Genomic DNA, 115,343 nt, shown 5'->3' on the forward strand with positions numbered 1-115,343 from the left:
CTGATGTCTCCTGTACAGGAAATAATGGTGATTGGATTCTCGCCCATCATCATATGGTAAGGCCCTGCTTTTTTTGCCCTTCCCACACTGAGCTGCACCACATCCGTATCTGTGACCGGCAGCTCCTTTAAGCAGCGCAGCGCCTCCGCCACACTCTCCATGGCAATGCAGTTTATCACGATTCTGACCCTGGGATTTTTGCGCAGCAGCAGTTCCATAATGGCTTTCATATTTCCGGATGAGCCGCCGATGAATGCATGAGTAGGCGCTTCCAGATCTTCCAGCACCTCCGGGGCCTCCCCCTCCACAACGATCAGATTCTCCGCTGCAAATTTCATTTTATTTTTCTGAAGCAGTTCCGCAGCCAGGGATTTTTTCTCAATGGCGTAAACCCTTCCCCGGGCGGCCCGAAGCGCCATCTCCACAGAGACAGAACCTGTTCCTGCTCCCACATCCCAGCAGACAGAGTCACTGAGAAGCCCCAGCTTGGCAAGAGATACTGTGCGCACCTCCTCCTTTGTCATGGGCACTTTATCCCTTACAAATTCTTCATCCCGTATGCCATGGGTGGCCGGATATGGCACGAATGCTTTGTTCTCCGCATATACCACGCTTAAAGCATCTCCGGTATAAGAGATAAAATCTTTTGGATAACCGGAAATGATCTTCTCCTGTTCATAGGAAAGCTGCTCTCCCACAAACAGACGTACATGCTCCATTCCGTAATCCATCAGTTTCCCTGCCAGCACAGACACGCCGTCCCTGCTGCCAAGAATTGCAAAAACCTTCTCATGGGTGCGGACTGCTGCTGCCAGATTTGCATTTCTTCCGTGGGCGCTTGTGATAAACGCGTCATCCCAGGATCTGCCGATTTTTCCCATGAAATACACCAGGGAGGAGATTCCGCATACCACCCGCACGTGATGTCCCGAAAGCTTTTCCAGAAGTTTTCTTGCTCCGCTGTAAAAACCCACGTCCCCGGACAATACAACGGCTGTCTTCTCATATTCCGGATGTTCCTCTATATAGCTGCAGATTTTATCACTGTCATACTCCATGCAGGTATCCTGCCCCTCATAAGCGGCTGCCTCCACCATACGTCTGGCGCCGATGATGAGTTCCGCCTCCTTCAGCACCTGCTGTGCCTCCAGTGTCATGAGTTTTTCGCTGCCTACACCTATTCCCACAAGAGAAATTTCCCGGGACGGATGCAGGGAAAACTTTTTGCAGAGCATCCTCCTGCACGCAGCAAGGGAAATTCCTTCCTCCACAAGAGGTCTTCCCACCACGATAGGGGTACAGCCTGTCTCCAGGGCTGCATCCAGTTTTTCCTGATACCCTCCGGTGGCGCCTGACATTTTTGTGACCAGGTATTTACAGTTAAGCTGCTCTATCATAGCCCTGTTCATCTCTTTCGAGAACGGCCCCTGCATGCAGATTAGATTTTTCCCTTCAAATCCATGTTCCGCGCACTGTGCCGCCACATTTGCCAGGGAGAGTACCCGGGCAAACACCCGCTCTCTGTAATCGGGAATGACTGTATATTTGGCGATTTCCTTGCTTCCGGTTGTCACCAGAATGTTTCCCTTGGTGCCCTTCAGATACTCGGCAGCCTCGTCCACACTGGAGACGTAAACGGCTCTGTCATTTTTTTGATCACTCTCCCTGCTGCTGCGGAGAAGCCTTACATATCTGCATCCTGTCTTCTCGCAGGCTGTGCGGATGTTCTTTGTCACCTCAGCCGCATAGGGATGGGTGGCATCAATGACCGGGTCTGCCTGTATGCTGCGCATAAGATTTTCCATATCCTCCTCTGTAAGGCGCGTATGGGAAACCGTCATATTCCCGCTTTTAGGCAGCAGCTCCTCCCCGTACTCCGTAGCCACACAGATATGGGAGGGTATGGACTGGCTGTCCAGAAATTCCGCAGTCTTACGGCCTTCCGTGGTGCCTGCAAACACAAGGACCTTACACATTTTTATAGCCTCTCGGCGTCACCATCCTGCCGCCGATTTCCTTTGTCTGGGAATTGCCGATGAAGACTGTGGTAAACATATCCACTTTTGTCTCCCTCAACTCTTTCAGAGTCATGACTTTCATCTCTTCCCCATCTCTTCCGATATTGCCCACAATTCCGCAGACAGTGTCCTCTGACTTGTATTTCATCATCAGGTCACAGGCTTTCATCAGGTAATCATGGCGCTTTTTACTGGACGGATTGTACAAGCAGACTACAAAATCCCCGTGAGCCGCATCTAACAGCCTGGTCTCAATCTTCTCCCATGGAGTCAGCAGGTCGCTGAGGCTTATCAGACAGAAATCATGGATCAAAGGCGCTCCGAGAACTGCTGCCCCGCCGGTGGCTGCCGTAACCCCCGGAATGATAGTGAGTTCCACGCTGGGATATCCCACGCCTACCTCATACATCAGGCCGGCCATACCGTACACACCTGCATCACCGCTGCAGATCATGGATACGGTCTTTCCCTTCACGGCTTCCTCAAAAGCCATGACACAGCGCTCCACTTCCTTTTTCATAGGCGTTGTGAGAAACTCTTTTCCCGGAAAATGGTCCTTTACCAGATCCACATATACCGTATATCCAATGATCACATCACTGTTCTTCAGGGCTTCCGCAGCCTCAATTGTCATCTTTTCATAGGCACCGGGACCGATACCCACCACGTATAATTTATTCAAAATGCACACTCCATTTCCTTCTGGCCAGAGCAACGGTCACTCCGTCCTCCGCATATTTTCTTAAGATCAACATACTCTTCACGTCGTCCTGGCTGCTGCCCAGTACTGCGCTTCGTTCACAGACATTGTCCACGCCTGTCACCTCTTCCACAAATTTTGACTCCGCAAAGGTGCCTTCCACCTGTGCCAGCTCCTCCTTTGTATAAGTGACAAAAGGCAGGTTTCTGTCCTGACAGTACCCTATAATTCCCGCCTCATCCTTTTTCAGGTCAATGCTTGCCACCCGCTCCATAGATACAGAGGGAAGCAGCAGCTCATCGCAGGCTCTGCGGATGACACGCTCCACAGTCTCTTTTTCGGTATCCTTTCTGCAGCCCACACCTACTGTCACCACTCTTGGCACCAGGTACAGGGTATGGACAAAAGGATGCTTCTGGTAATTATCCGTCACATAGATACCGATCTCCGGTTTTTCTTTTTCCTCATCCAGCAGCACAAGCTCTGAGGGGATATCCCCGATCCATGGAAAATCACTGGCAAATCCCACTTCCTTTCCATCCACAAGCGCTGCGGAAATCTCCTTCGCCAGATCCATATCGGAAATATAGCATCCGTTTTTCCTGGCAAACACATCCACCGCAAATTTCTTATTGATATCCGTCGCTGTGGTGATGACCGGTGTGGCGTGAATGATGTCCGCGATCTCCTCCGTGAGTTCATTGGCACCGCCGATATGTCCTGACAGCAGGGAAATGGCAAAACCGCCCTGCTCATCTACCACAATGACAGCCGGATCTATTTTCTTACTGGTCACAAAGGGGGCAATGCTGCGCACAGCGATTCCGCAGGCTCCCACAAACACAATGGCATCGGAATCCCGGAAGCGCATGCCCGCCCATTCTTTTATGGAGGCGTCAACAGGCTTTGCAAACTGCTTTACATTGCGGAAGGACCTGTCGTCCACCTCAAGCTGTGACTCATCCATGACTTTTTTTGTATATTTACTTTTTGTATAGGACTCTACCTCATATCCGCGCTCTTTCATCACCCAGTAGAGCATCTCGCTCAAACGGTATCCCGCACGGCTGAAGCTGATAATGGAAACTTTCATATGGAATCCGTACCCTTTCTGAATTCTGTTGTAAAACCGGGATCATATAATTTTGAACGGTCATATCCGTTATGCGCCACCACATCGCCGATGATCATAAGTGCTGTCTTGGTGATCTGGTTCTCCCTGGCTGTCTCCGCCAGAGTTCCCACTGTGCAGACAAAGGATTTCTCATCCTCCCAGGTGGCCTTGTACACGATTGCTGCCGGTGTATCTGCGGTATAACCGCCCTCGATCAGCCGCCTGGAAAGCTCTTCCAGAAGGCCTGTGCTTAAAAACACCACCATGGTGGCATGGTGCGCCGCAAAAGACTCAATACTCTCCTTTTCCGGCACCGGCGTTCTGCCTGCCATTCTTGTGATGATCACACTCTGGGACACATTTGGCAGCGTATATTCCAGATCCAGAGCTGCAGCCGCTCCGCAGAAGGAACTTACGCCCGGACAGTAATCATAGGCAATGTTCTCCTTATCCAGCACATCCATCTGCTCCCGGATGGCACCGTACAGACAGGGGTCACCTGTATGAAGGCGCACCGTCACTTTATTCTCCTTCTCGGCCCTGCGCATAACATCCAGAACCTCCTCCAGTGTCATCCTGGCACTGTTGAAAATCTCACAGCCTTCCTTCGCGTACTCCAGAAGCTGCGGATTCACCAGGGAACCTGCATAAATGATGATATCTGCTTCCTCCAGAAATTTCTTTCCTCTCAGGGTGATCAAATCAGGGGCACCGCTCCCCGCTCCTACAAAATGTATCATAATGTCTCCTTCTCTTTTGCAATAATCAGGGAATAATATCCGGACTGTTCCGGTATGTCCTCTGCGCACTCATATATTTTTTCTGTGGGCATACCGCAGTCCTCGATCATAACTGCTGCCTGTCCGCTTTCCAGTATGCTCTCACGCACCTGTTTCAGTTTTTTACCTGTCTTCATCAGCACCTTGGTGCCCGGAAGCTTCAGAATGTCATCCATGGTATCCGCATTATAGGTAGCCGGAATCACATGAAGAGGCTCTGCCATCTCCACAAGTCCCATATTCAGTCTGGCCGCCACTGCGCAGAAGGAGGTAATGCCGCTTACGATCTCAGCCTCATATCCGCGCTCCACGATCCTTTTATGTACATAGAGGTAAGTGGAGTACACAGTGGGGTCCCCCAGTGTGAGAAACGCCACATTTTTCCCCTCTTTCAGCCGGGCTTCCACATCGTCTGCCGCCTTGTCGTGATTGGCCTCCAATACCTTTTTGTCCTTTGTCATGGGCATGGCAACTGGAATGAGTTCTTTTTCATCCAGGCCGTCATAGGCACCTTTTACAATTTTATAAGCCACACTCTCCTTAACATTATTTCCGGGTACGGCGATGACCTCGCTTTCCCTGATCAGGCGGAGCGCCTTGAGTGTAAGCAGTTCCGGGTCTCCCGGCCCCACTCCTAATCCAAACAATTTACCTTTCATCTGTTTCCTTCTCCTTTATCTTTTGATAACGTATTTTCTTTGTGACAGCGGAAGGCTGAGCGGTTACCGCTGTTCTTCTTTTATCAGCCTCATCAGCTCCCCGGCTTTTTCTGTCTCTCCGAGATAGCCGAATTCGTTTGAAAAAATAACGGCACCCATCTTCATCCTGTCATAAGCGCGGTGATGCAGATAATAGGAAATCCTGTCTGTCACCTCTTTCATGGTCTCCTTCAGCTTTCCCTCTCTCTGAATCAGCACCAGCGCTTCATCTGTGGTGACGGTGTTCAGAATATCCAGTGCCGTCTCTGCGGATATTCCCGCGCGCATGGCATTGGCAGCCAGTACTTCAGCCCTGGCGTCTGCACAGCGGGAATGGGTGTTCATGATCCCTGCCGCCACCTTTACAAATTTTCCGATATGGGATACAAAAAGAATGCCTTCCACACCCATGGAAACTGCCATGTCGATTGTCTCACCCACGTAGTTGCTGCATTTCATGGCCCCCTCAAGGGGAAGGTCCATATGCTCCTTCAGATATGCGGAGCCGTAATTGCCGGGGGTCACCAGCAGAAAACGGCTGCCGTTTTCCACACGCTGCCGCATTTCCACTTCTATGGTTTTTATGAGCGCGCTCTCACTCATGGGCTCCACAATTCCGGAGGTTCCCAGAATAGAAATACCTCCCTGAATACCCAGCCTTGGGTTGAAGGTCTTCTTCGCCGCCTCCTCCCCGTTTGGAACGCTTATAATGATTTCCAGACCACCCTCATGATCATATTCCGAACAGATGTCCTCCGCTGCTTTCAGAATCATACTGCGGGGTACTTTGTTGATTGCCGCACTGCCCACCGGCTGTTCCAGACCTTTCTTTGTCACGCGTCCCACGCCGGGGCCGCCGTCCAGAACTATTTTAGATTCACCGGTTTTCTTTACCCGGGAAAAGATCTCCAGACCGTCTGTCATATCCGGGTCATCTCCCGCGTCCTTGCGCACAGCGCAGGACACAAAATCCTCCCCCTTTTCGATATGCAGAATCTCCAGATTCAGCAGTATTCCTTTTGGTGTCATAAAGGAGATGTCCCGGATCTCCTCTCCTGACAAAAGCATCCGGGCAGCCGCTTCGGAAGCTGCAGCCGCACAGGTTCCGGTGGTGTAACCGAAACGCATCTTCCTGTTATTCCTGATAATGTAATAGTCTTCCAGACCAGTCTTATGTGTCATATGTTCATTTCTCCGAATCGGCCGGTATCAGCCGCATCTTTTGCTAAAATCTCAGAAAACCCGCTCTGCGGTTTTCTATTTTCATAAATGAAAAACCGCTGCCAGAAAACTGACAACGGATTCTTTTTCTTATGGGTAACAGCAGAATAAAAAACACACACTTATCCTGTTGTTTTGAACTGTCCGGTTGCCGCAGACGTCCCCCTCTCCGGCACCGCACGTATCTGGCTTTACAGTAACGGACTTGCACAGGAATTCCACCTGCTTCCGTAACGTTTCCGGGTCATATAATCACTGTTGTAATTATATAATTTTCCCCGGGAAAAGTCAATGTAAAAGCGCACTTCCGTCAGATGATGATGCAGACAAGTCCGCCTTTGCTGTCATTGACAATTTTCTGCATGGTATCCTGAAGTTTTACCTGGCTCTCATCGCTGATCTGGACCAGTTTTGTGTGAATGCCGTCCTCAACTAACTGTCCGATAGACTTGCCGAAAATATTTGTCTGCCAGATACTCTCCTGTCTCTCATCGCTGGTCTTGATATATTCGATCAGGTCTTTTGCCTGTTCCTCGCTTCCCACGATGGGGGCAATTTCTGTCTCAATATTGGCCCGTATCATATGGATGGACGGACTGACGGATTTAATTTTCACGCCGTATTTGCTGCCCTGTTTAATGACCATGGGCTCTTCCAGCTTAATTTCCGATTTATCCGGTGTCACTACACCGTAGCCCTTTCCTCTCACAGAGGAGATGGCTTCCCGCACCTTCACGTATTCTTCCTTCATTTTAGCCAGTTCCTGCATGGTATGGATCAGCTCATACTCGTCGGAAATGGATACCCCTGTCATCTCACTTAAGACAGCATAGTACCAGTTCTCATCCATGTCCACCCGTATCCTCACCCTGCCGGTGGAAAGATCCAGGGCCTCCGGTACCAGATTTCGCACATACTGGGATTTCAGAACCATTTTATCCCTGGTGGCATCTTTCACGTATTTCATTTTTCCCATGAGTTCCCGGATACAGCTAAGCAGCTCTGCTTTCAGATAATGGTCTGTAGGAAGGATTTCCACCCATTTCGGTATGAAAAATTCCATCTGTACGATTGGGAACTCATACAATACTTTTTCCATGATCCTGGTCACATCATCCCTGCGGAGCTGCTCACAGTTCACGCTCAGAACACCTGCCTGATACTTCTGTTTCAGCTCCTCACACAGAGCAAGTGTCTCCTCCTTGTAGGGCTTCTGGGAATTTACCAGGATCAAAAACGGTTTTCCCGCTTTTTTCAGCTCCGCAACGGTTTTCTCCTCACTCTCTATGTAATTATTCCTGGGGATCTCTCCAAAAGAACCGTCACATGTGATAACAAGACCGATATTGGAATGTTCCTCGATCACTTTCTTTGTGCCTGTCTCCGCTGCCTGATGGAAAGGTATTTCATATCCGAACCAGGGAGTCTTGACCATACGCTCCTTGCCGTCCTCCATATTGCCCGCTGCATCCGGCACCATATACCCTACACAGTCGATGAGACGGATCTTCGCGGTCACATCATCACCGATTTTTATCTTAGCGGCTTCTTTCGGAATAAATTTTGGCTCCACGGTGGTGATCAATTTTCCGGAACCGCTTAAAGGGAGCTGGTCCCTCACCTCTTTCTGTGCTGTCTCTTCCATGTTAGGCAGTGCTGCCAGCTCCATAAAACGGCGGACAAATGTGGATTTTCCCGTCCGCACCGGTCCCACTACCCCTATGTAAATTTCTCCTCTGGTGCGGGCTTGTATGTCTTTATAAATGTTATATGTATCCATGAAAATACCCCCTTATCGTACTGCTAAATTATATGCTTCCAGCCCTTCAGATATTCCTTTTCTTTCATAAAATGCCATAGAACCGAACATTTGTTCTTGACACTTTTTCTTCCCTGTGCTATTCTGTAAGCAGAACATACATTCGGAAGGATTTGAGCAATATGTACTTATCATCATCCCTTACCCTGGAAGAAAAACTAAAGATTTTATCTGATGCGGCCAAGTACGATGTGGCCTGTACCTCCAGCGGCTCTGACCGCCGCGGTGAGAAGGGCAGTCTGGGCAATTCCGTAGCTGCAGGCATCTGCCACAGCTTTGCCTCTGACGGACGCTGTATCTCCCTGTTAAAAATTCTATTATCCAATGAGTGCATCTATGACTGCAAATACTGTCTGAACCGCCGTTCCAACGACAAAGTGCGCACCACTTTCACCCCGGATGAGATCTGCAGCCTTACCGTAGAATTTTATAAAAGAAACTATATAGAAGGTCTCTTTTTAAGCTCCGGCGTCGTAAAAACACCGACCTATACCATGGAACTTATGTATCGAAGCCTTTATCTGCTGCGCACCAAATACCATTTCCGCGGCTATATTCATGCTAAAGCCGTCCCCGGAGCCGCTCCTGAGATCATTGAGCAGATTGGCTATCTGGCTGACCGCATGAGCGTCAATATGGAACTTCCCACCAGAGAGTCTCTTCATGCCCTGGCACCCGGCAAAAGTCATGAGAATATCTTAAAGCCCATAAAACAAATACAGCACGGCATCACAGACTACCGCCTCTCCATAGGCAAGTCTGCCCAGATGGAGCGCAGCAGTGCCAACCGCTACCTCTCCAACTCCATCTTCAAAGACAAAAAAGAAAAACAGGACACCATCACAGGCTCTTCCGGCAGCAAAGCTCTGAACGGCCCTCAGACCCCTGCCGGTACAGGCCCTTCTGCCTCCCCGGCCCATCCTGTACCCTCATCGGATGCCGGAAGTCCGTCCTTTTATTTCCGCCAAAACACACCTTCTCTGCCTGCTGCCCAAAACCGTTCTTTTGTCCCCGCAGGCCAGAGCACACAGATGATCATCGGTGCCACCCCGGAAAACGACTACCAGCTTTTACAGGTAACACAGTCCCTGTACCAGCAGTTTGACTTAAAGCGCGTCTTTTTCTCCGCCTATGTCCCTCTGAACGAGGACTCCGCCCTTCCCTCCCTGGACACGGCCCCTCCCCTTTTAAGAGAGCATCGTCTGTACCAGGCGGACTGGCTTCTGCGCTTTTACGGCTTCCACGCAGAGGACCTTCTGGACCCCAGCCGTCCGAACTTCAACATCCTTTTGGATCCCAAGTGCGACTGGGCTCTGCGCCACCTGGGGCTGTTCCCCATAGAGATTCAGACCGCATCCTACGAGGATCTGCTGAAAGTCCCCGGCCTGGGCAACAAATCCGCCTATCGGATCGTCCAGGCCCGCCAGACCACCCGCCTGGATTTCCCGGCCCTAAAAAAACTGGGCGTCGTCCTGAAACGCGCCCAATACTTTATCACCTGCAGCGGCAAAATGCTGTACCGCACCCCCATTGAAGAGGATTTCATCACCCGCCAGCTCACCTCCACCGACCAAAAAACCACCTGGTCCCTGGATCATCCCCAAACCTACCGCCAGCTCTCCCTCTTCGATGACCTGCACCTGTCCACCCCCGCCCCCGAGGATTCCCTAAAAACCCTCAGCGGCCAGCTATAGTATAGTCTTTTTTGTTTTTTCTTTTCACACCGTTCAACCGCCAATACCCAGGGAAACTCACCGCAGACACGGCGCCCCGGCCTCTCCCCCGCGAGTTTCCCGTCCCCATATCATTTGAAAGGAGCCCCCACATGGTAATATTCACCTGCCAAGACACCTTTGAATCCATGATGACCTGCATCTACGACGCCTGGTCCGCCCGTCTGGGCCACAACAACATAAAACTCCAGATTGAACCCATCTGGTCCCCGGAACTTTTCTGCGACTACCGCCACGTAGACCCCGACGAAGAGAAAGTACAAAAAGTGATCCGCTCCGTCAGGCAAAAAATTTCCGAAAATTCATATCATGACATCTACCGGGCTGCCATGTCCGACCATCCTGACAAACTGGATATTATCTACCGCTACATGATCCTTGGTTTTGTCTGCGGAGAAAAAACCTCCCGGATGTTCGGTAATCCTGCCGTATCCGCTCTTTTTGAGCTGGACCGGAAAGTAGCCAATGAAGCACATCTCTTTCGGGAATTTGTCCGCTTTTCCCGGCTGAAAAACCAGGTACTGCTCTCCATCATTGAACCCAAATGTAATGTCCTCACACTCCTTGCCCCCAACTTTGAGGACCGTATGCCTTCAGAACACTGGATGATCGTAGACAAGACACGGATGCTTTCCGTCGTACATCCTGCTGACAGCGACTACTTTTTGACTCCCGTGACACATGAAGAACTCTCCTACATGGAAGCTTCCAAAGACCGCTTTGACCCCTATGTGGGCCTCTGGAAATCCTTCTTTCAGACTATCGGCATTGAACAGCGCAAAAACCCTCGCTGCCAACGCAATATGCTGCCCATATGGTACCGTAAACACATGCCTGAATTCCAGTGATGAACCTGCGCACGCCAAGACACCCAATCAGCAGTTTCCTGTATACACATACTTCAGATACTTTCCTGCCTCTTCTGCCAGCCGATATACCTTCCTAACATCGGCTGCCTCCCGGTCCTGCATCTTCCATCGTGGAAAGAACCTGGTCACATGCAGCGGAATCTCACAGCTCAAGGATGCCGTCCATTTGGCCAGATTCTGCATCTCAGAAACAGAATCATTTTCTCCGGGCACCACCAGTGTGGTAAGTTCCACATGACACACTTTGACGGCTTTTTCTATAAATGCTTTTACGGTTTCCAGGTCCCCTCCCAATTTTTTGTAATACGATTCTGTAAACCCCTTCAGATCTATATTCATGGCATCAATATATGACAGCACAGCATCCTCTGTCTCCTCTGTAAATGCTCCATTGGTGACAAGGATATTCTTCATTCCTCTTTTTCTTACTTCTCTGGCAGTATCCCGCACATATTCATACCCCACAAGAGGCTCATTATATGTAAAAGCGATGCCTATATTTCCACGCGTTCTCAACGCCTCTGCCTGCTTGGCCAGCTCCTTGGGGCTGAAGGGCACAGATTCCAGTTCCTGTTCACCGGCCATGGAAATCTCAAAATTCTGACAAAACGGACAGGACATGTTACAGCCAAAACTGCCCACAGAAAGGACCTTTTTTCCGGGATAGAATCTCTGCAGCGGTTTCTTCTCCACAGGGTCCAGCGCCAGCGCAGTACATCTTCCATAATTGACAGATTCTATTCTGCCCTTCACATTCCGCCTTGCCCTGCAGCGTCCTGTCTGTCCCTCTTCCAGCCGGCAGTGATGCATACAAACTCCACATACGTTTCCCATAAGATTCCTCCGCACTCATGCGCATCCTGTTATCACTTGTGTCTGGTCACCCGAAATCTTTCCAGCTTGATTCCCTCTTCCATATAATCGATACCGGCTTTCTGCATGGCAATGGATATCTGTTCTTCCACGGTATCCACGCCCTCCAGATTCGGAAGAAGGAGACCTCTCTTTCTCCCCTTAGACACAATCACGCCGTACTCCTTTACATCCAGCTCCTCCGGTGATGCAATTTCTTCTGTTTCCCCCAGAACATCCACACTGTAGACGAGTCTGTCAAGCTCCTCCTCCCTGACAGGTGAAAATCTGGGATCACGGCAGCCGGCGCTTACGGCATTCTCCACAATCTCCTCCGCTATGGAATCTGTCACAGGTGAAATTGTTCCAATGCATCCGCGCAGCCTTCCGTGCAGTTTCAGAGAGACAAATACACCTGCACGCCCGGAACGTAATTCTTCCGGAAGATTCTCCAAAACCGCCGTCTTTCTCCCTGTTTTCACATAAGTCTCCAAGGACTTTCTTGCCAACTTCACATAGGCATCCTCGGATGCTCTCATACTCTCCAGCTTTCGTCTCTGTATCTCTTCATACTGACTGAGAAAATGCCTTTTCTCATCCGTACCTGAAACCTCATATGTACAGATTCCATATCCTACGCCAAACGGACCTTCATAAGACAAACGCTTTACGTTTACAGCTTTTCCATCCAAAGCCCCGACCATGATGACAAAAGACCGGTGCCCACACTCTGCTGCTTTCTCACAGAACTCCTCCCCGAATTCCAAGAGATCCCCGAAATTTCCGGTTCCCATTACCTGCATGATTCTTTCATCATACTCCGGCCCCTCCTTTTGGTACCCATAAGGACCACTCTCCAAAAGCTTATGGGATAAATCTCCGCTGGCGATCATGACAACATTTCTGTGAAGCGCATCAGCGGCCCGGCTGATATACTGTCCCAGCCGATAATGTGCTTCCAGTGACTGTCCTGACAGTCCAATACGAAGGACCTTACATCTGACGTTCTGTTTCTTCAGAAAATACAGGGGAATCATAGCCCCATGGTCCAGCCTGCTGTCGCGCTCCCCCCTGGTTCCGGCCATAAACCCATCCCTGTCCAGAAGTCTGCACAGATAGCTGCGCAATTCTGAATCATACTCTGCATCCATCCGGATCTCTTTTGCTCTGAACTGTCCGAAATCCCCGAATGCTCCTCTTCCCGGTGAGATATGGAAATAATCCGCATACATGACAGTGTGCGGTGTCGTCACCACAACCGTATCCGGACAGAGCTTCGCCACATGCTGCGCGGCCTTCTCATATGCCGCTGTTGTAGCTGAAATCCCTTTCTCCTGTCCCCTTCCCACCTCCGGAATGATAAGCGGCGGATGGGGGACCATAACAGCACCACGTATTGACATGATATCAACTCCTCTCCCTGCATTCATCACACGATTCACTTCTCATAGTTCTATTATACATCCGGGATGATTCCATGAAAACCATAGATTGGAATCTCCCCTGACTTTTCCCGGATATTCTCTACACCATACTGCGAAATGGCTGCATGATCAGCCCGACCACACGCATAGCAGCCTTTTTCCAGAAAGGGATCTCCTCCACCTGTATATTCTCAGGTACTTCATAGGTATCAGGTCCAGTCACGGTCCTGCAGTCCTTCTCCATCTCCTCCATATATCCGGTCAACTCCTCTGTCAGTTCCCTGCTCTGTACTGCCAGCATCAGCTCAGTATCCACATATGTGCTGCGCAGGTCCATATTATAGGAGCCGATAATAGACATATCCTCATCAATCACCACAGATTTCCCGTGATAAGATACGCCGCCGTCATATTCCAGAATCTGCACACCGGTATTAAATACCTCGTTTTTCCTGTACAGATAATCGCTGGATGCCATAAAATTGTCACCGTTTTCTACAGAATTGATGACCATTCTGCTGTCCGGTACCTGCCCCGCGATCTCTGTCAGTTCTCTCTTCATGTAACCGTTCAGAACCACATACGGAGTATGGATGATCACTCTTTCTTTTGCCTGCTTCATAAGTTCGGAAAGTTCATAAAACAATACCGGCTTCTTTCCATAGATCCCCGTTGGATTTGAAAGAAGAGTCACCTTGTTTGTTTCGCAGGTCATCTCACCGTAATCACAATCCCGGAACAAATCCGGATTTTCCTTTTTCAGTTTTTCATATCTTTTGGTCAGCATGTCAATCATGCTCTTAACCTTATGGTCCTCCCTCAGGTTTTCCTGATCATGAAACAGCCTGCACTCTTTTTTATCCCACATGCGGCTGAAATACGCCTCCACCTGATACAGGGAACTTTCATCCTCTCCCCGCTGCTTTGGATTCGTGTTATAAATCAGTACCTCCCTGTCATAACTCATATTTTTATTTGGATAATCGCCGATAAAGTAGTCAAAGGTATTCCTGCCGCCCAGAATATAGGCCATTTCATCCACAATGACGTATTTATCATGCATTCTTCCCTGGGTTTTCCAGGGCATTGCCAGATTCAGTTTATTATATATTTTTATCTCCACATTCGGATGGGAAGAAAGAGCATAAAAAAGCTCATTCCCCTCCAGACGGATGGTACCGCTCACCCCGTCTACCAGAATTTGTATTCTGATTCCCTCCTCTGCCCTGTGATACAGAACAGCCAGCAAGTCCCTTGTGCTCTTTCCATCTCTCATGTCAAATGTGGAAAGTACAATTCGCTCCTTTGCCTGATGAAACAGCCGGATTCTCTCATCCCATGCGCTCTTATTTGTCTCCAGCAGCATCGCTCTGTCCACGCCTGTGCGGTCTCTGTAGCACTCTGACACGGAAAAGTTCTTCTTTGTCTCCTCTGACACCTTTTTATAATGGACAAACGGACCCACCGCTCCTGCTACGAGATAGACCAGGAAAAATAGAACTATAAATAACAGCCATCGAATTTTAAACTTTCTCATTTCTATCACCCTTTACTGTTTTTGTAAAGATAACCACATAGGTTATCATAGGGCACCATACTGCTTTCTGCCTGAAAAGTCAAGAACAAAGCCCCCGGATATCCACAGATATGGATTTCCAGGGGCATGTATACTAACTATTTATTTATGTATTACGCAAATTTACGTTTTGCAGCTTCCACTACATGTCCAACCAGTACAGAAGTAGTTACACTTCCAACACCGCCCGGAACCGGAGTAATAGCATCCACAACAGGCTCTGCTTTCTCAAAGTCAACATCTCCGCAGAGTTTTCCTTCCGCGTTCACATTGATTCCAACATCGATCACTGTCTGTCCTGCACTTAAATAGGTATCGTCGATAACACCTGCGCGTCCTGCAGCAACGATAACGATATCTGCCTCTCTCACTACAGAAGGCATATCCACAGTTCTGGTATGGCAGATAGTAACCGTTGCGTTTTTCTTGATCAGCATCATGGCTGCCGGTTTTCCTACTACCAGGCTTCGGCCTACAACAACTGCCTTTTTACCTGTGCAGTCAATTCCGTAAAAGTCAAGGATTTCCATACAAGCCTGAGGGGTACAGGGCGGGAAACCTACGTTCTTACCTGTAAATACACCTGACATGGAACCATCGGTCATGCAGTCCACATCTTTTGCCGGGTCCAGTGCATTTTCAATAACGGACTGGTTCAGGTGTTTCGGCAGCGGACGGAATAAAAGTACACCATGGATCTTGTCATCTTTATTCACCTTGTCAATCGTTGCCAGAAGTTCTTCCTGGCTTACATCTGCCGGAAGCAGAATTTTCTCGCATGCAACACCAAGTGTTTCACAGCGTTTTGTTGCACCTCTCTCGTAGGAAATATCACTTTCATTTTCACCTACACGGATTATGCACAGAGTTGGTTTTACACCTTTTTCCTCCAGTGCTGCCACGTCTGCTTTAATTCTCTCGTTTAATGCTGCTGTTACTTCTTTACCCAGTAATCTTTTTGCCATTCTCTATGAATCCTCCTGCATCTTTTTATCCTGCCCTTTGGGCACTCAGGTTACTATTCACAGCCCTGCCAAAAGCGCAGTTCTATGAACAGTAGCACGCTTCGCCATGCACAGTTCTGCCCTTTAGGGTACAAAATGCAATAAATTGCATTTTGGCGCTGGCTAACTCGGGATTTTGCTTCGCAAAACACCTCCCGGGACATTGGCCGTGAATAGTAACCTCTCAGCAACTTATGCCACAGCTTCTGTCACATAAGGTATCAAACAATTATTTCAGTCTGGAAAGTACGCTGTCAAAGGTTTCGTCAGCGATCTTCGTATATTTCTCCAGCATTGCATCTGCTTTTTTATTCAGCTCTTCTGCATAAGCTCTGTCAGCCATGGATTTTGTGTTAATATATACATTCAGGCTGGCACCCTTTAAAGCTGCTTTACAGAAAGCTGCACCAACGCCCGCATCACTGATCGCCAGTGTGGAACCTTTTGCCGCAAATTCCACGATCACTTCAATCGCTTCACAGCACTTCTCCATAATTTCCATCGGTACAGAGCAGGCATCCTTTAAAACGATTTCCATAACTCTTGCTTTCTCAGCCTTCTCTTCCTCTGTTGCACGAGGCATACCATATGCTTTTGACAGGGGCTCAAACACCTCTGCATCTCTCTCGATCAGACGTAAGAAATCCTTCTGCAGGGCGTCACATTTCTTTTTCAGCTCCCACATCTCGTCTTCCACTTCTGCATACTTTTTCTTGCCCACAGTCAGGCTGCCCACCATATTGCCAAGGGCTGTTCCCACAGCGCCAACCAGAGCAGATGCTCCGCCGCCGCCCGGAACCGGTGCTTTTGATGCCAGTACTTCTACAAATTCATTACATGGTACAGTTGAAAATCCCATCTCTCACATACCTCTCTTTCTTTCATTGCCGAATTTCTCCGGCTTTATATAAAATCCCTTTAGGGGATTATTTTGCATGGTCAGTCACATTTACAGGCCCATTTTTCACCATGGTGCTCTTATTTACCATAGCTGTCAGAGGACTCTTATAGAGGAAGAACACCAGCAGCGTATTCAGTGCGACCAGAAGCGGTGTCTGAACCAGTCTCTGGGCATACAAAACTACCCACGGCGTTCCGTAGTACATATGAAGTCCCAGACATGTAAATCCAAGAGAACCAACGATTCCATGAACAACGATCACTGCAAGCACATGCCAGATTTCCAGTTTCTTTGTATAAAAATGACGAAACAGACCCGGCAGCACACCAGCCAGAATAGCAGTGACAGAAATCATGGGATTCGGTGCATACCCCTGTAGGATCGCCCCAAGGAAATCAGATAAAAAGCCGCAGATTCCCCCTACCAAAGGGCCAAACCAAAAGCCGCAGAGATATACAGGCGTCTGACCTACGGTGAGCCGAATACTGGTACCGATAGGGATTGCGACCAGCCTGGTCAGAATGATACTCATTGCTACCAGAACACCCGTAAATGCCAAAACTTTTACATTATTCACTTTTTTCATCAGATATAAATCCTCCTTCATCTGTTGTCTCCCGGGGACAGCATAACTGTCCCTTCTCGTTATGTACTTATGGCATAGTAGTTTACTACACCAAAGAGAAGAATTCATATCTGCCTTTAATGTAGTAGCGGACGCAATATTACATCGTGGAGCCTTTGGCTGCCTTCGTTCATGGACAACTTCCCATCCCATGACACTTAACGCGTAATACCTACTCTACTATAACAATCTTTTTTAAGACAACTTTTTTTCTAATGCTTTCATCATGTTGATACTGATATCGCCCACAACCGCCAAATCCTCCGCGGCAAATGTGACAGCAAAATTATCAGAAAACAATATCTGTGCAGAAGGCTGAAATTCGTCATCCCCTTCCCACAAGATAAACTTTACATGCAGATTGTCCATAAATTCCAGTTTATAGGAACAGTCTCCCTCTGCACATTTTTCTGCTCCCAAATGTTCCATAATCTTACGGAACACAGAAAGCTTATTTCCATAGCCAAATGCCAGCCGAAACAGACATCTGCCCTGGAACTGTCTGAAGTAAACCTCACCCCAGGGAACATCATGATAGGTAAGAAATTTCCCTGATGCAGGTGCTGCGCTTCTCTCTGTCAAAAAGCGGACAATGAGAATCTTGGCATTCATGGCGTCCTCCAGCGGATATACCCCAATGGAATCCTCCACGTGATGAATTTCATAATCCGGAAAAGACACCTGGTAGGTACTTCCCATCAGTTTCACGGTAAAAAGCCCTTTTTCCTCATCGTAAGGAATACCGGTTCGCCCGCTGATTTCTTTCGGGTCCATCTCTCTGTATGCGTTCAGATAATGTTCATAAGGACGCTGCTCTTTACTGTCCTTTGCGTATTCAAAATTCATCTCTTCACCTCAGTCAGTCTATTTATTCGCTGCAGTAACGGATCCGCCAAGCGTACCTTCTACTGCTCTGTTACAGACGGAAACAGGGACGTATCCGTATGTGGTATAAAACAACATGCTACAAACTCATCCATATAACTCGGTACAGTGGAAAGTTCCAGGTACGTCATATTGGACGCGATCTCATAACATTTCTGCTCTGCTTCCTTTGACAGAAGCATGGTATATGCGCCGGACAAAGAAGAATTTCCAATGTAATGGAATTTCTCCAGAGGAATATCCGGAAACATACCGATTCTCACGGCATTTTTCATATTGATGCCGCTGCCGATTCCACCGGCTACATAAACATCGTCAATCATGGAGATATCAAAGTCAAGAGAGACAAGCATGGTACGGATGGCTGAGAAGATAGCACCTTTTGCCCGTATAAAGTTATCAATATCCACCTCATTGATCTCCACTTCCTTGACAGTGCCCGACTCTTCCTCGAATGCGAGCACATAGCTGCCCATGCCATACTCATCATGGCGGACACGTTTTCCTTCCCGAACAAACTTTCCTTTCGGATTGATAATACCGGTTCGGAACAATTCGCTGATCACATCAATGATACCGGAACCACACAGACCGATGGGTTTCTCACCCTCATCTCCGATAATAGAGTAGCTGGGCTCCATCGTTTCCGCATCAATGGTACATGCCTCGATTGCGCCGTCCGTCGCACGCATACCGCAGCTGATATCCCCGCCTTCAAAAGCAGGTCCCGCAGAGCAGGCGCAGCTCATCATAAAATCAGAATTGCCGAATACAAGCTCGCCGTTGGTACCCAGATCAATAAACAGAGAAAATTCAGGACGATTCCACAGCATACTTACCAAAGTACCTGCTGTGATATCTCCGCCCACATAACTGCCGATATTCGGTGCCAGTATAATATGGGCATCCGGATTTACTCTGATTCCGATATCAGAAGCAAACAGTGAATTTGTTTTATAAAAGGTAGGAATATATGGTTCCATACGGATTGGATCACCATTCATTCCTGTCAGCAGATGGTTCATGGTAGTGTTGGATGCAATGCACATACGGTATATGTGCAGGGGGCTGAATCCACAGGAGCGGCACATCTGCTCAATCATAGGATTGATCGTCTCATTCACCACTGCATCCTGCAGCTTCTCGCTTCCGCCCGGTTTCATAGACTCGATAATACGGTTGATAACATCCGCGCCATAGCGAATCTGACCGTTTCCGGCTGAAGCTTTCCCAAGGATCTCACCTGTCTGCATATTGACCAGCAGTGCAGATACCGTGGTTGTACCGATATCAATAGCCAAACCGCCGATTACTACTTTTTCATCTCTGCCGTAAACGTCATACACAAAAATATCATTTGCTGTCCTGCGCACAATACACTGTACATCAAAATGATTTTCACGGAAAACAACGGAAATCTTCCGCAGTGCAGAATAAGGCAGACGCACTCTTTTTACACCGGTTTCCCTTTTGATCGCACGCATCAGACGTTCATTGTCCGGCATGGTATCGTCCAGAGTCGGTTCATCCATAGTCACATGGATAATATCCAGACTGTTTTTCAAGGTAATTCCTGCTGCTTCCACATCGGATTTTGCCTGATCAAATATGGCAATCTCCTCTTTGGAACTCAAATCTGCGACTTTCATCCGGCTCCTGTAAGCGGATGCAATGTCGGGTACCTGTACCTCCACATCACCTGTCAGCTTGCTCACACATGCCAGTCTCCAACCTTCTGCATACTCTTCATCGGAGATGTGACGGGTCTTTGGAGAATTCATTTCACCTGCCACCAGCTTCACCTTGCATTTACCACAGGAAGCATTGCCGGAACAGGGGGCATCGATAGCCACATTCGTTTTTCTCGCTACTTCTAAAAGGATTTCTCCTTCCTGGGCGAAAGTTGTGACGTCTTCGCCGTTTTCAAATTTAAAAGTCACTTTGAACATAGGAATTTAGCCTTTCTGTATATTTTTATCTGCGCCGGCGATAAAAATATCCCCGGCGCTTTTTATTACACGACTCTGCCTGTGATTAGATCTCCAGGTAAGAGTCAGCGTATAATGTGTTGTTTTTGAAAACATCACAGGATTTAATTGTTTCCATCAGTCTTAAATCACATGGATTTACGATTGCGGAGGTTAAGCCCTGCATCATGCACATTGCAACCATTGCGGAATCCATAATCGGACGAATATGTTTCGGCATACCGTTGGAGTTATTGGACAGACCGCCTGTGGAATTCAGGCCCATATCGCTGAACATTTTGATTGCTTCCAGAACTTCCATCTGTTTGTCCTGCATTCCCTTAACAACCAGGAATAACGGGTCAAACCACAGGTCTGTAGGCTCCATACCCAGCATCATACCTCTTTCCAGCATGTTCTGGCAGTGCATCATACGCTCATCATTGTCTGCTGCAATACCTTCTGCAGAGCAAAGAGCGATTACGATAGCGTCATTTGCTGCAGCCAGATCGATATTCTCGATTCTTCCGCCTGCATCAGCAGAGTTTACAATCGGTTTTCCTTTGCTTCTGTTGTATACGGAGATACCTGCCTCGATTGCTTTTTTGTTGGCAGTATCCAGTGCCAGAGGAACATTGTCGAAGTTGGACTGGATCAGCTGAACAGCCCATTTCATTAAATCTTCTCCATCATTCTCTGCCGGTCCGATATTAACGTCCAGATAAGTTGCACCTGCATCCAGCTGCTCTTTTGCACGTTTTAAGATTGGTTCCGGATCACGCTCTGCCATCGCTTTGCGGATAGACGGGGAAATACAGTGAATTCTCTCACCAATTGTAACAAACTTTGCCATAATAGTTCTCCTTTTAAATTATTCATTTTGGCCGAACAGAGAAGATACCTAAAAAGCATCCTCCCTGCCAGCCTGTCTTTCCTCTTTTATGCAGTCAGGTCTTTTAAGAATTTAACTAACTGTACTGCTTCCAACGGGGCAACAATAACTTCCCAACCCGGAAGTTTTGCTTCAATATCGCCCTTTAATACGGCAACTTTACCCGGAATAACCAGTTTTCTGCATTTTACTTTATCTTCAACATTCTCCTGAATGTATTTAGATACAGAAGTGGAAGATAATTTACCTGCAGCCCATGCAGTCAGTACGGAAAGTCCGCCTGCATCACTGATAATCAGGTTACACGGTACACCGGAACGCTCCAGCTCTCCGGATACCACGAAATATGTAAGAGCAAAGTCTACGGTTGTCAGACACAGAGAATTCTCGTCTGCACCATTTAATGCATAAATACCCGGTTCCACTTTCATTGGTTTCTGCGGGTCTGTGAATACGTTCTGTCTCAGACCAAATAACGGCAGAGCTTCTGCATAATCAAGCTGCTCCATAACCACAATGGAACCATATTTCATTGTGAACAGGGAAGCCAGTGCCTGCTGCATATTTCTGTCGCCATGTGCCAGAACTGCCAGATTTACCAGTGTCGGATAACCGAAAGTTCTGTCCTGATCTTTTAAAGCTGCACGGCGAATCTGTACTGCGTTGCCATAAGCTTCTTTTACGGATTTTGTTCCAACATCCAGAATCAGGTTCTTGTTGCCTGCTTTTTCCAGAGCTGCAACTGTATCATATAATTCATTTAAGTCTGCACCTGTAACGCCAAGTACAACACCTGCCTCTGTTGCAACTGCGCTCATCTCAGCGTAGTTGGAAGCATCTGCACCGTTTAATACCGGTTTGCCGTCTTTGCATACAGCCAGAGCTGCTTTAGCAGCTTCTACATCTTTACAGCCCAGAACCAGAGTTCTGCCAAGAGCTGCTGCTTTCTTTACGATTTCAACGTATCTGTCTTTGTCTGCGCCGTCTTCGTAGTTCACGTAAATCATTTCAACGAACATTCTCTCGCTGATACGTTCGTAGTCTACCTTCGGAATTGCTGCCAGTTTCGCGTCGATTGCTGCATCATCCATGCATGTGCACAGTGAAACCGCATATCTTGTTTTGCTGACGAATGTTTTCTCATGTCTGAATAAAACAGTCTCGCCGCCTAAAGTAAATTCATTGTCACCGCTTCCGACTTTGATGGTCTTCATCGGCGGAGCTGTTGCCTCAGATAACTGAGCCAGAGCATCCTCAGACATATGCGGGCATTTGGAAATTTCCAGAGCACCCTGAGCCACTTTCATGGAGAAAGCCATACATGTTGGGCAGCCGCACTCTTTACAGTTCTTTTTTGGTGTCAGTTTAAAAATTTGAATACCTGATAATCCCATTTGTTTTTATCCTCCTGTTCTACGATTACACTAATTCTTTAATCATTTTTGAGATTGTTGCAACAGATTTGGGATGTCTCAGAATGACAGCGTCAGAACCGGAAGCTAAAACTGCTGCTGCTGTCTGTACTTCCATACTGATACCTCTCTCTTCCAGCGGTCCCCATTCCGGCATATCTTCCTCAGAAGCCATGGCCTCTTTTACTCCCCATGTCTCATCGGCAACTGGAGTGATGATAGGCATCTGTAACATGTTATCATTCTGGGAAAGAGCTGCACCTTTAATACGGTCCATTGTGGATACCACGTACTCAAAACCATAGCCTACTGCTGCAGAACCAACGTTCATTACGATATCCTGAGCTTTTACCCCTAACTGGGTTGTAACAACGTTAAGCTGTTTTGCCAGGTTGATATCTACTGCGGATTCTGCTCCAACCTTCTGGTTGTATGCAAGGCCTGCTGCTGCGCCAACTGCTTTGTAATCTTCTTCTCTTGCAGAAAGGACTAAAACGTTCTTGCCCTGAAGTGCTTCTGCCACTTTCGGCAGTAATTCAGAATCTTTTTCCACATTCTTGCAACCTTCAACAACTAAAGGACAGGAAACAGCTTCGCCGACTTCTTTGACAACTGCGATCAGTTCTTCAATAGATTTGTCTGCGCCGTTCGGATCCCCGCCTTCCAGACGTAAGCATACGAAGTCCGCACCTTCCATTGCTTCCGCTTTTTTTGCGATCTCGGCCATTGTGGCAGCACCTGCATAATATTCCTGGATTCCCGGAACGTTGATAAGTCCCATATCGGAAATTTCCACGCCTACTTTTGGTGCATTTTCCGTGGGAGCATCAAATGTATAGAAAGGAAATGTGCATTCCCCTCCTAATTTGATCGCTTTGTCCCCGCAGCCAATTTCAACTGTGTTAATGTTTGCATTGAATTTCTGTGGTTTTTGATTAAACGGCATTTCTCATTAGCCTCCTTAATATATTTTTTATAAACGGTGAATACGGTAAAACGCGCATTCACCGTTTACATGATACTACAATTAAGCGATTTTGTCTTCCAAAATCTTACATCATCGGATCCAGACCAAGAGCCGGATGTCCTTTTTCTGTTAAGAATGCAACTAATTCTTCCGGATCTGTTGCGATGGTCTCATCACCAACCATGTCTGTGAAGTTGTCGATACCGTATAATTCTTTTGCTGTCTGGTTCAGTCTCTCAGCAACAAATTCTTTCAGCTCTTTCGGCATCCAGACGATCCTCTCGATACCGCCCTCTGCCTTCATGAACTTCTTGGAACCGATGAAGTGTTTTCCATGGCCCATGAAGCCCGGTGTCTGTACACCGCCGCCTGTCATGGATGCCAGTTCCGGGAAGGTCATTCCAAGCGGTGTCATACCTGCATACTCACGGTTTGTGATAACTACACCGTTGGAGAACGGCTCGATACCGCAGATACACTCAAAGCATCCGCAGGATGTCATTGGTTTTTCCATGATGGAGTACAGAGATACCTCTTCCAGAGCACCCTGGGAGAATTTGCGTACGGCTTCGTTGACATCCTCGTACTCACCGATTCTCTCATCGATACATTTTTCTTTTGTGATAACCTGGCAGGGTCCGTTTGGATCCAGCTCGTTGGTCGCCTTTGCATCCAGCCATGAAACGGCACCGCACAGGCCCAGACGTTCCGGTGTTACCACACATACGTGTGACGGGGAGAATGCCTGGCACAGGATACAGCTGTAGTATACGTCTACAGACTCATCGGTCAGGGATTTCAGACGGTCATCACGTTTGTTGAAGGTAGGAACTGCCACTTCGTGACGGATCCTCTTACACTCTGCAGGATCTGTGTAGATCACAACTTCACATTTGTCAACAACAGCATCAAATTCATTCTTAACAGATGCGTACAGAACTTCACCGATATGTTTCAGGCGGAATCCTGCATTGAATGCATCCTTGCTGATACGGATACGCTGCATATCACGCTGTCCTGTGTGGTATACACCTTCGATACAGTTGATGTAGTTATGGAACTTACGCTCGATAACCGGTTCAAAGTCAGACTGCATGTTCTTGCCTGCAACTTTTACAACATAAGCAATGCTGTTCTTGCTGCCCAGCTCCATCTCATCTGCTTCCGGTCCGATCACAGTGATCTTGTGGTCTTCGATCTCTGTAGCCTCTGCTGACTGAACAAGCTCTGCACAGTCTACACGGGAACCGTCGAACTCTACCTGCATGTCGCCGCGGCGGATGATCTCACCCTCGAATGCGGATGCGAATGCAACCGGAATGTCGATATTGGTGATCTTGATCTTGATATCGCGTGCTTCCAGGGATGTAGCGTTGAATTTGGAAACATCCGGCTGTAAGATCAGGCTCTTCGGTACTGTGGATACGCCTTCCTGGTTTGTGATAACAGGGAAGCCCAGTGCGATGGCACCTGCGCCGCAGGCAACGATCACATCGTCCAGAGGAGCGAATGCGTTAACGAATGCCGGTACACGTTCAAAGGTGTATTTCATCAGGTTTGCTGCATCACCAGGTGTTACGTTTCCGAAGATAAGGGCTGCCCTTAAAGCAACGGATACTACATGGATCACGCTTGTCACGTCTTTGCCCAGCGGGATAACACGTAAGTTTGCGCCTGTCTTCATGCCTGCCTCTGCCACCTGATCGATCACACCGCCGACCAGTGTTACCAGGATACCCTGTGCCTGATAGCTCTTAACCAGGGCAACTGCTTCCTCTTTTGTAGGAGCGCTTCCCAGGATAACAGCAACACCGGGGATATCGCCTGTTACAAGGGGTACACCCAGCTCACGGATCACAGCATCTGCCAGATGTCCGTAGCAGGGCTCTGTATACGGCTCTGCGCCGTCGATATATTTCAGAACTTCGATGAACTCTGCACAGAGAGCGGTCGCTACACCTGACATAAATACGTCATTTAATCTCATCTCTCTTGTCATCAGAGTTTTCACTACACCTAAAGCTTCTTTTAATTCTCCTAAAGTTTTAACCTTCACGCCTGTCACTGCATAGTAGCATGGTAAGCAGTAAGCGGTGTTCGGGAAGCTGACAGCCTTGTCAGCACCGTGCTGTTCGATTGCAGCATTAATAGCGCCTTCTGTTAATCCATAGACAGCGTCATTTCCACTAAATACGGTTTCAAATAATGTCAATGTTCTCTTCCTCCTGACCTTCTCATAATCCTTGGTCGATTATGTTTTTAATGTTTGTAATTTCCTCTTTTACAGTATTGCTGAAGTCATATGGAGACTTACCCTGACGGTCCGCATCCATCACTTCGGTGTTATAGTGAATGAATCCCAGCAAATCTTCCTGCGGTATATGCGCCTTCACAAACGCTTCATCCTCTTCGTTCCGAACCTTGTTGGCTACAACACGAACCTGTTTTACGCCCAGGTCCTTTGCCAGCCTTTTTACGTTCTTATAAGTCTGTACGCTTCTGGCACCCGGTTCAATGACCACAATGAACTGGTCCATGGATTCGGTAGTACCCCGGCCGAGGTGCTCCAATCCGGCTTCCATATCCATGATCACCACATCATCTCTGTGAAGCACCAGGTTATTGATGATCCTGCGGAGCATGACGTGCTCCGGGCATACACAACCGCCGCCGCCGGTTTCCACAGTACCAAGCACAAGCAGCTTGACTCCGTTCACTTCTTTGGAATATGTATCCGGGATATCGTCCACCTTTGGATTGATCCGGTAGAACTGATTTTCCTCATTGGCCCCGGTACGTTCTTCCACCAGCTTCCGCATCTTAGTAATGGGAACAATGGAATCCAGAGTTTCATCATCAAACCCAAGTGCCAGCCCCAGATTCGCATCCGGATCCACATCCGCAGCAAGCACCTTTCTTCCCTCATCCGCATATAAACGCGCCAGCGTCGCAGCAAAAGTAGTCTTTCCAACGCCGCCTTTTCCTGTTACTGCAATTTTCATGTCATTCACCTTTCCTGATAAAGATTAGATTCCAAGAGCAGCTCTCTTCTCTTCGATTCTTGCGATCATAGCATCGCCCAGTTTTTCAATATCTTTTTCAACTGTAAATGCAGCCTCTACCCATTCTCTTGTTCCGTTGGTCAGGATTTCAACCATTTCACTGGAACCTGCAGCGTACGGGTCAACACCTAAGAAGGTATCAATACCGGAACCAATTACATAGTTACCGATGGAAACTGCTTTTTCAGACATCCACTCAGGAGCACAGCCAACAACTGGAAGCTGGGAAATGTGCAGACCTGCGTCTTTTGCCAATGTAGCTGCCAGAACCAGCATACGGCTGATATCTACGCATGAGCCCATGTGCAGTACCGGCGGAATGTCAGCCAGTTCACAAACTCTCTTAAGTCCGGCGCCGCAGACATCTTTCGCTCTCTTGTCCATCAGACCAGCTTTTGCAGCCGCCTGTGCAGAACATCCGGAAGCGATGATGATGATATCGTTAGCAACCAGTTTTTTCATAAGTTCAATATGAGCTAAGTCAGGACGAACTTTCGGGTTGTTACATCCAACCATTGCAACAGCACCACGGAGAACACCGGAGGTGATACACTCTAATAACGGTTTTGTGGTTCCCAGCTCATCTACCTGTGAGTTGGTTACGCCGTCCAGAGCTTTTACGATCGCTTCTGTGGAATATCCAACAGTTGCTTTCTGTTTCATCTGCGGAATATGTACCAGTTCGGGTTTTCTGTTTTTGTAGTTCTCGATAGCTGTCTTAACGATTAATTTTGCTTTCTCGCCTGCTGTGTGAGCATCGAATCTGATAAATTCAGAATCCGGCATCTGAGCAATCGGAGAAGTTGTGATGAATTTTGTGTGGAAACATTTGCTCAAAGGACCAAGTGCCGGGAAGATACACTGTACGTCTACGACGATCGCTTCACAAGCACCTGTCAGAACAACGTTTTCCTGCTGCAGGAAGTTACCGGCCATAGGAATACCACGGCGCATTGCAACTTCATTTGAGGTACAGCATACGCCGGATACGGTGATGCCTTTTGCACCCATCTCTTTTGCGTACGCAATCATTTCCGGATCATCTGCGAATTCACAGATCATCTCAGAAAGACTGGGATCATGTCCGTGAACAACGATATTGACATTCTCCTCAACCATAACGCCCAAGTTTGCTTCTGTCTCAATCGGCTTCGGTGTTCCGAACAGTACGTCTGAGAACTCTGTTCCCATCATGGAACCGCCCCATCCATCACTTAAGCCTGCACGGATCGCCTGTTTTACCAGTGCTTCCGGTTTGGAAGAACATCCCATGTGGCTCATATGTAAGGAACAGGAAACCTCGCGGTCGATTGCTCTTGGAGCAAGTTCATTCTTTTCCCACAGTTCCTGCTGTGATTCCGGTGCTCTCTTTAAGAATCTCTGAGTTCCGAAAGGTTTACCGTATTCCATCAGACCTGTCTCAGCAACTTCGTGTGCCAGATCATAGATATCTTTTCCTTCGGTCTCGATTCCCCACTCTTTTGCGATACGGATCAGTTTATCCGGATCTTTTACCTTATAACAGCCGTCAGCTGCAGATTCATATAAGGTATGGCAGATTTCACGGCCATGGTCAGAGTGTGTTGCAGAACCGCCTGCTGTAAATTTCAGGTAGTTACGTCCTACGATACCGTGTACATCACATCCGCAGATTCCTCTCGGAGCTTTTTTTGTAATACGGCACGGTCCCATTGTACAGATACGGCAGCAAACGCCTTCTTCACCAAATTTACAATGGGGTGTCTGATTTTTTACGCGGAACTGCCAAGCGTCAGCACCGACTTTTGCACCTGTTTCCAGGAGACGTGCAGTAGCAGCTTCAAATTCTTCTACTGTGGTTAATTTGAATTCACTCATGAATATCCTCCTTGTTTTTCGCCTCTTTTTGCTTTTTTATCCGGGTCCGCTTCCCCGGTTTTATAACTCCAGCTTGTCCACGATATCCCTGATCGCTTTTCTCACCGGTGAATCTTCCGGAAGCTTCACGATGGGTGTACCGTCGCAGTCGAAGTCATATACAGTTTCATCCTGCGGGACGATTCCCAAAAGGGTGAGGCCCTGTTTCTCTATCTCCTCTTTTGTGCCCGCATTGAGTACCCCGCCCGGCGCACGGTTGATGATAAGCCCAACCTGCTTCGGGTGCATGTCACATTCTTTTATCAGTTCCGCGATCCTGCCCACTGCCTGAACACCTCTTCTGGAGCAGTCGCTGACCAGAATCGCTGTCTGCATACTGGGAAGAACGCCTCTGCTGATATGCTCCATACCGGCTTCATTGTCCACGATGATATATGGATAATTCTTTTGCAGCTTTGCAAGCTGAGCCTGCAGAAGTCCATTCACGAAGCAGTAGCAGCCTTTCCCCTGGGTACGTCCCATGACAAGCAGGTCATAATCATCATTTTCAATCAATGCATCATCAAACTTGAATTCCATATAATCAGCTTTTGTCATTCCGGCCGGAATGGGATTTTCCTTTGACATCTCCGCACGGGCCACTTCCTCACGGATATCGCCCAGAGTTGCCTCAAGCTCCATGCCCAGGACTTCATTTAAGTTTGAATTCGCATCTGCATCTACTGCAAGAATCGGTCCCCTGCCTTTTTCAGCCAGATACTGGATGATCAGGCCTGTCAGGGTCGTCTTGCCTACGCCGCCTTTGCCGGCAATTGCAATTACATGTGCCATGAAAAGGGCACCTCCTAAAATATGATTTTAATACATTTTAAACAAGTGTGCGAAGACCGCATCTGTCAATGATTTCAGATACGTCTTTCCATTTGTTCAGAGCATACAGATGGATACCGTTAACGCCCAGTGCGCGGTACTCATCGATCTGTCTGATCGTGTACTCGATACCTGCCTCTTTGAATGCTGCTTTCTTTTCATCAACAGCAGCGTCGAACGGATCTTTGTCGAACGGATTCGGGAAGATCCAGTTTTTGGAGATGATCTCGCAAAGTTTACGCGGCATTACACAGCCATTACGTGACAGTGCCATATTGATTGTAGCAGCCTGATCCAGAATCGGCATAATTCCAACGTCAACCGGCATTGTAACGCCTGCAGTACGGATGGCATCCAGCCAGCGTTTGAACTGCTCCATATCCCAGCAAAGCTGAGTCATGATGTAGTCAGCACCGTTATCCTGTTTCTGTTTCAGGACAGCGATATCAGATTCAAGACTGCGGCATGCGATATGTCCTTCCGGTGAACCTGCTACAGCGATTTCGATCTTATCGCCGAATTCTTTGCGGACATAAGCTACCAGATCTGTTGCGTAAGCGAAATCTCCGCCGGTTCCTGTCCATCCGAATGGAAGGTCGCCGCGAAGTGCCAGCATATGATCTACGCCATTGTCCAGGTAATTCTGAAGCTGTTCTTTGATTCCTTCTGCGGTGTTACCGATACATGTAAAATGTGTTACCGGGATGGTTCCGGCGTCTTTGATCATTTTACATACATCCATGTTCTTGCCCACATTGGTTCCGCCCGCACCGTATGTACAGGAAATGTACTCCGGCTGGTACTTACAAAGATGCTCGATCGTTCCCGGCAGATTTTCCATACCTTTGTCTGTCTTTGGTGGGAACAGCTCAAATGAAAGGAGCATTTTGTTCTTCATTGCTTCAGATAATTTCATAGTTACTACCTCCGCTTTGTTTATTTATTTTTAAGGCCGAAGCCCTAAAATCGTGTGTTGGCACAGCAGAAAGTCCTCCATACTTTTTCTGCTGCTTACTGGCAGTCCAGCTTAACAAGGCTGTTTGCAAGGTCCACCATTAATATTTTACCGATAATGGTTCGCTCCTCGCCCATGATATCACGTATGATAAGCTTTTCACCATCTACGTCGATTCTGCTCACATTTCTGCAGATGACCGTGTTGTCATCGCTTCTCTGTACAGTTGCAAGACACATAGCCTACGCCTCCTTCAAATGTTCTTTTACCAGTGTCAGTGCCAGGCCCAGACGCATATTTCCTTTCTGGAAATCAGCAACGCCTTCCTTGATGGTCTTGGCTGCATCTTCCATGCCAAGCTTTGACAGATTATCTGCCATCTGGTCAAGCTCCTGTGCGTGATGCTCGTTGTGGGAAAGCATATAGTTCAAAAGTGCTACCACTTCCTCTGTACAATTTCCGCCACATTCGCCCTCTGAACAGCTGCTGCAGCCGTGGCTGTGTTCATGGCTGTGAACATGGTCATGCTCATGGTCATGTCCGTGAGGAACCATGTTGCCATTTTCGTCGTTGATTAAATGCATTTTTCCATCCTTTCCCTACTGCTTTTCCCGCTTTTGGGCGCAGTAAATGACAATAATTTATCAATAAATTCATTATACATGCTTTCGGCTTTTTTATCAAGTTATTCTTATGTTTTTTTAGAGGTTCAAGCGGTGAAAAACACGGAACTTCCGCCCCTGTTTTTTTCCACCTCTATCCTGCATTCTATACGCTCTTTTAACTCCGGCACATGGGAGATGATTCCCACCAGGCAGTCCTCCCTGGAAAGAGCCGATAAAGTCTCCACCGCAGTCTCCAAAGACTGCTCATCCAGACTGCCGAAACCCTCGTCAACAAACACGGTCTCCACCCGGATGCCACCCGCAAACTGCCCGATGACCCCGGAGACACCGAGGGCCAGGCTCAGCGCTGCCTGAAAGCTCTCTCCGCCGGACAGGGAACGGATGCTTCTCACCTTGCCGGTATGGTAATCATAGACATCCAGATCCAGGCCGGACCTGGACTGCAGATTTTCCTTTTCCTCCCGCACGAGCAGTTCGTATCTGCCTGAAGACATGTGTTCCAGCCGCCTGTTGGCCTCCTGGGTAATCATACGGAAATAAGCGGACTGCACATAGCGCTCCAGGGATATCTTCGGCTTTCCCTTCAGGCTGCCGCAGGCAGTGTCAGAAAGGCCCTGCAGAGCCAGCCTGGTCTTCTCTGTCCTGCTGCTCTCCTCAAACAATACCTGAAGCTGTCTGCGCACCTCTTTTGTCCTTTCAAGAGCACTGTACTCCTCCCGGAGTTTATTACGCACAATTTTCAGCTGCTGTTCCGCCCGCTGTATCTGTTCCCGTACCTCCTCCTCCGGGCACAGTTTCTTTCCGCGCAGGGAAGGCGCCAGGCTCCTGATCCTGATCTGCAGGTCCCTCACATGATTTTCATATGCCTGTGTTTCTTTCTCCATACGGTCCAGCTCTTCTCTGTCCAGACATGCCTCCATGGCCTTTGCCCTGCTTGGAAACTTCTGCTGTTTTACTTCCAGAAGCAGCTTTCCTTCTGCCTCTTTTCTTTCCTTTGCCAGCCTGGCTCCTCGTTTTTCACAGATCTGTGTCTCTCTTTCCGCGGCTGCCCGGCGCTGCGCATTCTCCTCCAGTCTTTTCCTGACCGCCTCTTGGGACGGAAGACCCGGGCGGCTTTTCGCCTTCTTTCTCTCCAGGCGCGCGTTTGTCTCTTTTATCAGTGAGGAGGCTTTTTTTTGCATGGCAGCACCGCTTTTTTTACCTGCCAGTACCTCTTCCCTGCGCAGATGCTCCATTCTGGTCTGCCATTCCTTCTCATTCTCCGCAAGGGCTGTCAGGGTCCTCTGCAGTTCTGCAGATGTCTTCTCCTTTTGTGCCTCCATCTCTTTCAGCGCTGCCTCGCTCAGCTCCTGTTTTTCACAGGCAGCCTTTGCCGGATGTACCCTGGAGCCGCATACGGGACAGGGTTTTCCTTCTTCCAGGTCCCTGGCCAGCAGGCCTGCCTGACTTCTGAAAAATTCCTCCCTGTAGGTTTCATAAGCGATTGCCTGCTCCTTCTGTGCCGTGATCTGCTTCTCTGCACTTTCCAGCAGTTCTTCCTTTCGTGATTCCAGTTTCAGAAGGACCTCAGCCTCCTGCTGCCATTTCCCGTAAAGCAAAAGCTGTTCTTCCAGCGCTGCTATCTCTGCGCTGAGCTTCTCTTCTTTCTCCGCAGCGGCTGCCTGGATAAGCAGTGCCTTTTTCTCCTGTTCCAGTTCCCTTGTCTGAGACTTCAGTTCCTTTATACGCACTTCCTCGTCAGTTTCCAACTTTTTTTTCGCTGCACAGTCCTCGGCAAGAGGTTTGATATAAAGATTTGCCTTCTTCCCCTCAGACAGCTTTTTTTCCAGCTCTCTGATCTGTCCGGCCTGCACTTTTGTCCCTTCCAGCTCCCGCCTCAGGGCATCCAGGTTCTTCAGTTCTCCGTTATCCTTTTGTATCCGTTCCAGATTTTTAAGGGCTCTGTCTTTTTCTTTTTCCAGGCGCTGCTCCTCCTTCCGGCTGCTCTTTTCCTTTTCCCGGGAGGAAAGGATACGGCTGTCAAGAACCGCGAAAATATCCTCTTTTTCCCTGTCCCCCAGTGTACATTCCGGATGCAGCGCATCCCAGGACTCCAGGACCTGCCTGCGGCGCTCTTCCCTCAGCCTTTCTTCCTCCCGCTGCTGCATACTCATGCTTTTCAGACGGTCCGCGATGATTTTATAGAATTCCGTGTCGAATACTTTCCGGAAAATCTCGCTTCTCATGTCACTTTTTGCCAGCAGAAGGTTCATGAATTCACCTTGGGCAATCATGGAAACCTGTTTAAACTGCCTGTAATCAAGCCCCAGAATATCCTGCAGCTTCTGGTTCACTGCCCTTCTTCCCGTCAGCACACTTTTGTCCGGGCACTCCAGAAGCGCTTCATGCTTCCTGTTCAAATTAAACGTCCTGGTCACCTGATACTGCTCTCCTTTGTGGGAAAACAGCAGACGCACTTTACTCATGGCCTTCTCCTCCACATAATCGCTGTGGAGATTTTCAGGCTTTCTGACTTCCGTGCTGGCTGCGTCGTACAGCGCAAAGGCAATGCCGTCGAAGATTGTCGTTTTGCCGGCTCCTGTGTCACCGCAGATCAGAAACAGCCCTGCTCTCTGACAATTCTCAAAAGAGATACAGGTATTGCCCGCATAAGGCCCAAAGGCCTCCATCTCCAGCTCTATCGGTCTCATACTCCCACCTCTTCCATGCTTTTGATCACCTCTTCAAGCAGCTCCTGTTCTGTGTCAGACATGGGAATCCCATTCTGTTTTTCATAAAATTCCCCGAACAGATCAAGGGGTGTTTTTTTCAGACACTGCAGCTCTGCACTGCCCGATATGCCACCGAATCTGCTCCGGCGGTTTTCGACGGCAAATTCCAGCATACCAGGAAATATTTTTCTAAGCCTCTCCATCGGATGCTCCAGAGTCTCCTCATCGGTCATGACTATGGACAGATAATATCCTTCTCTGTATTTCCTGTATTTTTCCGAAGCGAGGGCCTCCATGGTATCCTTTAGGACAGCCATCTCTGTTTTTGGTTCCAGTGGAAGCTTCCTGACGGACAGATTTCCTTTCTCTCTGAGCTCTGCCACAGTCACGGACTTTGTCTGATTCCATTCAGAAAAAGAATATTTCAGGGGAGAACCTGCATACCGTATCTTTACATCCCCCATTTTCTGCGGTCTGTGGATATGCCCCAGCGCCACATAGTCAAATGCTCCAAAGACTGAGGCATCCACCTGATCGATACCGCCCAGGGAACGCTGTTCCGAATCGGAGATTTCCGGCTTTCTGCCTCCTGCCGTGACAAACTGATGTGCCAGAAGCAGGTTCCGCTCTTCCCTGTGAAGCACCGCGCCATGCAGTGCGGTTTTCACGGCCTCCTCATAAGTTTCCGGAATTTCCTCCGCAAATGGGCGGAGCATACCGGGCCGCAGAAAAGGAAGCATCCACACATGAACCGGGCCGAACGCATCACTCAGCACAATATGTTCCGGCCCCCCTTTAAACGTACCCGCAATATGAATCCCTTCTTTTTTTAAGATCCCGCTGGCAAACTGAAGCCTCTGGGCTCCGTCGTGGTTGCCGCTGATCAAAAATGTCTGTATCCCACGGACGGACAATTCTTCCAGAAACCAGTCCAGCAGCCCCACAGCCTCCGAGGAGGGAATGGACTTATCGTAAATATCCCCGCACAGCAAAACAGCTTCCGGCTTCTCCTCATCAGACATGGCCACAACACGGCTTAATATATACTGCTGTTCTTTCCACAGCGGCTCCCCAAGCAGCTTTTTTCCCAGGTGCAGATCCGCCATATGAAAAAATTTCATTCGATATCCTCCACTGCCATATTTTGGCATTTCGTTGCATTTTAGCTTGCACTTCTTATAATAGTAGCACGGATTTATTAAAAAGTTAATAAATTCGGAGTAAATATTTCACATTTCTATGGTAAACTGTCTAAGTATCCGGCAGAAATAACACAGTGAGCATGGATTGAAATAAGGTAATATTTAAAGGAGGGACTGTTATGTCTTTCAACGAAAAAATCATTCTGAACGATGGCCGCCAGATGCCGCTTCTGGGTCTGGGTGTCTACAAAGCCGTCGGTGAGAACGAGGTGGAACAAGCGATCGCAGATGCCGCAGATGCCGGCTACCGTCTCATTGACACCGCTTCTGTTTATAAAAACGAAGACGGCGTGGGGCGCGGAATCAAGGCTCTTACCATACCAAGAGAGGAATTATTCGTTACAACGAAAATATGGAATACCGCACAGAGAATCGGCGACGTGGAAGATACTTTCAACAGAAGTCTGGAGCGCCTGGGACTTGATTATGTGGATTTATATCTGATCCACTGGCCTGTGCCCGGCTGTTATACAGACACCTGGAAAGCTCTGGAAAAGCTCCAGACACAAGGGCGTGTGAAATCTATCGGCGTCTCTAACTTCCACATACATGACCTGGAAATGCTGAAAAAAGTCTCCGACGTGGTACCCGCAGTCAATCAGGTGGAATTCCATCCGCTGTTCAACCAGCCGGAGCTTCTGTCCTACTGCAGGGAGAACAATATTGCGGTACAGGCCTATGCGCCTCTTGCCCGGGGCGCCTATCTGCACAGCCAGCTTCTTCTGGAAATCGGAAGAAAATACCAGAAGACTACCGCACAGATCGGACTTCGCTGGGCAGTCCAGCAGGGAATATCCGTCATTCCCAAGTCCGTACACAAAGAACGCATCAGGGAAAATGCGGAAATCTTTGATTTTTCCCTGACCCGTGAGGAGATGGATGCCATTACTGCTATGGATGCCCACCAGCGCACTGCCGGTATCCCTGAGGATATGATTCCCTACTATAAGGACTGATATCCAAAAACATCATACATACCGGGGTTTTTCCCCATACAAAAAGTACCGCAGGAGTATTAGATATCACTCTGTGCGGTACTTTTTCTTCTCATTTGTTCATTTCTTTTAATTTCTTCTGAGCGCTTCGATGGGACTCAGCTTCGCTGCTTTTCTGGCAGGGTATACGCCGAAAAGGATACCGATCCCTGATGAAAACAGGGTTGCGATCAGGATTGTAGACACCTTGATTCCCGGTGCGAATCCCAGGGTAGGTATGGAACAGACCGCATAGGCCAGCAGCACACCGATAATGATGCCGATCACACCGCCAATGCAGGCGATAATAGCAGATTCCGCCAAAAACTGGACCATAACAGAGGAGGTTCTGGCTCCCAGGGATTTCCTGATGCCAATCTCTCTTGTTCTCTCCGTCACGGACACAAGCATAATATTCATGACACCGATGCCGCCTACCAGCAGGGAGATTCCTGCTACTAAGGCGATAAATCCTGTGATCATGTTCAGCATGGAGTTGATCTGCTTCATCTGGTCATTGAAGTCCTCCATGTCATAATAATTCTTTCCCTGACTGTAGTGGCGCTGGTTCAGCAGCGCAATGGCATCATTTGCCACCTGACCGGTATCTGCACTGCCGTCTGTGGTGATGTACAGATAATTGGTCACAGAAGTGTCATAGCCGAAATTCTCCATGGCCGTATAAGGAATATCCGCGGATATTCTTTTCACATCCCCATAATCCACGGAAACCATATTTCCCAGATTCTCCTGCTCCACGATTCCGATGATGGTAAAGTCCACAGTGCTCTGGTAGACACTGAATTCCAGATTCATGCCCAGAACATCATCTGTGCCGAAAAGGGAAATGGCATCTTTTTTACTGATCACACAGACTTTATTTCCTGTATCGATATCACTCTGGTTAAAATAGCGTCCGCTTACCACTTTCCATTTGGAAATCTCCTGCTGGGCCGTTCCTCCGCCTGTAACGGACAGATCAAACTGGCCCTTTGAGGACTGGGTCGTACCCGAATCGGAAAATATAGGGGAAGTTCCTGTCACTCCGGGGATTTCCTGCTCGATCGCAGCGAAATCATCCGCGTTCATATATTCCTCCCGCTTGAGCCCCTCTTCATTGGAATAAATGCAGATCTGTCCTCCGGCAATGGAATTGAGCTGCCGGTTCATCTCACCCTGAAATCCGGAACCCACTGACATAATGGTGATAACAGAGGAGATACCTATAATGATTCCCAGCATGGTCAGAAGGGAGCGGCCTTTGTTTGCCCTGATATTCTGCAGAGCCATCTTCAAGTATTCTGCTAACTGTGCCATAGGCTACTCCTTTACCACATCTGCAGTCTGCGCGCCGGACGTACTGCCCGCAGCCGCCTCATCCACCTTCATGCCCTCCGTAAATCCGTCCGGAAGCTCAGTGATCACGGAATCGCCCGGCTTCAGGCCGCTCTTGATCTCTGTGTACTCAGAAGATGAAATTCCGGTCTCCACTTCCTGCCTGGCGATCACGCCGTCTTTGACCACATAGCAGAAGGTACTGTCCTTTCCTGTGTTCACCGCATTGGCAGGAACACTCACAACGCCCTTGGCACTGCCGGTCTCAATCGATACCTTTGCCTCCACGCCTAAGAAAATGTTGTCATCCGGATTGTCGATCTTAACCTCAGCCCAGATGACCGGCGCGCCTTTTTCATTGGTGGTAGCCATCTTGCTGATACGTGAGACAGTTCCCTTGTATGTATGGTCTGCTATGGTGATGGATGCCTTCTGGCCTTCCTTCAGCTTGTCATAATCGTATTTTGACACGGTCACATTGACTGCCACCTCCTCGTTGCTGGCAATGGTAATAAGCTCCATGCCCTGTGTGGCTGCAGAGCCCTGCGACGCGTCTGCTTTGGAGACGATTCCTGAAAACTCAGCCTGAAGTCCCTGTTTCCCCTTTTCCAGCAGTTCTTCCAGGGTAGCTGCCTCCAGCTCGGCTATATTGTTGGTGGCCTGCATCTGCGCTTTGGCTGCTTCTGTCACCTGTACACCATCCGCGCTGTCTGCCAGACTCTTCTGTTCGGCAAGTTCTGACTGCAGCTCTGAGAGCTCTGTGGTGGCACTCTCCAGTTCATTCTGCCACTCTACAATCTGGGCATCGGTTGTCGGGTCAGAAGCAGACTGGCTTTCGATCTGATCAATCTGAAGCTGTGTCACCTCATCACTCTTGTCATTGATCTGTGAAGTCAAATCATCCATCGCCGGCTCCATGTTTTCCGCCTGGGCCTTTAAATCCTTCATTTGTCTTTCCAGATCTGCGGTATCCTGATTATTTTTCTTTGCCTCGGCAATAGACGCCTGCAGCTCCTCTGCCTGGGCATTTATCTGCTGCTGTTCGCCTTTCTGGGCTTCAAGGTCCTGCTGCAGCTTGGTCAGATCTGCCTGTGCCTGGGTCAGAGCCACGCTGACATCTGTGGATGTCTGCTTTGCCCAATCGCTCAGTTCCCTTGTCCTGTCCGCAATGGCCGTTTTCAGAGATGCCACATACTCCTGGTAGCTGTCCACATTGGCCTGCAGTGTGGGGACTTTACCGGCTGCTTCATTGGCCTTCTGCTGTGTCTGGGCTGCCTTTGCCATACTGTCCTTGGAACCGTTTACCGTGGCGCTTACATTGAGCTGTGCCTTCTGGTTATCCTGTTCCAGTGTGGACACATCAAAAGCAACCAGAGAGTCTCCCGGCTTCACCACTTCCCCCACCTTGAGAGGATACTGGGCTATAGCGGCATTGACGGGCGAAAAATATGTTTTTGTCCTGAGACTCTCCACAGTACCGCTGGTATCCACCTTTGCCGTCAGATCTTCCTTGGTGACAGCGCTTACCGGTACCTGGGGCAGAGCCTTCGGCGTCATTTTTGATGCCGCAAAACTCACAGCAATAATAGCCACAACGACACCGCCGATGATCAGCGGCACTTTTTTCTTTTTCTTTCCTGTTTTCACAGTGTCGGGAAGATTTTCTTTATTCTTTCTCAACATGGTGTGCTCCTTCCTCGTAATGCTCATTTAATCTGTCTGATTCGATTTTTCCGTCCATAATACGGATAATACGGCGTGCCTGGGCGGCAATGCCGTCATCATGGGTGATCAGGATAACTGTCCTGCCTTCCTTGTGCAGCTCCTTCAAAATCTGCAGGATTTCCTTGCTGGATGCGGAATCCAGGTTACCTGTAGGCTCATCTGCCAGGATCACAGGCGGCCTGGCGGCAATAGCTCTGGCTATGGCAACCCTCTGCTGCTGTCCGCCGGACATCTCCGAGGGCTTGTGGTCCATACGGTTCTCCAGACCTACCATCTTCAGGGCATCCCGGGAAAGCTCCCTTCTCTTCTGTCTGCCGAGACCTCTGTAAATAAGAGGCAGCTCCACATTCTCCAGTGCGTTCAGATTGGCGATCAGATTAAATCCCTGGAAGATAAATCCAATCTCCCGGTTGCGTATCTCTGAAAGCTGGTTATCCTTTAAATGAGATACATCCTGTCCGTGGAGACAGTAGGACCCCTCTGTGGGCACATCCAGACACCCCAGCATATTCATAAGTGTGGATTTTCCTGAGCCGGACTGTCCGATGATCGCAACAAATTCCCCTTCATCGATCTGCAGGTCCACATGGTCCAGTGCACGCACCTCATTCTCGCCCGGATTATATATTTTGCAGATTCCGGAAAGCCGAATCAGATTCTGCGGCGACTCTTCTCTTTTCACTTCTGTATTGTTTTCCATACACACATCCTCCCCTGCATCTTTCATGCAGTGCAATTTTTATCATTGTACTACATCATTAGTACAACCATACATCACAATTATTAAATTGTCAATTTGGAAATCCGAAAACTTTTCTTAACGTTCCCTAAAGAATTCTTTAGAAAAGAAATGAGGGCATACTGCGCCCTCACTTCCAACTTTCATCCCAGGATTCAATTTTCTTATCTCTCACCATCAGGTCAGATACGGCCTCCGCCGGAGTCTTGCCCTCAAAGAGCACCCGGTTCACCTGTTCGATGATCGGCATCTCCACCCCGTATTTTTCTGCCAGTTCCCTTCCGGCTTTCGCGGAGAAAACGCCTTCCACCACCATATTCACCTCATCCATGGCCTCCTGCATGGAGCGCCCCTGCCCCATGAGAAATCCTGCCCTGCGGTTACGGCTGTGGACGCTGGCGCAGGTAACGATCAGGTCGCCGATTCCGGAAAGTCCGTAAAAGGTATCCGGACGTGCTCCCATGGCGATTCCCAGTCTTGCGATCTCCGCCATTCCGCGGGTGATCAGCGCCGCTTTCGTGTTGTCCCCGTATCCAAGGCCGTCCGCGGTTCCCGCTGCCAGGGCAATGACATTTTTCAGGGCTCCGCCCAGTTCTATCCCCAGCATGTCCGGGCTGATATACACGCGGAACGCGGGACTCATAAAGATATTCTGCAGATATTCCGCAGTTTCTTTTCTTTTTGCCCCCACCACGCAGGTCGTAGGCAGATTCCTGCTGACTTCCTCCGCGTGGCTGGGTCCTGAGAGAACGCATGCCTGGGAATTGGGGATTTCCTCCTCTATCATATCCGTCAGGGTTGTGAGGGTGTGCTCCTCAATCCCCTTCGCCACATTGACAATAAGCTGTCCGTAACGGATATAAGGATTCATCTTCCTTGCGGTAGAGCGGACCGCCACGGACGGCACTGCCAGAACGATCACATCTTTTCCCGCCAGCGCCTCCTCCAGACTGCTGGTAATGTGAAGCTTTTCCGGCAGTCTGACACCGGGCAGCTTTGCTTTATGCTCCCTTGTCCTTCGCAGCTCCTCCGCCTGTTCCTCCCTGTGAGACCACAGAACTGTGTCATGCCCATTGCCGCAAAGCAGCATGGACAGGGCGGTTCCCCAGCTTCCTGCTCCAATCACACTTACTTTTGCCATGCTATCCCTCCATACTGTATTTCCTTAATGTTTCCCCAGATAAATCTTGTTCTCATTGCCGCGGATCAAACGCACAATGTTCTGTCTGTGCCGCCAGAAGGCCAGCGCCATCAGAAGCAGAGCCAGTATGTACATCTCATGGAGCACTCCCGGGTCCACATCATATCTGCCAATCTGCCCTGAGACGATCACGCCCACAGCAAAGAAGAAGTATCCCAGCAGAGATCCCAGAGACACATAGTGGCTCAGGAAAAAGGCCGTAAAAAATACCACGGCACAAATCAAAAACAACCGCCAGTCAAAAGCTGCCACCAGCCCCACAGAGGCTGCGATCCCTTTCCCTCCTTTAAAATGCAGATAGAAGGGAAAGTTATGTCCCAGGATACATCCGGCTCCGGCGTACAGCTCCAGCAGCCTGACAAGCTGCGGGTGGCTCCTGCCGAAGAGCAGATAAACGGCCAGGATCGCCAGGGCGCATTTGAGGCAGTCCCCCAGAAGGGTAACCGCCCCTGCCTTCTTGCCCAGGGTGCGGAGCGCATTGGTAGTCCCCGCATTCCCGCTTCCGTGTTCCCGGATATCAATTCCGTTTTTTCTTCCGTAAATATAAGAGGTCTGGAACAGACCAAACGCATAACCAATCAGCAGACTTACAATTCGTACCAGCATTTGTCATCCTACTCCTTTTCTTTGCGTTCCCTTATGATGAATTTCAGGGAGGTTCCCTTAAATCCAAAGGTATCTCTGATCTTATTCTCCAGATATCTGGTGTAGGAGAAATGCATCAGTTCCTTGTCATTGACGAAAATAACGAATGTAGGAGGCTTAACCGCCACCTGGGTAATGTAAAACAGCTTCAGGCGTTTGCCCTTGTCAGAAGGCGGCTGCTGCATGGCAACGGCCTCTGTCATGATCTCATTGAGTACACCGGTCTGCACCCGCAGTGTCTGATTCTCCAATACCATATCAATGGCCTCAAAAAGCTTTGGTATCCTCTGCCCTGTCTCAGCGGAAATAAAAATGATCTCCGCGTACGGCATGTAGGACAGAACCTCTCTGACTTTATTGGTAAACTTGTAGATCGTCTTATCATTTTTCTCGATGGCATCCCACTTATTCACTGCAATGATGATACCCTTGCCTCTCTCATGGGCAATACCTGCGATCTTGGCATCCTGCTCTGTAACGCCCTCTGTGGCATCGATCATCATGACTACCACATCCGCGCGCTCCACAGCCGTCACGGTACGGATAATACTGTAGCGCTCCAGCTCCTCTTTGATCTTGCTCTTCCTTCTGAGTCCTGCCGTATCGATGAAAATATACTCTTTATCCTTCCATTCCACCTTTGTATCAATGGCATCTCTGGTGGTTCCCGCAATATCGGATACGATGACACGGGATTCCCCGATCAGCTTGTTGATCAGTGAGGATTTTCCCACGTTTGGTTTTCCCACCACGGCGATCTTAGGAATATCTTCCTCCTCACCGTCTTCTGCGTCCTCATCAAAGTACTCCACCACTTTTTCCAGCATATCACCGATTCCCAGCTTTCCGGTGGCAGAAACCGGCACCGGCTCCCCAATCCCCAGATTATAGAACTCATAGGTATCCATAATAAACTTGTCAAAATTATCTACCTTATTCACCACCAGAATCACGGGCTTACCGCTTCTTCTGAGCATGTCCGCCACCTTGGCATCGGAATCCACAAGACCCTGGCGCACATCTGTAATGAAAATGATCACATCTGCAGTATCTATTGCGATCTGCGCCTGCTCCCGCATCTGTGACAGGATAATATCCCTGCTGTCCGGCTCAATACCACCGGTGTCAATTAACGTAAAGGATTTATCCAGCCAGTTCACATCTGCGTATATACGGTCTCTGGTCACCCCCGGCGTATCCTTTACAATGGATATCTTCTCTCCTGCCAGGGCGTTAAAAAGTGTGGACTTTCCCACATTAGGTCGTCCAACAATTGCTACTATCGGTTTGCTCATACATCTGTCTCCTTCTATGTGCTCTTCCCGCCTCTTTTTCCAGAAGGGCTGACACCAGGGAGGCGCCGTCCTCTTCCACTATTTTTACGGAAATTTTTAACTGTTCTTCCACCTGCTCTACGGTTACATCATCCAGAAATACATTCTCCCCGCTCCTGAGCAGATTGCAGGGCAGAAGCAGGTATTCTCCCAGAGGCCTGCCCTGAAGCTGTGCTATGATATCCTGCCCGGTCAGAAGACCGGACACTGTGATCTTCTCTCCGAAGAAATGGTTGCGGATACAGTATCCGTGGATCTTAACCTTTGGATAAAGTGTTTCGATCCGGTCCGCGTATCTGCGGATAAAAGGATACGCCAGGGAACCGGTGGCAAAGGACACCTCCAGCGCCCGCTCATCTCCGGAAAGTCCAGCGACAGCCTCCTCTACTTCGTTCTCCAGCAGGCGCAGCATACCCACACCGTTCTCAAGCTGCAGGTAGCCGTCATACCTCTCTTCAGGGGGCAGCTTGCGCCCGGCAGTCAGATACCATTCATCACTTGCGTGGATAAAATGTAATCCATATTCTTCATATAACCGTTTCTGCCATGTTTCAATCAGGGAAATCACATTTTCGGCATCTTCTTTTCCAAAGGACTGAAGCGGATACAGTCCATCCCTGTATTTGCTCAGCCCCACAGGCACAACAGAAACGCTTTTCAGGTGGGGCAGGTATTTTGCCAGCTCCTCAATACTTCTCTCCAGCTCTTTGCCGTCATTGAGCCCTTTGCAGAGCACAATCTGGCCATTCATCTCAATTCCCGCCTCATAGAGTCTCTGCACTTTAGGGAAAATGTCCCCGGCAAAACGGTTGTGCAGCATTTTACAGCGAAGCTCGGGGTTGGTCGTATGGAAAGAAATGTTGATAGGCCCCAGATGATAGTGGATGATCCTGTCAATATCATGGTCGCTCATATTGGTGAGCGTCACATAATTTCCCTGTAAAAAGGAGAGACGGGAATCATCATCTTTAAAATAGAGGGTCTCTCTCATGCCCGGGGGCATCTGGTCAATAAAGCAGAAGACACAATGATTGCTGCAGGAACGGTATTCGTCCATGAGACTGTTCTCAAATACGATTCCCAAGTCTTCCTCGTAATCCTTCTCCACCTCCAGCTCCCATTGCTCACCGTCCGCTTTCTGCACAAGAACCTCTATATACTCATCATTCATCAAATAGTGGTAGTCAAAGACATCCTCAATCTCCTGTCCGTTGATAGACAAAAGCTCATCCCCCGGAGCCAGTTCCAGCTCCTCGGCAATGCTTCCGGCTTCCACTTCCCGGATGATATGTCTGCATTTTTTCACAATTTCTCCTCATTTCTAAACGGGTCTTTTTATACCCGCTATTTATTATCATACCAATAAAGCATAAAAAAAGCAATAATTTCCTTGACGCTGCTCACTTTCTGATGTTATAACTTAATGTGTAATTATATGTCAAAAAAACTCTAACGGAGGTCATTATGGTCAATATCAGTTTATTGGAGAAGTCCATTCCGGTGGCACCTATTAAAATAGCAGCCCTGGACAGCTGCAAAGAGCTGGCCCAGCAGGTGGATTCCCATCTGGTACAATTCAGAAAGGAATTAGATTCTCACAATCAGTCCGGACTTAATTTCCGCGGCTACACAGCAGATACTTTTCTTCTTGACTGCAAGTGTCCACGCTTTGGCTCAGGTGAAGCGAAGGGCATCATCAATGAATCCGTGCGCGGCACGGACCTCTTTATTATGGTAGATGTATGCAACCACAGCCTGACCTATAAAGTCAGCGGACATGTCAACCACATGTCTCCGGATGACCACTACCAGGATTTAAAAAGGATCATCGCCACTGCTACGGGAAAAGCGCACAGGATCAACGTGATCATGCCTTTCCTATACGAAAGCCGTCAGCACAAGAGAAGCAAGAGGGAATCCCTGGACTGCGCGCTGGCACTGCAGGAGCTGGTGCAGATGGGGGTATCCAATATCATCACCTTTGACGCACATGATCCGCGGGTGCAGAATTCTATTCCCCTGTCCGGTTTTGACAACTTTATGCCCACTTATCAGTTCCTGAAAACCCTGTGCGCGTCCATCGACAACTTCAGGATTGACAATGAGCATCTGATGATCATCAGCCCGGATGAGGGCGCCATGCAGAGGGCTGTGTATTTTTCCAATATCCTCGGCGTGGATATGGGTATGTTCTACAAACGCCGCGATTACTCTACCATCATAAACGGCAAGAACCCCATTGTGGCCCATGAGTTCTTAGGTGACTCCGTGGAGGGAAAAGATGTGATCGTCATTGACGACATGATCTCCTCAGGGGAAAGCATGCTGGATGTGGCAAAACAGTTAAAAGACCGGAAAGCAAGGCGTGTCATTGTCTGTACCACATTCGGACTCTTCACTGACGGCCTGGAAAAATTTGATGAATATTATGAAAAAGGGTATATTTACCGCGTCATCACCACCAACCTGAACTACAGAAATCCGGACCTTTTAAACCGTCCTTATTATCTGGAAGCAGATATGAGCAAATATCTTGCAAGTATTATGGACATTCTGAACCATGACCTGTCTGTGGAAAAAGTCCGCTCTACAACGAAGAAAATCAATATGCTGCTGAACCGTTTCTCATAAATCCGCACACGGTTTTCGGCACGTCGAAAAGCAAAAAAATCCTCCGTACACAGCGTATCCAAACGCCTGTACGGAGGTCTTTTTTAATTTAACTGATATACATCTGCATATCCCACACCAAAGGAAAGTGCCTGGTCATGGGTATCGTGATAGATATCCACATTACCGTAAGGTACTCCTCTGTCTTCCACTACATAGACGCCTCCATTGATCAGAAGCTTTGTTCCAAACGGAATACCATTCATGGCAACAGTCCTTCCCGCCTGGGGAACAGTTCCGCTGGCTGTGTATCCCTGTCCATGACATAGGGCACAGTTACAATATCCGGTCAGTCTGAACCTGCCCAGATATTTTCCCTGAGAATCATCAGAGGAGGTATCTTCCTGTTCTGTGATCTCCTGTGATGTCTCTGTATCGGAAGAAGTCTCTTCCTGTACATCATTATAGCTCTCAGAGGATTCCTGTGAGGCACTCTGCTGTGCGGCTGCCTGCTGTTCTGCGGCCTCCTGCTGTGCCTTTCTTGCTGCTTCCTCCTGGGCTGCTTTCTGCGCTGCAAGCGCTGCTGCCGCTTCCTCATCCTTCTGCTGCTTCATCAAGCTGTCAATCACGGCTTCCTGGGAATTCACTTTCTCCAGCAGCTCTTTTGCCGCGCTCTGTTCACTGTCAATCTGTGAACTATATGTATCGATCTGCTTGGTTGTATTTCTCACCAGGTCGGATACCTCCGCCTGCTTGTCCATACTTTCCTGCTTCAGTTCTTCAAGCGCTTCCTGCTCTTTTTTTACACCGGCTTCTTTGTCTTCAATCTCCTGCTGTGTCTCTTTGTAGAGGTCCAGCATCTTCCGGTCGTACTTTGTAAGCTGCATAATGTTCTCTGCCTTGTTCAGGAAATCAGTGAAGTCCTTTGCCTCTGTCAGCATAGTCATGTAGGAATCATTGCCGTTCTCATACATGTACTGAATCCGAAGCTTCATGCTCTCATACTGCTCTTCCCTGCGGGCTTTCGCATCATCCAGTTCTTTCTCGATCTGTTGTAACTCTGCCTGCTTAGCATCTGACTTTTCCTGTAAATCTGAGAGGTTCTTACTCAGGTCCGTAAGCTGCTGGTTTAACTCCGTAAGGTATGCCTCCAGATCACCTTTTTTGGCTTCCAGAGAGCTGATCTTATCCTGTGAGGCGTTCAAATTACTCTGTGTCTCAGTTTTCTGCTGTTCCGCTTCTGTAATCTTTTTCTGTGTTGCAGACGCGTATACCGGAGTTATGGTAAGACTTGCAATCAGGAATGTCAAAAATAAGCTTGTACATTTTTTATTTCTCATATTCTAAGCTCCTTTTTTATTACGAGCATAATTATAACACATAGATTACTAAATGCAAAGCTTTTTTACGTTTTTTGTAACAACTATGTAATATTCACAAAAAAACAACCCTGAAATTTATGCATTAAGTCAATTGATTTCGCACAATCCGAGGAAAGCTCCCAGATTCCCCCTTTTTCCCTTACTGGCTCTGTGGGAGAATAAAAAGTCAGGATTACAGCAGGTACAGATTCCCGGATAAGAAATATGAGCAGGAAGAATACCCGACTCAGCAAAGATCAGCGCATTGGCTGCCCAGAGATCCAGAAGATACTTGCCATGACCTTTGTTTATCAGTATCTTCCCGTGTTCTGAAGCCGGAAACGCGCTCATAAACTGTTCTGCCACGTCCTCACTCACCTCATAGCATTCCTGACAGATGGAAGGCCCTATAGCCGCCAGAATATCCTCCGGCCTGCAGCCGTATTCCCTCTGCATGGTCTCCACAGTCACCTTACCGATCCTGCCCACTGTTCCCTTCCAGCCGGAATGGGATAGGCCGATAACCCGCTTCCCGGGGTCCACAAAATACAGGGGGACACAATCCGCATAAAATGTGGCAAGCACCAGTCCCGGTACATTTGTCACAAGCCCGTCAACATCCGTGTAGTCCCGGTCAGCGGCAAACCCTTTGCCTCTGTCCGCCTCTGTGACCACACGTACATTCGTGGTATGTGTCTGGTCAGAGCAGACAATCTGTTCCGGTGAAAATCCTACCGCGGCGGCAAGCCTTCTGTAATTTTCCCTCACATCCTCCTCGCGGTCGCCTCTGGAAAAACTCAGGTTCATGGAAGCGCAGTCGCCCCGGCTCACCCCGCCCAGTCTGGTGGAAAATCCATGCACAATGCCCGGAAGCTCTTCAAAAGCCTGGAATGTCAGGTATGTGACACCATTTGTTTCATGTATCTTCATATGATTTTCTGTCTCGGATTTCCAATGAATTTCCATATCTGTGTCCTCCCTTTTTTCTTTATATGTGGTATAAAAACGCATCCTTTATAAGCACCGTTTCATCCGGCGTGATCCCCACCACATCAAACCTGCAGGCTGTGTCCTCCGGCAGTCCTCTTTCCATAAGATAAAACAGCGCCGTATGACATATCCGGCGCTGTTTTTTGTTATCCACTGCAAGAAACGGACCGCCGCAGTCAGCGTTCTCCCGGAATTTCACCTCAATAAAACAAAGGTACTCCCCGTCCATGGCGATCAGATCGATCTCACCCTGCCGGCAGCGGAAGTTCTTCTCCAGAATCTTGTAACCCTGCTGCTCCAGATACCGGGCAGCGTTCTCTTCATACCACGTTCCTGTCTCTCTTGCGGATCTTTTCATATTTTGTCATCCTCAGTCTATAAAATTCCTGATAAAAGTGGCACGGTGAATGGGAGATGGCCCGTATTTCCTGATCGCCTCTATATGGGACGCCGCTCCGTATCCTTTATGGGAGGCAAACCCGTATTCCGGCATCACCTTGTCATACTCCCTCATAAGCCGGTCCCTGGTCACCTTGGCGATAATACTGGCAGCGGCAATGGAAATACTTTTGGCATCGCCCTTTATAATAGGAACCTGGGGAATATCCATCTGCGGTATGGTCACCGCATCATTTAACAGGATCTGGGGCCGGACTGTGAGTTTGGATACCGCCTCCCGCATGGCTTCATAGGTTGCCTGCAGAATATTGATCTCGTCAATCCTGGCAGGCCCTGCATATCCCACGCCAACACTGACTGCCTCTTCCATGATCACATCATACAGCTCCTCCCGCCTCTTCTCGGAGAGCTGCTTGGAATCGTTTAAATAGAGCAGTCTGCAGTCTTTTGGAAGGATCACGGCTCCGGCAACCACAGGACCTGCAAGAGGGCCTCTTCCGGCTTCGTCGATGCCGCAGGCATAGCCCAGATGCTCATACTGATACTCATAGGCTTTCATTTTTTCAATACGTGCACGCTCCGCCTCCAGCTTTTCCTGCTGTTTTCTGGCCTTCCCGATCAGGGCCTGCACACCTTTCCGCTCATCCTCCAGATAAAGAGCGCACAGATCATCCAGCTCTGTTTCCGCTGCATTCTGAAATTCTGTACGGATTTCCTGAATACTTTTCATCTTCTGTCTCATCCTTTGTTTTTCAATAACACCCCGCTGCAGCAGTACAGACAGATCTGCGCATTTGCTGCGCTGACCCGGCCCACTGTAAAACGGATTTAATGGCCGGCTGCGGGTTTCACACCTGTTCCAGCGTAATTCTGCCGATTTTTCCGTTCCGGAACTCCTCCAGCAGAATGTTGGATGCTTTTCCATAATCCAGCTCGCTGCCTTTCTGCAGGCACTTTCTGTTTACGGCAATGGCCTCCAGCATTTTCAGGCGGTCCTCGGATTCCTCCACGTCATAGCGCTCTTTTAAAATACCCTCATAATCTCTATGGAGATATCCCAGAAGCTCCAGGGAAAGTTCCTCCAGATTCAGAATCTCATCTTTTATGGAGCCCACCATAGCCAGCTTGGCGCCTACGCTCTGGTCCTCGAATTTTGGCCAGAGAATGCCCGGTGTATCCAGAAGCTCCACATTTTTATTGATGCGTATCCACTGCTTTCCTTTTGTCACACCCGGCTTATTGCCGGTCTTTGTACAGGCTTTTCCGGCAAAGGAATTGATGAATGTGGATTTCCCCACATTGGGAATCCCCACTACCATAGCTCTGACCGGACGGTTCTGAATGCCTCTTTTCCTGTCTCTCTCTATTTTTTCCTTACAGGCCTCCATGATCACAGGAAGCACCTGGCGGATGCCTGCCCCGCTTTTGGAATTTGCCTTCACGACAAAGAACCCTTTCTCCGTAAAGTGCTGGGTCCACTTTTCATTCTGCCGCTCGTCTGCCAGATCCGATTTGTTCAGCAGAATCAGCCGGGCTTTATTTTTGCCCAGCTCGTCGATATCGGGATTTCTGCTGGAAACGGGGATTCTGGCATCCACCACCTCAATGATCAGATCGATCAGCTTTATATTCTCCTGCATCATGCGCTTTGCTTTCGTCATATGCCCGGGATACCATTGATAATTCATAATTGTTCCTCTCTGTCTGTCAGCTCTTGATGAGGCCGAATTTTCCAAAAGGAGAAACTCTCAGCCATATTTTGCCCACAATATATTTCTGCTTTACATTTTCCACCTCGGCAAAACGGCTGTCCTCACTGTTGTTCCGGTTGTCTCCAAGTACAAAATATTCGTTTTTTCCCAGTGTGATCTGTGTCTCTGCCAGTCCGGGATTGCTGATTTTTGGAAAATCCTTCTTCTCCATATAAGTCTCCCCATTGATCAGGATCAGCCCGTCCTTAATCTGCACCGTCTCACCCGGCAGACCGATGATGCGCTTTACATGCATACTGGAATGCTGCTTGGCGTCCTTCTTAAAGGCCACAATATCGCCCCTCTCCGGCTCGCCCAGCTTGTATGACACTTTATTGATCAATACCTTGTCTCCCGTAGCCAGTGTGGGTTCCATGCCGCCCTCCTGCATGACAATGGTCTGGCAGAAAAAAATGGATACCACTGCAGCTAATACAAGAACCACTGCGATCTCGAATACCCATATGAGCAGAGGGCGCACATGGCCGTCTTTGGAAAACTCCGGTCCTTTACTTTCTTTTTTCTTCATGGCAGCATCCTCTTATCCATTTAGAAACAGGGACATATACATAAGTATGTGTCCCTGTTTTCTAAACATTATTATTTTACTAATTCTTTTACCTTAGCTGCTTTACCAACGCGCTGTCTTAAGTAGTTCAGTTTTGCACGTCTTACTTTACCGCGTCTGATCACTTCCACTTTCTCCACATTGGGGGAATGCAGCGGCCATGTTTTCTCAACGCCGATTCCGTTGGAATTCTTTCTTACAGTGAAGGTCTCACGATTGCTTCCACCCTGTTTTTTCAGCACAACGCCTTCAAAAATCTGGATTCTCTCGCGGTTACCCTCTTTGATCTTACCGTGTACTCTTACGGTATCTCCCACATTAAACTGCGGAACTTCTGCTTTCATCTGAGCAGCTTCGATGTTTTTGATGATTTCGTTCATGATCTTTTCTCCTTATACTCTGGATGTTCTTAATGCAGTGTGCAGCAGAGGACCATCTCTTTTTTACAACGAGTATAATTATACTATGAGTGCTGCGAGATTGCAAGTATTTTTTTCTTGCAGCGGCAAAATACTGCATAACCGGCATACCCCAAAATCGTCCCCAGCACATTGGTGAGCACATCGTCTGTCTGGGCATATCCTCTTTTTGTGAGGAACTGGAAAAGTTCAATGGACAGACTGACTGCACATCCCATACATAATGTACTCCAAACCCGCCTCATTTTCACGGAGACCACGGGCAGCAATACACCAAACGGAACAAACAGCAGGACATTTTCCAGGACAAAAGCATCCCCGCGCGGCCCGCTGCCAAGGGTACTGAAAGGCATCCAGTCGATCCCGTCCCTGCTGCCCGGTTCTCTTGACAAAAATGTGATGAACAGAAGCATACACAGATATCCCGCAAGAACTGCCGCGCCTAAAAAGCGCCTGCGCTGTCCCTCATTCTGTCCCCGGACTTTTGTCAGCAGAGAAATCGTCAGGCCAGCCGCAAAAAATGCGGCAAGTCCTGCAAAAAAGTATTTCCCCACATCCGCGATATCTCTTATTAAATAATGTATCAGTTCGCCTGTATACTGTCCCATACCCATGTACTCCCACTCTGTCAGACTATGGCAAAAACCGCCGCGGCACTTGGAATACTTTCTATTTCCTGTTCACACGCCACTGTCCCGCGGAAAATCCCGAGGCAGCCAGCGCGGTTACTATACCAGGTATTTTCCGTCCAGTACATCTTTTAAATAGGCACCGTACTCGTTCTTTTTCAAAACCTCATAGGCCTCTATGACCTCTTCCCTGGAAATCCATTTATTGTGGTAAGCGATCTCCTCCAGGCAGGCAATTTTTCTGTGCTGATGGTCTTCCATGGTCTTTACGAAATTAGTTGCCTCCACCAGAGACTCATGTGTTCCTGTATCCAGCCAGGTAAATCCCTGGCCCAGAAGTTCCACGTTCAGCTCGTTCTGCTCCAGATAGATCCTGTTCAAATCCGTGATCTCCAGCTCTCCCCTTGCGGAAGGCTTCAGATTCTTGGCATACTCCACCACCTTATTGTCATAGAAGTAAAGGCCAGTGACACAGTAATTGGACTTTGGCTGTGCCGGTTTCTCTTCAATGGAAACCGCCTTGCCCTCACTGTCAAACTCTACGATTCCAAACCGCTCCGGATCATCCACATAATAACCGAACACGGTAGCTCCTTCTGTACGGGCTGCCGCTGCACACAGTCTCTTTTTCAGTCCGTGTCCGTAGAAAATATTGTCACCCAGGATCATGGCAACACCGTCATCTCCGATAAAATCCTCACCGATGACAAATGCCTGTGCCAGTCCGTCCGGGCTTGGCTGTACCGCATAGGACAGTTCAATGCCAAACTGATGCCCATCTCCCAAAAGAGCCTCAAACCTGGGAGTATCCTCCGGTGTGGAAATGATCAGTATCTCTCTGATTCCCGCCTCCATAAGTACGGACAGCGGATAATAGATCATAGGTTTATCATAGATAGGTAAAAGCTGTTTTGATGTCACCTTGGTCAGTGGATACAGTCTTGTTCCTGATCCGCCTGCTAAAATAATTCCCTTCATACTCTGTACCTCTGTTTCTTCCTGTATTTTAGATTTCCGGCAGCTGCTCTTATGCACAGGCAGCGCATTACTTGCGCAGACCCGGCTGCGCAAGTATATTTTTTCCGGTCAAAAAGCACGTGAATCCCGCATTTTTTAATTTTCGTGGAGCAGTTTCTGCAGCTCATCGGTCTGCAGGTAACGCGCCAGGGCATCCTGCCATGCAGGAAGGCGGTTAAAGCCGTTTGCCTCCAGTTTATCCTTGCTCATCCTGCTGTTATGAGGTCTTTTTGCCTTTGCCGGGAACTCCTCAGAGCTTACAGGATGTACATTTACGTTCATGCCCGCCTGACGGAAGATTTCAGAAGCAAATTCAAACCAACTGCAGAGACCTTCATTTGTGGCATGATAAAAGCCGTATTTTTCTGTCTCGATCATATCCACAAGCAGAACAGCCAGATCATAAGTATAGGTCGGAGAACCGATCTGATCTTCCACCACATTGATATCCGTGTGTTTCTTGCCCAGATTCAGCATGGTTTTGATAAAATTTTTGCCGTTCACGCCAAAGACCCAGGCGATCCTCACGATGAAGAATTTCTCCACATGGTCTGTCACTGCCACTTCACCCTCATACTTGGTCTGCCCGTACACATTCAGCGGATCTCTCTCATCATCCGGTTCCCAGGGTCTTGTGCCCTCCCCGTCAAACACGTAGTCCGTGCTGATATACATCATTTTCAGACCCAGCTCCCGGCATACTTTCGCAATGTTCTCTGTACCGTAAGCATTGACTTTGCGGCAGACCTCCACATTATCCTCTGCAGCATCCACAGCCGTGTAGGCAGCACAGTGGACAACAGCTTCCACATCCGCCTCCCCGATCACTTTTCTGCATGCCTGGGGATCTGTAATATCCATCTCTTCCACATCCACGCCAACGCCTATATGGCCTCTCTTAGCCAGCTCGTTCATTACGTCATGTCCCAACTGTCCCTTTACACCTGTCACTAAAACTCTCATAACCTTCATCCTTTCTTTTCCCTGCCCGTTATACCCGGCAGAGACGATTTATTTCCTGCAAATAAAAATCCCCGCTTCTTTACTGATGGAGATGCCTCCGTCTCTTTGGATCTTCTCCTCCAAAAACTGCTTAAACTCTCTTTGTCTGGGATAGAGAAGTTCACTCTGATTCCCATGACAGGACAAAATATAATCAAGCAGCGGCTCCGGCTTATCTACCCACAGACTGTCATCGTACATACGTTTCTCCACAGAGGAGAAATACGGCTCCAACAGCTTCTGTCCGTTTTCCAGCCCGAACAGCTTATAGAGGGCCACCTCTGACAGAGATATCCTGGGATCAAACTCCTTCACCAGCTCTGTGATCTCATGCATATGCCCCGTCCCGTAGGTGCTGCAGTAAAAGATGCCGTCCTCACTCAATACACGGCTGTTCTCTTCCAGAGCTTTTGCTATGTTCTGTACATAGAAAAGCACATGATTGGCAACCACCCGCTGGAAGTGCCCGTCCGGAAATGGAAGCTTCTGACAGTCCAGAACTCTGAAATCAAAATACTTCTTTCTCTCGTTTCCAATGTTCACTGCAGCATCATGCACCATTCCGCCCGAAGCGTCAGACAGGCAGATATATTTTCCCTGCAGCACCGCATCAGGTGCGTGTTTCCAAAGCTGCCCGTTGCCGCATCCCACTTCCAGGACATTTTTCACCTGGTCCAGATCGATCTGTTCGCAGAGCCAAGCAAACCACCCTTGGGGGTTGGAGGAATACCGTTCATGGAGGGAAATGCGGATATTTAAATTGGCTCCGTTTTTATACTGCTCCACCAGCATCTTCTCCATATCGGTCAGATGGATCAGATTGAGGATCTCATTCCAGTCAATCTGGTTTGTCTGCTGAACAATCTGCATGGTATTCTGCAGGGCGTGCTCCATCTGGTTCATATTCTCAATCTTCTTCTGCACCAAATCGATCTGCATCTTCAGGGATTCCAGAATATCGGAACTGGTATCATGTATGGTCATATTTGATATTTCTTTTAATGAAAATCCCAGATATTTCAGGGAGAGGATTTTCTGGAGTCTCAGAAAATCTTCATCGGAATACATGCGGTATCCCGATTCATTGACAAAACTGGGCTTTAAAAGACCTTTCTTATCATAATACCGTATGGTTCGGATTGTCACATGAGCCATCCGGGCAAATTCCCCGGTGGTATAATAATGCGCCACAAAATCCCTCCCTTCCGTCTGCCTCTATCCTGCCGCGCGCTTAAGCCAGGCGCTCTCCGTACATTTTATCAAAATAGTTGGAATATTCGCCGCTGAGAATATGTTTCCACCAGTCCTCATTGTCCAGATACCACTGTATGGTCTGTGCAATTCCTGTGTCGAAGTTATATTTCGGCTTCCATCCCAGCTCTGTTTCCAGTTTTGTCGGGTCAATGGCATATCTCATGTCATGTCCCGGACGGTCTTTGACATATTTGATCAAACTTTCCGGTTTATTCAGGGCTTTGAGAATTGTCTGTACAACCTGAAGATTTGTTCTCTCATTATGTCCGCCCACATTGTAAACCTCACCGACTCTTCCGTTATGGATGATCAGATCAATCGCTTCGCAGTGGTCTGACACATGCAGCCAGTCTCTCACATTTTCACCGTTTCCGTATACCGGAAGCTCCTCATCTGCCAGGGCGCGGCTGATCATCAGCGGAATCAGTTTTTCCGGAAAATGATAGGGACCATAGTTGTTGGAACATCTGGAAATGGTCACCGGCAGTCCAAAGGTTCTGTAATAAGCAAGTACAAATAAATCGGCGCTGGCCTTTGAGGAGGAATAGGGGCTTGAAGTGTGAATCGGTGTTTCCTCTGTGAAGAACAGGTCCGGTCTGTCAAGGGGCAGATCCCCGTAAACTTCATCGGTGGATACCTGATGGTAACGCTTTACACCATATTTTTTAGAGGCATCCAGCAGCACTCTTGTTCCCATAACATTGGTCTGCACAAAAATGCCCGGGTCTTCAATGGAACGGTCTACATGGCTCTCTGCCGCGAAATTCACTACAATATCAAATTTTTCTTTCTCAAACAGATCCATAATAAACGGTTCATCCGCAATATCACCTTTGACAAATTTGTAATTCGGTTTATCTTCCACTGGTTTCAAAGTTTCCAGATTGCCGGCGTAGGTGAGCAAATCCAGGTTTACGATCTCATAATCCGGGTATTTATTCACCATGTGATGTACAAAGTTTCCTCCGATAAAACCGGCACCGCCTGTTACTAATACTTTCATGTGGTATTCTCCTTTGCTTTTTCTCTGATAAGGTTACTATAAGGGGTGACGTAAGGTCACTGTCAAGGGTTTTTTCAGAAAAAAAGAACCCAGGCTTTCGCCCGGGTTCCTAAGCATTAAAAATTATGCTTCTTTTCTTTTTTTGTATGTAACAGCCATTCCAGCTACTGCAATAACAGCTACGATACCTGTCCACATCATAACGTTTGTTTCGCCTGTTTTAGGTGATGTGGATGCTTTTGCTGCTGCGTCTTTGTCAACAACAAATGCTACTGGAGACAGAGATGTGAAGGTTGCTGTGATTGTACCAGCACCAGCTTTTGCTTCTACCTTCTCCCAAGCGCTTCCGTTGTAGTGCAGAACTGCAACAGAAGAACCTTCTGTAACACCAGCTACTTCAAATGTGATGGTTACAGGGAATGTTGTTCCATCAGGAACAGAAATTTCTTTCACATCTACAACCTGCATACCTTCTTTGAAGTCAGCGCCAAGAACCTCTTTCAGAGTTTCCTCTTTCTTAACGTTCTCAACGGCCTCTTTGTACTCCTCAGGAACTGCCTTGATCTCAACAGTAACTGCGTTACCGCTGGCATCTGTAGCTGCCTGAGCTTTGGTTACAACACCTGTAACCTGTACACTTGGCTGTGCGAATACTGCAACGGCTGAGCTAACAGTCATAACAGCTGCGCACACTAAAGCAATAAGTTTCTTCATGATAAAATCCTCCTTTTGTTTCTTCTTGCTTTATTACATTTAACAAGCTTGAAGTTATTATAACACTAGTTTCGTAATTTGTAAAACATTTCTATCAATATTTTTTTTAATTTTTTATCATTTATATAAAACTTCTCATGTTTCGGACCGGCTGTCGCCTCGCCGGGGATATATTGTGTTCCGGCAGTTCATAGGCGGTATATATATGGATTCAAGTGAAATTTCTTCTAGTTTTTTCCGCATTTATGCAGGCCGCCCTCCTGGACCGAAGAGGCAGTACGACGCTCTGACCTTTGATTCGATGATAATTTTCAGAAAATTTCAGTCATACCATTTCCCCCAAATTTATTATGAACGGTGGATGCAAAACTGTCCGTTTCCGCTTTAAAAGGACCTTCACCGATAAGTGCGGATGTTATTTCAAAAAACCGATTCACACTTTGTCAAAAATGAACATACCCGCAATCCCTTGATATTAGTGGGATTACGGGTATCTTTTCATCTACTTTCGCAATGTATAAAACGTTTCTATCAACATTTTTTGTAATTCTTCATCATTCACATAAAACTCTTCATGTTCCGCGCCTGCAACCGCTTCTCCCGGAACATACTGGGTTTCGCTGTCACCAAGCTGATAGCGGGCTAAGTCGTTAATCTGGTCAGCATTCAGGTCTGTCACCAGATACGGCTTGATCACCGGATAAAATGCCTCATAATAATCTCCGGCCGCGCCGACTTTATTTCTCAGGGAGGCGATCAGAGCCGGAATATACTGCACCTGGCGCTGCATACGCCCATTATTGCTGCCCTGTACATCCGTATCCCTGTAACGCACATATTTCTCCGCCTGCTCTCCTGTCAGTTTCACAGTCTCACCTTTTACGAACGCAGGGTCAATCATCGTATAATCTTCCGGTATAGTGATCTCCACACCGCCCACTGCGTCGTTCATTGTGCTGATCGCGTCAATATTCAACGACACATAGCCGTCTATCGGCAAATCAAAAAGCAGCTCCGATACCGTCTTCTTCATGGCCCAGCAGCTGCTCTGCTCCCCATTGCCGTAGGCATATTGGGTGGCAAGCTGCGCATTTACGGAAGTATAATAATTGCCGTTTGCGTCATAGATATCAATATCTGTCATGGAATCCCTGGATATCTGCAGAATACGCGCTGTCTGTGTCTCTTTATCCAGAGATATGATCATAACACAGTCCGCCTGTCCTGCTACTCCCGGCGTGTCCTTCAGAGTAACCGTTTCTTTTTTATCCACACCCATGAATAAAATATTTGTAAGATTTTTATTATACTCATATTTCTGGCCATTATAAGTGATGGTATCATCGCTGGCCTGGGAAACGGATGCGCCTGTGCTTTTCTCCATATTGTCCGCAACCGTCTTTGCTCTGCTGTTATTTTTCACAACATATATCACCACAACCAGAGCCAGCAGCAGAAGGATCAGTACAGAAACTATCACAACCAGTCTCTTTTTTTCTTTACTTTTCATCTATCAGTACCGCCTCTACAAGAAAACGCTGATCATTATTTCCATTGCAGGTTGACATTGTAATAATTCGGTCAGATGTTGTGACCGGAATGTCTGTATTGATATAGGATGCCATATTTCTCACCTGGCTGAGTGAATCCAGATATGCCTGGAACTGCTCTTCCTGGGTAAAATCAAAAGCCACCATAATATGTCTGCTGTCATAAGTAACCGCCGCAAAGATCTTATAGGTAAAAATGTGCTCCGGTGTATAAATATACACCTCTGAATGCTCATCCATATAAGCACTGTCCTTATAATCCTTCAGGCCGCCGAACATGGTACAGTCTTTCATATTATGTCCGTATATCACTGTATTCTTGTCCGTAAAATCTTTTTTGTTGAGGGATTCCGTGTAAATAGATCCGGGCAGTCCCTCTTCGCCCTCTATCGTGTGATCCAGATAGTAGGCGTCATCCTCGGGCCGCTGCACAATAGGATAATCCACTTCTGTGCCGGGAATCCGTATCCATGCATAGATTTCCGGGTTCATTTTCTGCAGCTCTGCAAAATCAATGGGAATCTCCACAGGCTCTTTCTCCGGCTCTGCTGCCGCTTCCTTTGCCGGCTCCTGTTTCGGTTCTTCTGTATCCTTTGTCTCTTCTGTCTTATTACTTTCTTTCAGCTTATCATATACTTCTTCTTTCTTCTGCTGACTGGTATAGTAGTATACAGCAAAAGCCACGGCTGCCAGAAATATGATCAAAAATACCCAGAATAATTTACTTCTTCTTTTCTTTTCCATTGTCTGCCTCTTTCAGTTTGCGAAGCTCATCTTTCTTCTTATCCTTGCCCTTCACATAGGGAACGATCGCCAGTGTGGAAAGACCAAGATATTTCTCAACATCTTCTTCTGTCTTGATATTGTCGTTAATGATAAACCTCACGGTAAGCACGCCGCACACAAGCAGGATACCCAGCAAAATACCGATAGCGGTATTCTTCAGCAGGCTGGGGCTGACAGGTTTTTCTGAAACCTCCGCGCTCTCCACAGTTGTAGGCGGGTCAGATTTCATAATACTTGCCATTCTGTCTGCTGTTTCCTCGGCAACTGCATTTGCGATGATACAGGCATCTGCCGGATTCTCATCTATAGCTTTCACTTCCAGAATTCGTGTACCGGATTTATTTACTACAGTCAGAACATCCAGTATCTCTTTTCTGGAAAATGTTTTGTCCTCTTCCTCTTTGATGCGTTCAATAGCGGCATCAATAACCGGCTTACTGGTGGCGATCACCTCAAAGTCGGCTGTCAGTTCACTACCAATCTGAATATCTGCCAGGGATGTAACACTTGTCGTCTTATTTAAAATATAAAGCTGCGCTTTTGATTCATACTTAGGCGTGATAAGGAGCGCTGTACCGCCTAATGCGATCACTCCGCCCATAATCGCACAGATGGCGATCAGCCACCATTTCCGTATCAGTACATGGAACAGGGCACCTAAATCAATCTCCATTTCGTCATCGTATTCTTTATTATTCATTTTGTTCCTCTTTCATTGCAAAATTTTTCTTACGGTGTCTTGTTGATTTTAATAGTATCCGCCGTATTTATTTCCATAATACCCGCCATACTTCTTGCCGTAGTAGCTTCCTGTATGTACATCCACCTTGTTAAGAACAACACCCAGAAGGTTGCTGTTAGCTGCCTTCAGCTGTCCGACCACACCTTTCGCCTCTGACCTGGAGGAATTATCCGCTGCCAGAACCAGAATGGATCCGTCACACACCTGAGCGATAACCGCTGCATCGATAACGCTTCCGAGAGGTGGCGTATCAATGATAATATAATCAAATGTGTTCTTCAGACCTGTGAGCAGTTTCAGCAGTCTCTCATTTCCCAAAAGCTCTGTAGGGTTGCTGGGGAAAATTCCCGTTGGAACCAGGAAAAGATTCCTCTTGTTCGTTCCATATACCACATCTCCCAATTCGGCCTGGCCGGAAAGATAATGGCTGAGTCCCTTAACAGCACCTTCCAGTTTCAAACGGTGAACCATTACGGATTTTCTCATATCCGCATCGATGAGCAGTGTATTCCTGCCGCTCTCTGCCAGAGCCAGCGCCAGATTGTAAGCGACTGTACTCTTTCCATCATTCGGTGTACAGCTTGTGACTGCAATGACCCGGTTCTCCACACCCGTAAATTCCAGGTTGGTTCTCAAGGTACGGTAAACCTCACGTTCCCGGCTTGATAATGAAATTTCTCCTTTGATTTCTAACTTATCCACTTATGTATTCTCCTCTGATAATTCTTGACGGATTTATTGTGCTGATTTCCTCACGGTATGTCTTTCCGATTTTTTTATCTATGTAAGAAAGGCAATCTCTCATCTCCGGGCGTCTGTGTGTCGCACCGTGGGCATCTGTGCCCAGTACATGAATGAGTCCGTGCCTCATTAATTTTAATAAATACCATCTTGTGCTCCAGCCTGCTTTACCCATAACGCTGGAAACATTAACCTGCATGCAGGCTCCCATTCCGGCCAGCTCTGCAACCTGTTCTTCTTTCTTCATGCCCTGATAGCGCTCAATATGAGCAATCACAGGCAGATATCCGGCATACTGCAGATTCTGCACAGCCTGCCGTATATAGCGGAATTCCGCATAAACAGGAAATTCTACCAAAACATACTTTGTCTGATTCAGAGTCAGCGCATCGCCTCTGTCAAGGGCATCCACCACTCCCTCACTGTAATACAGCTCGTTTCCGAGATATATCCTGGCTTTTGGATTCATTTCCTTTGCGTACTTACAGGTACGCAGATAGGCTCCCATCCTTTTCTCCAACACAGACGTGTCCATGTCGCAGTTAAAATGTGGTGTAGCAATAATTTCATCGATGCCGTCCTTAAACGCCATTCGCAGCATCCTGCGTGTTTCGTCCGCATTTTTTGCTCCGTCATCTACACCGGGCAAAATGTGGCAGTGTGTGTCTATAATCAATAATCTTATCCACCTTTACCATAAATTCACCCACCATTATAAAGGAAAGTCCTCTGTTTGTCTACTGGATATTTACCTTTAAAATGGCAGTATTTGACTGATTTCCATCGCTGTCGACAACATAATACACTACTTCATAGGTTCCCGGTGTATTGGTATCCACCGGATTCTGCAGCTGAATCTGTCTGAAAAGGGTGCTTCTGTCATCTTTATCGTCGGTGATATCCTGAATATATGTACTGTAATCAAACTTGCTTCCCACAGGCAGCGTCACTTCATATTCATTCAGACGAAACTGTGGGCTGCCGGCCGGAAGCTGTGCAATCGCCGCCTCCGCTGCCTCTGCACCGCCTGCAGTTTCCTGAGGAGGCTGCTCTTGGGCAGCCGGGTCGGCAGACGGATCTGCCGGGGCAGCTTCGCCCTCTCCCGTACCTTCACCTGTTGTTTCCCCTTCGGGAGCCGGCGCTTCTGTTCCTGCTTCCTGGCCTTCCTCCGTTCCTTCCGGAGCCTGGCCGCTGTCCGCCGGTGCTGCTTCACCGGAAGCCTGATAATTTACCATAAGTTTCTTTTTTGTCACATTGCGGCTGTTGTCCATTGCCGTATAGGTTACTTCAGCCTGGGTTCCGTCAGCAGTTGGTTTTACGGATTCCACCATAAGGGTATCTGATACATCCCCGTCCTTGTCATCCACTGCCGTGATGCCTTCCAGAAGAAGCTTCTTATCCTGCCCCGCCACATAAGTCAGCGTATTGTCCCCAGGAACTTTTATCTCCGGTGCTGTCTTGTCCCGATTAAGTACCAGAAATACGGTACCGGCGGTAATTCCGATGCATACAATAATTGCTGCTGCAATTAATCCTTTTTTCATCTTCTTTCCATTCCTCTCGTATATATTTAAAATAAGAAAGTGTTGCCATCATTTCTATTCTTTCCCATTTCAAACAACATTATTATATTAACATTACATAAATCATTAATCAATTACTTTTTTTAATTCTTTTGGGTTGGCAATGGAGTAAATGTAATTGAGAAGTTCCTTCCTATTAAAAACAGCAAGATCATCTGCCGCTTCCGGAGGCATCAGCAGATAGGACTTCAGTTCCTCCAGGATTTCTGAAATATCGGAATATACTACCTCAGAAATGCCGGGATTTTTTACATTGACATCCATCTGGAGAGGAAGTCTGTAATGGATGACCAGCCATGTGTTCATGCGGGTGTAATCACCGTAATAATAGTCTTCGGAGAAGAAGTCTGCTGCCTTTACTTTTTTCTTGGTTTTCTGAATTTGAGCCCAGACGATGTCGTCTTTCTTTGTGGTATACCTGCCTTGAATGTCTGTAAAACGCACAATGCGGGGCATGTATTCCGTGAAAAAACGATAGTCTGTGTATAGATGGAAGAGATAACCCTGGACGCTTGGATCCGGGAGAAGGTCACGGTATTTATCAAGAAATTTGGACAGTATGGGATATTGGACAATTTCCTGCAAGGTGTCAGGGCTTCGGAAATGGGATTGGAATTTGTCTTTTACAGTGTCGGGCAGTAAATTGCCGACCAGGAAGGCGTTTTTGGCTTTTGGCTGATTTAACGGGTGTGAAAATGGCAGCGAATTTAGGAAAAAATTCGCTGCGGTTAAGTGGATGATGTAGCCGGGCATGGTTTTTAATACCTCACTTATGAGTTTGTTGGCTTATTTTTATATGGTAAAATGATTTTTAAAGGCATAGGGGTGTATCGGTTATGATTGGCAAATATCTGTCACCTTTGCCAAAACTGCCCACACATATGGGGCGCCGTACATGTTCAATGCTTTGGGGCCGGTGATTTTGTCAGGGGAATTTTTTATTTTTTTGTATGCGTTTTCAAAGGTGCTCCTGGTGATGGAGCGCTCTCTGCGGTCTGTGAACATCTCGCCGCCTTTGATGGTATAGGTAAAGGGGAGCATTTTCTTTGTGTAGAAGGTTTCTCCCTGGTGGGATGTAATTGCTTGCCAGAGGTTGTCTATAGTAACGGTTTCCGCTGCATTGCTCATGTGCGATTCCTCTCTTAGATATAATTTATTCCTGATATCTTTATAGTATTTTACATTTAAATTTGAAAAGGTGCAACTGAAAGATAGCGTCTAAGCGGATATTTATAATCCGGTGACGCTGTCTTTCTGCATCTTATTCTCTATTTACTCCTCATCTTCTCCCTCTCTTCCTGTCTTTTCTTCCACTCCTCCATAAATGCGCGCTTTCCCTCTGTGACAAGAAATTCCGAGCAGGCTGCATCAAGAGCATACTGTTTCATCATAGCTGCCTTTCTTTTTTCTTCTCCTGCAATTTTCACCAAGTCTGCCTCCACCTCTGCTTCATCCTTACAGTGCTCAGTGAGTAGAAAATCCTCTTTTATTTTGTCATACATCTGCATTGTCCAGCGTGAGCTTAAATCAAATAAATCATCAAAATTCTTGATTCTTTGCTCTGCCTGCTTATTGTCTGAAACAGGTCTTAAACCCAGCACACGCTCTCCTCCGCTGCCCATTACAGCAATTCTGGATTCTTCTTCTGCTGCCCTCAGATAAGGAATATAAACTTCTGCCAGATTCGCGTTTTTTAATGGATCTTTGCTCCCTTTCACCTTGGGGCTGTTGCACTCTCTGCATATACCAGCCAAATTCACAGGATGGAAAGTCAGAGCAGGATATTGGTTTTTTGGAAAGTAATGGTCGACCTCCCCGTAACGCCGCAGATTTCTCACACGACCCAGACATACAGGGCATATGGTGTTTCTATCATTACTATATAAAGAATCCCTGTAATTATCAAAAGAAAGAGACAGTTTATTTCTTTGAAAAATATTTTGATAAATATGATTCATCAGGCTTTTGATCTTATTTCGCTGTGAAATGCTTAACCCTTTTTCCCAAAATTCAAAATCTTTGTCTGATGCATGTTTTTCAAACGCCATATCATGTTTCAGTACCTTGTACATTTGCCTGCGCACATACTGAGGCTCCTCCAATAATCTGTCCATTGCATTTTTCAGACTCTTTTGAGAATGATAATATGTGATCACCCAGCTTTCGTCTGTACTAAGTAATGTTTTCAATGTATTGATATCCGGATTCCGATGATCTGCCATACACTCAAAAATACTCAGAATGGTTTGATTAATCTTCTCCATTTCCGTCTTCAGAAAACTCTTCTGTAATTTCAGGTACATTTCGTTTCTCCATTATACTGTAATATTTATCCATCAGCCGAAAACGTCCAATACCGGCCCCTAACCAATTAATATACTGCAGCAGTTTATCAGGATTTTCCTCTCGCAATGCGGCCTGCAATATTTTATCTGCATAGTTTCCAATCTGTGCAGCATTTTGAAACATGGTTTTTGATATTTCATTGCGGCTGGCAGCAAACATGGATATCGGAATTTTTCTGGCAGAGACATTTCCTTTCTCTCTTTCAAATAAAAATACATGATCCGGCAGGGCATCTGTGAGAAGCAGGCTGGAATGAGTGGAAATCCAAAAAGCATGATGCATACTCCTGCCATTTAATTGTGTAAACTTCCGCAGGCTGGCCACAAAATCTACATTCCAACTCTCATTTAAATGGATATCCGGTTCATCAAACAAAAACAGGCAGTTATCCGTTTCCTCCTGTCTGCACAGCAATACAAGCCCCATTCGGGCTACCCAAAGCAGTTCCCCGTCACTCAGGGCACATTCATTCAGTAATTCTGCTCCTGTCTCTGTATGGAAAAACACATGGCACGCTTTCAGCGCCAAAGCATTCTTAGCCTGCAGAAGAAGCAGCAGTAACTGAAGAGGATTGTAATACCGACGTGATATGGCCTTATTACAATACTCCGCCCTTTCTCCCGAAATTTCATAAACAGCTTTAATCGTATCTCCATCACTTACCTTCCAGTCATAAAGCTGACTTTCTCCTTTTTCATCCTCCAAAAACAGTTCTTCAAAAAGAGCACTTTCTATTCTGGTTTCATCAGCCTCCAGACTGAAAGCCACAGGACGGAATTTATCTCCCAGTTTTTTCAACAGCATCTCCCGAAACATGGCATATCCATTATCCTGCCCCGGTTTCCATGCACAGAGCACCAGAAAGATCAAAGAAGCCATCTCCTCGCTCAAATACAACATTCTGGGATTTTTCTGCAACTGATTCAGGTAATTCAGCAGGACTTTAATCTCATGCTCTCCATCCTCCCGCGTCCCGGCATCATATATATCACTAATGATCGAATTTTCAGCTTCCTTTTGCAGCATCTGTTTCATCTGGCTGTTAGGACCTGAAATATATGTTATAATCTTGTAAGGCAGATACTGCTCAATTCCCAGAAAAGAAGAATATACCTGTCCATTTACAGTAATATGGAGACGGCCCTTCCCTGACTCTTTCTCAGGCCTTATCTCTACCTGGACAATTTTTCCCTTCTCAAAGACAGAATACCCAAGTACAAAATCAAATCCGGGCAGCTCATTTTGTGTTATTCTGGAAAAAATCAGAGCAACCGCTTCTAAAAATGCGGATTTTCCAGTTCCATTCAAACCCACACAAAAATCCACAGGCACTTCTTCGGAGCTTTGCGACATATTAAATTCTATTTTCTTCAGATGTTTATAGCCGCATATGCGTATATGGGTCAATCTCATAATTCCCTACTCCTCTTTATTTTCCTCTGCATTTTAATTTCATGTGGTTGATAGGGCAGAAGAAACACAGCTCCAGATATCTATTACCAATGCCTCCCCGTTCTCATCTTTTACCTCATTCTCTTCCCCGGGATCTTTTCTGTCATAATATAATTTGAAGGTTTCTTTTGACAATAGCCCTAATTGAAATAAAATTTCAACAGAGGTCACTGCATCCTGTATATGATAATCTGAATATTCCGCTTTCATATGTTTCAATATTTCATGAACTGCAGACGGTTTTCCCGCATTATAAAATTCCCGATAAAGCCTTTTCTGAAAGTCTGATAACTGTAGCTGCACAAACCCACGGCGTTTTGTGTCCAGTCTTTCCCAGGGCTGCTGCTCCTGAAAGACCTGATCTCTGTAACGGAAATATTTTTCTCTGTCCGCTTCCTGGAACATTTCTTCCAACAATGCTCTCAGAAGTTTCTCTGCCGTTTCTATAATCCGGCTTGTAGTCTCCTGCAGTTTTTTTAATGTATAATCTGCTCTCATCAGATTGATTTCCAATATCCATCCTGAACTTCGGGCTTTATTTACTTCAGACAATAAATCTTCTTTTTTCCATATGTAATCCTCAACAAGTTCCAATTGACGAATCCAGGATTTCTGCACTTCTACAGGAGCTACAGGAATCAGAATCTGTTCCAATGTATTTGTGCTTAATCTTTCCAAAACCGTCTGATAAGCCATACTCTGTAATGTTTTTCTGGCAAACAACAGATAGTAGTACAAATATTCCGGCAAAATACCACTCTCTTCCTTACACACGATTGCCATGATCTGCTGATTTGTCTCCAGCTCGCATCCTGCTATAGCAGCTTTACCGATGGTTCCATTTACAGACAGCAGTACAGCTCCCCTGGGAATAATCTTACCAAGTTCCGCTCCTGTCCGGGAAAGATATTCTCTTGTACAGCTGATTTTTCTGCGCTTCATGTCCTCTATCTTTACCCAGGGGATTCCCTCTTCATTTCTCCCGTTTACTATAAAATTTTCCGTATTCTTTTTCGGAGGTGTTTTTCCGAGCATCAGCCGAGCGGCATCCTTTAATCTAACATATTTCCACATGTCTTTATCTTTCATATTTATCTCTCAGTTCTGCCAGTTCCTCTAAAATCCGGCATGATTCATTCTCCAGTTGGTGAATTTCATCCAACAGCTCTCCGATGTTTAAATACTCTGCTTTTTCCTCTGTTTTTCTTGGTCTGTAGTGATCCGCCACCAGGTTATAGTCATGCTCTCTCAAAAGCTGTCTTTCCGCAAACCAGCAGTTTTTATAGGGCCAGTTTTCAGGGGTATAGATTTCAAAATCATTATAAACGCCCCGCCCCATAGACGCTGACCACTTTTCATATAATTCCTGACATGATGCCTCCTTTTCAACAGCATCTGAGATATCCGGTATCTGTATTTCATGTGTATCCTTCAAAAATTCCGCGGTTTCAAATTCATAGAAAAAAACAGGTGTACTCTCTGTTGCTCTTCCACCGAAAAAAAGTATGGAGGATTTTGCATTGGTATAAGGAGCGAATACTCCTTTTGGGAGGGATATCACGGTTCTAAGTCCTAAATGTTCCACCAAGACTTCCCTTATATTTCTCTCATCACCGCCTCTGAACAGTACATTTTCATTCACAAGGACAGCTGCTTTTCCATTTGGGTTCAAATGCTCCATGATCAACTGTAAAAACTGGAGATGCAGTTTCTTTGTAGGGACAAGATAGCCTCTTTTCTCTGCCTGCGCCGTATTTACACTGGATACAGGGGGATTCGACAGTATAAAATCATATTTCCTTGTATCATTCCAGTATGCCGATTCACTGTATTCATCCTGAATAAATGCATCCCTGCATTCCAGATGTATCTTGCGGAAATCCGTCCCGCTAAACAGCAGACGGATTTCCGCAAGATTTATCATATGGGCCTTGACATCATTCCCATATAATTCAAGGCTTTCATTTCCCTTTGCAAATGCATATGCCTGTGCCAGGAAAGCACCGCTCCCGCAGGCCGGATCCCAGAATGTACCGGACTTTGGCCTTACTATATCTACCATAAGACGAACGATTATATTTGGAGTAAAAAACAAATTTTTATCTCCCTTTCTGTATACCTGGTCCAGCATAAAATCCATCATGCTGCTTAAATGCCGAAGATCATATGCCGAAACCTCCGGATATTCCTGAACAGCAGCTACAACCAGCCCCCATATAGATGAAAGTATCTGTGGAGAATCGATCAGGCGCAGTCCCTGCCAAAAATGGAGCTGAGGACAATATTCACTACATCTGCGCACTTCAGCTTCTATTTCTTCAAACCATGCCCTGTCGGTTTCAAATATAGGAATATCTATGCTCCAGATTTGATGTGGATGACGCTTTTCATTCCGCAGCTTCGTCAAGAGAAGCGCTGTGAACTGTTCCGGCAGCATAAAGGAGGGCATGGCTTCAAGCTGCATTTCTTCTATAACGCGGATGATATTCCGTTTTAGTTCTTTTGAAATACTCTGAGTGATTTGAGGGATATTTTGATCCATTGATTACCTCCGTAAGTGAATTGATGGTCATGGGGCAGATGAGGCCGGGAAAACATTTTGTTTTATTATAGCTGAAGTGGCTGGAAGTGGCAAGATTTGTTTGATTTTTAGATTTTTTCTGCACACCTCTTCATCCATACAGTAAAAGCAATCGCTTCCTTCATCAAAATTTGTATTTCTCTAACTCCGCAGCTGACTGCCAGAAAACGCAGAAAATCCCCTTCCGTTTTTTCCTTTTCTCACAATGCCTGCACATAGATCTGCAGCCATCTGACAATTCCTTGAAATAACTGATTTTCTATACTCAAGTTGCTATGTGTATTTCCTTTGTTCTCCCCCTTTTCTTTCTTTTTATGTAAATAAAGTAATGTGATCAGAAAATCATTTTCATGAATCATAACCGGAAGCTGGCGGCACACGGACTTTAGATGCTTTAATTCAGTCTCCCTGTTTTTTACTATTTCAGGGGTTTCTATCGATTCTCTCTGTCCCCTGCGGATATTATCCGCTATATTTTCAGTAAGCATATATGCTTCCATTGCCCGTTGCCTGGCCCATGTTTCAAATATATTTTTATCCATTCATCTCACCCCTTATGTTTTCAGGTATTATTTCACGGAAATGAATTCTGCCTTTTCCCAAGGTTCTATTTTTTCCAATCTGCAGGTCAAAACTGTTGTTTTTTAACATTTCAACCAGAATTGGGGGTTTTAACGGGTACAGCAAATCCTTAAATTTATCTGCCACACCATATAAAATTATATTTTCCGGCAAATATTCCTCTGTAAATAAACTGCCTTTCTCCACATGGATTCTTGCTGTCAGTTCTGTCCCATACCTTACAAAATAAAGAAACTCCTCATCTGTAACCAAACCGGCTCTTCCAAAAATCTCCTCATCAAATCCCAAAATCTCAAAAAGATTCAAAAGTCTGCTCTTCTCCAGTTCACATACCTCATATGGAATGTCCAATAAAACATCAAAGTTTTCCGAAGATCTCCACTTCTTAATCTTCCCTGTTTCGGGAATATATCCCGGCTGATCCAAATACTTCTCATAATCCGAACTTAAGATGCCGTACCAGACCATATCCTGAATAAACCGATTCAAACAGGATGGACATGTTATCATGGTATACAGATTCACCCCTGATTGTACTGGAAAAACAACAGTCTGAGATCAGAAAAGGATACGTGCTTATTTCCCTCCAAAGAAAACTGCAGCTTTTTTGCAATGGCCCCTTTCCAGACACTCCCATCAATCTTAGGGAACCCACAAATACTATCCCGTTGCAATGAAATGTCCGCAATACCGCTCCCTTCCCCTGCACATGACAAAAGCGGCGATCGTACTGCTGCCAAGAATACCTTAGTCATTAATTCATTTGTCACGATATATACCTTCTCTCCCGTAAGGATTGTAAGCTTCCGAAAATTCTTCAAAAATCAACTCCAGATTACGCGGTAATTCGTCCAACAAGCAGATATCCTGACTGAGCAGAGGAACGACCAATACCGGTTTTCCATACACACCACTCAGGGCATATGCGGTAAACTCTCTGGATTTAGCATTCACTGAATCCATATTTCCTGACTTACATTCAAATACGACTGCCTGTCCGGATTTAAGAAGAAGCATCAAATCTAATTGACAGAAATTCCGGCTGCCGGAAATACTATTGATAAGGACCTCCTGCTCGTTGTTATGCCGGACATCCACATTAAACCCTATACTTTGAAAACACGATTTTTTCCCGGGTTCCATGCCTTCCACAGTTTCTAAAAGAGCCACTTCCGTCATGAATTCCAGGGCATAGCCAAAAGGAAAACTCTTTTCAACAGTTGAATCAATAATTGCCTTTCTTAGTTCATCGTCCAGTTCTATATTATTTATAATCTCTCCGAAAGAACATTGTTTGCTTTTTCCTTTTCTTTGTTATTTAAAATAAGGCATTTCCTAAGTGCCGGATTTCGCTTATATTCCTCTAAAAGTGATTTGTATGCTTTAATACGTAATTCTATATGGTTTCCCTTTTCATCTGAGGTATACCACTTATTTTCATCAAAATAAAACTCTTCCTGTGCCTTTGCGCAATATCCTGCCAATTGAAAAAAACAACTGATTGTCAATGCAGAATCCCCATAAGGCTGCTCTAACTGCGCATATTCCCAATTATTCTTTTCATATTTTCCTACAATTGCTCCCTGTGAATTTCCTTCTAAGTACAAGACCAAACCATTCCTGATGTCTGCTTTCCTTTCTAAACGCTTCTTTGATTCCCGATACTTCCCCTTTCGGAAAACCCGTTGTTTTTTCACGTTGGATCGGCAGATCCACAAATCCTATCTCTGTTCCTGTTCCCATATGTAATGGGGTTTGATTCTGATAAAATACTAATTTTTTCATAAATTTAACAGCCTAATATAAAACCGGCTGTATTCCTCCCTTCCTCCATCATTTTTTAAACAAAAAAGGCACCGCCTATGGGTGTCCTTTTTGTTCTGTAACTGGCTGTCATACCCTAATGACCTAGACTCTGTAGTTTTGCGACACCAGCTTTCTCTGGCTATGCCTTTTTACTGGTATGTTTATTATAAGGTATTTGTCTATGCTCCCCCGTCTCCGGTAGCCTGAACCTTCACCAGTAATATGAGCTTGCTTTCAGGGAACATGATATATCAAGGCGATTTTTTCCACTTCGCTGACTCTATTTCTTTTATTCTTTAAAATATTCATATACTTCTTCAGAAATCTCTTTTATTTTCTCCCTGGCCAATGAAGTATCAGAAAGATTTGATGCAAGAACTGTGATACAGTATGTATTATCTCCATTTAAAATTAAAGCAGCATCATTTTCAACATCATTCAATTCTCCCGTTTTATTTGCGACTTCTACCTCATCAGGTACACCTGCGGGGATTTTATCTGTGCGTTCCTGCTGTTTCAAATAGCGAAGCATCTCCAGAGAATGATTGCATTGATTTAGATATACTTTTTTCAGAAATTCACAGCAGTCTATCGCTGAAGTGTAATTTTCTCCATTTTCATTACTCTCAAGCAACATCCTTCCCATATTAGTATCCTGATACTCATTTTCCTGGCAGTATAAATTAACTCTACTCCTTCCTTCCTCATTACTGCCATATCCCAACATAGCAACCAGTTGATTTGCAGCCTCGTTATCACTGACTGTGATCATCCGCTCCAAACACCCGTTTACCTCCTCTTGTCCATATTCCCGGCACAATTCATCATACGCTTCATAAACTGTTCCCATAATGAATAATTTGATAAGACTGGCTGCCGGATACTTCTCTTGATGAATATTACACATAATTCCAGTATTGAACTGTTCCACATATACAGACCAGTCCCCATCTAAAGATTGTATTTTCTGGGTCAACTGTTTTATTATTTTATTTTCATCTGAAGGGCCTTCCTCATCCGGTTGCGAATTTCCCGTTTCACTCTCCTGTACTTCGGAATCAACAGTAAAAGTCTCCGCATTATGAATTTCCTCTTCCTGCTGCTTTAATTGTTTTAATTGGTCTTCTTTCTCATTTTTTTTCTGATATAAGAAAAAATCCGCACCTAGCAGTGCAACACCGCAGAACAATAATATACAACCTGCCACAAAAATTTTAAACCAGTGCTTATAAGCACGTGTTTTTCGGTATCGCTTTACCTTATTTTTCCGCATAATATCCCTCTACTCTCTTACATTGCCAAAATAATCATCGATTCCATCTGCAATTCCCTGAACCATTAAACTTTGATATTCTAAATCTGCCATGTTTGTGTCATCTTCTGCATTACTCATGAATCCCATTTCAATAATTGTGACGGGAATCTGACTCCAGTTAATTCCTGTCATATCATCATAATATTGTACACCTTTATTCAACATTCCTGTAGTTTCACAGTAGGAATCAATAATGCATTGGCCCAGTCTGCTGCTCTCCGCAGACAACTCTCCAACATATGGGTTTTCCTCAGAAGGTACCATTGTCATGGCTCCCTGTATACCCGGATTTTCACTGCTATTTGCATGGATTCGGAGAAAAATGTCAGCTTTTTCTCGGACTGCCAGCTCAGCTCTTTCTTTATTACTGATTGCTGTTTCATTATCTTCACGTGTCATAACAACTTCATAACCTCTTGTCTGTAATTCCTGATAGAGCCGCCGGGAAATTTCTAAATTTAATTCGTATTCCGGTTTTCCCGTCGTATTACCAACAGTCCCTGTACTGGCTTTTGCTTTCATTTCTGATGCACCTGGTCCTATTGGTTCCAAATCACTCATATCCACATTTTCACTTTGATGCCCAGGATCCAATGCAATTTTCTTCCCTGCTGCTTTCGTCTGTTCTTCACTTTGTTCTTTCTGAACTCCACTTTTATGTACGTCTTCCAGCTTATTATTATTTTTGTTTGTCTGTTTCTCCATATCTGCTATCCGATTCTCGATTTTTTCGACTTTTGTCTGTGTTTTTTTATAAATTTGATAATTTATTTTAAATAAAATCCCACCCGAAAGTAGCAGGATAATAGCAAAACACCAGACTATAACTGCTTTTGCTTTCATATGCGTCACTCCTTAATACAATTGATATCCTTCGCTGTTTATTTCGTGTTCTTTCTCACTTAGTTTCTTAGCATTTGCACGTTCATAGTCATTTAAAATACTTTCATCAAAAGCTTCTGCTGCAATCGTCCCCTCATACCAGGACTTTGAGCTAAAATAATCCATCAACTCCTGTTTTTGAAACATACGTCCATGTCTGGCATAAATCTCATTTTTTGCATAATTAATCTGTTGTAATGAAAGATTTTCCAATTCTTCGTCCGTTAAATATCTTTCAGCACTATCCTGAAAAATATATTCACTTTGTTCGTTATCCGTGGTATCACCTTCTGTGGGCTCTTCCGTCATCTCATCTGCAGACACATTTTCCTCTACCCATTCATACAGATAATCTGCCACCGCATATGATTCTATTTTTAAATAAGAAGATGATTTGGGGTTTTCACCAAATATACTCATAACAATTGATAATATTACCCCAACTATGAATAAAAAAATCAAAAAGCCTCTATTTCTCTTCATTTTCATCCCTCTTTCCTACAGAAGCCGACATATAATAAGAACAAAAGAAGGTCCAAACAACAACAGCAATTTCTTTTTTAATTCCAGTTTTCCATCATCATTTTTCGCCTGTCCGCTATTTTCGTCACTATCAAATACAAAACCACATTTATTGCAATATACCGCACCAATTTCGACCTGTGCTTTACATTTCGGACAATCCATAAATACCCTCCTCTCAGCAATAGGTTAAAGGAATCTTACCAAAATCAACATAATCATCAGTCCGCATAAAAAAAACGTTATAATAGCATCTTTTGTTCCTTTCAATTTATCCACCTCATAAAAAAGTCTTTCCGCTTCCAAAATCATCATTTGCCTCTTTCCCAAAATCTTTTCCAAAATCTATGGTATTCTGGCCAAAATCCGAATCTATATTCCCCCATTCCTGGTAATCATCTGTTTTATAAGCAGCTTCATTATAATGAGCTAAAATAACAGACATAATGACACTCACAAAAAATCGTATTACTGTTTCGGAATAAAACATATACAATCCTGCTTCCAAAACAAATCCGGCAGCCAAACCGATTCCCAGTCTCATGGGCAGCAATCCAAGTACAACCTGCTGGGAATCAATAACAAATCCAACTATGATACCAAGAACCAGAGTAAGAAGAAGAAGGAACAGCACCCTTAAAATCATAAATAAAACTTTTCCATGTTCTGTACCAGACCGATAATCAAGCAAAACCCTCTGATTAGCATATTTTGTCATCTGTTTAATAGTAAATGTTAAATTATTAAGCTCTTTTATCTGATAATAACATCCATCTGTTCTTGTTGAAAGTTTGTTTAATACTCTTTTGCCTAAGAAACCAATATTTGAAAAACCTATTGTATATATATTTATATTGTCTGCATTACACTTACTTATAATATCTTTGTAATCACCGCTGCTGGCACCATCTGACAACAAAATCACAGCTCCCTTTCTGTCGGATTTTTCATATTGACTATATGCATCCTGAAGAGCTGCTTCTATATTAGTTCCTCCACCTGACCTAAAATCTGCCAGTTTCTCTTCGATTTTCTGTATTATCCCTTTCTCCACAGAACTTAAAGGAATAATATTCTGTGAACCATCGTCAAATACATCCAACATTACTTTTTTATTCTCATCTAATTGCTTCACAAAATCAATAATAGCTGAAAAACGTTCATTCTTAGGATCTGTTTCGCTTGTACTTCCTGAATTATCAACTAAAATTATGTAATCATCAATATCTTTTATGACATTTTTTGTTCTGCCTAAACCATACAGAAATTGAAATAACATTCCGAGAATAAACATCACAACTACACCGACAATTATTGCTCCCAGGGCTGTTAATATTTCTTTACCATCCCATGCTGCTCCCCTCATATGATAGGTGAGCCATTCACTGATAAAACCTGACAAAGTCACAAAAAAAGTAAACTGCGCAAAATATATTCCTATAAGTAAAATTGGATTCCAATCCATTTTTAGCCGGTTATAGAAGATTCCTCCGATTACAGCTCCAATTACTCCACCAATCATACAGGCACATAATAAAGAAAAATTAAGCTTCTTTTTGCCGTTTATATTAATTCTTCTCGCCATCTACCTCTTTTCCTCCTGCAAATATTTCTATTTGATCATATTCAATAAACCAAATCGGATAATCTTCCGTACGTATCAACCAAAAATCTCTCAACATATTTTCTTTAAAACATTCCTTCGCCGTAGACAACAAACTGTGCAGCATATATAAATCTCTCTCCACATTTTCGCTACACGACTTCATTTCATTTTCACGGCTCTCTGCAATTAGCTGACATAATTTCCAGCAGAAAAGATTCATTTCATTTGTATTACAGTAAAATGTTAATTCTTCTAAAATTTTGCCAAAATTGTCTTTATCATAATACCTGTCAACAAAATATGCCAAACTTCCTCTTTCCCCTGAACTGTTTATTAATTCTTCTCCTCCGTCCATTTCTTTTATAAGTTCTTTCAAAGCCAGATAAATTTTTAATCTATTCAATGCCTATCGCCTCCTTTAATATATTTTCCTTCATTTCTACTGCCAGTGAATACGCTGCTTCTCTGTAATTCCCAGATATCATACGATTATCGATCCACTGCAGGATATCGCTTCCCTTGTCCTTTGATATCCTGTTGCAGCATCTCTTTAGTGCCAAAATGTCTGACTGATTTATGTATTCTTTTCCTTTTGATAAAATTCTGGTCACCTCATTTACTGCCTGAATTTTATCCCTTTTCTCACACTCATATAAACTCATATTTTCTAATTCCCGGCGGACAATGAGCCTTTTTTCAGAAACACCAGTCTCTCTTGCTTTTTGCTCTACTTGCTCCAAAGATATGTGTCTAAGATTTACAACAATATTTTGATCTTCCAATTCCACCTTCCCATTTTTTAGTAATAACTCTGCCAGCTGTCCCTTTTCAGCTTCGCTGCACCCCAGGTCTTCAAATAATTTTGCATACTGCCTTTGAACCAGATTCTTACCAATACTCTTTTCCAATTTATCTATATCTATAGCCTGGATGTTAATTTCTGCCCTTATGCCTTTATTAGTTCTCACATACTTTAAAGCATCTGCAGGAGTATCCACTACGTTCATAGAATTAACAAATTTCGCTGACTGTTGGCTAACATCCTTTCTGATTGCCTGAGTAAAGTCTTGTTTCAATTCCTGAGGGTAACTTTCGTCTTTGTTGACTATTTCTATAATTTTATCCTGCAGAGAACGTTTTACTTCTTCCTGCGCTTTCCGAGATTTCTTCATCAGATAATCATAGATTTTTACATTTTCCGATGTACGAACAGGTTCTTCTATATTCAGTTTGGAATCTAGTTCATAAACCTTTTGAAGAATAACAGCTACCTGTGGTAATTCATAGAATTCTGTCATTTTCTCACGCTCACCAAGTGCGATTTTGTCAGAAATATGGACTGCTGATACAACCATGTGCGCTTCATCCGATAAAGCTTCCTTATTTTCAGGATTAACATACTTCTTTATTTCTTCGGGACGACTGGTATTATGCTTTTCAATGGCTTCTTTTATTCCATATATCAAATCCTTTTGATAAGTATCGTCAATACGATCAAAGATTTCTTTATAAAACTTCTCATGGTTTCTATCAAATATTGCTCCACTATATACATCGTGTCGTTTTTCTGCTGCTCTGCGTTCTTTTTCATCAAAGCTATTATGAATTTCACTGGTTGAATATCCTTCATCATGGTGAACCTGGCTGATCAATCCAGCCAGCCTGACCTCTGTACTCTGTTCACTGAGCGCATTCATTGTTCTCTGATAATTCCCATATATATGTTTGATACCATGCTCTCCGATTCCCCGTTGATCTGTTTTTTTCTGCTGCATAGCAAGTGACAGCAATATTTTTTCGTTCAGCTTTTTTCTGATATCAGCTTCAAAAGAAACCTCTCTTTCTGTTTCAAGTTTGTCCAACAGGCACTGAGCCTCCCGCTGCACTTCCATTACAGCGTCTCTATATGTAATCTCCCGTCCATCATTTGTCACAAACTTCCGTCTCCATTCTTTTGGATCCTGCTCCAAAGATTCCTTCGCCATTTTCATATTTTCCTGATAAACAGCCTGTTCATTCTCTCTTTTTACTCTTATTTCTTCATATGCATTCTTAATTTTTACTTCCTGACTTAAATTAGCACTATTTTTTAGATTCTCCATATCCTGCAGTGAATGGTATAATGCAATTGTCTCTTCACGCGTAAGCTCCTTCATCTGGCTTAGCTCTATATTTCCCATCTCAGCTAAACCCTGCTTATATAAATCCATTCTTTCCTGCTGATATCTCATACCTCCCATCTGAATCTCCGGATTATAAGCCTTCATCCATGTCTCGCGAACACTATTATGCAATTCCTCGGCAATCTGTGTCGGCGTTTTAAATTCCATCACCTTATCTTTTTCACTTGCGTCCTCTTCAGACGCTTCTATCTCTCCAACCTCTTCTGTATTTTCTACAGTTTCTTCTATCACTTCTGATACTTCCGAATCATCCGTCTCTGTTTCTGATACCTCTGATGCTTCCATTACATCGGTTTCTTCTTCTGATACCTCTGACGTCTCCATTTCGTCGGTTTCTTCTTCTGATACCTCTGACGTCTCCATTTCATCGGTTTCTTCTTCTGATACCTCTGACGTCTCTATTTCGTCGGTTTCTTCTGATACCTCTGACGTCTCCATTTCATCGGTTTCTCTTTCTGATACCTCTGACGTCTCCATTTCGTTGGTTTCTTCTTCTGATACCTCTGACGTCTCCATTTCATCGGTTTCTTCTTCTGATACCTCTGACATCTCCATTTCGTCGGTTTCTTCTTCTGATACCTCTGACATCTCTATTTCGTCGGTTTCTTCTGATACCTCTGACGTCTCCATTTCATCGGTTTCTCTTTCTGATACCTCTGACGTCTCCATTTCATCGGTTTCTTCTTCTGATACCTCTGACGTCTCCATTTCGTCGGTTTCTTCTTCTGATACCTCTGACGTCTCTATTTCGTCGGTTTCTTCTGATACCTCTGATGTCTCCATTTCATCGGCTTCTCTTTCTGATACCTCTGACGTCTCCATTTCGTCGGTTTCTTCTTCTGATACCTCTGACGTCTCGGTTTCATCGGTTTCTTTTTCTAATACCTCTGACGCCTCCATTTCATCGGCCTCTTCTTCTGATATTTCCGATAATCCAGTCTCTTGCGTTTCTTCTTCTGGCACTTGCATTTCCCCGGCCTCTTCATCTGACACTTCTGACGTCTCGGTTTCCTTTGTCTCTCCTTCTGACCTTATTACCTCCTCTCTTTTCTCTGCCTCTTCTACAGCCGTGACTATCTCTCCAATTTCCTCTGTCTCTGCTTTTAACACCTCTGATACTTTTGTTTCCTCCATTCCTTCTTCAGATACCTCTAACGTCTTCATTTCAACGTTCTCTTCTTCTGACGCTTCCGCTATTTCACTCTCCTGAATTCCTTCACCTAACACTTCTGACGTCCCGGTTTCCTCTATCTCATCTTCAGATGCTTGCGCTTCCCTATCTCGAGTTTCTTCCATTTCCTCTTTAGAAATCTCCCCTTGCACTGTTTCATTTTCTAAATCAAGATCCAAATCTGTCTCTAAAATATCTTCAGTCCGCTCTTTTTCATCTTCTGGTTGAACATTTTCCAAATCAAGATCTAAATCACCCTCTAAACAATCTTCACTTTCCACATTTTCAAAATCCTGGGGTAACTCTTCCTGAATTTCCATAGCACTTTCAAAACTATCCAAATTCGAATCCAAATCTCCTGCAAAATCTTCATCGCTTACGTCTTCAAATCCGCTGTCCAGACTGTTGTCCGCCCCACTTTCCAGACCACTGTCAAATCCTTCCTGACTACCCTCTCCCCCATAACCACTGAAATCCATTTTTCCCTACTCTCTTTCTGATTTCAAATCACGTTCAAACGACCATACCGAATATCTGGTCAGATATTCTGCTTCTATTTCTTCTGAAAGATTCATTTCCTGCAGAAAAAATCCAACTGCACATATTTTTTCAAAAACGTATAATGTTCTTTCTCCTCGCTTGTTAAGTGAATGAATATATTTTTCAAGCTCGGCAATTGTAATGCCTTTTTCTTTCACCATCTTTACATACTGTTTTAACGGCACCTGAGATAAAAGACTTTTCACTTTCTGATAATATTGGCATGGATTTCCACACATCATACATCCTTTATGATAACTATATTTTTTCTCATATTCACCCTGATCTGAATACAAGTTTTCCCTAACATGCTGTAAAACTTCTTCTCTTGTCATAGAAAAACGATCTTTAATAAGGGGCATCCTGACTAATTTAGGTTTACTGTCGCCTTCCGCGTATACCGCAGCGCAGCCTCTCTGTAATGAGCTGATATACGCAATCTGTTCCGGTGTCATATTCATAGCAAACCCCATAACTTCCCTATCTTCTTTCATAACAGTCCGATGCATAATTTTTAAATTTGTATTTTTAATTGTATCTGGTGCCAGCTTTGTAGGTACCTGATCTGCAATCAGAATCCCCTGTCCGAAACTTCTTATTTCAGCCAGCATATTACAGAAAAACTCTACAGATTTTGCCCGGGTTCCTTCCTCGGAGGCCGGCACATTTTTTAAAAGTCGATGTGCCTCCTCTATCATAAGAATGTGCTGTAGATTCTTTTTGCCGGTTTTAATTTGACTTTTCCTATACTCATACAATTGTACAAGTAATATACCTATGACAAAAGATTTTGTATCATCATCACCTAAATCCTCTAGTTCCAGGACGGAGGGTGTACTCAACAAATCTTGAATAGGCATACTTCTCGGAGTATCCATCATAGCACCTTTTCCACCGATCCTCAAAGACTGAATTCTTGCTTTCAGAGCCGCCTTTACATTAGACTGTACCTCAGCATGATATCCAAGCTTATTTGTTACAGTATCAATCTTATAATACAAATCAGTCAAAGTCGGATACCAATCCAGGCCATATATATTTTTATTCTCTACAATATCCCAGCCTTTGTCCTTATAAACATCGTAAACTGAAGTTTCAAGAATATAAGGCATGGGCGCATAAAGCTCAAAGCTTGCTTTAAACGTGGATAAAAGATAATCAATATGCGTCTGTAACGCTACAGTTCCCACTCTCTCAAAAGGATTGATCCTGTATTTCACAGATCTCCCCTTTTCTTCAGAGCCCAAAGTAAAAACTTTTAATTTACTAAAATCCCTCTCCTCTACATTTCCATGACAATCTTCTATTTTATTGCCAGAGAGATTCATGAGCTCCCAATATTCCCTTTTTGCTGATTCTATAACCAGAAAAGGTTTCTTATGTTTCAACCACAATTCACTCAATACAGCCTTAGATGTATTCGTCTTTCCACCACCCGTAATCCCAATAATCAGCGCATGTCTTGTGAAATCATCTAATTCCACCTTATAATCATTATCCAACAGATTTTCTATGTTCCGCCCCGGTACTGTGATTTTTCCAATCCTAACACCGGATTTTATTTCTTTTCTGACAGAAGTATCAAATTCAACATAGTCATCGATATAAAAACCTGAAAATTCGGTTTTGGGAAGCCTGCAAAAAACGGATAATTGCCTGCTGTTCATAATAGTCTGAAACATATACTGATATATTTTCAAATTACCAGGCGATACATTTCCTAAAGGATGCATACTTCCTTTTGGGTCGTAATCTCCCAACATTCCGATGGTGTTTTTCAAACCCGGGACCGGAAAATTTATCATTATACAACGAAATTCTTCAAAATTTTCATCATTCTCTCCACAAAATGCCGCTTTGATAATTCCCTGCAGTTTTTTTGCTGTCCAATATTCCTTTGCCATAAAAAATCCCTGCATGCTCCAAAGCCCTCCCGCAATTCCGCCTTGCAGTAATGTGCTCAACTTCTGTAAATTATCCGCGTAAAACTGCATTTCATAATTTGTTGCCTGTCTTGTATAACTGCCTCCTTCTGATTGAATAGCCTGAGTGACATTTAACTCCATACTGCACTGCTGTAAATCACGTCGTAGTTTTTCATTGGCTATACTCCCACAATACGCAGGCAACCGCTGGGCTTCTACTAGATAGGCGAAGGTCTCACCTTGCATACCGCGGCATATATTATCAATCTGGAGAATGCTCTTTTTCTCATTTCCACTTCCCTGTTCTGCCTTATCAACGGGATATCCCGTCATAACACCTACATGTTCCACCGGAATATCAAGCCCAGCAAAATCAATCTCTGTACATAAATCAATTCCCGGTACATAGGATCGGTATGTCTCCGCCAAACTGGAAACAGATTCTTTCTGTGTACCTATATAAAAATGAATACTCTGCTTTGTTCCTGACAGCAAAAAAGCAAATACTGTATTCTTTACCACAAGACTGCTTAATATATCTGCGAATACCGTATTATATTCCAAATTGGCATTAGACTCCCAAAACCTGGTCATGCCATCAATTCGGAACCATTTCAGATCATCGAACCTTTGATAACGCTCTGGAGACAGCTTCGCAATACCAGTTGTTTCCAGTTCATTCAGTGAACTTCTGCACAAAATTTCATTTAAATAAGATGCGTCCAACTTTCCTGTCATCTCCACGTACCTCTCTCAGCGCTTATTTCACAAGTATTTTTAATAAATATACAATTGCTGCGATGGTTATAAAAATAGAACCAATAGGCGGTATAAATATACAGGCCGCCACAATAAGAAACATATACAACACACCATAGGAAATATGGAAAGTCCTGCATATGGTTCTTCCCACCACTAACACTGCAATAAACCCTGCAATCAGAATAACCGGCATTGCTTGTCCTAAAATTCCTTGAACATACTGTCCTGGTGAAAAACCATTCAATAATCCCTTACTACCTTTTATCATTTTTAGTAAAAATAATAATATTATTATAGCCGCTGCTCTGACAACAACTGCGGGAATTCCCGCCTGCATCTTTGACCGCACACCTGTACTGGTACATACAATTTTATTAGCTATCAGTACTCCATGACTCCTGCTTCCCCATACTTCCACATTTTGTCCATTATACAAATCTCCTCCACTGATTTCACCGTACACATTAACTACATCACTTCTGGCATACATGGAATTTGCAGAATTCATTACATCATGCGGAATTACGTTAAAAGAATATCTGGTATCGTATTTTCCATAAGGAACTCCATGTACCAAAGAACGTGAAAGACGAATCCATGCAGAATCCCGTACGGGGCGCTCTTGCAGGTTTTGTATAATACCAGCTGCATAATTTACTGAATATCCCTTTTTTTCTTTCCTTCTTTTTTGTCCAGCAGACTGTTTTCCCTTTTCTTTATACCTCCGGGAGACGTTTTCACCAACAGAAAAAGGGCTATCACCAAAAGGAGACGAACCATCTCCAAATGGAGATGAACTGTCTCCAAATGGGGCTGCATCATTTTCATGGAAACCGGAGTCATCACCAAAAGGGGAAGAACCGTCTCCAAATGGAGATGAACTGTCTCTGCCAAAAGGATCTTGTCCATTCATAATTTACCTCCTATTTTCATCCATTCCAAAAGGCTCTTCATTTGTACTCTTAATCTCTCTTTTTAATGTCTTCTCCTCCTCATCTTTCTTCTGCTCTTCCTGCTTTCTTTTCTTATTTTTATTAAGAGGAATAATCTTTTTCTTTTCTTTTAAAGAAATACCATCAAAAATTCTTTGCAATAAATTTTGCTCTTCTCTTTCTAATTCCCCTTCCAATCCAATTGCTCTAACAAAATCTATTTCTTCTTTTAGTGCACTGCGTTCTTCTGCATTTATATGGTTGGTCTTATAATATGACACTACAACACTTTTCATTATAGAACGTATTTCATCAATTTCCTTTATTTCCATATGGTGTGTTACATTTTTATATATTTTACTCAAGCTTAAAATTCCGCCCCACTTACTTTCCATAATCTGAATGCAGATTTCCTTCCGGTGATTCACATCATAACAGAAACATATTTCGTACAGTCCGTCGAACACCTCCTCCATATAATTTTTTTTATTCCTTTTTATTTTTTCATTTTGAAGTTGTTGCAACCGTATCCTGATTTTTTCTGTATCCTTAAGAACTTGTTTATCATTAAACATTCGTTTTAAGTCTTCAGGATTTTCACGTTTTATTTTTTTTAATCCTACATATATTTTTTCTAAATTCTTGTTCTGAAAAATAGCTGCCTGTTCCCGAAATTTCAATTCTGTTTCTGCTTTATTGCGGATATCCTCAAATTCAAAGTATTGTGGATTTTTAAGAATCTTTTTCCCCCATAAACTCAATTCTTGGAGTTCTGTATTCTCAAGTTTTTGAAAATCTCCAATTTCATTTATATAATTTTTAATTGTAATACAAAACATACTCGAAAAATCATCATTACCGACCAAATTATATTTCTCTAATGCATCCTGATATTCTTGAAAAAACTGTATCATTTCTGAAATTTCGCAATAATCCTTTTGTATAATTTTATCGAGATTTGACTGTATCATTTCTGCATACTCTTTACTCTTAAAAAACATACATTGCAACTGATTTATCTCATCTATATTTGCAAGTACACAGACAAATTTATCTTTAGCATTTGTCAGTGTTTCCAGTTTCTTCAGAAGTTTTTTATTTTCATAAGATTTTGTTGCCTCAAAATATTTGCTGTCATTATAAATTGATTCTTTTATCCTGTCATTTAATTCTCTCATATCCTCAGTGAAATGCATCACAGGAATAAAGCTTTCATGATCTTCATAAACCTTTCCACAAAAATGACTTACTATATCATCCTTAATATTCGGAAGAATAGCATAAAACATTTTCAGCATCCAGTCCTCTTCACCGTTTTCACGAAAACGATACATATAAGTTTTAGCATATTCCTCCATATCTTTCCGGATTTGGACACGTAGTTTCGGCACCATATCTAGAATATCATCCAGAATTGCCCTCCATTCATTTCCTTTATACAAAATATGATTCTCTGTAATAAGAATGTTTCTGGCATTCCAGAACTGCATAAGACGTTTTATCTGTAATGGTGTAAATGCTTTATGAATTTCTCCATACGCTAATAACATTGCTGTAATACTTTGATAGTATTCCGTCTGTCCCTCACCGAATATAAAGTATTTAAAGTTTTCCACAATTTTCTTTATATCCGGGTCATCCAACTCCGGCACATATGGCATCTGCTGATTCTTCTTATCAAAAATATAATATCTTACTTCTTGTGAAATATAAGAACGGACATTTTCGGTGGTTCTCGGAATAAAAATCATCTGCATATTTGCAGGAAAAAGATTCTGCATAGAAGAACAATATGTCATATAACCACAGTTTTCTTTCAGCCATAAAGGCAAATTTTGAAACATACATTGTACCAGCTTCCGTGCCATATCTGTTCCCTTTTTATTATTTTCGGGCAAGACCAGACATATTCTTTTTTCCTGACTGCCACAGGAAGTCAAAACTGCATATATAAAGGTATTATAATCTTCTTTTTCTATGCCAAATACAGCCAACAGTTCCTGCAGGCTTTCCTCCATTATTTCTTCTTTTCCAAAAACCTCCTGGTTTTTATCATCATAACACTGTACTAATTTCCCTTGTTCCGGTTTCTTCACATCTTCTAAGCGGCAGCAATAAGGACTTACGAAAAACAGCCGGTTATCCTCTCCCATCACTTCCTGCTGACTTTCATTTGTAAAAATATACTGATGTCCGAAAATAGATGGCCGATTTCCACTCAACGGACTCTCACCAGGCAAAAGATAAGTAGTTTTACCGGTAATAGAAACGTATCCATTTGCTAATTCTCCGGAATAGTAATAATAACATTCCGGTCTGAAATTTATGTCAATATCAGGAACTGTTTTATAAAATATAGTTCTCTGCAGACTGTCTTCATCGCTTTTTGAAAACACATTTTTATCCAGCTCGTTTATACTTCCATATGCTTTTCCACTTGATTGGTCGCGGCCATGCAAATATTGATATATCATGTTCTCCCCTCCTTAGATAATACTCCTCTCTACAACCTGCCATCCTCTCATGCTGCCCCAAAAATTAGCACACTTACTTTTTCTCAAATCTTCCAGACGGTTCTGGAAAGATCCATTCAGCTCATTCTGATAGTAATAAGTCTCTACCACTCTTGTTTCTTCTTTTTTATTTTTCAGCACTTCTCTGTATTTAAAGGGGATACAGCCGGATTGGCTCAATAACCAGTAAAGGGGTTCTGTAACACGATACGGCGCAATCTGCCCTTCTACACGTTTTACAGTTCTTTCCATTCCACTATCCTCAATTATTACCTTTTCAGGTGTTTTTCCAAGCGCAGATACTACAAAATAATTAAAGGTTTCGAAACTTCCTTCCACCACATTGCAAAGTGTCTCAGCTCCTAGTTCTGCCATCAGTCTAGGAATAACATGATTCAGATTTGCTGCCACTTCTTTGTTGAAAAATCCCGGATGTTTTTCATTTCCCTGGTCATCCTCCAACACCTGCTGATACTTCTCACTGCCGCGCACTACACCGATTTCTTTTAACATATCCGATTTTGTAAGAACCACTGCTGCAGGTATCTTTGCCTTTTTCTCATGGGTTCCTGCAATCAGATACTGGTCAATTGCCGTGAGGATTTCCTGTTGATATCGCTGTGAGATATTATTTTCCCCATCAATTGAGTTTTTTACCTTTGCAAACCGTGTAGGATCAATTAGAAACAGCAGCCCTGATGAAGCTTTCAGATGATATCCGTTGCGCCGGAGTGATTCCTTCTCCCGACAATCTTCACCTGCAATATCACAAAAGACAATAAGATAAGAATGTTCTTTACCATCTGAGGTTTTATATTGATACAAAAACGGCATGGGTGGAATTTTTTCTCTTTCTGTTGCTCCATGCATTTCTTTTTTATCCAGCAGTTCATTTATGTTTCCGAAATACATTTTCTTTTCTTCCATTGTTCCCATAAATTTCATAGTTCCTTTAAAATAAGAATCGTTTTGAAGCATCTCTTCCAACATCGTAAGATAAATACTCTTTCCCACGTCAGTATCTCCAATTACAGAAATCAGCTTCATTTCATACTCACCTGCATGTTCCATAACACGGTTATGGCAATAAGGGCATAATCTCTCTTCCAGTTCCTGTCTCTGATATTTTACTTTTGTTACATATCCGTATTCTTGGTACTCCTCTTGATTAAACCATACCTTTGTATTGTCTGTATAATCAATAGAGACCGCCGGAAGCCTCATGGCATTTGCCTTTGCATCCGTCTCTGTATATCGAAGACATTCTATGTAATAATTTGCCAACTGTTCATCTACTTCAAGACCACTGATGCTATTTCCTATTTCTTTCTTTTTCCATACATTTTCATACCCTTCATAATTGGCCTCAGCAGGCTCTTCCGTCTTGGAAAGTGGCTTCATCAGTCGGAAATCCACTTGATTCGGCTCAAATTCTTTACAGCAGTACGGGCATATAATCTTTTTCATATGTAATTCCTCCTAGTTTCTCAATATTACTTCCGCATATTTTTTTTGTTCTTCTGACAGTTCAACTATAATCTGTTCATCTTTCTTTATAAATATCTCGAACCTTGTTTCCTGTCCAAATGTCTCCAGATCCAGAGTATAAATCAGATTATCACGGCCTGCGCCCCGGCATCGGTAACACAAATAATTTTCTTCAGCTGCCCCTATGTTTGTAAACATAAGAATTGCCTTTTTAACCGGTAGTGTTTTCAACCCCCACAAACTCTTCAATGGTTCATAAGTCACACGGTAGTATAATTTTATTTTTTTACGATACCTCTCTGTTCTATTTCCTTTCTTCTGGTTTACAATGCATAAATCACCACTGCATTTTTTAGCAGGAAACAGTGCAAATCCGAGGCTTTCCTCCCTGATCTGAATTTTATGGGAAATCCCAAAAGAATCGTCATATATAGTTTTAGGTACTTTTTTTTCAACCAATTCTTCCAGTGAAAACTCTTCATTATCCTCTATGTCAAAAATAACACATAAATCATACTCCCTATTTCTAGCAAATTCCCATTTTACCACCGCCTCATTACTGTCTAAAACATTACCGGAAACATTGGTAATCATATCTTCTTCTGTAAAATCATTTATTATTTTTATCATATTTTATCTCCACTCCGCCCTTATCGGCCAGTCTATCATATGTTTTTTTGTAAACATCGTATGCATGGAGATCTGCCAGATCAAAACATCCCTCAATAAAAAGAACATCCATATCCTCATAATAAGTTTCATAAAATATTTTCATTCTATGGCTTTCTTTCAGTTCTGCCATTCTCTGGTTCGTTGCAGTGACAAATGAATTATTTTCCTTAACCAGAAAGCACACTTCCCTGTATGGGTCTGTAAAACTATGCTGGTCCACCATAAATACTTGATTATCCATTATAGTGTTAAAAGCAAAATCATAAACCATCTGATCAGTTTCAAATTCCCTATAATTTTTCAAACGAAGCAGCATTTCCTCTGAAAAATCCCTATGGAATTCCGACCTTGTAAAAATATTCTGTTCACAAAAATCCAAAACTTTGGAAAACAATTCTTCCACCGTAAAGTTTCCATTTCCAATAGACTGGTTCACATCCCGGAGAAACCTTTTGAAATCCTCATTATTATCCAGGATTTTTTCTGTAATCATTTTATAATAGTGCTCACAGTTACCCACTCTCAGCTCCAGTTCATCCTCCACTGCACACCTGATATTCTCCTGCAATTCTTCGGAAGTGCGACGAACCGAGTCTGCAATGGTCATATATTTTTCTGCCACCCTCCGTAGCCCTTTATCCATCTGATCCACTAATTGGATTCTTGCTTTACTATACAAAACCCTTTGTTTCTTCTGCAAATAAGATCCTGCTAATGCATACAAAATTTTTGAATCTTTACTGTACTCTGCTTTATCTTTTAACTGCTTCAATGGAAATGCAGAAAGCTCCCAGCTCTTCAGCCCATTCACCTCCGCATCATACATTTGACCGTTGTATTCCTTTTCCTTATTCAATACACACAGCATTTCATTAACCACTTTACATATTTCAAAAATGGAAAAATTCTCTGTAAAATACAACTCATTAATTCTTTTTTTTAACTGAGATATTTTAGAAGTCATAAACTCATTTTCCTGAGCCTGGAAACGTTTTGTACAATTTATTTCCAACATCAAATCCAGATTTCTTCCATAAATTTTTCTTATGCCCTCCCCTGCCGGCATATTGGCAAGTTCCGTTCCTTTATATTTTTTACTTCTGATAACCCCTTCCCACGTAAGCTCGTCAAAAGGAATTTGGGGAAGAATCTGATTCAAAGACTGGTTAATACCTTCCTTGCTGATTTCAAATCGCTGTATATACTGCGGTATATCCAGTTGTTCTCTCTCCTTCATCATTTTCAGAAAAACCGTGCGGTACACGATTAAAGTAATTATTTCCATGATTCCCTCTAACTTAAAAGAACCTATGGAATAAAAAGTCCCTTCCTTTGACTCAGCATTCTTCTTCATATCTTCATCTTTATACGACTCATAATCTCCCTGGACATCTGCCGGAACTCCATCTTTAAGAATAGTCATCAGTGCAGCATCATAAAGCATTTCATAAGTCGCAGAAGATTCCCTGTTTAAAATTCCTTGACTGTTCATATTGGACATGCAGTAAGCCATGGAAATCTTTTTTTCATTTACCATACTTTCCGTCTCTTTCAAGGTCAGGTAAGTGAATGCTTTTTTTTCCATTCCAAAATCCGTACTGGAATAAGCTGCCTGATCCAAAAGTAAAAAAACATCAATATTGCATCCGGAAGGATAAAATTCTACAAATGAATCACGAATCCCTTCTGTTATTTGCTGTAGCAGACAGGCTATCTTATGGTCTGCTTTCACAAAGATATTAATGTGTATTCTTCCTTTATGTATAAACGGCACTTTTGATGCATGATTAAATACATATATGGCAAAATCCTGCAGCTTTGGTTCCAGAACAAAAGCTCTCTTCATCTTTTCCTGCAGAGCCTCTCTGGCCAAAAGGGTATACTCCTCTTCATCCAATTCCTTTATCTGCTGGTTCTGATACTCCTGTGCAGTAAACTCTTCCAACAAATTTTGCTGACCAAAAAATGTATAGAATATTTTTTCCTGTCCGCCCACTCTCTCCTCCAATGTATCTGACAAGGCATGAATCTCTTCTTTAGTGAAAACACCCAGGAAATAATTCAAGACAGGTTTTTTCAGCTTAATAAACTCCTGCTTTTTTTTTCGTTTCAGCTTCTGCTTTTTTTCAATAAATTCTATGAAATTCATCTTTTATCTCCTTTTGAAGAGTGGCATTGGGGAAATTCCCACAATGCCACTTTTCTTAAAAGTTATTGTACTCTGCTTCTGCAATTTCTTCCAGCATACGGTATACTTTCAGATAAGCTTCTCCGTCGTCAATCTCACGATAATCTACTTTCAAATCATATAAAATATCTTTCAGATTTTTATGATATTCCTCTGCCCATAATTTCATTTTATCGTAGTCCTCGTCTGAACGACTCATCTCCCTGCGTATAGAATCTATCTGCTGTTCTATTTCATCTCTCTGCCTGCGATCCAATTTTGAATATGCTTGATACAGATAGAAATCCGCATATCTGTTCTGTCTTCCACTAAGTTCTATAAACGACTGCACCTCCCCACGGCGGTTCAAATATACATATTCTATTCTTTTCTTAAAAATAAGATGCAGATACATAGCTTTCACATAGTTTTCCGCCACGCTGTCATCTACAGTAATCTTGTTCAGTGTTTCACGACAGTATTCATAGTTTTCAACCATCTCTTTTATCTTGTTTCTTATATCGAACATCTGTATGAATATATTCTTAGCAAATGCAATATTAACTCTTTCATTTCCATTTTCATCAACAGTTTCATCTGGAATCAATTCTGGTATCTCGTGAGATTCATTTAGCCGGTTCACATCCGTCATGGCCTCCTTCAGCTTTATACAGCATCTTTTTGCGGCCCCCATATCCAATACTTCACTATCAGGATTTAAATTTTCCAATTTCAGTATATTATCCACAGGTATAGGATTTCCCCAGTAACAATATGCTTTTATGGCCATATGATCGATTACGATAAAACCATACTTGACAGCTTTATCAAATACTTCCCTATATATCCTATTTCTTCTTTTTTCCTCCTCAATACAGAATCCTGAGACCCATTCTGATTCGGGATACGGAGAAGGCAGCTCATTCCAATCTACATTATTAAACTTATTTTTCTCAAACAAATGGAGACCTGGTGAATTTTTAGCTAACTGATCATAGTTCTCATAGCAGTCCTGTATATCTGCATAAAAGCTCAGAGGTGTGGCGCTCAAAAAATTCATCATAAAGATTCGCTCTAAAATACCACTTTGCTTCACAATGCTATCCTTGTTCACCTTATCCTTCATACACTTAATCATTTGCGGTGAATTATTAGGAATTGATGCAAACGAATACCCAGGCTGAGGAACAGGTACCGCAAAACTGTTTGAAGTAGGGAACATGATATTCGCCCTGCTGTGCAATTTATCGACAATCTCATCACAATAAGATGCTAAAGTCTTTCCCTGGGATACTGCATAAAAATTAAGATAATAATCCATAGATTTATTCAATATATTCGCAAAGGCTTCTGATATAAATTGGTTCAGACTCTGCACCATATCTTCTTTCCGCTCTCCTGACCAAATGTCCGCATTATCAAACAGATACTGATAAAACCCCCGTATAAAAGAATCCAAATCCACGTTTAGATTATCGTCCACAGACATTCTTTTTTCCAATGCTTCAATAAATTTAGGTGTATTTACCAGCGACCAGGACATTGTCTGGTTTCCTGACGCGTCAGCATCTATTGTTGTCTCAGTCTTAATAGACGCATACTTCTGAAATAGCTCTACAAGAGTTCCCAACAATTCAGCAACAGAATCATATATGGCATTATTTTTTGCAATAAATGAATTCCTGTATGCATTGCAAATATCAGCCAGCTTCTCAAAGGCGTAAGCTGTCATTTTCATCTGATACTGATTCTCAAGAGCTTTTATATACGCATTCCGAAGCTTTTCTTTAGCTCCCGGAAGGATTGGAGAACTGGAAATCAGATTATTTAATGCCATATCAGCTTGCTTGGCAGCAGCATCAATTTGATTTCCCGTAGGACGGGAAGACATGAACTTCTGTGCCATGGTATCAAGTGCCTTTGTAACACTCAAATGATCGGATGTTGTATACAGGCATTGCTGTGCATAAATGGGACCGTATTCCAAATTCCTAAAAAGATTATTGATTATGTTGTTTTGTTCTTGTATTCGGGAGTCCATCTGCTCTACCATTTTCCCTGCATTATGGTTAATATATTCTACCTGTCGTGTATATGCAGCCCTAAAATCAGTTGTTATCATATCAGGGGTCTGTTTGATCAGAGCAAATGTATGCCTGTCTAAATTCTGAACCCTGGGAAGATTGGACAACAACAACATTTCCTGATTTTTGGACTCCAACCCAAAATATTCCAGAACCTTTACAACCTCTGCATCCACAGGCCGTCTGTTCCAAAACTTATCTATTTTTTTAAATGCCAGATAGGTCATATAGCTCATAATATCATCCAAAGGCAAAATAGCGGAAGATGCTCCCGCAATACTGTATGAATATGAAACCGGACGCCTGTTTTTCCCAAGCAGTGCTTTATAAGTAATCCTGTTATTTACTTCATTAGAAAGAAAAGAATTAATGGCAAAAGAATTACCACCTGCATTGTTTGCAGGTTCTGAGGCAACAAAGTTTAAAACAGTTTCTGCTGCTACATTGATGACATAATCATATGAATTACCGGTCTGAATTACCCCCTGTTTGTCTTTTACAGACATCAATATACAAGTATCATAAGGGGATACTGCAGCCGCATTATTTATTCCCACGGAATAAAGACCATATTCCTGTACAAATTTGTCTCCCATTTTGGGAGCATTCATAAGGTATTCCAGTTCCTTCAGGGCAGCATAACCATTTTTCTTCAAAGCAGCTTTATTTACTCCTCCTATTCCCGGTTTGCTGCAGTTTACATCCGGCATAAATAATACACCTGTAAAATTTACCGGACGCATAGAATCCAGTTTACTGGCAACAGACCGTATAATATAAGGTACATCAAGAAATGTTCCGCTTCCTGTTCCGCCGCAAATCCCTGCAAACAGGAAAACATAAAGCGGTGTAGAATTATTATAAGTGCTTGATATTCTTCTGATTTTTTCTTCAATAACCTCTGTTGCAGCCTGGATATTCTGCATTAACATCAATCTGCCCAACTGCCTCACCCCTCCGGCTCCGTTGATAACCTGTTCATTGGATATATTGGTGTTTAACCAGGATCGTATGGAACTTGGCAGTCTGTCCGGATTCTTTACAATCCCTGCTACATCCTGACAGGTATATATTTGCAGCTCTTTATTACTCTTATTGAGACTCACCCCCTGAAGAGATTTTGTTTCGTCATCCTTATCCGTATCAATGGCCAGATACTCTATATTCCGTGGTTTATCAGTAAAAACATCACCACTTTTTTGGCAATTCAAAGTATCGTAAATTAGCTTTTTTGTAGCCAGTAAAGCATCAAAACCTGTACCTCCCAGTCCCACAATCAAAATGGGAGCATCCAGAGCATTAGACTTATTGGCTACTGTGGAAAGCCTTCCGCCTCCGTCATAGTCCATACTCGCTTTTAGCTTTTTCTTTTGTTCAATGTCCATATCCTATTCTCCTTTTATTATCATTTTTATTAATCGTACATAAACAAAGTTTCCGCTAGTTTTATTATGTTTTACATTGCCTCTTGAGAAGTAAAAGTAATTTTCAATGTTATATCTTCCAGATCTCCATGTTTTGTAATCAAAACAAATTCATTCTCCTGAAGCTCTGCCTTTTTCACTGGTGCTCCTCCATATCCCGGACACATATCGCATTGGGAATTATTAGTGATCAACAGTGAATTATTTGTCTTTGGATTTGTTCCCACATATATCTTCTCAAGACCCATTGTTTGTGCTGACATATCTGTTACAATTTTACTTAAACGCACGTCCCCTTTTTCATAACCCAAATTGTAATTTTGCGTTCTGGAACCTGCACCGAAATTATCATTATCAATCATGGACCATAAAACATCTCCAAAATTTCTATGGTTTTTCTTTTTTATCATTGTAATCGCCACACCTATCAGGGCTGCTAAAAGCAAAAGAACAACCACACCCAATGCCACGGGCAGAATGCTTGATTTATTCTCCGTCTTTTTACTAGCATCTTTATCATTCTGCTTTGCCGCTTTACCATCTACTGCTTTAGTACCATCAATCACAATCGGCTCAGATTCTCGGTATAGACTGTCACTTTCAGCCAAAACCAAAATTTCAGTATCACCGACTTCCGGAATCGGTATTTCTCCATTAAAAGAAGTACTGTTTAAAGTAAGATCATATGTTTCTTCTTTCTTATTATTTTTTACTTTCGCTACTGTTTTGAACTGTTTGTACAGCCCTTCATCTTCCACCTTCTGTCCTTCATTTTCAAAATATGCTTCAATAACCGCCTTCCCCTTTTCGCTTTTCACCTCAGCTTTTAATTCCAGTTTGTAATTAAAAATCATATTAACATGGATACTACATCCTTCTTCGCCTTTAACACGCAGTATCCAGTCACCCTTTTCCGGAGAATATATTTTAAGAATTCCATATTTATCAGATTGGCTAAACGAAGCTTTTTCTCCCCCTATTTTCACTTCTTTACTCTTATTGTCCAGAAGTTCTATTTCATGCACCTTTTTGGTAGACAGCATAATAACATTTGCTTCGACAACATTGTCATTCGAGATATTAAATTTCAAATCAGAGAAATTTTTGCCATCAGTTTGAATGGTTCCGACTTCGATTGTTATGGAATTGATAAAATCCGCAAATATTTCATTAAAAATGTCGGGTAGCCCAGCTGCATCAGTAACTACATAACTACGTCCAAGCGTCTGGTCAGCCATTCCTTTAATCAGTTCTGTATCCACTTCTCCGTTAACATTCAATCCAATTGTATAAATCTTTACCCCCATATCAGATGCATTTGTGATAGAAGATGCCGTATCTTTCAGAGAAGCCTCTTTAGTCCTGATTTCACTCTTTGGCAAATCAATTTGTCCGTCTGTAAAAAATAGAATAAGCTGATTCCTGTTTTTGTCGCTTTCTTTTTTCAATATATCACAGCTCTTTTTTAGCGCTAGGCCAATATCTGTATCACCGTCCTTGTTATAAACTAATTTATCCAGTTTTGCTTTCAGGACTTCTTTCTGCTCCAGTGTATTTGCATCTTTAAGTTCTGTCACATCACCCAGTTCATGGGTAAACGGTACAATTGCCACACGGGAAGATCCATTTTCCATTAAGTCTACATACATTTTAGCAGCCTCAATGGCTACACGTTCCGGATCGTTTCTTGTCATGGAACCACTTCCATCTAAAACAATTACTACATCCATTCCTTTCTCAGCATAATCACTTTTTGCTGCCAAGACAGTAACACTTTCCATAAATATTAATATCAATACTGCCCAAAAACATCTTAAATACTTTTTCATATCTTTTTCCATCCTCTGTCAATTTTTATAAAAATCAAATCCTGCTATACTTAACCTATTATCCTTTTCCCCATTATATATATCTTCTACTTCTATTTTTAGTACGTTCGGGGTTATTTGTTCTGGCAATGGAATATTGAAGCCCAGAGGTTCAAATCTATCCTCCAATTCTATATAATATTCTCTCTTGTTCGCTGTTATCTTAAGCTTCTTCATTCTGCTGTTTGCCTTATAACTTTCCTCAGATGTCAAATCTCCGTTTCCAACATGTATCATATCTATCAGCATATCTTCCTGGTTCAAATCAAATACAAATGTAAACTCTGGAAGAATTTCCTTCTCATTCTTCCATACTGTTGAACTTCTCCAATCTCCCAATGCCTTTAATCCTTCCCTGTCCTCCATTGCTTTTCCTTCAATACTCCCCTGAATATCCAAAACCCCTTTATATTGCGGATAATACAAAGTCAATACATTGGCTGCCACTTGTATTTCTGTTCTATCTTCTTTCTCGCCCACTATTACCGGTTCACCATTCACATTTATATCCCATCCTCTTACTTTAAAAACCGTTTTATTTGCTCCCTGTTCCGTATCCTGTGTAAACTGGGCAAGAAGATTTTCCTGTATTTTTCTCTGGCGTGAGCCGTATTCATCAGCCGCATATACTTCCATATTAGAATGTTCCAGAAAGTCACCTAACTTACCAACAACATTCTCCAAAACGCTTTTCGCAGTATGTAAAACCGGAATCTTTTCATTTGTCTGAAAAGCTATCAAGCATATAGACAACAGAATCAGAACAAAGTGTCTGAATTTTAACCATGTTCTGGGGAAAACCGTATTCGCATTCAAGCACTTCTGGCATCTGTCCTGCCAATTACTCTCTCTGTATGGGACAATATCCAAAAAAAGGTCATCAAAATCATCATCAAAATCCTTCTTCAATTGTATTTTTTTCCCTATTATATTCAATTGTTCGCATATTTCATTCACTTTCGCTTTCACAAGGCTCCTTTGTTTCAGCAATTCTTCACGGCACCTTTGTATATCCCAAATACGAGGTAATGTAAATATTCCAAATACCAGACGAAACAGGAAATATACTATTGCCATACCTGCAACTCCTCTGGAAACCCAAACAATACTATTGCTTATCAATGTGTCTGGCTTCATTTTAAAAAGCTCAATACTGAAATAGAAAATTACAATACCACAAAACAGCTTAAATATAGCGAACGGAATCAGAGGTCCATTCATCTTTTTCCCATATTTACCTGCCATCTTCCCAAACATTTCATCCAATGTGTTAGAAAGCTTTATCTCTTCTTGTTTAGCGGATTCTACCCACTTATTCGACACGTCATTCTGTATACTTTCCCAAAACTTATCTGCCCGTTCTTTATTCTGTAGACCACCCAAATTTATATATATAGGAAAAGGAACTGCCATACCATTATTGTTATAACAAAATTTATACCGGACATCTCGAAAAGCTATGCCTGTCATGCCATTTCTAATCAAAACAGTTTTTAAAGGGTCATCACAAAGCATCTGTATAAATATCAGATAATAATCCCTCATTTCTTTTCTGCCATTTTCTGTTGATAAATCACATGCCTTAATCATTATTTTTAATTTATTAGAATTTTCATCCAAATAATAATAATGTTCCAAATTATTTTGTAACCATTCTAAATATATATCCAGAACATCTTCTCTTTCCACCTATATATCTCCTTCCCCATATTAACAAAATTACACATCTATAATACTCAATTAAATTTTTTACACATCTGTTCTGCAACCACTTATTCCGCTTTATAAACTTAAATACTCCGTAGACATAAATTAACAACGCTGATTATAACTTGTAAATACGGTGTTTATCTTTAACTCTATTATGCATAACAATACAATTTTATCTATTCTATCGTCATAATTTGTAACATTTTAACACAATTTCCACATATATAGCCGATTTTGTCCTAAAAGGTAATAAAAATAGCGCCAATGGTAATCATTACCATCCGCGCTATTTTTATTGCATCCAGATATCATTTATTTAATTCTTATCCCAATATTTTCTCCAAAATATCATATAATTCAAACGATTTTCCCTTTCTCGCCTGGTATCCATCGAACAAACTTTGCTGCAAGCATCGAAAGTGAAACTACACCCACTCCAATTATCATAGAATAGCCAATAATAGTACAGCCTTTTGAATACAAAGCTAACCAAGTACCCATAACGACATCACCAACAGCAATCCCTCTCACGAACAATTTCATTTTTTGAAATCGTTGTTCACTCATTGTAACATTCTCATGCATGATTGGTGCCAATGCAAAAATAATAACCAGCGATACAATAGCGATAAACAAAATAATTAAATCATTAACATGAGGAATGATCTGAATGACTGCCCACCATCCTATATACATTATCAGAAAACAACGTAAATGTGTTTTAGCATGATATCCACCACCACAGCTTTGTAACGGAATCACAACGATCAGCAATACAATACTTTCAAGCAATCGACCTACAAATATACCCGATATAAGCACAACTGCCATATTAATTGCAGAAGACAAAATCAACTCAAAACCATATTCATATATATCTCTGTCGAAATCATTGATAATCTCTTCTGACACCCAATAATTTACTGTTTTTTGTATAATTCTCGAAAACATCGTCACTCCACCCTCCCCCAAAAACTGTATTTTTCAATCTTACTTTACTTATTACCCAGCACCGGGTGGTATCAGAGGCAGCATTATATGTGTTTCAAATACACCATTCTCATGTGACCGTAAAACATGTCCCTGATGCTTAGCTACGATAGCATCAATATGAGATATACCAATCCCATGAAAAGGCTCCTTCTTTGTCGTAATATAACGATTACCTCGACACTGTATTTCATTATTATAACTATTGCACACAGATATCAGCAAGTTCTTCTTTTTAACAAAAAGTGAGAAGTCAATAAATTTTCTTTCGGCTGCGTCCTCCATATGAATACAGGCTTCAATCGCATTGTCAAGCAAATTCCCCACTAATGCACAAAGCTCATTATCACTAATAAAGTTATTTTCCGGATAAACTGCTTGCATTGTAACTTCAATATTATGTGATCTGGCCAAACATAGCTTTGAACTAACGATGGCATCAAGTGCTAAATTCCCCGTTTGTAACATAATCGTACTTTTATAGGTTTCACCATACATATTATCAATATATTCAAGTGCTTTTCGTGTCTCTGCATTATCTACTAATATACGCAATGCATTTAGATTATTTTTATAATCGTGCTGCCAGGTACGCATATCTGAGTAAATATTATCAATCTCCTTTAAATAGTTCGCTTCCAATTTTGTACGTTGCAATTTCATGGCTAATTCTACATATTTCATCTCTTCACGGATAAATAATTCATAAATCATAAATACTGCAACTATCACCAGTAAAGCCCCTATTGCAAGCCAAACAAGTAATTTATTTTGTTGCGCTTGTAGGTCAGTGAACTCCACATACATGCGTACCAGAAAAAGGAAAATAAAGTCAACCAATACTACTCCGCTCAGCACAATTACAGGACCTTTTTGTAAATCCCGAATATTTTCATGTCTTTTAGATAGAATATAGAATACAACCACTTGCATCATTTTAATAAATAACATTGCCAGCAATCGTGATGTATCCTGATATTCTAAGGTATGAGCTATTGTTGTTGATTTAACAGAAGAAGCCAATCCAGCTCCTATGATGGACGTACCAATCTCAATTGAACATACCATCAATACCCCGAAAATTTTTTGTAGTATCGTTCCATATTTGAAAATCAGTAAATACATAAACATGATGCTGTAAATTATGATACTGTATATTGTAATGGCAGAATTAGTAGCAATTAAACCGCAGACTACTAATAGAGTCCATACACCCAATTGCGGCCAAAATGATCTGTATTTTGACTTAAAACGGCTGTTAAGAAAATATATACAAACAAGATTATCCACTAACATGGAAACAGTTTCAGCAATTATCCATTCTCTGTTCATTTTTATTCCTTAAATAAATTTACAAAAGTATCATTTACGTATTTAGAATTATTACGACTAATTGGCAGCTTTTCGCCGGTTGACAATAAAATACTATCTTTGTACACACAATCAGCCTTAAGAAGATTTACAATATAGGAGCGATGACTACGTACAAAATTAGACGGGAGTAACTTGGCCATTTCTTCTGCTGTTATACGTATTTTAAATATTTGCTGCTTCGTATGTAATTCAGCAGTATGCGAAATCATTTTGATATAATATATATCGCTGCAGTGTAACTTAACTTGACCAGAATCACTTGTTACTATTATTATATCTTTTTCACAGGAAACCCAAATATTATATGCTTTATCCAATACCGAAAAGAGCTTGGCTGCTGAAATAGGTTTGACTAAATAATGGAGAGCATCAACATCATACCCTTTTGTGCTATATTGAGGATAGCTGGTTATAAATACAATAAGCATGTTTTTATCAACTTGCCGTATCTTTTCAGCCAATTTCATACCGGTCATTTCCTTCATCTTTATATCTATAAATACTATATCCACTATTGTATCAGGCCATGCGAATAAAAACTCCTCCGCACTGCCGTAACATTGTATATCTATATATACTTCACTTTCAACTGCCCACATTTTTATACATTTTGCCAATTGCTTTTGTTCAATAGTATTGTCTTCACAAATTACAACTTTCATATCCCCTCCATATCTGCCAATATGAAACACACATAAGCAGATAAACAATGTTACTGACACCCACTTTCAAACAACAAAAGTGGGTGCCAATGTCAAGGATATCACTTGCTCAAATATTTGTAAAGAATTACATACTATTTTGTGATTCTTTTAGGTACCTTAGGCTGGTACCATCCCCAATGACTTATGATACCTGCCCCTGCACGTGCAGAATACAGGGAAGCTCTTGATACCATTCCATTAATTTTTTTACCTGTTTTTTTCATTTTGTTTTCCTCCTGAATTTTAATGTGTTTTATTCCGTTCGCGCGTTACGGTTATTATCAGGGTTGTTTCACCCTTCACTATATAGCCGCCGGAGAATCGTTTTGGTCATATATTCATAAAATATTTTTTAAGTTTCTTTCGTGCTCCTAAAATAGCCTGTGCTATAACCGTTTTTGACTTGTTCAGTTCTTTTGCAACAGTTCTTTGCGTCTTACCATTAATGCACACTTCGATAAAACAATGACGTTGTATTTCCGTCAATTCATTTAATGCATTTCTTAAATCTATATCTAATTCTATTTGGTCAAATAAATCCTTTTTATCTGCCACTTGTCCGCCATTTTCAAAAACACTTTCATATGATACAGGTATTCCTGTATATTTATGTGTTCTAAAATGCTTACGCTCCATATGATCTTCTAGTTTGTTAATATAAAGTACTTTGGGAGCATTTTCCGGCTTTACACCAGCAAATTCAAGATACGATCTTTCAATTTCTCCTTGTACCTCCACCTCATATCTCTGATCATCTAAAAATGTAAAAACAATAATCATAATATACCTCCTCGCCAGCGGAAACTAACGAGGTCATATATTATTCCTCAAGCTCAGTACTTTACTTGCCAAAAGACTAATGCAAAAGTACCGATACCATAGCCACACAAAAAGACCCCGATTCCGCTATTTTTTTTATTAGCGGAACCCAAGTCCGAACCAACATTGTTTTTGTACAGCTATAAGAAATTATGATATAATTGTTCCAGTAATTTCTTATGAAGTAATCAAACCACATGTTATAGTTTTTGTCAGTGACATGGCGGTGCCAAAACAGTGACAAGGAGACCATTTTATGATTCTTAGTGATGTATTGCATATTCTGCAGAAACCAGTTGACTCTATTGGCATTAAAAATACTCCTCTCTATGTAATGCTTTTTACGGATGATACAAACGAAAATCTGGTTCTTTACAATGATGCGGCTAAGAAAGTATTCAGTAACCGCGGGTTGACAGACAAAGTTAGCATGGAGTATTGTAATGAATACGGATTTTTACATCTCACAGATAATATAATGAAAAAATATCTTCCGTTGATCAGACAGCATACTTCTATCTACAATCAATTAAAAGAACTTGTAGAAAACAGCAAACAGCTTCCTGATTCTTACAAAGAGCAGTTAATTTCATCCTGCATGCCGGAAAATGATTATCAGCTGGCCCGTTTCATTGCGGCTTGTATACTTTGTGGCAGCTATCATTCAAATCGGTTAAATGCCAAAGAAAAAGATACTGAGTACCATTTTGGAATTGATTTTATGAACCTGAACCGCCGGATTATTACGACGCCTATTGTCAGAAAAATTTGGAAAGCATCGCAGCAGGAATTTCTGGTTTCTCATAAAGAAGGTAACCGTTTCCATGATCTGAATATTATTCAACGGCTGCTTCCTAAAGGCTATATAACCAAAAGTGATTTTCACATGCGTGCCAAAACAACAGATGGTAAGATTCGTTCTCTAATGGATATCTGTAAAGAAGAAAATAAAGATATTTCTGTAATCGGAGAAGGAGGGATAGGAAAGACAACATTTCTCCAACAGCTTCTGGAGGAAGAATTCTGGGATAAAGAGAAAAAACCGACAGTATATGCCAGCGGACGGCCAATCCCTATTTTTATAGAACTGAGACGCTGCCCTTCACAAATTGACCATTGGTATGAAGATAACTATAAAAAAACAAATTTCATTACACGTTATATAGGACAAATGCTGGAAAACCATAGTTCATTAAATGCTGTGTCCGAGGAAACTTTAATCTCAGTTGAAAAAGAAATGCAGCGTGTTCCGGAAAATGGCATACCACAATATATGCTTCTTTTAGACGGTTTTAATGAAGTAAGTATTGCTGAAAAAGGTACTTCACAGTCCTGTCGTGCCTTGTTAAGCAACGAGATTTCTGTCATCCATCAAGAATATGCTAATGTAAGGATTATTGCGACCAGCCGGAAAACACAATCTGCTTACTTTACCTCCACCTTCCAGAATGTTTACTTGATTGGACTGGAAGAGGATGATATAAGAGATTATTTAAGTAAATGCATGTTTTCTAATGCATCTATTGGAATAACGCTTGCAAATAAAACCTTAGTAAAATGCCTTCGCATTCCCCTGTTTCTATGTATGTTTTCCTACGCCAAACCAGCAGATGATATGATGCTGCCGGAGACTCCCGGAGAAATCTTATATAGTTTTTTCCATAGAAATTCTTTCTTCTACAATATAAGAAAGCATGCTGAAGATACACACACTAACCCACTGAATGAATTAGAGACTGCACTTGTGCTTGATTTTATCCTCCCATATATTGGCTGGGTAATGGAACAGAATGATATTTTTTCATTATCGGAATCGCAGTTAACACAAACCATTCAAGACGCTCTTGACATCATTAAGAACCTGCTGATAACAGCATCTTCTCTTCCATACGAAGATTTTTCGTACAGCAAAGATATTTTGAATCAAATTTATCTTTCTCTGTCGGAAAGAAAAGATTCCATACATAAAATCATTGCATGCGCTTTTGATTATCTTGGAATCTTGTATCAATACAATGCTCTGGAGAAAGATATCGCAGATTGCCGCCAGTATTCTTTTATCCATCATCATTTCCGTGACTATTTTTCGGCCATTCTGGATATACAACTGCTGCGTATGCTGCCTTTTATAGACAAATCATCTTTTATTGAAAATGAAATATCTACTTATACTTATAACCAATTCCTTAATTCCCATTTCTGGAACCAGAATAAAAAAGAATTAATCAGCCAGATTCTGATGGAACACAGGAATAAGCCTAAATTAAACTCAGTTTCCGAAAACTGGTATCTTCCAAAATTTGATACAAATGAGCAGCAGGTATTAAGTGATGCTATAAATTTTTGCAGAACATTTGGAAAGACATATCCGATTCACTATCTCCTCCATAACGTACTAATGGCAATCGTTTACGGGAGACAAGAATTATCTGGTATGGACTTAACAGATTTGAATTTCAAACATTTCAATATATTTGCTATACCATGCAGTAAGAAAGGCGCAACCTCCACTCTGGCCGCCCACTTTGATAATTCTATCCTGCCTGACTATTTTCTGCAGCCAGAGGATCATGTAGACAGTATAGACGAATATGCTTATTCCGGTCAGTATTGTTATACACTGGATGATACGGGTACAATAAAATGCTGGGATATCTTCTCCGGATGTCTGGAATACATACTACAATCCGGTGCTCCAAATGGCCAGTACGATTATTCTCCGGACGGACTGATGAAGATTTCCTCAGACGGGAAATGGCTTGCTGCTAAGGTATATCATAACGAAGCTAATGACTGTTCAGCCTGCCTGTATGTTTTTAATCTGGAAAAACCAGATCAAAATCCAGTAACATTATATCCCCAAAAGCAGCATAGAAAAATCACCAGTTTTTCCTTCACGGAGGACAATAACAGCATACTGTATCTGGCTGATCAACATGACTTGTACTGCTTTGACATTATAACACAAAAGGAAATTTACTCCTGCCATTATGAGCAGTTTCTAAAACAGACCGAATTATATGCCTCCACAGCATATTCTGATATTTATGCATTCAGTGGTGAATATGATCTCTTTGATTGTACTGATTATTACCCGGAATATGAGGACGATGAGCCACTGCCGGAAGAAAACGACCATACTTTATATATTGAAGATATTGATTCCGATACGGATTGGGAGGAGAATTCGATTCCTACTCCCTGTGTGCTCTTAAGATGTATCCCGTCTTCCAAAGAGATAGAAGAACTTTATCGTTTTTCTGGCGAACCCGGTACTTACCCGTTAGCAAAATATTTTCCTTCATTGGATTGCTTTCTTCTTTTTAATGAAGAGAGCCGACAACTAGAAAAGTTTTATTGTTCCCGCAAAGAAGCTGAAATCGTATGGGAAGAACTCACTATAGAAAATGGTAACGCTTCGCCTTCCTCTATCCAGTACTGTCCAGGCCATCCAAAGGAATGCTATATTATCTACCCGCAATGCAGTTATAATGTAGATCTGGTTACCCATAAGCAAAATGGAATTCTAATGAAATACGATGTATCTGCATTGAGCAAGCTCATAAATAATGACAGCGAAATGGAAGAATTGATTTTCTATCCCAATGTCATACCAAACTGTAATCGTTTTATTATACGAAATTCAGAAAACACTTATGAATGGGATACTGCCAATGACACATTACGTCGGAGATACAATACCGCCCTTTTTGAATGTCGGGATATGTTTTTTGACAAAATACACGGACTCGGTATTCTTGTACATCAATTTAATGGCATCTCCGTTTTCAGCGGCAGCATCCCAAAGCTGGTTAATGCATACTGCTACCCTAATACAGAGTATTATGCAAGCGGCTGCTGTTATCATGAAGTGACCCAAAACTTGGCCATCATGTTCAGTAAGGCCAGCCATGAATATGTAGAGATCATTAATCTTCATACCAGCAAACGGGAAATTGTTTTTTCTACACTCCTTGCCCACAAAACGCTGGAAAGCATACAATTCCATCCTGACGGAAGATATCTGCTGATCACACTCGAAGATAGATGCGTGGAATACCAGCTTTCTTCTAAAAAAACTTATTTAGTAGAAAAAGCAGGTGACAATGAATTATTCATAGACGGCAGTTATACAGACGAAGAAAGGCCTATGATACGGATTGCTATCGTGGAACATTTCAATTATGATAATCTCCGCATTGAACCGCACTGCGACCATTATGCTGTCAATCATACATCGAAGGCTGCTGTATATAAAAAAGAATGGCGATATTATATGCCCACCCTGACACATGAGACTGCTACAAATTTTCTTCACTACAGCTATGATATTGGAAATGGATGTTCTTATACTAAAGAGGAATATCAAACTTACTGGTGTACATGCGGATTCTTCCTGCATAACTATCCGGACGATGAAGCCTTTCAGCACATCCGCTGCAGTAAGTTTATCGGAAATCGTGAACAAAAAATCAATAAAAGTTTCGGAAGATTGCAAATGATATTCTGCCGCCATGATTTTGCCCTTGCTACCCAATACCGTACGGAAAGAAATTGTAATAATTACTCATATTGTTCAGATGATTTTTCCCAGGTCATTGAGATATTTGATCATCATAATATTACTTACTGGAAAGATTTATCCGCTCACCCGACTTCTGAAAGATATGTATACAATAATGGAGAAAATACTTCTGAAGAGATGGCATACTCATATTGGGATACTGTAATCCCCTGGTTTTCAGATACCTTGCTCGCTTGTTATGAACAATATCATCTCTTGTTGTTAAAAAGAGCATTGCATGGAAAGTCTATTGAAATACTTTATACACCTGGTATAGCTATAAATGGTTGTAGTTTTTATGGGGTAAAGGCTAATGATAAATTGAAGGAGGAATTGGTGTATAATGGGGGGAGGATATAAAAGATGCCGAATAATACAAGAAATCGTAATTGTTTGTATTAGCAGTGAATAATTAATATCCTACAATTCTCATGCAGTAATTGCAAGGACTTTACCTATAGGGATTGCCAAATATATGTTTTAGTTTTAGTTTTTGATTTTATGAGGCTATGAAGAAAAATCTGTAAATAAGATTCTTCTATGATAATGAGTGGTGAAAAGTCTTAAAATAGGCTTTTCGCCCTTGCTTTATATATAACAGTTACAAAAAGGCATGTCAACAGCAGGCGGTAAATCCGCCTGTTATTCGCTCATGTTCGATCACTCCGGAAGCCGTCCTTCGTACATGATACTTAATTCTCCATACACCTGAGCCCAGTTCCGGATGGTTGTGGTCCATTTCTTTGTGGCCTCAAAGGTTGCTAAATATAACGCTTTGAGCAACGCTGTGTCGCTTGGAAATACGCTTCTCTGGCGGTTCAGCTTTCGATAAGTGAGACTATGAAGGAAAGTCTCTCCGAGGTCTCAAATCCGTAGATATCTTCAATAGTTTCAGATATCTGCCGGGTAGTCATTCCCTTCGCATACATGGAGATGATCTTCTGGTCAATATCAGAAATGTCTTTCTGGCGTTTTTTGACCACCTGTGGTTCAAAGGTAGATTTTCGGTCTTGCGGCACATCGATTTCCATGGAACCGAAACTACTGTTGACCCGTTTTCGTTTGTAACCGTTCCGGTAATCATCATTGTCTGAGCGTTCCGATTTTTGATATCCCAGGTGATCATCCAGCTCAGCCTCCATCATTTCCTTGATGGTTCCGCCAAGAAGATCTTTCAGGGCATCCTGAATGTCTTCAGCTGTCTGAATATCGTATTCTTCCAAAAGCTGATGGATAATGCTGCGCTTTCCTTCCGTCATTTGTACTCTGTGTACTGGTTTCTTTTGTCTTGCCATAATAAAAGGCCCTCCTATGATTTTTATTTTATCATAGAAGAACCTTATAAATCCTATTTTACAGAAAAAGTTTCACACTCTCAGGGTCTGGTTTCTTGCGGGTACTCAGTGGTAAGCCCTTCGAAAGCTTACCACTGAGAATCCATGCCGTCCGGTACACCCAACCGGTTAAGCGGTACACTTTTTCCATGCACGCGGTACATTTCGAGCGATTTATACAGGGAAATCCATATATGTAAGTGTTTCATCAATACCGTCTTCCAGTTTCTTGGCAGCGGCGGAAAGCTTCCTTTCACGGAGTTTTTGGGCTGCCTGAGCTGCTTTTTCACAGGCAGCTGATTTACATTCCTGTGAATGAATTGCCTTTAACATCATGGCTACTTCCTTCATACATTTGCGTGGTGTTGCAGAGAAGATGTTGCGGTAGAAATGTACAGTACAACGCTGATATTTTGCATCAGGAAACACCTCGGGTATTGTTTCAAGCATACCCAAGCATTTATCACCTATGATGAGGCGTACACCATATAAACCACGCTCTTTGAGCCAGATAAAGAAGGAATGCCAACTCTCTTTATCTTCCTTCATTCCCTCGGCTGCGCCAATAATTTCACGGCAACCGTCCTGATTAACGCCCATTGCAACAAGGATGGAGACGTTTTGAACCTCACCGCCCCAGCTGCGTTTCAGATATACACCATCCACATAAACATAGGGATATTCCCCTGTCAGTAACCTTGTACGCCAAATTTCAATGCGTTCATAGGCCTTTTTATTAAGGTTACTGATGGTTACGGGAGACACTTTGGTTCCCCACAGAGCTTCTGTGATATCCTCAACACGGCGAACAGAAACACCGGCAAGGTACATCTCGATAAGGGCTTCTTCAACAGAGCATTCTCTGCGGCGATACCGTTCGATAATAGCAGTTTCAAACTGAACACCTTTTAGTTTAGGAATTTTTAGGGTAACATCCCCAGCAGTGGTCTGGAAGTTACAGTTGTAATGGCCGGAACGGTACCCCTTACGATTACCAGAACGCTCATACTTCTCAGCATTTACTAACTCTTCTGCTTCATGATCAAGCAGGGCATTGAGAGTTTTCTCAACACTGGAGCGGACTAAATCTCGTAAATCGTGCTTTATTAAATCCTCGTTGAGTTGTATAATGTTATCAGACATGTTTTATAGCTTCCTTTGTGAGATTTTTGTGTGGTAACTTAATTCTACCAAACGGCTATAGAACATGTCTATTTTATAAAATTGAATTTGCGAAATTAATTATACGTCATCATTTCCGGACATGTGATATTTTTGAAGCAGAATATTCATTTCCTTCTTCTGCATCTGCATAAGATATTTTAGATTGTTGTTTACTGAGCCAGTAACTAAATGTGGCTGGCGGGACAAGATGCTTTCCTGGAAATCTTTGATCCTGTTAACTAAAAATCAACTGTTTGCGCATTTTAGCATTTTCATTTTCAAAAAGCAAGTAGAAGTTATTGTAGCTTCCGTTTCCCAGCGTGTCAGCATATTTGGATGAACCTCATGATCAGAAGCAATTTCATTTAGCATGCGCTCGCCACGGAGCACTTCCAGAACCAGCTTGGATTTAAATTCTGGTGAATAAGCTTTTCGCATAGTGTCACACTCCTTTAATTTAAGTCTTAGCGACCTAACGATAAACTATGCAAAATTTTGTCTAAAATCATTAGTCCATTATATGTCTTCTCGTTATAATACTTATCACTTTATTAAACTGTTTTCTATTACATATCAATATCAGCACGGTAATTGCTATTTGAATCCCACAAGCAATATTTAGGGTGGCTAAAATCGCATCAACCACAATTAATGCAATGCAACAATAATGCAAATTCCATTTAACGTTCATACGGATGAAATCGTATAAAATGATTGTCCTTAAAAACCACATTACAAAATATCCCATCATAGTCGCAAAAGCGGCACCAACAGCGCCCCACTTAGGTATGAATAAGAGATTCATAATGATATTAACAACTGCACCAAGAACAGTTGTTGTAGCAACCGATTTTGTCTTTCTTACTGCCGCAAATAATGAGCCTTCAAACTGGGCTATGCCATTAAACACGGTACCAACTAGTAAGAATGGAACACACTTCCATGCTTGAAAAAAATCTTTTGAATACAAAATTTTGGCCATTGGAATATTTATTAACAACAAGCCCGCGCATACAATCATCGAAATAAAACTATAAAAGGAATAATTGTTACCAATAAAACCATCTTTATCGTCTTTATCAAATTCCGAGATAGCAGAAATAGACCACGCATTATAAAATATGTTTTGAAACGTTGTAAGTATCGTTGGTATTTTATACGACACCGCATACACACCATTAGTTGCAACGCCGCAGAACCAAGTCAAAATATACCTATCACTAGCATTATTTACCCACCAAGCAATACTATTCGCTATCAGCGGCGAACTGTATTTTATCATAGGAGCAGATAGATTCCTAAAATTAGACAGTCTTAAATCCTTATAGACCTTACCGACACTAAACTGATATAACACTTGTAAAAGCAAACCTATCGTGTTACTTATCATGTAACCAGTAATGCCGAATTTAAATACAACAAGTAGAATGACATTACTTGAACAAGTTACAACTGTACAAATAATGCCGCTCAGTGCAATTGTTGAAGCCTGATTTTTTGCCTTAAGATACAAATTTAAGCAATTGTTAATCGCACCAAGCTCAAAGGCTAAAAACAAAAACAATAAATATATGGTTGAAATCTGAAACATCCCTAATAAACGAACCCCTATCAATCCGCCTAAGAGTACAATTGTTCCTATTATAATAACCCTAAATGTAGTTGATAATACATCCCTTTTTTCATATTCAGAATCCATACTAAAACGTAGGGTTGCATCCTGAATACTCAATAATAGTATAGGGATAAGTAATTGGGCCGTAGACTGCAACAAATCCACAGTTCCATAATCGGAAGTACTTAAAATGGCAGTATATAATGGAACCATTAAAAAAGTTACTATTTTAGATCCAAAACTTCCTATCGTGAAAAGACCCACATTTTTTAATAAAACTTTATTCTTTTGATTCATAGTTCACCTTATTAATAGCTCATATCATCGTATGTTAATACGCCCGCACCACCTGTAGCATAGATAATGTCTCCTACAATCATTTTTCCTATATCACTAACTAAAACTGTTGCTAGATTCGCAATCTCTTCCGATGCAACATATCTTTTAGCTGGCGAATAATCTAAATGCATATTATCGTCTGTATCTTTGAACAACATAGGTGTTAATGCCGAGCCTGGGGCTAACCCATTTACAATGATTCCATACGGCAAATACTTCTTTGCCATGCCTAATGTTAAACCTCTTTCCCCCCACTTTGCGATTATATATGGAGAAATGGCTGGTCTTAATGCAGAGGAAGAAACAATGTTCAATACATTGCCCTTTATCGATCTTCTTATCATATACTGAGCGATTTCTTGTGAAAAGAAATAAACACCTTTTAAATTAGTGTCGAGAATTGTATCATAGTCTTCTTCGTTAGTATCTGGAAATACTTGTCCACCATTAACTCCCGCATTGTTTACAAAAATATCTATATTCTTATTAAAGCCATTAGAAAATTCAAAAAATCTTTTTTTCGCGTCATCGACTCTCGAAATATCAATTTCTAAAATTTCAATCCTAGAAGAATCACAATTACAAACTTCAACCAGCTTTTCCTTTGTGCCTACTAAACGTTCTGTATTTCTAGCGCTAATTACCACATCTGATCCATTTTTCAAAAATGACTCTGCTATAGCTAAGCCTATTCCTGATGTTCCTCCTGTGATTAACGCACATCGCCCTTCTAAAAAATGACCCTCTAAACAAGGTATTAGCACTTTTTCCTTTTTTTCTTTTATAAGTTTCCTTTTAAGATAAGATTTTATTTCCATATATTTATCCCTTCATTGCATGCTTAAGTTTATCAAAAGTTTTATCACCCAGCACTCCTTTTATAGAATTCTTAATGCCACTTTTCACATTAGATGTAATTGTTTTTGTTTTGTTATTCTCAATCAACGATAGATAAGCTTCACTTTCATCCTTGTCGCTAACAAACACTTCAAAAACAATAGGATTCTCTGATTTACCAATAAAAGTATTAATGTTTTCTTCAAACTCTGTCATGTTTCTAGCTGTAATGTATTTAAAGCCACATGACTGTGCCCATCCTTCTGCTGTTTTAAAATGATTTGCTGCTGCAACAAATTGGTTTCTTTCCGACACATTTTCTCCATGAAGCTTAAATTCAATGCCACCATTATTATTTATAAGAAGTACTCTTACATTATTTCGTATCTGTCGTAATGCCAAACAATTCATGTCATATAGAAAAGCCAAATCCCCTATTATCATAAATGCCATTTTTTCTGAGGCAACGCTTTGTCCAATTAACGTGGACATACCTCCATCTATGCCAAATGCACCGACATTTGAATAACACTCAATACTTTTATCCAGTTCAAACAAATTCCATACTCTTAGGCAATTAAGTATAGAAAATTGAAGAATACTATTTCTCGGAATTCGACTGTGCAGTTTTTGAGCAATTGCCACATTCGAAAATGGAACATTAATATCTGTATTCTTTGTCAAAACAAGCTCTTTCCATTGTTCAAAATACGAATGAGTCACCTTTCCCGAATTAACACGTGAAAAGAAGTCAATTTCTTCTCCTTGATAGATTCTAGTTAATTTGTCATATGTGTCTACAACTTCTCCATCATGGCAGATTCTCCAATGCTCCATACTGTCTAACATATTATTAGAAAATGCCAAATAAAATGGATAATCACCTGTCTGTCCCCCGGTTGAAATCAACACATCTGGTTGAAGGGATCGCATCTCTTCTGTTGAACTTGATGATAATAAAAGGTTTCCGTGAATAACATATTTATTATCAAAATTTGACAAATGATTTGCGTAAATGACAACATTGGTACACTCACAAAATTTATCGATACAAGCGCATTCCTCTTTAGTTAACGGCAAATGTTCACCTATCACTATCAGTATTTTTTTTCCAGCTAAATCATCCCCAATGATTTCACTACATGAATAGCGTTTAATCGGAGTAATGCTTTTTGCTACATCGTGCAATGGGAAATCTAACCAAGGGATACATAATTGCACAGGTCCATTTCCATTTTTACTTAATTCCAATATTGCCTGGTTCACAACACGAATGCTATGATAGTAATCGTTAATATCGGTAATAAACGGTAATTCAAATGATTTTTTTACGCAATCATTCGGAAGAGAAGTCTGATCAGGTTCCTGCATATATTCCTGATACTTAAATCTGGGATGTTTCTCCATTGTGATAGCAAGAATCGGAACCCGCTTATAAAAAGATTCCGTTAATCCTGGCACATAATTTCTTGTTGCTTGTGCACTTGTACATACCAATGCAACTGGATTTCTATTTTGCAAAAAAAGTCCTATTGCATAATATGCAGCACTTCTCTCATCTACAACTGAATGACAAGTAAAAAAATCATCCTTTTCAACTACCTCAATAATTGGAATATTAGTACCACCAGGGCTAATTACCAAATCACTTATTTTGTTTTTTTTCAATAGTTGTATTAATATTTTTATATTATCGATATTAGCATATGCCATTGTCTTTCTCCTCAACGTAAGTTCTTCATTATTTCGCACATTTCATTTAATAAAAGCGCATTCTTCTTTTCTATTATCTCCATCGATGCACGCTGAGCAACCTGAAGATACGTACAATTATTTATATATTCAATGGTTTTTTCAACTGCACTCTCAGTAGTTTCATACTTCCCATTAATTACATAAGGATAATTTAAACTGCCATATAATCCTTCAAACTTCCGACTATATGACACAGGAATAGTCACAACCCCAGAAGAGAATGCAGCTATAGTCGCGTGCATTCTAGCACCAACAAAAATATCCATTTGACTAATATAATTTTTCGCATCTATAGGTGTCACGAATGCAGATGCTAGTCTAGTCATTGGATACTCGTTATTCAACTTTTTACAAATTCTATAATCATCATCATAAGCGTTTTCTATCAAATCAATTACATGCGGAATAAGATGAACTTCATAATTATCTATCAATCTTTCTATAATGATACTAATAAATTTTTTATAATCCAAAACTAAATCAAATTGATTTTCTGAATTAAACCCACCTTTATACAACATTCCAGACACATTTATACCAATGCGTTTTTTCTTATTATCACTCTTAGCACTTTTTTCATACGGCAAGACAAAAGCCATATCAGATACAAGTTTTACATCGGTGATTTTGAACGTTTTCTCCAGCATCTTTTTAGACATTTCATCTCTTGAAAACACGGATGACGCTTTTTTTAGAATAGTCGACGCCATATCACTAGAAACTTTATTAATAAATGGTCCATATGTCTGTGGCAACAAAACGTAATTCTTACAACAAAATTGTGCAAGTTTTTTGTGGCGGACTAGTTCCTTAAAGTATTTCTCAGAATAAATATCAGAAAAACTATCACCCATTGTTACATCGAAAATAACGTCACAAGACAGCAATGTACGAATATATTTAAGCTTTAAATCCTTAATTTTGGGATAAACATTAACAAAATTTATATCACCAAAATAATCTGGCACCACTCCTAAATTCGTACCAGAAAAATTATAAATAAAATCCTCTGGTGCTAACCAATCCTTAATTATAGAAATAAAAGAATAAACCAAGGCTTCACAACCCTTATTCGCAGATTCAAATTCAAATCCAATCAGTCCTATTTTCATATTTTTCAGACCACTCCTTAATCCACTCAAGATATTTATACTGATTTTCTTCAGTAGGTTCTAGCATCATACCCTCACACCATTCATTCCAAGCATTTATGAACACATACTCAGCTTCACAAATGGAATCCATATACTCAAAAAACATTTCTTTTGTTGGTGGTGTTACTAAATAGCCTCTGTAATCATGGCGTGGGGTATTATCCCATTCAAAAAACAATCCTCTAATGTATCTGGTCGTATCGCATTTTATATTAGTCATCAATTTGAACACTTTTTCTCCAGAATATATTTCCACATAAGAATTTCCCAGTTTTCTAGAAAATTTGCCTATTTTATTAGCAAGTCGATGTGCAAAATATGACGGCCGACTTCTAAGCGCATTCAATGATGTCCCAGGTTCTCTAAGATGCACAAATTCGGTATATTTACTTAACTGTTCCTGAAAAGAATCCAGTTTTTTAGGTGCTGACTGTTCAAAGGTTTCAATCAGTGAAATGCCTGCAAATCCCATATCGATACAACGTTTATTCAGGTATTCTATGTATTCATTCTTTTCTTTGAAATCAGATTTGAACAACATAAACAACGGTTTATTATCTCGCTTTACATACCTAACATCTTTAAAAAACAGAAGTAAGTATTGAAAATGCTCTTCCCATTGTGTTTCTCCTCCATATGTCTGTTCTACAAGAAGTTTTTTTGAACCCTCCCATGTACGAAACCAACTGTGGTTTGCCCAACAGAAAAAAAACTTCATTGGAATATCTAGATTCTGGATAAGTATCTCTGCAGGTTTTTCTAACAACTTTCTCCCGGAAAAATAATAATGATAAAAAATCATCCCATCTATACCATATCGAGAGGCCAGATCAGCTTGCCATTTCATAGTTCCACTATCTTCTAGTGAATAATAGTTATTATTCAGGGGAACCTTAGGCTGTTTATGACTTTTATATAAGGGATTGGCTTTTCTAACATTAACCCACTCTGTAAAACCTTTCCCCCACCATTCATTATTCTCAGGTATTTCATGATACTGAGGTAAATAAAAAGCATACTTCTTCATATTTGTAAACTCTCCTATTAATGCACGACGCATGTTCTAATTTTCGTTATAGCCCAAAAGATTAAGTCATTGTCTATTATAATCAAATACAATTTTAATTTACTATAAAACGTCAAGCGAGACGCCAAATCTATATTATTCTTAAGAAACACTCTAATCTTTGCTTTAATCAACGAATACTGCTTATATCTATCACTATTCAAGACTACTCTAGCCGAAAAAAAATCTTTTACCAGTTGATCAAATAGAAATAATAATAAGTCATCTTTTTTTTTGCTTTCACAGAAAAAATCACTTAGTCCTTCTTGTTTTCGCTTATAAAGAGCCACCATATTCTCAAATGTGATATCTGGTTTCTGTATCCATCGCTCATCCAAAGTAGATGCAGAATAGTTATATATATATAGTTCTCGATCAATGTAAAATATATCTGCTCCTGCATCAAGCAAATCTAGATTAAACATAGCATCCTCACCATGAATAAAATCTGTAGCAAACTGAGTTCTATTTTTTCTCAAAAATTCCAGCTGATACAGTTTTGCACAAGGACCATGCATAGATTTTTTGCGAATTAAACATTCATACAATTCTTGATTATCAATAAAACCTTTTAAAGAATTGAATTCTTTATTCGAATAGCTTATCCCGTTTTTTATGAAGCACGTATCATAAACAATTATATCAGCTGGTATGGAAAAATCATCCTTTTTGATCGCAGAAGAAATAATAATATCATCAGAATCGACAAACATTACATACTTTCCTTTGGCTATTGATAAACCGTAATTTCTTGCAGAACTAACTCCAGCATTTCTTTGATAGCAATACTCTACTCTCGTTGCGTAATATCGAGATACAAGATTTTTATACACCAAACTATTTTTCTCTTGTGATCCATCATCTATCAAGTAAATCATAAAATCAATATCTGTAAGAGAACAAATCGAGTTCAGGCACGCTTTTACATATTTAGTCGGAGTGTTATAAACTGGTACAATAATTGATAATAACTCTTTTTCCATTCAACGCTCTCCTCATTTTTCTTCATCTGTTTGCTTTATTTTCGTCAAACTCTCTATTAGGAATACATAACCTAAAACTGTACATAAATATGTGTAAAACATATTCATATTAGCCGTAAAAAACCAAATAAAAAAAACGAAATAAACTACCCACTTTTTTTCACTCATCTTCCAGAGTCTTCTTCTAAACAAGCTATAAATCACTTTTAGATATAGCAGAATTCCCAGTACCCCATATGTAAGTAATAGCTGTATAAAATCATTATGTGCCCAGATTTTAGCTCCAATAGCAGTTTTATTTAC

Annotated in this window: 97 protein-coding genes, 2 pseudogenes and 2 riboswitches (1 of these 101 running past the window's edge); of the genes and pseudogenes, 5 read left to right on the plus strand and 94 right to left on the minus strand. The window is 43.0% G+C overall.

The features are described from left to right. The 7 genes from cobK to spoIVA all read right to left on the minus strand — a co-directional run. A partial coding sequence (cobK, locus tag V8Q34_RS17530) for a precorrin-6A reductase (protein WP_335835988.1) occupies positions 1-1,976 on the minus strand: 1,976 nt, incomplete at its 3' end. After that, positions 1,969-2,700: a precorrin-3B C(17)-methyltransferase gene (cobJ, locus tag V8Q34_RS17535; protein ID WP_033141821.1), complete on the minus strand. Its 732-nt coding sequence runs from the start codon at positions 2,698-2,700 to the stop codon at positions 1,969-1,971. The genes cobK and cobJ, both read right to left, overlap by 8 nt. Then, positions 2,693-3,811, minus strand: coding sequence for a cobalt-precorrin 5A hydrolase (locus tag V8Q34_RS17540; protein ID WP_335835989.1), 1,119 nt, complete (start codon positions 3,809-3,811; stop codon positions 2,693-2,695). Before V8Q34_RS17540 ends, cobJ begins: the two co-directional genes overlap by 8 nt. After that, complete coding sequence (cobM, locus tag V8Q34_RS17545; RefSeq protein ID WP_033141823.1) at positions 3,808-4,572, minus strand: precorrin-4 C(11)-methyltransferase; 765 nt, start codon at positions 4,570-4,572, stop codon at positions 3,808-3,810. Before cobM ends, V8Q34_RS17540 begins: the two co-directional genes overlap by 4 nt. Continuing rightward, positions 4,569-5,270 carry a precorrin-2 C(20)-methyltransferase gene (gene cobI, locus V8Q34_RS17550; protein WP_033141824.1) on the minus strand — a complete coding sequence of 234 codons (702 nt, stop codon included), beginning with the start codon at positions 5,268-5,270 and terminating at the stop codon, positions 4,569-4,571. The genes cobM and cobI overlap by 4 nt, the downstream gene beginning before the upstream one ends. Positions 5,271-5,333: 63 nt before the next feature. Next, on the minus strand, positions 5,334-6,491 hold the full coding sequence (gene cbiD, locus V8Q34_RS17555) for a cobalt-precorrin-5B (C(1))-methyltransferase CbiD (RefSeq protein ID WP_033141825.1): 1,158 nt from the start codon (positions 6,489-6,491) through the stop codon (positions 5,334-5,336). Between the two features lie 349 nt (positions 6,492-6,840). Then, positions 6,841-8,310 carry a stage IV sporulation protein A gene (gene spoIVA, locus V8Q34_RS17560; protein WP_033141826.1) on the minus strand — a complete coding sequence of 490 codons (1,470 nt, stop codon included), beginning with the start codon at positions 8,308-8,310 and terminating at the stop codon, positions 6,841-6,843. Between the two features lie 161 nt (positions 8,311-8,471). Between spoIVA and V8Q34_RS17565 the strand changes: the two genes are divergently transcribed. Beyond that, positions 8,472-10,043: a putative DNA modification/repair radical SAM protein gene (locus V8Q34_RS17565; protein ID WP_227211076.1), complete on the plus strand. Its 1,572-nt coding sequence runs from the start codon at positions 8,472-8,474 to the stop codon at positions 10,041-10,043. A 131-nt stretch (positions 10,044-10,174) separates the two neighbouring features. Continuing rightward, entirely contained in the window at positions 10,175-10,930 is a 756-nt protein-coding gene (locus tag V8Q34_RS17570; protein ID WP_148392755.1) for a TIGR03915 family putative DNA repair protein, read from the plus strand. Positions 10,931-10,957: 27 nt separating this feature from the next. On the opposite strand, the gene amrS is transcribed toward V8Q34_RS17570, so the two are convergent. The 20 genes from amrS to V8Q34_RS17670 form a co-directional block, all read right to left on the minus strand. After that, positions 10,958-11,785: an AmmeMemoRadiSam system radical SAM enzyme gene (gene amrS, locus V8Q34_RS17575; RefSeq protein ID WP_103732801.1), complete on the minus strand. Its 828-nt coding sequence runs from the start codon at positions 11,783-11,785 to the stop codon at positions 10,958-10,960. A gap of 32 nt (positions 11,786-11,817) precedes the next feature. Beyond that, positions 11,818-13,206 carry an AmmeMemoRadiSam system protein A gene (amrA, locus tag V8Q34_RS17580; RefSeq protein WP_335835990.1) on the minus strand — a complete coding sequence of 463 codons (1,389 nt, stop codon included), beginning with the start codon at positions 13,204-13,206 and terminating at the stop codon, positions 11,818-11,820. A gap of 121 nt (positions 13,207-13,327) precedes the next feature. Continuing rightward, positions 13,328-14,764, minus strand: coding sequence for a phospholipase D family protein (locus tag V8Q34_RS17585; protein ID WP_335835991.1), 1,437 nt, complete (start codon positions 14,762-14,764; stop codon positions 13,328-13,330). A gap of 152 nt (positions 14,765-14,916) precedes the next feature. Further along, positions 14,917-15,768 (minus strand): bifunctional 5,10-methylenetetrahydrofolate dehydrogenase/5,10-methenyltetrahydrofolate cyclohydrolase, encoded by an 852-nt coding sequence (locus V8Q34_RS17590; RefSeq protein WP_029468715.1) that lies wholly within the window; start codon positions 15,766-15,768, stop codon positions 14,917-14,919. Between the two features lie 268 nt (positions 15,769-16,036). Beyond that, the gene (locus V8Q34_RS17595; protein ID WP_033141831.1) at positions 16,037-16,666 is read right to left on the minus strand and encodes a cyclodeaminase/cyclohydrolase family protein; all 630 of its coding nucleotides are present in this window, start codon (positions 16,664-16,666) and stop codon (positions 16,037-16,039) included. A 67-nt stretch (positions 16,667-16,733) separates the two neighbouring features. Further along, on the minus strand, positions 16,734-17,315 hold the full coding sequence (locus tag V8Q34_RS17600) for a folate family ECF transporter S component (protein ID WP_033141832.1): 582 nt from the start codon (positions 17,313-17,315) through the stop codon (positions 16,734-16,736). Positions 17,316-17,417: 102 nt separating this feature from the next. Next, positions 17,418-17,515: riboswitch (THF riboswitch) on the minus strand. Positions 17,516-17,528: 13 nt separating this feature from the next. Then, entirely contained in the window at positions 17,529-18,179 is a 651-nt protein-coding gene (locus V8Q34_RS17605) for a DUF3786 domain-containing protein (RefSeq protein WP_033141833.1), read from the minus strand. A 59-nt stretch (positions 18,180-18,238) separates the two neighbouring features. Then, complete coding sequence (acsV, locus tag V8Q34_RS17610; protein WP_033141834.1) at positions 18,239-20,167, minus strand: corrinoid activation/regeneration protein AcsV; 1,929 nt, start codon at positions 20,165-20,167, stop codon at positions 18,239-18,241. 85 nt (positions 20,168-20,252) lie between these two features. Beyond that, positions 20,253-21,038, minus strand: a complete 786-nt coding sequence (gene acsE / locus V8Q34_RS17615) for a carbon monoxide dehydrogenase/acetyl-CoA synthase methytransferase subunit (RefSeq protein ID WP_033141835.1) — start codon at positions 21,036-21,038, stop codon at positions 20,253-20,255. Between the two features lie 86 nt (positions 21,039-21,124). Beyond that, on the minus strand, positions 21,125-22,471 hold the full coding sequence (acsC, locus tag V8Q34_RS17620) for an acetyl-CoA decarbonylase/synthase complex subunit gamma (protein WP_033141836.1): 1,347 nt from the start codon (positions 22,469-22,471) through the stop codon (positions 21,125-21,127). Positions 22,472-22,496: 25 nt separating this feature from the next. Then, positions 22,497-23,435 (minus strand): acetyl-CoA decarbonylase/synthase complex subunit delta, encoded by a 939-nt coding sequence (gene acsD, locus V8Q34_RS17625; RefSeq protein ID WP_033141837.1) that lies wholly within the window; start codon positions 23,433-23,435, stop codon positions 22,497-22,499. A 106-nt stretch (positions 23,436-23,541) separates the two neighbouring features. Continuing rightward, positions 23,542-25,668 (minus strand): acetyl-CoA decarbonylase/synthase complex subunit alpha/beta, encoded by a 2,127-nt coding sequence (gene acsB, locus V8Q34_RS17630; RefSeq protein WP_148392759.1) that lies wholly within the window; start codon positions 25,666-25,668, stop codon positions 23,542-23,544. A gap of 22 nt (positions 25,669-25,690) precedes the next feature. After that, on the minus strand, positions 25,691-26,458 hold the full coding sequence (locus V8Q34_RS17635) for an ATP-binding protein (RefSeq protein ID WP_033142869.1): 768 nt from the start codon (positions 26,456-26,458) through the stop codon (positions 25,691-25,693). A gap of 24 nt (positions 26,459-26,482) precedes the next feature. After that, a complete protein-coding gene (gene cooS, locus V8Q34_RS17640) occupies positions 26,483-28,375 on the minus strand; it encodes an anaerobic carbon-monoxide dehydrogenase catalytic subunit (RefSeq protein ID WP_033142868.1) in 1,893 nt (630 codons plus the stop codon). A gap of 60 nt (positions 28,376-28,435) precedes the next feature. Then, entirely contained in the window at positions 28,436-29,206 is a 771-nt protein-coding gene (locus tag V8Q34_RS17645) for an ATP-binding protein (protein ID WP_033142867.1), read from the minus strand. Positions 29,207-29,243: 37 nt separating this feature from the next. Further along, positions 29,244-30,161, minus strand: coding sequence for a methylenetetrahydrofolate reductase (locus tag V8Q34_RS17650; RefSeq protein WP_033142866.1), 918 nt, complete (start codon positions 30,159-30,161; stop codon positions 29,244-29,246). Between the two features lie 95 nt (positions 30,162-30,256). Then, positions 30,257-30,439 (minus strand): CooT family nickel-binding protein, encoded by a 183-nt coding sequence (locus V8Q34_RS17655; protein ID WP_033142865.1) that lies wholly within the window; start codon positions 30,437-30,439, stop codon positions 30,257-30,259. Positions 30,440-30,442: 3 nt separating this feature from the next. Next, a complete protein-coding gene (locus tag V8Q34_RS17660) occupies positions 30,443-30,784 on the minus strand; it encodes a cobalt transporter (protein ID WP_018597545.1) in 342 nt (113 codons plus the stop codon). A 125-nt stretch (positions 30,785-30,909) separates the two neighbouring features. After that, positions 30,910-33,516, minus strand: a complete 2,607-nt coding sequence (locus V8Q34_RS17665) for an SbcC/MukB-like Walker B domain-containing protein (RefSeq protein ID WP_033142864.1) — start codon at positions 33,514-33,516, stop codon at positions 30,910-30,912. After that, a complete protein-coding gene (locus V8Q34_RS17670; protein WP_335835993.1) occupies positions 33,513-34,658 on the minus strand; it encodes an exonuclease SbcCD subunit D in 1,146 nt (381 codons plus the stop codon). The genes V8Q34_RS17665 and V8Q34_RS17670 overlap by 4 nt, the downstream gene beginning before the upstream one ends. A gap of 200 nt (positions 34,659-34,858) precedes the next feature. Between V8Q34_RS17670 and V8Q34_RS17675 the strand changes: the two genes are divergently transcribed. Beyond that, positions 34,859-35,695, plus strand: coding sequence for an aldo/keto reductase (locus V8Q34_RS17675; RefSeq protein WP_033142862.1), 837 nt, complete (start codon positions 34,859-34,861; stop codon positions 35,693-35,695). A 108-nt stretch (positions 35,696-35,803) separates the two neighbouring features. Here the strand turns inward: V8Q34_RS17675 and V8Q34_RS17680 are convergent, their stop codons facing one another. The 7 genes from V8Q34_RS17680 to V8Q34_RS17710 all read right to left on the minus strand — a co-directional run bounded on the left by V8Q34_RS17680 (position 35,804) and on the right by V8Q34_RS17710 (position 43,998). After that, positions 35,804-37,030, minus strand: a complete 1,227-nt coding sequence (locus V8Q34_RS17680; RefSeq protein WP_033142861.1) for an ABC transporter permease — start codon at positions 37,028-37,030, stop codon at positions 35,804-35,806. Positions 37,031-37,033: 3 nt separating this feature from the next. Then, entirely contained in the window at positions 37,034-38,731 is a 1,698-nt protein-coding gene (locus tag V8Q34_RS17685) for an efflux RND transporter periplasmic adaptor subunit (RefSeq protein WP_335835994.1), read from the minus strand. Then, entirely contained in the window at positions 38,715-39,473 is a 759-nt protein-coding gene (locus V8Q34_RS17690) for an ABC transporter ATP-binding protein (RefSeq protein WP_052099639.1), read from the minus strand. The genes V8Q34_RS17685 and V8Q34_RS17690 overlap by 17 nt, the downstream gene beginning before the upstream one ends. Before the next feature lie 169 nt (positions 39,474-39,642). Then, complete coding sequence (locus V8Q34_RS17695; protein WP_033142859.1) at positions 39,643-40,653, minus strand: NAD(P)H-dependent glycerol-3-phosphate dehydrogenase; 1,011 nt, start codon at positions 40,651-40,653, stop codon at positions 39,643-39,645. Positions 40,654-40,677: 24 nt separating this feature from the next. Then, positions 40,678-41,319: a glycerol-3-phosphate 1-O-acyltransferase PlsY gene (gene plsY, locus V8Q34_RS17700; protein WP_033142858.1), complete on the minus strand. Its 642-nt coding sequence runs from the start codon at positions 41,317-41,319 to the stop codon at positions 40,678-40,680. A gap of 8 nt (positions 41,320-41,327) precedes the next feature. Next, positions 41,328-42,653: a ribosome biogenesis GTPase Der gene (der, locus tag V8Q34_RS17705; RefSeq protein WP_244807023.1), complete on the minus strand. Its 1,326-nt coding sequence runs from the start codon at positions 42,651-42,653 to the stop codon at positions 41,328-41,330. Further along, positions 42,616-43,998, minus strand: coding sequence for a DUF512 domain-containing protein (locus V8Q34_RS17710; protein WP_298078538.1), 1,383 nt, complete (start codon positions 43,996-43,998; stop codon positions 42,616-42,618). The genes der and V8Q34_RS17710 overlap by 38 nt, the downstream gene beginning before the upstream one ends. Positions 43,999-44,156: 158 nt before the next feature. Between V8Q34_RS17710 and V8Q34_RS17715 the strand changes: the two genes are divergently transcribed. After that, complete coding sequence (locus V8Q34_RS17715; protein WP_033142855.1) at positions 44,157-45,323, plus strand: ribose-phosphate pyrophosphokinase; 1,167 nt, start codon at positions 44,157-44,159, stop codon at positions 45,321-45,323. An 83-nt stretch (positions 45,324-45,406) separates the two neighbouring features. Here V8Q34_RS17715 and V8Q34_RS17720 read toward each other — a convergent pair whose 3' ends face one another. The 50 genes from V8Q34_RS17720 to V8Q34_RS17965 all read right to left on the minus strand — a co-directional run bounded on the left by V8Q34_RS17720 (position 45,407) and on the right by V8Q34_RS17965 (position 100,190). Further along, positions 45,407-46,642, minus strand: coding sequence for a PcsB-like coiled-coil domain-containing protein (locus tag V8Q34_RS17720; RefSeq protein WP_103732118.1), 1,236 nt, complete (start codon positions 46,640-46,642; stop codon positions 45,407-45,409). A 129-nt stretch (positions 46,643-46,771) separates the two neighbouring features. Next, positions 46,772-47,629: a peptidoglycan editing factor PgeF gene (pgeF, locus tag V8Q34_RS17725; RefSeq protein ID WP_103732121.1), complete on the minus strand. Its 858-nt coding sequence runs from the start codon at positions 47,627-47,629 to the stop codon at positions 46,772-46,774. A 22-nt stretch (positions 47,630-47,651) separates the two neighbouring features. Continuing rightward, positions 47,652-48,011, minus strand: a complete 360-nt coding sequence (locus tag V8Q34_RS17730; protein WP_103732119.1) for a YraN family protein — start codon at positions 48,009-48,011, stop codon at positions 47,652-47,654. 12 nt (positions 48,012-48,023) lie between these two features. Beyond that, positions 48,024-48,782 carry a ribonuclease HII gene (locus tag V8Q34_RS17735; RefSeq protein WP_335835996.1) on the minus strand — a complete coding sequence of 253 codons (759 nt, stop codon included), beginning with the start codon at positions 48,780-48,782 and terminating at the stop codon, positions 48,024-48,026. A 118-nt stretch (positions 48,783-48,900) separates the two neighbouring features. Next, a complete protein-coding gene (gene ylqF, locus V8Q34_RS17740) occupies positions 48,901-49,740 on the minus strand; it encodes a ribosome biogenesis GTPase YlqF (RefSeq protein WP_335835997.1) in 840 nt (279 codons plus the stop codon). A 19-nt stretch (positions 49,741-49,759) separates the two neighbouring features. Then, positions 49,760-50,332: a signal peptidase I gene (lepB, locus tag V8Q34_RS17745; protein ID WP_033142850.1), complete on the minus strand. Its 573-nt coding sequence runs from the start codon at positions 50,330-50,332 to the stop codon at positions 49,760-49,762. A gap of 71 nt (positions 50,333-50,403) precedes the next feature. Further along, entirely contained in the window at positions 50,404-50,751 is a 348-nt protein-coding gene (gene rplS, locus V8Q34_RS17750) for a 50S ribosomal protein L19 (RefSeq protein WP_033142849.1), read from the minus strand. A gap of 83 nt (positions 50,752-50,834) precedes the next feature. Then, positions 50,835-51,398: a VanZ family protein gene (locus V8Q34_RS17755; protein WP_052099638.1), complete on the minus strand. Its 564-nt coding sequence runs from the start codon at positions 51,396-51,398 to the stop codon at positions 50,835-50,837. A 120-nt stretch (positions 51,399-51,518) separates the two neighbouring features. Then, on the minus strand, positions 51,519-52,397 hold the full coding sequence (gene rfbA, locus V8Q34_RS17760; protein WP_033142875.1) for a glucose-1-phosphate thymidylyltransferase RfbA: 879 nt from the start codon (positions 52,395-52,397) through the stop codon (positions 51,519-51,521). A gap of 135 nt (positions 52,398-52,532) precedes the next feature. Next, on the minus strand, positions 52,533-53,399 hold the full coding sequence (gene rfbD, locus V8Q34_RS17765; protein ID WP_033142848.1) for a dTDP-4-dehydrorhamnose reductase: 867 nt from the start codon (positions 53,397-53,399) through the stop codon (positions 52,533-52,535). A gap of 48 nt (positions 53,400-53,447) precedes the next feature. Continuing rightward, positions 53,448-54,629 (minus strand): MerR family transcriptional regulator, encoded by a 1,182-nt coding sequence (locus V8Q34_RS17770; RefSeq protein ID WP_033142847.1) that lies wholly within the window; start codon positions 54,627-54,629, stop codon positions 53,448-53,450. Positions 54,630-54,669: 40 nt separating this feature from the next. Beyond that, positions 54,670-55,695, minus strand: a complete 1,026-nt coding sequence (gene rfbB / locus V8Q34_RS17775) for a dTDP-glucose 4,6-dehydratase (protein WP_033142846.1) — start codon at positions 55,693-55,695, stop codon at positions 54,670-54,672. 123 nt (positions 55,696-55,818) lie between these two features. Continuing rightward, positions 55,819-56,409 carry an LPXTG cell wall anchor domain-containing protein gene (locus V8Q34_RS17780; protein WP_227246772.1) on the minus strand — a complete coding sequence of 197 codons (591 nt, stop codon included), beginning with the start codon at positions 56,407-56,409 and terminating at the stop codon, positions 55,819-55,821. A 502-nt stretch (positions 56,410-56,911) separates the two neighbouring features. Next, the gene (locus V8Q34_RS17785) at positions 56,912-57,919 is read right to left on the minus strand and encodes an LCP family protein (RefSeq protein WP_335835999.1); all 1,008 of its coding nucleotides are present in this window, start codon (positions 57,917-57,919) and stop codon (positions 56,912-56,914) included. Further along, complete coding sequence (gene srtB / locus V8Q34_RS17790) at positions 57,909-58,703, minus strand: class B sortase (RefSeq protein WP_033142843.1); 795 nt, start codon at positions 58,701-58,703, stop codon at positions 57,909-57,911. Before srtB ends, V8Q34_RS17785 begins: the two co-directional genes overlap by 11 nt. Further along, a complete protein-coding gene (locus V8Q34_RS17795; RefSeq protein ID WP_244807016.1) occupies positions 58,681-59,445 on the minus strand; it encodes a YveK family protein in 765 nt (254 codons plus the stop codon). Before V8Q34_RS17795 ends, srtB begins: the two co-directional genes overlap by 23 nt. Before the next feature lie 48 nt (positions 59,446-59,493). Then, a complete protein-coding gene (locus V8Q34_RS17800; protein ID WP_033142841.1) occupies positions 59,494-60,189 on the minus strand; it encodes a CpsD/CapB family tyrosine-protein kinase in 696 nt (231 codons plus the stop codon). After that, on the minus strand, positions 60,182-60,904 hold the full coding sequence (locus tag V8Q34_RS17805; protein WP_052099636.1) for a CpsB/CapC family capsule biosynthesis tyrosine phosphatase: 723 nt from the start codon (positions 60,902-60,904) through the stop codon (positions 60,182-60,184). Before V8Q34_RS17805 ends, V8Q34_RS17800 begins: the two co-directional genes overlap by 8 nt. Before the next feature lie 61 nt (positions 60,905-60,965). Then, positions 60,966-61,772, minus strand: a complete 807-nt coding sequence (locus tag V8Q34_RS17810) for an immunoglobulin-like domain-containing protein (RefSeq protein WP_227210777.1) — start codon at positions 61,770-61,772, stop codon at positions 60,966-60,968. Between the two features lie 105 nt (positions 61,773-61,877). Then, on the minus strand, positions 61,878-62,396 hold the full coding sequence (locus V8Q34_RS17815; protein ID WP_256139441.1) for a hypothetical protein: 519 nt from the start codon (positions 62,394-62,396) through the stop codon (positions 61,878-61,880). A 249-nt stretch (positions 62,397-62,645) separates the two neighbouring features. Beyond that, positions 62,646-62,939 carry a hypothetical protein gene (locus V8Q34_RS17820; RefSeq protein WP_335836002.1) on the minus strand — a complete coding sequence of 98 codons (294 nt, stop codon included), beginning with the start codon at positions 62,937-62,939 and terminating at the stop codon, positions 62,646-62,648. Positions 62,940-63,079: 140 nt separating this feature from the next. Then, positions 63,080-64,114, minus strand: a complete 1,035-nt coding sequence (locus tag V8Q34_RS17825; protein ID WP_335836003.1) for a hypothetical protein — start codon at positions 64,112-64,114, stop codon at positions 63,080-63,082. Next, the gene (locus V8Q34_RS17830; RefSeq protein WP_148392775.1) at positions 64,062-65,570 is read right to left on the minus strand and encodes an AAA family ATPase; all 1,509 of its coding nucleotides are present in this window, start codon (positions 65,568-65,570) and stop codon (positions 64,062-64,064) included. The genes V8Q34_RS17825 and V8Q34_RS17830 overlap by 53 nt, the downstream gene beginning before the upstream one ends. 39 nt (positions 65,571-65,609) lie before the next feature. Beyond that, a complete protein-coding gene (locus tag V8Q34_RS17835; protein ID WP_148392776.1) occupies positions 65,610-66,698 on the minus strand; it encodes a restriction endonuclease subunit S in 1,089 nt (362 codons plus the stop codon). Then, entirely contained in the window at positions 66,688-68,151 is a 1,464-nt protein-coding gene (locus V8Q34_RS17840) for an HsdM family class I SAM-dependent methyltransferase (RefSeq protein ID WP_148392777.1), read from the minus strand. Before V8Q34_RS17840 ends, V8Q34_RS17835 begins: the two co-directional genes overlap by 11 nt. 239 nt (positions 68,152-68,390) lie before the next feature. Next, on the minus strand, positions 68,391-68,732 hold the full coding sequence (gene cmr5 / locus V8Q34_RS17845) for a type III-B CRISPR module-associated protein Cmr5 (protein ID WP_335836004.1): 342 nt from the start codon (positions 68,730-68,732) through the stop codon (positions 68,391-68,393). Further along, complete coding sequence (locus tag V8Q34_RS17850) at positions 68,725-69,198, minus strand: RAMP superfamily CRISPR-associated protein (protein ID WP_335836005.1); 474 nt, start codon at positions 69,196-69,198, stop codon at positions 68,725-68,727. The genes cmr5 and V8Q34_RS17850 overlap by 8 nt, the downstream gene beginning before the upstream one ends. An 842-nt stretch (positions 69,199-70,040) precedes the next feature. After that, the gene (locus tag V8Q34_RS17855) at positions 70,041-70,379 is read right to left on the minus strand and encodes a hypothetical protein (protein ID WP_335836007.1); all 339 of its coding nucleotides are present in this window, start codon (positions 70,377-70,379) and stop codon (positions 70,041-70,043) included. Beyond that, the gene (locus V8Q34_RS17860; RefSeq protein ID WP_335836008.1) at positions 70,333-70,557 is read right to left on the minus strand and encodes a hypothetical protein; all 225 of its coding nucleotides are present in this window, start codon (positions 70,555-70,557) and stop codon (positions 70,333-70,335) included. The genes V8Q34_RS17855 and V8Q34_RS17860 overlap by 47 nt, the downstream gene beginning before the upstream one ends. A gap of 93 nt (positions 70,558-70,650) precedes the next feature. Beyond that, a riboswitch (cyclic di-GMP riboswitch) is annotated at positions 70,651-70,734 on the minus strand. Positions 70,735-70,867: 133 nt separating this feature from the next. Next, complete coding sequence (locus V8Q34_RS17865) at positions 70,868-71,851, minus strand: serine hydrolase (RefSeq protein WP_335836009.1); 984 nt, start codon at positions 71,849-71,851, stop codon at positions 70,868-70,870. A gap of 9 nt (positions 71,852-71,860) precedes the next feature. After that, positions 71,861-72,736 carry an N-acetylmuramoyl-L-alanine amidase family protein gene (locus V8Q34_RS17870; RefSeq protein ID WP_335836010.1) on the minus strand — a complete coding sequence of 292 codons (876 nt, stop codon included), beginning with the start codon at positions 72,734-72,736 and terminating at the stop codon, positions 71,861-71,863. A 12-nt stretch (positions 72,737-72,748) separates the two neighbouring features. Then, positions 72,749-73,258 (minus strand): YARHG domain-containing protein, encoded by a 510-nt coding sequence (locus V8Q34_RS17875; RefSeq protein ID WP_335836011.1) that lies wholly within the window; start codon positions 73,256-73,258, stop codon positions 72,749-72,751. Positions 73,259-73,273: 15 nt separating this feature from the next. Further along, a complete protein-coding gene (locus tag V8Q34_RS17880; RefSeq protein ID WP_335836012.1) occupies positions 73,274-73,462 on the minus strand; it encodes a hypothetical protein in 189 nt (62 codons plus the stop codon). Positions 73,463-73,577: 115 nt separating this feature from the next. Then, entirely contained in the window at positions 73,578-74,882 is a 1,305-nt protein-coding gene (locus tag V8Q34_RS17885; protein WP_335836013.1) for a vWA domain-containing protein, read from the minus strand. Further along, complete coding sequence (locus tag V8Q34_RS17890) at positions 74,866-75,306, minus strand: hypothetical protein (RefSeq protein ID WP_335836014.1); 441 nt, start codon at positions 75,304-75,306, stop codon at positions 74,866-74,868. Before V8Q34_RS17890 ends, V8Q34_RS17885 begins: the two co-directional genes overlap by 17 nt. Beyond that, positions 75,299-78,736: a hypothetical protein gene (locus V8Q34_RS17895; protein WP_335836015.1), complete on the minus strand. Its 3,438-nt coding sequence runs from the start codon at positions 78,734-78,736 to the stop codon at positions 75,299-75,301. The genes V8Q34_RS17890 and V8Q34_RS17895 overlap by 8 nt, the downstream gene beginning before the upstream one ends. A gap of 6 nt (positions 78,737-78,742) precedes the next feature. Next, positions 78,743-81,460 carry an ATP-binding protein gene (locus V8Q34_RS17900; protein WP_335836016.1) on the minus strand — a complete coding sequence of 906 codons (2,718 nt, stop codon included), beginning with the start codon at positions 81,458-81,460 and terminating at the stop codon, positions 78,743-78,745. 22 nt (positions 81,461-81,482) lie between these two features. Further along, a complete protein-coding gene (locus V8Q34_RS17905; protein WP_335836017.1) occupies positions 81,483-82,397 on the minus strand; it encodes a hypothetical protein in 915 nt (304 codons plus the stop codon). Positions 82,398-82,400: 3 nt separating this feature from the next. Further along, entirely contained in the window at positions 82,401-84,890 is a 2,490-nt protein-coding gene (locus V8Q34_RS17910; RefSeq protein WP_335836019.1) for a hypothetical protein, read from the minus strand. Positions 84,891-84,902: 12 nt separating this feature from the next. After that, positions 84,903-86,396, minus strand: a complete 1,494-nt coding sequence (locus V8Q34_RS17915; RefSeq protein ID WP_335836020.1) for a TRAFAC clade GTPase domain-containing protein — start codon at positions 86,394-86,396, stop codon at positions 84,903-84,905. A gap of 12 nt (positions 86,397-86,408) precedes the next feature. Beyond that, a complete protein-coding gene (locus V8Q34_RS17920) occupies positions 86,409-87,047 on the minus strand; it encodes a hypothetical protein (RefSeq protein WP_335836022.1) in 639 nt (212 codons plus the stop codon). Next, a complete protein-coding gene (locus tag V8Q34_RS17925; protein WP_335836023.1) occupies positions 87,028-89,238 on the minus strand; it encodes a hypothetical protein in 2,211 nt (736 codons plus the stop codon). Before V8Q34_RS17925 ends, V8Q34_RS17920 begins: the two co-directional genes overlap by 20 nt. A gap of 55 nt (positions 89,239-89,293) precedes the next feature. After that, positions 89,294-92,725 (minus strand): tubulin-like doman-containing protein, encoded by a 3,432-nt coding sequence (locus V8Q34_RS17930; RefSeq protein ID WP_335836024.1) that lies wholly within the window; start codon positions 92,723-92,725, stop codon positions 89,294-89,296. 71 nt (positions 92,726-92,796) lie between these two features. After that, positions 92,797-94,593 (minus strand): vWA domain-containing protein, encoded by a 1,797-nt coding sequence (locus tag V8Q34_RS17935; RefSeq protein ID WP_335836025.1) that lies wholly within the window; start codon positions 94,591-94,593, stop codon positions 92,797-92,799. A gap of 18 nt (positions 94,594-94,611) precedes the next feature. Further along, entirely contained in the window at positions 94,612-96,321 is a 1,710-nt protein-coding gene (locus V8Q34_RS17940) for an NADase-type glycan-binding domain-containing protein (RefSeq protein ID WP_335836026.1), read from the minus strand. A 378-nt stretch (positions 96,322-96,699) separates the two neighbouring features. Continuing rightward, on the minus strand, positions 96,700-97,293 hold the full coding sequence (locus V8Q34_RS17945; RefSeq protein ID WP_335836027.1) for an accessory gene regulator ArgB-like protein: 594 nt from the start codon (positions 97,291-97,293) through the stop codon (positions 96,700-96,702). Positions 97,294-97,344: 51 nt separating this feature from the next. Further along, entirely contained in the window at positions 97,345-98,664 is a 1,320-nt protein-coding gene (locus tag V8Q34_RS17950; protein WP_335836028.1) for a GHKL domain-containing protein, read from the minus strand. Positions 98,665-98,666: 2 nt separating this feature from the next. Continuing rightward, on the minus strand, positions 98,667-99,368 hold the full coding sequence (locus V8Q34_RS17955; RefSeq protein ID WP_335836029.1) for a LytR/AlgR family response regulator transcription factor: 702 nt from the start codon (positions 99,366-99,368) through the stop codon (positions 98,667-98,669). A 134-nt stretch (positions 99,369-99,502) separates the two neighbouring features. Then, on the minus strand, positions 99,503-99,634 hold the full coding sequence (locus tag V8Q34_RS17960; protein ID WP_227246854.1) for an AgrD family cyclic lactone autoinducer peptide: 132 nt from the start codon (positions 99,632-99,634) through the stop codon (positions 99,503-99,505). A 106-nt stretch (positions 99,635-99,740) separates the two neighbouring features. Further along, entirely contained in the window at positions 99,741-100,190 is a 450-nt protein-coding gene (locus V8Q34_RS17965; protein WP_335836030.1) for a sigma factor-like helix-turn-helix DNA-binding protein, read from the minus strand. Positions 100,191-100,485: 295 nt separating this feature from the next. Between V8Q34_RS17965 and V8Q34_RS17970 the strand changes: the two genes are divergently transcribed. After that, a complete protein-coding gene (locus tag V8Q34_RS17970) occupies positions 100,486-105,153 on the plus strand; it encodes an NACHT domain-containing protein (protein WP_335836032.1) in 4,668 nt (1,555 codons plus the stop codon). A gap of 494 nt (positions 105,154-105,647) precedes the next feature. Here V8Q34_RS17970 and V8Q34_RS17975 read toward each other — a convergent pair. From V8Q34_RS17975 to V8Q34_RS18020, 10 genes and pseudogenes are all read right to left on the minus strand, one after another. Beyond that, positions 105,648-106,088 (minus strand): annotated as a pseudogene (locus V8Q34_RS17975) (transposase); the annotation flags it as partial. A gap of 219 nt (positions 106,089-106,307) precedes the next feature. Next, positions 106,308-107,270: pseudogene (locus V8Q34_RS17980) on the minus strand (IS256 family transposase); the annotation flags it as partial. A 267-nt stretch (positions 107,271-107,537) separates the two neighbouring features. Further along, positions 107,538-107,729, minus strand: coding sequence for a transposase (locus V8Q34_RS17985; RefSeq protein ID WP_335836033.1), 192 nt, complete (start codon positions 107,727-107,729; stop codon positions 107,538-107,540). A 70-nt stretch (positions 107,730-107,799) separates the two neighbouring features. Next, on the minus strand, positions 107,800-109,203 hold the full coding sequence (locus tag V8Q34_RS17990; RefSeq protein ID WP_335836034.1) for an oligosaccharide flippase family protein: 1,404 nt from the start codon (positions 109,201-109,203) through the stop codon (positions 107,800-107,802). A gap of 11 nt (positions 109,204-109,214) precedes the next feature. Further along, the gene (locus tag V8Q34_RS17995; protein WP_335836035.1) at positions 109,215-110,063 is read right to left on the minus strand and encodes an SDR family NAD(P)-dependent oxidoreductase; all 849 of its coding nucleotides are present in this window, start codon (positions 110,061-110,063) and stop codon (positions 109,215-109,217) included. Positions 110,064-110,067: 4 nt separating this feature from the next. Continuing rightward, positions 110,068-111,795, minus strand: a complete 1,728-nt coding sequence (locus tag V8Q34_RS18000; RefSeq protein ID WP_335836036.1) for a thiamine pyrophosphate-binding protein — start codon at positions 111,793-111,795, stop codon at positions 110,068-110,070. 11 nt (positions 111,796-111,806) lie between these two features. Next, positions 111,807-112,949: a polysaccharide pyruvyl transferase family protein gene (locus V8Q34_RS18005; protein ID WP_335836037.1), complete on the minus strand. Its 1,143-nt coding sequence runs from the start codon at positions 112,947-112,949 to the stop codon at positions 111,807-111,809. Beyond that, positions 112,924-114,018, minus strand: a complete 1,095-nt coding sequence (locus V8Q34_RS18010) for a glycosyltransferase WbsX family protein (RefSeq protein WP_335836038.1) — start codon at positions 114,016-114,018, stop codon at positions 112,924-112,926. The genes V8Q34_RS18005 and V8Q34_RS18010 overlap by 26 nt, the downstream gene beginning before the upstream one ends. A 17-nt stretch (positions 114,019-114,035) precedes the next feature. Continuing rightward, positions 114,036-115,040, minus strand: a complete 1,005-nt coding sequence (locus V8Q34_RS18015) for a glycosyltransferase family 2 protein (protein WP_335836039.1) — start codon at positions 115,038-115,040, stop codon at positions 114,036-114,038. 12 nt (positions 115,041-115,052) lie between these two features. After that, a protein-coding gene (locus tag V8Q34_RS18020) for an O-antigen ligase family protein (RefSeq protein WP_335836040.1) crosses the window boundary here: on the minus strand, positions 115,053-115,343 show its 3' end. The gene runs 879 nt beyond the window's last position; the window shows 291 of its 1,170 coding nt (coding positions 880-1,170); its start codon lies beyond the right edge, outside the window — the gene reads right to left on this strand; its stop codon occupies positions 115,053-115,055.

The organism is Blautia sp. JLR.GB0024 (genome assembly GCF_037000545.1).
Classification (GTDB): domain Bacteria; phylum Bacillota; class Clostridia; order Lachnospirales; family Lachnospiraceae; genus Blautia; species Blautia celeris.

Excerpts from the sequence above, each read along its gene's own strand:
- V8Q34_RS17540 (WP_335835989.1), bottom strand. The coding sequence starts at position 3,811 with ATGAAAGTTTCCATTATCAGCTTCAGCCGTGCGGGATACCGTTTGAGC.
- cobM (WP_033141823.1), bottom strand. The coding sequence starts at position 4,572 with ATGATACATTTTGTAGGAGCGGGGAGCGGTGCCCCTGATTTGATCACC.
- cobI (WP_033141824.1), bottom strand. The coding sequence starts at position 5,270 with ATGAAAGGTAAATTGTTTGGATTAGGAGTGGGGCCGGGAGACCCGGAA.
- cbiD (WP_033141825.1), bottom strand. The coding sequence starts at position 6,491 with ATGACACATAAGACTGGTCTGGAAGACTATTACATTATCAGGAATAAC.
- spoIVA (WP_033141826.1), bottom strand. The coding sequence starts at position 8,310 with ATGGATACATATAACATTTATAAAGACATACAAGCCCGCACCAGAGGA.
- V8Q34_RS17565 (WP_227211076.1), top strand. The coding sequence starts at position 8,472 with ATGTACTTATCATCATCCCTTACCCTGGAAGAAAAACTAAAGATTTTA.
- V8Q34_RS17570 (WP_148392755.1), top strand. The coding sequence starts at position 10,175 with ATGGTAATATTCACCTGCCAAGACACCTTTGAATCCATGATGACCTGC.
- amrS (WP_103732801.1), bottom strand. The coding sequence starts at position 11,785 with ATGGGAAACGTATGTGGAGTTTGTATGCATCACTGCCGGCTGGAAGAG.
- amrA (WP_335835990.1), bottom strand. The coding sequence starts at position 13,206 with ATGTCAATACGTGGTGCTGTTATGGTCCCCCATCCGCCGCTTATCATT.
- V8Q34_RS17585 (WP_335835991.1), bottom strand. The coding sequence starts at position 14,764 with ATGAGAAAGTTTAAAATTCGATGGCTGTTATTTATAGTTCTATTTTTC.
- V8Q34_RS17590 (WP_029468715.1), bottom strand. The coding sequence starts at position 15,768 with ATGGCAAAAAGATTACTGGGTAAAGAAGTAACAGCAGCATTAAACGAG.
- V8Q34_RS17595 (WP_033141831.1), bottom strand. The coding sequence starts at position 16,666 with ATGGGATTTTCAACTGTACCATGTAATGAATTTGTAGAAGTACTGGCA.
- V8Q34_RS17600 (WP_033141832.1), bottom strand. The coding sequence starts at position 17,315 with ATGAAGGAGGATTTATATCTGATGAAAAAAGTGAATAATGTAAAAGTT.
- V8Q34_RS17605 (WP_033141833.1), bottom strand. The coding sequence starts at position 18,179 with ATGAATTTTGAATACGCAAAGGACAGTAAAGAGCAGCGTCCTTATGAA.
- acsV (WP_033141834.1), bottom strand. The coding sequence starts at position 20,167 with ATGTTCAAAGTGACTTTTAAATTTGAAAACGGCGAAGACGTCACAACT.
- acsE (WP_033141835.1), bottom strand. The coding sequence starts at position 21,038 with ATGGCAAAGTTTGTTACAATTGGTGAGAGAATTCACTGTATTTCCCCG.
- acsC (WP_033141836.1), bottom strand. The coding sequence starts at position 22,471 with ATGGGATTATCAGGTATTCAAATTTTTAAACTGACACCAAAAAAGAAC.
- acsD (WP_033141837.1), bottom strand. The coding sequence starts at position 23,435 with ATGCCGTTTAATCAAAAACCACAGAAATTCAATGCAAACATTAACACA.
- V8Q34_RS17635 (WP_033142869.1), bottom strand. The coding sequence starts at position 26,458 with ATGAAAATTGCAGTAACAGGAAAAGGCGGCGTTGGAAAGACTACTTTT.
- cooS (WP_033142868.1), bottom strand. The coding sequence starts at position 28,375 with ATGAGTGAATTCAAATTAACCACAGTAGAAGAATTTGAAGCTGCTACT.
- V8Q34_RS17645 (WP_033142867.1), bottom strand. The coding sequence starts at position 29,206 with ATGGCACATGTAATTGCAATTGCCGGCAAAGGCGGCGTAGGCAAGACG.
- V8Q34_RS17650 (WP_033142866.1), bottom strand. The coding sequence starts at position 30,161 with ATGAAATTATCTGAAGCAATGAAGAACAAAATGCTCCTTTCATTTGAG.
- V8Q34_RS17655 (WP_033142865.1), bottom strand. The coding sequence starts at position 30,439 with ATGTGTCTTGCAACTGTACAGAGAAGCGATGACAACACGGTCATCTGC.
- V8Q34_RS17660 (WP_018597545.1), bottom strand. The coding sequence starts at position 30,784 with ATGCATTTAATCAACGACGAAAATGGCAACATGGTTCCTCACGGACAT.
- V8Q34_RS17665 (WP_033142864.1), bottom strand. The coding sequence starts at position 33,516 with ATGAGACCGATAGAGCTGGAGATGGAGGCCTTTGGGCCTTATGCGGGC.
- V8Q34_RS17670 (WP_335835993.1), bottom strand. The coding sequence starts at position 34,658 with ATGAAATTTTTTCATATGGCGGATCTGCACCTGGGAAAAAAGCTGCTT.
- V8Q34_RS17675 (WP_033142862.1), top strand. The coding sequence starts at position 34,859 with ATGTCTTTCAACGAAAAAATCATTCTGAACGATGGCCGCCAGATGCCG.
- V8Q34_RS17680 (WP_033142861.1), bottom strand. The coding sequence starts at position 37,030 with ATGGCACAGTTAGCAGAATACTTGAAGATGGCTCTGCAGAATATCAGG.
- V8Q34_RS17685 (WP_335835994.1), bottom strand. The coding sequence starts at position 38,731 with ATGTTGAGAAAGAATAAAGAAAATCTTCCCGACACTGTGAAAACAGGA.
- V8Q34_RS17690 (WP_052099639.1), bottom strand. The coding sequence starts at position 39,473 with ATGGAAAACAATACAGAAGTGAAAAGAGAAGAGTCGCCGCAGAATCTG.
- V8Q34_RS17695 (WP_033142859.1), bottom strand. The coding sequence starts at position 40,653 with ATGGCAAAAGTAAGTGTGATTGGAGCAGGAAGCTGGGGAACCGCCCTG.
- plsY (WP_033142858.1), bottom strand. The coding sequence starts at position 41,319 with ATGCTGGTACGAATTGTAAGTCTGCTGATTGGTTATGCGTTTGGTCTG.
- der (WP_244807023.1), bottom strand. The coding sequence starts at position 42,653 with ATGAGCAAACCGATAGTAGCAATTGTTGGACGACCTAATGTGGGAAAG.
- V8Q34_RS17715 (WP_033142855.1), top strand. The coding sequence starts at position 44,157 with ATGGTCAATATCAGTTTATTGGAGAAGTCCATTCCGGTGGCACCTATT.
- V8Q34_RS17720 (WP_103732118.1), bottom strand. The coding sequence starts at position 46,642 with ATGAGAAATAAAAAATGTACAAGCTTATTTTTGACATTCCTGATTGCA.
- pgeF (WP_103732121.1), bottom strand. The coding sequence starts at position 47,629 with ATGGAAATTCATTGGAAATCCGAGACAGAAAATCATATGAAGATACAT.
- V8Q34_RS17730 (WP_103732119.1), bottom strand. The coding sequence starts at position 48,011 with ATGAAAAGATCCGCAAGAGAGACAGGAACGTGGTATGAAGAGAACGCT.
- V8Q34_RS17735 (WP_335835996.1), bottom strand. The coding sequence starts at position 48,782 with ATGAAAAGTATTCAGGAAATCCGTACAGAATTTCAGAATGCAGCGGAA.
- ylqF (WP_335835997.1), bottom strand. The coding sequence starts at position 49,740 with ATGAATTATCAATGGTATCCCGGGCATATGACGAAAGCAAAGCGCATG.
- lepB (WP_033142850.1), bottom strand. The coding sequence starts at position 50,332 with ATGAAGAAAAAAGAAAGTAAAGGACCGGAGTTTTCCAAAGACGGCCAT.
- rplS (WP_033142849.1), bottom strand. The coding sequence starts at position 50,751 with ATGAACGAAATCATCAAAAACATCGAAGCTGCTCAGATGAAAGCAGAA.
- V8Q34_RS17755 (WP_052099638.1), bottom strand. The coding sequence starts at position 51,398 with ATGGGACAGTATACAGGCGAACTGATACATTATTTAATAAGAGATATC.
- rfbA (WP_033142875.1), bottom strand. The coding sequence starts at position 52,397 with ATGAAGGGAATTATTTTAGCAGGCGGATCAGGAACAAGACTGTATCCA.
- rfbD (WP_033142848.1), bottom strand. The coding sequence starts at position 53,399 with ATGAGAGTTTTAGTGACAGGTGTAAAGGGACAGTTGGGACATGACGTA.
- rfbB (WP_033142846.1), bottom strand. The coding sequence starts at position 55,695 with ATGAAAGTATTAGTAACAGGCGGTGCCGGTTTTATCGGAGGAAACTTT.
- V8Q34_RS17780 (WP_227246772.1), bottom strand. The coding sequence starts at position 56,409 with ATGAAGAAACTTATTGCTTTAGTGTGCGCAGCTGTTATGACTGTTAGC.
- V8Q34_RS17785 (WP_335835999.1), bottom strand. The coding sequence starts at position 57,919 with ATGAAAAGTAAAGAAAAAAAGAGACTGGTTGTGATAGTTTCTGTACTG.
- srtB (WP_033142843.1), bottom strand. The coding sequence starts at position 58,703 with ATGGAAAAGAAAAGAAGAAGTAAATTATTCTGGGTATTTTTGATCATA.
- V8Q34_RS17795 (WP_244807016.1), bottom strand. The coding sequence starts at position 59,445 with ATGAATAATAAAGAATACGATGACGAAATGGAGATTGATTTAGGTGCC.
- V8Q34_RS17810 (WP_227210777.1), bottom strand. The coding sequence starts at position 61,772 with ATGAAAAAAGGATTAATTGCAGCAGCAATTATTGTATGCATCGGAATT.
- V8Q34_RS17820 (WP_335836002.1), bottom strand. The coding sequence starts at position 62,939 with ATGAGCAATGCAGCGGAAACCGTTACTATAGACAACCTCTGGCAAGCA.
- V8Q34_RS17825 (WP_335836003.1), bottom strand. The coding sequence starts at position 64,114 with ATGTACCTGAAATTACAGAAGAGTTTTCTGAAGACGGAAATGGAGAAG.
- V8Q34_RS17830 (WP_148392775.1), bottom strand. The coding sequence starts at position 65,570 with ATGAGATTGACCCATATACGCATATGCGGCTATAAACATCTGAAGAAA.
- V8Q34_RS17835 (WP_148392776.1), bottom strand. The coding sequence starts at position 66,698 with ATGAAAGATAAAGACATGTGGAAATATGTTAGATTAAAGGATGCCGCT.
- V8Q34_RS17840 (WP_148392777.1), bottom strand. The coding sequence starts at position 68,151 with ATGGATCAAAATATCCCTCAAATCACTCAGAGTATTTCAAAAGAACTA.
- cmr5 (WP_335836004.1), bottom strand. The coding sequence starts at position 68,732 with ATGGATAAAAATATATTTGAAACATGGGCCAGGCAACGGGCAATGGAA.
- V8Q34_RS17860 (WP_335836008.1), bottom strand. The coding sequence starts at position 70,557 with ATGAAAAAATTAGTATTTTATCAGAATCAAACCCCATTACATATGGGA.
- V8Q34_RS17865 (WP_335836009.1), bottom strand. The coding sequence starts at position 71,851 with ATGCGGAAAAATAAGGTAAAGCGATACCGAAAAACACGTGCTTATAAG.
- V8Q34_RS17870 (WP_335836010.1), bottom strand. The coding sequence starts at position 72,736 with ATGAAAGCAAAAGCAGTTATAGTCTGGTGTTTTGCTATTATCCTGCTA.
- V8Q34_RS17875 (WP_335836011.1), bottom strand. The coding sequence starts at position 73,258 with ATGAAGAGAAATAGAGGCTTTTTGATTTTTTTATTCATAGTTGGGGTA.
- V8Q34_RS17880 (WP_335836012.1), bottom strand. The coding sequence starts at position 73,462 with ATGGATTGTCCGAAATGTAAAGCACAGGTCGAAATTGGTGCGGTATAT.
- V8Q34_RS17885 (WP_335836013.1), bottom strand. The coding sequence starts at position 74,882 with ATGGCGAGAAGAATTAATATAAACGGCAAAAAGAAGCTTAATTTTTCT.
- V8Q34_RS17895 (WP_335836015.1), bottom strand. The coding sequence starts at position 78,736 with ATGGATTTCAGTGGTTATGGGGGAGAGGGTAGTCAGGAAGGATTTGAC.
- V8Q34_RS17900 (WP_335836016.1), bottom strand. The coding sequence starts at position 81,460 with ATGACAGGAAAGTTGGACGCATCTTATTTAAATGAAATTTTGTGCAGA.
- V8Q34_RS17905 (WP_335836017.1), bottom strand. The coding sequence starts at position 82,397 with ATGAATGGACAAGATCCTTTTGGCAGAGACAGTTCATCTCCATTTGGA.
- V8Q34_RS17910 (WP_335836019.1), bottom strand. The coding sequence starts at position 84,890 with ATGATATATCAATATTTGCATGGCCGCGACCAATCAAGTGGAAAAGCA.
- V8Q34_RS17915 (WP_335836020.1), bottom strand. The coding sequence starts at position 86,396 with ATGAAAAAGATTATATGCCCGTACTGCTGTAAAGAATTTGAGCCGAAT.
- V8Q34_RS17920 (WP_335836022.1), bottom strand. The coding sequence starts at position 87,047 with ATGATAAAAATAATAAATGATTTTACAGAAGAAGATATGATTACCAAT.
- V8Q34_RS17925 (WP_335836023.1), bottom strand. The coding sequence starts at position 89,238 with ATGAATTTCATAGAATTTATTGAAAAAAAGCAGAAGCTGAAACGAAAA.
- V8Q34_RS17930 (WP_335836024.1), bottom strand. The coding sequence starts at position 92,725 with ATGGACATTGAACAAAAGAAAAAGCTAAAAGCGAGTATGGACTATGAC.
- V8Q34_RS17935 (WP_335836025.1), bottom strand. The coding sequence starts at position 94,593 with ATGAAAAAGTATTTAAGATGTTTTTGGGCAGTATTGATATTAATATTT.
- V8Q34_RS17945 (WP_335836027.1), bottom strand. The coding sequence starts at position 97,293 with ATGTTTTCGAGAATTATACAAAAAACAGTAAATTATTGGGTGTCAGAA.
- V8Q34_RS17950 (WP_335836028.1), bottom strand. The coding sequence starts at position 98,664 with ATGAACAGAGAATGGATAATTGCTGAAACTGTTTCCATGTTAGTGGAT.
- V8Q34_RS17955 (WP_335836029.1), bottom strand. The coding sequence starts at position 99,368 with ATGAAAGTTGTAATTTGTGAAGACAATACTATTGAACAAAAGCAATTG.
- V8Q34_RS17960 (WP_227246854.1), bottom strand. The coding sequence starts at position 99,634 with ATGAAAAAAACAGGTAAAAAAATTAATGGAATGGTATCAAGAGCTTCC.
- V8Q34_RS17965 (WP_335836030.1), bottom strand. The coding sequence starts at position 100,190 with ATGATTATTGTTTTTACATTTTTAGATGATCAGAGATATGAGGTGGAG.
- V8Q34_RS17970 (WP_335836032.1), top strand. The coding sequence starts at position 100,486 with ATGATTCTTAGTGATGTATTGCATATTCTGCAGAAACCAGTTGACTCT.
- V8Q34_RS17985 (WP_335836033.1), bottom strand. The coding sequence starts at position 107,729 with ATGCGAAAAGCTTATTCACCAGAATTTAAATCCAAGCTGGTTCTGGAA.
- V8Q34_RS17990 (WP_335836034.1), bottom strand. The coding sequence starts at position 109,203 with ATGAATCAAAAGAATAAAGTTTTATTAAAAAATGTGGGTCTTTTCACG.
- V8Q34_RS17995 (WP_335836035.1), bottom strand. The coding sequence starts at position 110,063 with ATGGAAATAAAATCTTATCTTAAAAGGAAACTTATAAAAGAAAAAAAG.
- V8Q34_RS18000 (WP_335836036.1), bottom strand. The coding sequence starts at position 111,795 with ATGGCATATGCTAATATCGATAATATAAAAATATTAATACAACTATTG.
- V8Q34_RS18005 (WP_335836037.1), bottom strand. The coding sequence starts at position 112,949 with ATGAAAATAGGACTGATTGGATTTGAATTTGAATCTGCGAATAAGGGT.
- V8Q34_RS18010 (WP_335836038.1), bottom strand. The coding sequence starts at position 114,018 with ATGAAGAAGTATGCTTTTTATTTACCTCAGTATCATGAAATACCTGAG.
- V8Q34_RS18015 (WP_335836039.1), bottom strand. The coding sequence starts at position 115,040 with ATGGAAAAAGAGTTATTATCAATTATTGTACCAGTTTATAACACTCCG.